This is a genomic window from Streptomyces sp. NPDC043867 (assembly GCF_056435845.1).
Genome location: NZ_JBWKDS010000009.1, coordinates 91,406 through 204,260, shown reverse-complemented (window position 1 = coordinate 204,260; position 112,855 = coordinate 91,406). Strand labels below are relative to the sequence as shown.

Below are 112,855 nucleotides of genomic sequence, written 5' to 3'. Positions count from 1 at the left end.
GCGCAGTACCGACTCGACGCGCAGCACCAGCTCACGCGGGCTGAAGGGCTTGGTGACGTAGTCGTCGGCGCCCACCTCCAGGCCGAGGATGCGGTCGTCCTCGTCCCCGCGGGCGGTGAGCATGACGACGGGCACCGGCCCGCGCGCCCGCAACCGCCGGCACACCTCCAGGCCGTCCATCCCCGGGAGCATAAGGTCGAGGACCACGAGGTCGGGCCGGTGCGCGGCGGCCCGGGCGAGCGCCTCGGGGCCGTCACCCGCCCGGTCCACGTCGTAACCCGCCCGGTCCAGGTAACCGGACACGATCTCGGCCACGGTGGGGTCGTCGTCGACGACGAGGACCCGCGCGCCCCGGCCGGCACCTGGGGACTCGTACGGCTGCTGCTCCATGCCGCCAGCGTCGCACCGCACCGGTCCGGGCGCCGCCCCCGAGCGGCCCGGACGCACGGACGTCCGTGTTTCGTAAGGATCCGAAGTCCGCTTCACCCCTTTTGCGTTCGTAGGGTGAAACCCGTGACGACCTCTCCCGCATCGGGACCGGAAACGGCCCCAGCCACGGACACGGCACCCGTCGACGTGGTCCTGCCCTGTCTGAACGAGGCCGAGGCCCTCCCCTGGGTCCTCGCCCGCATCCCGCCCGGCTGGCGCGCGCTGGTCGTGGACAACGGCTCCACGGACGGTTCCGCGGACCTCGCCCGCGCACTCGGCGCGAGCGTCGTCCACGAGGAGCACCGCGGCTTCGGCGCCGCCTGCCACGCCGGGCTGACCGCGGCCACGGCGGACGTCGTGTGCTTCTGCGACTGCGACGCCTCGCTCGACCCGTCACTGCTCGTGCCGTTCGTCCGCGAGGTCCTGGACGGCCGGGCCGACCTGGTCCTCGGCAGGCGGCGCCCGCGGGGCCGGGGCACCTGGCCGGCGCACGCCCGCGCGGGCAACCTCGTCCTGTCCCGGATGCTGCGCCGCCGCACCGGCCTGCGCCTGCACGACCTCGGCCCGCTGCGCGCCGCCCGCCGCGCCCCGCTGCTCGCCCTCGGCCTCACCGACCGGCGCAGCGGCTACCCCCTGCAGATGGTCGTCCGCGCCGCCGACGCCGGCTGGCGCGTCACCGAGCACGACGTGCCGTATCTGCCCCGCAGCGGTGCCTCCAAAGTGACCGGCACCTGGCGCGGCACCTGGCAGGCGGTCCGCGACATGAGCCGGGTGCTCGCCGAACCGGCACCGGCGCCCGCCCCGGCCCCCCGTGCCGAAGGAGGCGGCGCCCGGTGAACACCGCCCGCGCCACCACCCTGCTGGTCATCGCCAAGGAACCGCGTCCCGGCCGGGTGAAGACGCGGCTCACCCCGCCGTTCACCCCGGAGGAGGCGGCGGCGCTCGCCGGAGCCGCGCTCGCCGACACCCTGCACGCGGTGCTGGCCGCCCCGGCCCGGCGCCGCGTCCTGGTGCTGGACGGCACGCCCGGCCGCTGGCTGCCGCCCGGCTTCGACGTCGTACCGCAGTGCGCCGGCGGCCTCGACGAGCGCCTCGCCGACGCGTTCGCGGGCTGCGCCGGACCGGCCCTGCTGATCGGCATGGACACCCCCCAGGTGACGCCCGGACTCCTCACCGTCGACTGGCGGAACACCGACGCCTGCTTCGGGCCGGCCGCGGACGGCGGCTTCTGGGCGCTCGGCATGGCCGAACCGGACCCGGACCTGGTGCGCGGCGTCCCGATGTCGACGGCGGTCACCGGCGCCGTGCAGCGGGACCGGCTCAGCGCGGCCGGTCTGCGGGTACGGGACCTGCCGGAGCTGCGGGACGTCGACACGGCGCCCGACGCGGCGCGGGTCGCGGCCTGCGCACCGGACGGGCGCTTCGCCGCGGAACTGGCCCGGCTGACCGCGGGCGCCGGCCGATGAGCGCACCGGCAGGCAGCGCCGCACCCGCCTGGTGCGCCGACCCCTACGCCGACGCGCTGCGCGCCGGCCGCGGCCCGCTCTTCCTGCACCGAAGCGACGGCTGGCTGCTGCCGCTGGAGGTGGAGCGGTGGTGCGCGGGTGTCGACACGGTGGACCTGGAGGTGCTGCGGCGGTGCGAGGGCGCCGTCCTCGACGTGGGCTGCGGGCCCGGGCGGCTCGTCGCCGAGCTCGCGGCGCGCGGCCGCCCGGCGCTCGGTGTCGACGTCAGCGAGGCCGCCGTCGCGCACACCCTGCGGCTCGGCGGACAGGCCCTGCTGCGGTCCGTGTTCGACCCGCTGCCGGCCGAGGGCCGCTGGGGCACCGCGCTCCTCATCGACGGGAACGTGGGCATCGGCGGTGAACCGGACGCCCTGCTGCGCCGGATCGCCCGGCTCCTCGCCCCCGGCGGCCTGCTGATCGCCGAGAGCGCGCCCGTGGACGTCGACGAACGAGTCCACGTGCGGGTCGCCGACGGCCGCGGCGCGGCCGGCACCCCCTTCCCCTGGGCCCGCCTCGGCACCCCGGCCCTGCTGCGGCACGCCCGCCGCGCGGGTTTCCGGCCGGAGGCTCAGTGGACCGCGGGCGGGCGTTCCTTCGCCGCCCTGCGCCGGCGCGACGCCCTCGACGTCCGCAGGACGAGCAGGACCGCCGAGCCCGTGAACAGCGCCGCGGTGATCAGCAGCCACCGGGCGAGGAACCCGTCGCCCGACAGGCTCGTGGCGGACGCGTAACGGCCCGCGACCTGCCCGCTGACCAGCGGGAACCACACCAGCAGGAGCAGCCCCGACAGCGCCGCCGGGACGCGGACGTGAGCACGCCACTCCCGGCGGCCGGCCGCGCCGAGCGCCCCGCCGACGGCCCGGTCCGCCGCCACGTACAGCGGCAGCAGCACCAGGTCGTGCAGCAGCGCCGCGCCCACGAACCACACCGCCACCCCGAGCCAGTCGTCGGCGAGCAGCCGCACCGCCGCGTAGGCGGCGAGTGTGAACGAGCAGCCCAGCAGCAGGAGTTGCGGCGGGCTGCCGACGGGGAACCGCCGGGGGGTGCGCATCACAGGTCTCCGAACGTCATCCGGGCCACCCACTTGGTGTTGTGCACGCCGGGCGCCGCCGGGACGATGACGCGCGCGGGGTGGCCGTGGTCGGGGGTCAGGGGCTCGCCGTTGACGTACAGCGCGAGCAGGGAACGCGGGTCGGCGACCTGGTTGGCGCGCAGGGCCGCCCTGCGGAACGCGCCGTGGCGCTGGAGGGACTCCACGAGTACGTCCGCGCCGTCCCCGTGGCCGACCAGCGCGGCCAGGTCGCGCAGCCGTACACCGCGCCACGACTGGTCGGACGTCGACCAGCCCTCCACGCAGGCGATGGGCAGGGCCGCGCCGTGCTGCGGGAGCCCCAGGAGGGCGGCGCGGCTCAGCCGGACGGTCCCGGTGCGGCCGGTGACGACCAGCCGCCAGGCCTCCTCGGTCGTCTCCGCGGCGTCGATGCCGACCGCCGCGGCCGTCTTGTTGACCTGGAACGCGGCGGCGCCGGAGCCCGGTTCGGGGCCGCCGTGGGGTGCGAGTACGGCGCTCTCGCGCAGCGGCCCGTCGAAGCTGCGGCCGGCCGTCGTGACGAGGAGGAGCAGCGAGCCGCCGCCGACCAGGCCGAGGGCGCCGCGCCGGGAGACGGTGGGGGAGGCGGGGTCCGGTGACACCAGCCCCTGCCCGGACACGGCGGTCGCCGAGGGTGTCAACTCCGGTGTGCCCGCGGGAGTGTCGTCCCCGGAGGGCGGTGTTTCACGTGAAACATTCTCCCCCGTCGACTCCGTCCGCGGATGCCGCAGGTTGCGTACCGCCGCCGGGACCCGCAGCACCGCGTGCGTGACGAACGCGGCGAAGAACACCCACGCGCCGTAGAAGTGCAGCGGATAGAAGGAGCCGGGGAAGACGTAGTCGAGCTGGACGTTCAGGACGCCCGTCGTGAACTCGAACAGGGCACCGCCCACGAGCAGAAGCAGCGAGATCCGCTCCAGGCCGTGCGCGAGCGACCGCGCCGGGGGCAGCGTGAACAGCTTCGGCACGACCGACCAGAGCTTCGCCAGGAGTACGGGGATCAGGACCAGGCCGAGCGTGACGTGCACGCCCTGCGTGAGGCGGTACAGCCAGACGGGGTCCGTCGGCCACGGGAAGAGGTAGAGGCCGAGCAGGCCCTTGTCCGGGGTCGTGTCGTTGACCGGGGACAGGTTCGGGTTGTAGGCGGCGTACGAGAGCAGTCCCGTCACGAACAGCACCGTGATCCCGGCGAGCAGGACGACACCGAGGACCGAGGTGAACCAGGGCCCGCGCAGGGGGCTGCGCCAGAAGCCGGGCGAGGCGGGCGACGACGGCGAGCCGGGGGAGAACACCCGGCGGACACGGGCGACAGGGGAGACGCGGGAGGCGGAGGGCTGATGGTCACGCATGTCCCGACCGTAGGACGGCACCCGCCCGCCGAAGGGGCTTGAACCGATGACGAAACGCTGACGTCCACGCATGGAGGAACCCGGTGCGGGGTGCCCCCGCCTAGCCTGCCGGTGTGACCCGTGATCTCCTGCGTGACCTGGCCGCCGTCCTGGCGGCGGCGCTGCTCGTCGTGGCCGCCGTGCTGGTCGGTTCCGCCATCGAGCGCGACGACGGGACCCTGCACGTCGGCTGGCCGCCGCTGTACGCGTACTGGGAGCCGCACCTGGGGCCCGGCACCCCGGCCGCGCTCGTGGTGGCCGCCGCCGTCGTGGCGTACGGGCCGCGGCTCGCCGCCCGCCTGCCGTGGCGGACGCTGCTCGGTGCCGCGTGGGGGACGGCGACGGCGTGGACGTTCTCACTCGCGCTCGTCGACGGCTGGCACCGCGGGGTCGCCCAGCGCCTGACGACCAGGTACGAGTACCTGCGGGCCGTCGACCGTTTCGACGACATCCCGGGCACCCTGCGGGACTTCACCCACCACATCCTGCTGCACTCCCCCGGCCACTGGCCGCCGCACGTCGCCGGGCATCCCCCGGCGGCGACCCTCACGTTCGTCCTGCTGGACCGCGTCGGACTGGGCGGCGGGGCGTGGGCCGGGGTCTGGTGCGTCACGGTCGGGGCGACGGCCTGCACGGCGGTGCTGGTGACCGTCCGCGCCCTGGCCGGTGAGGTTCTCGCCCGGCGGGCGGCGCCCTTCCTGGTCCTCGCGCCGGCCGCCGTGTGGGCGGGCACCTCCGCCGACGGCTACTTCGCGGCGGTCGCGGCCTGGGCCCTGGCGCTGCTGGCCCTCGCGGTCACGGGGCACCGGCCGAGGTCCGCCGCGCTCGGCTCCGGTCTCCTCTTCGGGCTGACCGGCTACCTCTCGTACGGGCTCACGCTGACCGTGGTGATCGCCGGTGCGGTGCTGCTGCTCGGACGGCGGCGGGTGCGGGTCCTGCCGTTCCTGGCCGTGGGCGCCGTCGTCGTGCCGCTGTCGTTCACCCTGCTGGGCTTCGACTGGTGGGAGGCGTACCGCCTGCTGGTGGTGCGCTACCACCAGGGGGCGGGCGGCATCCGGCCGTACGGCTACTGGGTGTGGGCGAACCTCGCGTGCACGGTGCTGCTGGTGGGCCCCGCCACGGTCGCGGGCCTGCGCCGCACCACCGCCACGGCCGGCCCCCCGACCCGCCTTGCCCTCCGCCCCGGCCACAGCCCCACCGGGCCGAACGCCCACCGCACCGGGCCCGACGCCCAGTCCGACGCCCACCGCGCCGCGCCCGACGCCCGCCCCGCTGGACCCGACGCCCGGTCCAGCCACCACCCTGCCGGGCCCGATACCGGTGGCGGCGGCGACGGCGACGGCGACGGCGGCCCGGCGTACAGGTGGCCTCAGCCAGGCGGCGACGTGCGGCTCGCCGTACTCGTGCTTTCCGCACTGCTCGCGCTGCTCGTCGCCGACCTGTCGGGGATGAGCAAGGCGGAGACCGAGCGGATCTGGTTGCCGTTCGCCGTCTGGCTGTCCGCCGCGGGGGCGTTCCTGACGCGTCCCCGCGGCTGGCTCGCCGCGCAGGCCGTCCTCGCGCTGCTCGTCAACCACCTGCTGCTGACCGGCTGGTGAGCACCGCGGGCCGGCGGACGGCGAAGATCGTCGTGTCGTCCTCCAGGTGCCCGCCGCTGTGCCGCAGCGTGCCGTCGCGAACCAGCCGGACGAGCCGCCGGGGTTCGACGGTGCGCGGATCGGCGGCCAGGGCGGCGGCGACCCGGTCGAAGAGCGGGAAGAAGACGTCGTCGCCGTCCCGCGCCTCCGTCACCCCGTCGGTGACGAGGAGCAGCGTCTCGCCGGGCGCGAGCGGCACCCGCAGCACGGGAGGCAGCCCGCCCGCCAACTCGCCGAGCCCCAGCGGGAGTCCCTCACCCGGCGGAAGGGAGCGCACCCCGCCGGGGGCGACCACGAGGGGCGGTTCGTGGCCGAAGTTGACGACCTCCACCTCGTCCGGGGCGTCCTCCCGGAAGCCGACCAGGACGCCGGTGGCGAAGCGGTCGCCGTCGGCCCGTCCGACCGCGTCGCAGTAGCGGACGTGCCGCAGCATCCGTACCTCCAGCCGCGCGGCGACCGTGCCGAGGGCGGCCTCGTGGTACGCCGACTCGCGGAACGTGCCGAGCATCGCGGACGCCGTCTCCACCGCCCCCAGCCCCTTGCCCTGGACGTCCCCGAGCAGGACGCGGGTGCCGTGGGGGCCCGGCTGGATGTCGTAGAAGTCTCCGCCGACCCGGGCCTCGACGTCCGCCGAGAGGTACACGGCCGCGTGGTCGAGGCCGCCCCAGCCCGGCGGCAGCGGTCGCAGCACCGCCCGCCGGGTGGTCTCCGCGATGTCCCGCATGTGCACCATGCGCCGCTCGCCGCGCACCCGTACCGCGCAGGCCAGCGTCGCCAGGACCCCGCCCGCGGTGACCAGGATGAAGTCGGGCAGCCCGGTCTGGTACTGGTGCGGCCAGGACGTGTCCACCACGACGTAGGTGGCCACCGCGAGCACGGCGAAGACCGCGGTGCCCCACACTCCGCAGATCGCCGCGGCGATCCCCGGCACCAGCACGATCCAGGAGATGATCCGGAACTCGCCGGAGGTGTTCCAGTCGAGCACCCCGATGCCGAGGAGCAGCAGCAGCGGCGGGACCCAGGCGACGCTGCGGCCACGGATCCGCAGGAGCCGCTGGCGGGCGGCCGGGTCCGGCTCCCGGCGGGCGCCGGGCAGCCGGTCGAGCACGGCCCGGCGGTCCTGCTCCGGCCCGTGCCGCGCGGCCCGCTCCGTCCCGCGCCGACTGCTCACCCTGCCCGCACCCGCCCGGTCAGTACGCGACCGAGATCCGGGCACGGGGGTGTGCGCCCTGCTCCAGTTCGTCGACGAAGGCGACGGCGTAGTCCTCGGCGCTGATACGGCTGTTGCCGTGCTCGTCGGTGAGCAGTTCGTCGCCGCCGAGGCGGTAGTGGTGGGTGCGGGCGCCGGGGGAGATCTCGGCGGCCGGGGAGAGGCACGTCCAGTCGAGGTCGTCGACGGTGCGGTAGAAGGCGAGGACGTCACGGTGGGCGCGGGCCTCGGGGAGGAACGCCACCGGGAAACCGCGCTGGTCGGCGAGGGCCCGGCCGGGCGAGACCTCCAGGCTGCCCGCGCCGCCGACGACCAGGAGCCGCGCCACCCGGGCCTCGCGGGTGCCGCGCACCAGGGACTCGTTGAGCGCGAGGAACGGCTCGCGCGGGTCGGAGCCGTCCCGGGGCGGCACGCACGCCGAGGCGACCGCGTCGGCGCCCGCGGCAAGCGCGGCGACCTTCGCCGGGTCCGCCGCGTCCGCGGCGGTGGCCGTCACTCCGGGGATCGGGGACTGCCCGGACCGGCTCACGGCCGTGACGTGGTGGCCGCGCGCCGACGCCTCCGTCGCGATGCGGCTGCCGACCATGCCTGTCGCGCCGAAGAGTACGAGCTTCATGACGCCCAGCGAAACACGGTGCCGGGAGGCCCGCATCCCGACTTGCCAGCCCCCCTGCGCGGGGTGTGCCCTGGAAGTCGGGGGCGAGGAAAGAGAGGAGTGTTCCCATGGCTCAAGCGGCACCCACGTCAGGGACACCACACACGCAGGGAAGGACCGGGCGGAGCCCCGGCACCGACCGCACCTCGCGCCGGCCGGACGTCTTCTGCGCGCGCGCCCACATCGCCTTTCCCGTGATGCTCGGTCTGGTCTACGGGTTCTGGGCGGCGCAGATCAGGCGCGACGCCGGGGCCGTCACCGCCTGGAACGTGCTCTTCGGCCTCGTGTGCGCGATCGCGTTCACGGCGCTGTGGTTCGGTATCCGTGCGACGGCGCCCCGGCTGCGGCGGGAGCCGCACGCGCTGCTGTGGGCGGTCTTCGCCGGCGTCTCGATCGGGTTCCTGCACAGCCAGTCGCACACGACGCTCCTGTGGTCCGTGCTGATGGCCGTGGCGGTGACGGCGGGAGTCTTCGTCGCGATGTTCTACCGGTACTACACGCACGAGGACGCGCAGGGCCGCCCGGACCCGCGCTGAGTCCCCGGAGCGGTTACGGCCCTGCGGGGGGCCGGAACCGCTCCGGTCGCCCAGAGCCTTCACCGGCCAAGCGGGAGGCCCCGGCGGATTCCGCCGGGGCCTCCCGGGCGTGCGTTCGGGGCCTGCGTTCGGGGCTCTCTCCCGGCCGCTGTCCGCCTCGGCCGCCGGCCGCCTCGGCCGCTATCCGGCCGCCTCGGCCGCTATCCGCCGGACGACGAGACCGAGACGCTCCAGCTCCAGGAGCCCGAGGCGCTGAAGCTCCAGTACCCGGAGCCCGAGGCGTGCGCGTCGTCCGAGGAGTCGTACGCGGGGTTGCAGTGCCACGACGGGTTCCCGGACCGGTCCTTCCAGCCGGGACAGGGATCCGAGCAGCTCGGCACCCCCCGGTCGCCGATGTCGACGAAGGCGGCGCTCGCCCAGGCCCGGGCTCCGGCGAGCCAGAACCAGTACGGGTTGCCGGAGACGCTCTGTCCCTTCACCGCGCACTGGACGCGGTCCTCGCTCCCCGGCGGCAGCTTGCCGACGAGGGCCGAGGAACTGGTGGGCAGCTGTCTGAGGTTGAGGTCGCCGCTCGAGACGACGGTGCCCCACACGGGGCCGTCCGAGCCGCTGCTTGCAGGGTGGTTCGACGGGGCCGCCGCCGTCGAGGGGCCCGCCACCGCGACGGTGAGGACACCGCCGGTGAACAGGGCCGCGGCACAGGTCCGCAGGACCGGGGTGGTGCGCATGATCGGCCTCCTTTCCCCGCCTCCAGGTAACACCCGTTCGGCGGAGGCCTCCACCGGAGCCCGGAATCACGGGGTTTTTCGCCGGTGCTCCGCCCCGGGGGGCCCCGCTCCCCCGAAGGGCTTGTCATATGCGCCCATATGCACTCAAACCGCTCGCGCGAGGCGCCTGCGGGGACTGTCCTGACGGGGTGTCCCAACGTGCCCGGAGCGCCCTGTCGGCCGTGCTGATCGTCCTCGCCTGCCTGCTCGCACCGGTCGGCGCCCTCGCCTCGTGGGCGACGTACGAGATCGGCGACAGCGGCCGGTACGAGGCCGTGACGGCGCCGCTCGCCACCGACCCGGCGGTCCGCGAGGCGATCGCCGCGGCCACCACGGACGGCATCATGCGCGAGGTCGAGGTGACGCCGCGGCTGCGCCGGCCGGTGCGCTCCTTCGTGCACGCGGCCGTGCGCTCCTTCACCAGGACGCCCGCTTTCCACGTCGCGTGGGACACCGCCAACCAGGCCGCCTACGACGCCGTGATGCGGGCGCTGCGCGACGACGGCGAGCGGACCGTCACGCTCGACGTCGCCCCCGTCGCCGCGCAGGTCAAGCGTCAGCTCACCGCCGACCACGTGCCGTTCGCCCACCGCATTCCGGTCGAGCACTCCGAGATCACGGTGCTGCGCTCCGCCGAACTGGCCCAGCTACGGAAGGGGTTCCACGTGCTCGAGATCGCCGGTTTCTGGCTGCCGGCCGTGACCGTCGCGCTGGCGGTGGCGGGTGTGCTCGTCGCGGTGTGCCGCCGGCGGGCGGTGGTGGCGACGGGTCTCGGTACGGCCCTCGGGGCCGCGCTGCTCGCCGTCGCCGTCGCCGTCGGCCGCCGGATGACCCTGTCGGGGCTGCCCGCCGACGTGTCCCACGCGGCGGGGGGCGCGATCTACGACACGCTCACCGGCACGCTGCGCACGGTCTCCTGGCTGCTGCTGGGGCTCGGCCTCGCCCTCGCGCTGGGCGCGCTGCTCACGGAGCGGATCGCGCGACTTCGGCGAGTGTCCGCAGGGCCCGCGCCAGTTCCGGCGGAGGAACCGACGCGAGTCCGAGCCTGACGGCATCCGCGGCGGTGGCGATCTGCGGGACGCCCGCCCGCCCGGCGGCCGGTCCGCTCCGGCTCCCGGTGACGTGGAAGGCCGGCCCCGGTGTGACCGCGATGCCGTGCCGCGCCGCCGCCGCCGTGAACGTGTCCGCGCGCCAGGGCGCCGGGAGCCGCCACCAGACGTAGTACGCCCGCGGGTCCGCCCGCACCGCGAAGCCGTCCAGGTGCCGGGCGGCGAGCCGCTGCCGCCGCTCCGCGTCCGCCCGCTTGGCGGCCACCAGGCGGTCCACCGTGCCGTCGCCGGTCCAGCGCACCGCGGCCTCCAGCGCGAACCGTGCCGCCGTCCAACCCCCGGACCGCAGCGCCCGCGCCACCGGCTCCTGCCGCCCCTCGGGCACGACGAGGAACCCGGCCGTGAGCCCCGGCGCGACCCGCTTGGAGAGCCCGTCGACGACATGGGTGCGCTCCGGGGCGTACGCGGCGAGCGGCTCCTCGCCCCCGTGCAGGAAGGACCAGATGCGGTCCTCGACGACTGGAAGATCCAGCTGCCGCACCATGGAGGCGAGTTCTGCCCGTCTCCCGGCCCCCGTCGTCAGCGAGGTCGGGTTGTGCAGGGTCGGCTGGACGTAGACGGCGGACAGCGGGGAGCCGCGGTGCGCGGCCGCCAGCGCGTCCGGGCGCAGTCCCTCCTCGTCCATGGCCAGCGGCACCAGCACGATGCCCAGCCGCGCCGCGATCTCCTTGACCAGCGGATACGTCAGGGACTCGACGCCGACGCGGCCACCCGGGCGCACCAGGGAGGCGAGCGCCCCGGCGACGGCCTGCCGGGCGTTGCCGGCGAAGAGGAGCCGGGAGGGCGCGGGGCGCCAGCCCGGGGTGGCGAGGAGCGCGGCGGCGGCCTCGCGGGCGGCCGCCGTCCCCGCCGCGGACGCCGTCCGCAGGGACTCCGCCAGCGTCTCGGGGCGCAGGAGCGGCGCGAGACCGGCGGCGAGAAGCTCCGACTGGCCGGGCGCGGAAGGGTAGTTGAGCTCCAGGTTGACCGGCGCGAGGGCCGACGGCTCGGCCAGGGCGCGGCCCGAGGGCACCGGCGCGGCCCGCACGAACGTGCCGCGTCCGACCTCGCCGACCACCAGACCGCGCCGCACGAGTTCGCCGTACACCCGCCCGGCCGTCGAGACGGCGATGCGGCGGCGCCGCGCGAAGGCCCGCTGGGTGGGCAGTTGTTCGCCCGGCGCGAGGCGCCCGGCGGCGATGTCGTCCGCGATCCGGTCGGCGATCCGCCGGTAGTCCCCCATGCGCCCGCCCTCCCGCATTGCACCGAGGGCAAAGATCTTATTGCACCGAGGAGTTGGGGAACCCTAGGGTCGGACCCATGGCACCCTTCCTCGCATACGAGGACAAAGGCACCGACTCGTCGCGTCTGCCCCTCGTCCTGATCCACGGCCACCCCTTCGACCGCACCATGTGGAGTCCGCAGATCGCCGCGTTCTCGCCGGCCCGCCGGGTGATCGCCCCGGACCTGCGCGGCTACGGCGCCTCCCCGGTCGTTCCCGGCGTCACCCCGCTCGGCGTGTTCGCCGAGGACATCGCGGGTCTCCTGGACGAGCTGGAGGTGGGCGAGTTCGTGCTCGGCGGGCTCTCCATGGGCGGTCAGATCGTCATGGAGTGCTACCGGCGCTTCCCCGAGCGCATCCGCGGGCTGGTCCTCGCCGACACGTTCCCGGCCGCGGAGACACCGGAGGGCAGGAAGGCACGCGACGACATGGCGGACCGCCTCCTGAGCGAGGGCATGCGCGGGTACGCCGACGAGGTGCTGCACCGGATGGTCGCACCGTACGCGGACGCCGGGGCCGCGGCGCACGTCCACCGCATGATGACCGCGACCAGCCCCGAGGGTGCGGCGGCCGCCCTGCGCGGCCGCGCGCTGCGCCCCGACTACCGGGAACTGCTCACCCGCGTCACCGTCCCGGCCCTCGTCGTCGTCGGCGCCGACGACACGTACACGCCGGTCTCCGACGCCGAGGCGATGCACGCGGCGCTCCCCGACGCCACCCTCCGGATCGTCGAGTCGGCGGCCCACCTGCCCAACCTGGAACGCCCGGCGGAGTTCAACGAGGCCCTGGCCGCCTTCCTGACCCGGCTGGACGGCTGACCCCCGCCCGGTCCGCAGGCGCCGCCCGGACAGCCGGCGTTCCACCTGCCCGCGGGCGCCGCCGGGGGGCTGACGCCGCCTGCCCGCGGGCGCCGGTTCACCCGTTCGGCTCACACAGACTGCGCGCGGGTGCGCCCGGGGCGAAGCTGCGAGGAAACCGTCCACAGGAGGCCCACCATGTCCCAGCACGCCGCGGCGACGCCCCAGGCCGACCGCTCCAGCCATTCGTCATGGGCGACGGGAGGCACGGTCTTCGCCGGAATCCTGATGATGGTCGGCGGCATCCTCAGCATCCTCAACGGCATCGCGGGGATCGCCAAGGACGACGTCTACCAGCGCATCGGCTCCTACGTGTACGAGTTCAACCTCACCACCTGGGGCTGGATCCACCTCATCATCGGCATCCTGGTCGCGGTCACCGGCTACGGCGTCCTCAAGGGCATGACGTGGGCGCGCGGTGTGGCCATCGGCCTGGCCGCCCTCTACATCATCGAGTACTTCATGTTCCTGCCGTACGCGCCCGTCTGGTCCCTCATCTCCATCGCGATCGCCGCGTTCGTCATCTGGGCCCTCGCGACGTCGGACCGCTCGCACACCCCCCGACCGCCGCACCGCCGGCCCCCGTGCGGCAGCCCTCCCCCGGTGCGCCCGGCCCCGGCGCCTGGGTGAGCGGGCTGCCGCCGGCCGGGGTGAGCGTGGTCGCCGGCTGCCGGGCGGCGGACCGCGACGGGATCACCCCCGTGCCGCAGTTGCCGGCGTTCCTGCCGTGGCTGCTCGTGCCCGCCGGGTTCGCGCTGCTGGTCGCCGCATCCGCCCGGCGGCGGTCGCGACGCCCGCTTCCTGTGCGCGGCCGGCACCGACCACCGCACCCTCGTCGTCGACCTCACCCTCCACCGGCGCCGACGACTCCGGGGAGATGACCCCGGGGAGCGGCGGGACCGCCCCGCCATAATGGGCACATGCCCCGCCAGTTGCCCATCGGCCTCACCCCTCCCGACTGGCTGGTCAGGAACCTGCGGTCCGAGCGGGCCCCCGTCAACCGGGCCGCCGTCGCCCGCGCCGCCCTCGCCATGGCGCTGCCCCTCGCGATCGGCCTCGCCGCGGGCCGTCCCGCCTACGGCGCCCTCGCCTCCATGGGCGCCCTCTCCGGAGTCATCGGCGACACCGCCGACGCGTACCGGATGCGGATCCTGAACATCGCGGTCCCGCAGCTCTTCGGCGCCCTCGGCGTCACGGTCGGCGCGGCGGTGTACGGGCACGGCTGGTTCGCCGTCGCCGCCGTCACCTGCGTCGCGCTCGTCTCCGGGATGATCTCGACGATCGGCGCCGTCGCGTCCGTGTCGGGACTGCTGCTGCTGCTCAACGCCGTGGTCGGCGCGGGACTGCCGATGCCGGGCGCCTGGTGGCTTGCGCCCCTGCTGATGACCGGCGGCGGGCTCCTCGTCCTCGTCCTGGCCCTGCTCGCCTGGCCGTTGCGGTCCGGAGTGCCGGAGCGGGCCGCCGTCGCCACCACGTACCGCAGGGTGGCGGACCTGCTCGCGGCCTGCGGCACCGCTCGGTACGACGACGCCCGGCACGCCGTCACCCTCTCCCTCAACCAGTCCTACGACCTCGTCGTCGCCCGGCGCGCCCGCCAGCACGGCCGCAGTCCCGAACTCGTCCGGCTGCTCGCCCAGCTGAACGCCGCCACCCCCGTCGTCGAGGCCGCGCCCGCCGCCCACCAGGCCGGACAGCCCCTCGCCGACGAGATCCCCACCGCCGCCCGGCACCTCGCGGACGCCGTCGAGACCGGCTACGGCGGACCCGTGGGGCTGCGCCTGCCCGTCCCCACGACCGAGACCTCGCGCGCCGTCGACCACGCCCTGCGCCACGCGGCCGACGTCGTCACCGACCGTTCGGCCGGGACGGGGGAGCAGCGCACGCCCGACGACCGCCTCGGCCGGCCGGCCGCGCTGCGCGCGCGTGCCGCCGGCGCCGCCCGCGGCGTGCTGCTGTCCGCCGCCTCCTGGCGCTACGGACTGCGCCTCGCCCTGTGCGTCGGGCTCGCCCAGGCCCTCGTGTCGCTCGTCCCGGTGCCCCGCTCGTACTGGGTCGCCCTCACCATCACCTTCGTGATGAAGCCCGACTTCGGCTCGGTCTTCTCCCGCGCGCTGCTGCGCGCCCTCGGCACGGTGGCCGGACTGGTCGTCTCCGTGGTGGTGCTCGCCGTGGTGCCGCGCGGCTGGTGGGACGTCGCCGTACTCCTGCTGCTGGCCCCGCTGATCCCCGCGCTCACCCCGCGCGGCTACGGCTACCAGACCGCGGCGATCACCCCGGTGATCCTGCTGCTGTCGGACGTCCTCAACCACCAGGGCACCGGCCTGCTGGTGCCGCGGCTGGTCGACTCCCTCATGGGCTGCGCGATCGCGCTCGTCGCCGGCTATCTGCTGTGGCCGGAGAGCTGGCACGTACGGGTCGGCGACCGGCTCGCGGACGCGGTGGCCGACACGGCCGGATACGTGGAGTGCGCGTTCGGCGGCACCGCAGGTCCCCCCGACCGGGCCCGGCTGCGGCGCCGCCTCTACCGCGATCTGTCCGCCATCCGTACGGAGTTCCAGCGCGCCCTGACCGAACCGCCGCCGACCGGACGGCGGGCCGCGGCCTGGTGGCCGCTGGTCGTCGCCGTCGAGCGGATCGTCGACGCGACGACAGCGGCCCGGGTCCGGATCAGACAGGGGGCGCCGGCGCCCTCCGCCACCGAGATCACCCAGGTCGTCAGGCAGCTGCGGGAGTTGTCGGACGGGCTGCGGGAGAGCGTGGAGCTCGTAGAGGTCCGCACCGACCTCACCGGACCCGCCGGCAGCGTCCTCGAACCCCTGCGCCAGGAGGTCGCGGCGGCCCGGGCGATCGCGTCACCGCACTGAGGGCCGCCGCGACGACGGAGCCGACAGCGGTACGGACCGCCCGTGCAGGGGCGGTCCGTACCCGTGGGGGGTGACTGTCGGCATACGGGCCCGTCCGTTCGGCCGGGCCCGGGACTGCTGCACCGGGCAGGCCCCGGGGCCTGTCGCGGCGCAGACGGGAACTGACTGCCCGACAGTCCCTAGCGGGCGTCCGCCTTGGCCAGCGCCTTGTCGAGCGCCTTCGCGAAGCCGTTCGCCCACAGCTGGTTGACCCGGGAACGCTCCGTCGCGTTCGGGTAGGCGTTGGTGCACGACGTGCCGGGGCCGCCTCCCGACATCAGCTCGCTGCACGGACCCGAGTAGTGGTCCGGCAGCCCGAGCACGTGCCCCGTCTCGTGGGCCGTCACCCGGGTGGAGTTGTACTGCCGGTTCTGCGCGTAGTCGAGGAAGATGTAGCCGCTGCCGTGCCCGTCGGTGGAGGCGTACGAGCCACGCGAGTCGTTGCCCTCGTAGTACCGGAAGTCCGCGTTCGAGCCCGACTGGAGCTTCACGTTCGACACGGAGCTGTTCCAGATCGAGGTACTGCGGGCTATCTGCGTGGCGAACGACGGGGCGCTGGACGCGTTGTAGATGACGGTGACGGAGGCCGCGGCCGGGTTGGCGGCGCGCTTCTCCGCGACGGACTTGATGACCGCCTCGAAGAACGCCTGGTTGGCCTTGGCCTCCGCGGCGGATCCGGTGTAGGCGGCGTACGGTGCGGGAGCGGGTGCCGCGGCGGCCGGGACCGCGCCGAGACCGGCGGCGGTGACACCGAGACCGACCGCCGCCGCGAGCAGGGGACGGGACAGGCGCAGGTGGACTCTCATCCGGTGACTCCTCGGGTGGGGGGTGAAGTCGTCAACGGTGAGTGTCGGCGCCTGTACGCCCGCTGTGATGATGGCAATGGCCGATAGGACACGGCTATCGGCACCCGCCGGGCCGTCCAACTCGCCGCTTTTACTTGCGGTTTGTACATCTGGTGCGACGCCTGGTTCCGCTTTAGGCTCCCGGGGCATGGACCTCGAGGTGAGGCATCTCCGCGCCCTGTGCGCCATAGCCGACACCGGCAGCCTGCACCGTGCCGCGCGTCAGCTCGGCGTGGCGCAACCCTCGTTGAGCACCCAGCTGCGCCGGATCGAACAGGAGCTGGGCGGGGCCCTGTTCGTCCGCGAGCCCACCGGTTGCCGTCCCACCCCGCTCGGCCGTCTCGTCCTGCTGCGCGCCCGGCCGCTGGTGACCGAAATGCGCTCCCTGGTCGCCGAGGCCAGGGCCGCCACCGCCGACGGCCCCCAGTTGCGCGTCGGCTCCACCGCGAGCCGGGCCCTCGCGGGCTGGCTGCGCCGGCTGCGCGGCCGCCGGCAGGAGCCCATCCTGCACATGAACGTCTCCCCGAACGCCCTGCTCCGCATGGTCGCCGACGGCCAGCTCGACGTCGCCTTCGTGCACGAGGTCGAGGGCTCCCCGCTGCGCGTCCCGGAGGGGCTGCGGCTGCGGGTCCTCATCGAACGCGAGCCCCAGTTCGTCTCCCTGCCCGCGGACCACCCGGCGGCGGGCCGGCCCCTGGTGCGCCTCGCCGACCTGGCCGGGGACCGCTGGATGGTCGACCCCACGGTGGACGGCGAGTGGGACGCCGTCCACCGGATGCTGCGCGCGGCCGGACTCAGCCCCCGCGTCCTGCACGGCGACTACCACACGGCCGCCGCCCTGGTGGCGACCGGCGACGTCGTCACGGTCTGCCAGCCCACCTCGCCGTCCCGCCCGGAGGCGGCCGTACGCCGCATCGAGGGCGACCCGCTCGGTGTACGGCTGCTGCTCGCGGCCGGCACGGACGCGGTGGTCGACGCCGTCTACCCCGCGCTCGCGGAGGCCTACTGGGAGACGGCGCTGCTGGCACCGGCGTACCGGGAGTGGCTGGAACGCGAACGCGACGAACGCAGAGCCTTCACACCCACCCGCTGACATCCGGCCACCCCCCGCAGGCCCCCTCCCCGCCGGCCCGCTCAGACCCCGATGTCGCAGCCGTCCGCGCGCCACACCGCGACCACGGCCGGCCGGACGATCTTCCCCGGGCCGTCCGGCCAGGTGCTCGCCGGCTTCTCGACGGACGCTCCGTCGATCTCTCCCGGGTGCTGGACGGCGACGAGCACGCGCCGGTCCTGGACGAGCGGACCGCAGGTCTCCGCGCCGGTCGGCACGGTCAGGAACTGCTTGAGCTCACCGCGCCGCTCGCCGCGCGTCGCGACACCGAACAGGCCGTCGTGCGAGCCGAGCTGGTTGCCGTCCGTGGAGATCCACAGGTTGCCGTGCGGGTCGAAGGCCACGTTGTCGGGGCACGAGATCGGGCTGACCCGGTCCTTCGGGAAGCCCGCGAAGTACGTGGCCGGGTCGGCGGGGTCCCCGGCGACGAGGAACAGCGACCAGGCGAAGCTCGTGCTCTCGGCGCGGCCCCGGCGCTCGGTGAGCTCCAGGATGTGCCCGTGCTTGTTGGTGTTGCGGGGGTTGGCCTCGTCGGCCGCCGCGTAGCCGCTCTTGCCGCGGTTGGAGTTGTTGGTCAGCGCCACGTACACCTTGCCGGTGCGCGGGGAGGGCTGGATGTCCTCCGGCCGGTCCATCTTGGTCGCACCGGCCTTGTCGCCGGCGAGCCGCGTGAAGACGAAGACCTCCTCCGCCGTCATGCCCTCGACGTGCGACACCGCGCCGTCGGCGGTCGCCGTGGCCAGCGGGATCCACGTACCGCTGCCGTCGAACTCGCCGTCGGACGGGAGCGCGCCGGTGCCGTCGACGTCGGCCGCCGGGGAGTCGCCGGTCAGCCGGGCGACGTACAGCGTGCCCTCGTCGAGCAGGGACAGGTTGTGCTCGCGCACGGCCCGGCCGCTGCCCTTGCGCATCCGCTTGCTGCCGACGAACTTGTAGAAGTAGTCGAAGCGCTCGTCGTCGCCGGTGTAGACGACCGGGCGGCCGTCGTCGGTCAGGCGGACGGTGGCGGCCTCGTGCTTGAAGCGGCCGAGGGCGGTGTGCTTGCGGGGCGTGGAGTCGGGGTCGTACGGGTCGAACTCGACGACGTATCCGAAGCGGTGCACCTCGTTCGGCTCCTGGGCGAGGTCGAACCGCTTGTCGAAGCGCTCCCACTTGCGCTCGGTCGTCCCGGTGCCGATGCCGTACCGCTTGTCGGTGTCCCGGCTGCCGCGCGCGAAGTACTGGTTGAAGTTCTCCTCGCCGTGCAGCGTGGTGCCCCAGGGAGTGGTGCCGCCGGAGCAGTTGTTGAGGGTGCCGAAGACCTTGCGGCCGGTCGGGTCGGCGGACGTGCGCAGCAGGGCGGAGCCCGCGGCGGGACCGGTGAGCCGGAACTCGGTGGTGGCGGTGACCCGGCGGTTGAGGTGGTGCCGGGTCACCGGCGTGAGCCGCCCGGTCCTGCGGTCCTCCTCGACCACGACCGCGGACAGCCCGTGGGCCGCCCAGGCGACCTCGACCTGGTCCCGGGTGGGGTTCTCGGGGTCGTACCCCCGGAACATGAGCACCTCGTCGGTGTACTCGTGGTTCGCGACGAGCAGCTGCCGGCCGCGCTCGCCCGGCAGCGGCAGCAGGGCGAGGAAGTCGTTGTTGTAGCCGAACTGACCGGCCTGGGCCGCGGCGCTCTGGTGCTCCGGGTCGAAGGCGGGGGCACCGCGCAGAATGGGCTCGCCCCAGCGGATGACGACGTTCTGGCGGTAGCCGTCGGGTACGACCACGGCGTCGGTGGTGTTGGGGGCGACGGGCTGGAAGCGCAGCCCGCGTGCGCCCTTGCTCCCGCCCGCCTTGGCCGCCGTGGCCGCCTCGGCCGCGGACGCCTGCGGGGCGCCGGGGCCGGCGACGGCCGTGCCCGCCGCCGTGGCGACGGTCACGACGGCCGCCGCCCGCATCACCGACCGGCGGCTGAGCGCACCGGCGATGACGTCGCCGACGTAGGCGTTCGCGCTGGTGTTGGGCACTGCGTGGAAGCAGGCGTCGCCGCAGCGGAACCGGCAGGTCAGGGCGGACCGGCCGCCGGGATGCGAGCCGGACGATCCGATCAACGGCAGCAGCTTGCGCACTTTGTCTCCCCAGATGTTCCCTTGGTGTCAGCGTGACGCTAGGTGGCCGCGGGTGCGGAGACGGGGACTCGAGGTGAAGCCGGGGTGAACCGCTGCTATCCACCGGGGTGTTGGCGACGGTGCCCGCGGGGCGCCGGGAGCGGCCCGGGCGGGCGCCACCACCCCGTGTCCCGGCGTCCGGACCCCGGCCAAGATCACCCGCTGCGGCCGCTAACCTTACGTGTCCGTCCTGGCCAGGGATTTACGGGCATCAACTCACGCGAAGGGTTGCGCACATGGGCATTCTCACTCTCCTGCGGAATGCGTTCGGCCGCTCACGCAAGGGTCGTGACGCCGACGCGGAGCCTTCGCAGGAGGCGACGGCGGCCACGGTTCCGGCCCCGGCGCCCGAGCCGGACGCCCCGGCTCCGGCTCCGGCCCCGGCTCCGGCGAGCGAGCCGGCCGCCTCCGGGACACCGAAGGCGGCCACGTCCTCCGCCGAGGTGCCCGCACCGTCGACCGAGCCCGACCCGTCCGTGGTGGACGACCTGGTCTCGGCCGCGTTCGACAACGTCACGGTCCCCAAGCCCCGCCGCACGGAGCCCCAGGCAGAGCAGACCCAGGAGCGGGAACCGACGGCGCCCCCGAAGCCGGAGGCCGCGCCGGAACTGGCGGCCGCTCCGGAGTCGGAGACCGCGCCGGAGTCGGAGGCCGCGCCGGAGCCGACGGCCGACCCGGAGCCGGAGGCCGAGGCGGAGACCACGTCGGCCTCGGAACCGGAGGTTGAGGCGGAACCGACGCCGGCCCCGGAGCCGGAAGCCGAGGCCGCTCCGGAGCCGAAGCCGGAAGCCAAGGCGAAGCCCGAACCGGAGACCAAGGCGGAGCCCACCCCGGAGCCGGAGCCGAAGGGGAAAGCGGAACCGGAGGCCGAAGCCGCTCCGGAACCGGAGCCCGAGCCCCTGCCCGAGCCGAAGACCGCCGCGGCGAAGCCGAAGGACGAGGCGAAGCCGAAGGACGAGGCGAAGCCGAAGGACGAGGCCAAGGCGGACGAGCCGGCAGCCGCCGACGGCGAGAAGGCCCCACAAGAGACCCCCGCACCCGCCGACGAAACCCGCACGGGTGGTGCGGGCGGGAACGACAAGGCCGAAGGCGAAGCCGAGGCCAAGGCAACCCCCGAACCGAAGCCGAAGGCACAAGCCAAGCCGAAGGCGGAGCCGACGCCGAAGGCGGAGACGCAGTCCGAGCCGAAGGCGACGACTGAGCCCGAGCCGAAGGCGAAGCCCGAGCCCGAGTCGGAGCCGAAGGCGGAGAAGAACCCCGAGCCGAAGGCGGAGAAGGCCCCCGAGCCGGAGCCGAAGGCGGAGCCCTCCGCCAAGCCGGCCCCCCAGGGCAGACCCGCCGTCCCCCTCACCCGCGTGAAGGCGGACGCCCCCACCCTGGTACCCCCGTACAAGGAAGCAGGCACCGCACTCAAGAAGCGGGACCTCACCGGCACCAGGGCAAAGATCTACCTCGTCCTGGACCGCTCCGGCTCCATGCGCCCGTACTACAAGGACGGCTCCGCCCAGGCCCTGGGCGAACAGGTCCTCGCCCTCGCCGCCCACCTCGACAAGACCGCCACGGTCAACGTCGTCTTCTTCTCCACGGAGCTGGACGGCACCGGCGAGCTGACCCTCCCCGAGTTCGAGGGCAGGATCGACGAGCTGCACGCGGCCCTCGGTCACATGGGCCGCACCAGCTACCACGCGGCGATCGAGGAGATCGTGGCGCACTACGAGAAGTCGGGCACGAAGGACCCGGCCCTGGTCGTCTTCCAGACGGACGGCGCCCCCGACGCCAAGGGTCCCGCCACCCAGGCCCTCGCGGACGCGGCGAAGCTCCCCCTCTTCTTCTCGTTCGTCGCCTTCGGCGAGCACGAGGCCAAGGGCTTCGACTACCTCCGCAAGCTGAAGGCGGACAACGCCGCCTTCTTCCACGCGGGCCCGTCCCCGCGCGAGCTGACGGACGCCGAGGTCTACGAGGGCGTCCTGGCGAACTGGCGCCCGTAACGTCACCGCTCCCGGCCGCCCGCTTCCCACCCCGCAAAACGGGAGGCGGGCGGCCCACCCGTGTCGGCTACGATTTCAAGGTTCGTACGACGGCCCGGCGGTGCAGCCGGAATCGACATCCGTCACCGCACGTAGCGACTTGGGAGCAGCCCGCGATGGCTCGACACCTCATCACCAGCGCCCTTCCGTACATCAACGGGATCAAGCACCTGGGCAACATGGTGGGGTCCATGCTCCCGGCGGACGTGTACGCCCGCTACCTGCGCCAGCGCGGTCACGACGTCCTCTACATCTGCGCGACGGACGAGCACGGCACCCCGGCCGAGCTGGCCGCCAAGGAGCGGGGCCTGCCGGTCGACGAGTTCTGCGCGCAGGCGCACGACGCGCAGAAGGCGGTCTACGACGGGTTCGCGCTGGCCTTCGACCACTTCGGCCGCAGCTCCTCCCCGCAGAACGCGGAGCTGACACAGCACTTCGCCCGCCGCCTGTACGAGAACGGGTTCATCGAGGAGCGCGCGATCCGCCAGGTGTACTCACCGGCGGACGGCCGCTTCCTGCCCGACCGCTACGTCGAGGGCACCTGCCCGCACTGCGGTTACGACAAGGCGCGCGGCGACCAGTGCGAGAACTGCACGCGGGTGCTCGACCCGACCGACCTGATCAACCCCCGTTCCGCGATCTCCGGTTCGACGGACCTGGAGGTCCGGGAGACCAAGCACCTCTTCCTCCTCCAGTCGAAGCTCCAGCACGAGGTGGAGGCCTGGATCGACGGCGCCTCCGAGGACTGGCCGCAGCTGGCGTCCTCCATCGCCCGCAAGTGGCTGACCGAGGGCCTGCACGACCGCGCGATCACCCGTGACCTGGACTGGGGTGTCCCGGTCCCGGCGGACACGTGGCCGGAGCTGGCCGCCGAGGGCAAGGTCTTCTACGTCTGGTTCGACGCCCCGATCGAGTACATCGGCGCGACGAAGGAGTGGGCGGACACCGCCCCCGGCGAGAACCGCGACTGGAAGTCCTGGTGGTACGAGCCGGACGGCGCGGCCGACGTGCGCTACACGGAGTTCATGGCCAAGGACAACGTCCCCTTCCACACGGTGATGTTCCCGGCGACCGAGCTGGGCGTGCGCGAGCCGTGGAAGAAGGTCGACTACGTCAAGGCCTTCAACTGGCTGACGTACTACGGCGGGAAGTTCTCCACGTCCCAGAAGCGAGGCGTCTTCACGGACCACGCCCTGGAGATCCTCCCGGCGGACTACTGGCGCTACTTCCTGATCGCCAACGCCCCGGAGTCGGACGACTCGTCGTTCACGTGGGAGCACTTCACGGCCACGGTGAACAAGGACCTGGCGGACACCCTCGGCAACTTCGTCAACCGTGTCCTGTCCTTCTCGAAGAAGCGCTTCGGCGAGGAGGTCCCGGCGGGCGCCCAGCCCGGCGAGGCGGAGGCGAAGCTGGGCGAGGAGATCGCGCGTCTGCTCGCCGAGCACGAGGAGCAGATGGAGTCGCTCCAGTTCCGCAAGGCCGCCGCCGCGCTGCGTGCGCTGTGGTCGGCGGGCAACTCCTACCTGGAGGAGAAGGCCCCCTGGCTGGAGATCAAGACCGACCAGGACGGCGCGGCCCTGACGCTGCGGACGGCGATGAACCTGATCCACCTGTACGCGGTGGTCTCCGAGCCGTTCATCCCGGCCTCCTCCAAGGCGATGCGCTCGGCGTTCGCGGTGCCGGACGACACGGCCACGTGGGTCACCCCCGAGGAGGCCCGCGCCCTCGCCTCCGTCCCGGCGGGCACCCCCTTCACGGTCCCGCCGGTCCTCTTCGCGAAGATCACGGACGAGGACCTGGAGACGTACAAGGAGCGCTTCGGCGGCGGGCCGGCCGCGTAACCCTATGCGTCCCGGCGCAACCTTCCGAAGGTCCACGGGCGTCCCCTGCTTACGAGCACCGACTGAGTAGGGGACCCGTCCATGGCACTGTTCGGCAACGCGCACACCATCGACTCGGCGACGGCCCAGCAGGACTACGCGCGACTGCTGGGCCAGGGCGAGCGGGTGCACGCGGCGTTCCTGCTGATACGGGACACCATCCTGTTCACCGACCGCCGCATGATCCTGATCGACAAGCAGGGGCTCACGGGCAAGAAGGTGGAGTACCACTCCGTCCCGTACCGCAGCATCACGCACTTCGCGGTGGAGACGGCCGGCCACTTCGATCTCGACGCCGAACTCAAGATCTGGATCTCCGGCACCCCGACGCCGATCCAGAAGACCTTCACCAAGGGCGTCGACATCTACGAGGTCCAGGCGATCCTGACGCAGTTCGCCGCCAGGTAGCCGTACCCGCTCCGCCCGGAACAACGGAGTCTCCCCGGGGCCGAGCCAGGCGCCGGGGTGAGGGTCAGCTCGAAGCAGGAGTTGCATTCGCTGACGCTACCGTAGCGGTATGCTGGCATACATGAAGCGCACCACGGTCAAGATCAACGACACGCTGGACGCCAGGATGCGCCATGAGGCCGCTCGGCGCGGCATGACCGTTTCCGAGTGGACGCGGGAGGCCATCGCGGCGCATCTTCCGGGCGGGGAGGACCACGGCGAAGCCGCACCGCGCCGGACCTTCCGTTCCGCAGGTGCGGGCGACAGCGGCCGTAGCGACGTTTCCGAACGCATGGAGGAGTTGCTGGCCGGACTGGCCGAGGGGCGGGACATACTCGCCGACGAGGAGGGCACCAGCCGACGCCGGCTCAGCGCGTGAGCGCCCTGATCGTCGACGCGGGTCCCCTTTACGCTCTGCTCGACCGCCGTGACGCCTGGCACACGGCGTGCCGCCGCCTGCTGGAATCCCACCCCGGCCCCCTACTGGTGCCCACACTCGTCATCGCTGAAGTGGCCCACCTCGCGGAACGGCGGCTCGGGCCGCGCGCCGAGCTGCTGCTTGCTCAGGACTTCGCGGAGGGCCTGTTCACGGTCGAGCCCGTCCATCCGGGCGACTGGATCCGTATCGCCGAACTGACCGCCCGCTACGTGGACCTCCCCCTCGGCATGGTGGACGCCTCGGTGGTTGCCTGCGCGGAACGCCTCGGTGCGGGCGAGGTGGCCACGGTCGATCGCAAGCACTTCGGGACCGTACGCCCGGCGCACGTGGTCTCGTTCACGCTGCTGCCGTGAAACCCTCGGCAACGTCGGGTTGTTGCCCGAACGGGACGCACTTGACGTTGCTGTCAGCGTTCCGAGGTGAAAGCCACGAAGTCCGCCCAGGCGTCCGGCGTGAGCGCCCGACGGGGGCCCTCGACATCCTTGGAATCGCGGACGTGCACGGTGCCGGGAGTGAGAGCGAGTTCCACACAGGAGTTGCCGTCGGTGCCACTGCTGTAGCTGCTCTTGCACCACACCAGTTCGGAGGCGTCCCCGGCGGAGGCCTTGCGGATCATGTTTCTCCCAGCAGTGTCTCGATGAAAGCCAGCGACTCCCTCGGGGGGAGGGCCTGTGCCCGGATCGTTCCATACCGCGGTTCGAGGATACGAAGCTGCTTCGGATCGGCGATCGGTCGCCCGTTGAACGCCCCGTCGGAGCGTCCCACCGCCGTGCCGTCCGGAAACTTCAGCAACTCGATCTTGCCATCCACACCTGGGTGAGCATCCGTGTTCGTCGGCATGACCTGAAGAGTGACGTTGTTCAACCGCCCCACCTCCAGCAGACGTTCGAGCTGCCTTCGCCACACCATTGTGCCCCCGACCTGCCGGCGAAGCGGCGCCTCTTCCATCACGAAGTGGATGGACGGAGCCGGGTCGCGCTCGAAGACAGACTGCCGTGCCAGCCGTGCGGCGACCATGCGTTCCACGTCGTCCGCGGAGTAGGGCGGCTGCGCCGCTTCCATCAGGGCTCGGGCGTGCTCCGGCGTCTGCAGAAGCCCGTGGACGCTGTTGCACTCGTACACCCCGATCTCTACCGCCTGGGCCTCCAACTTGCCCAGCTCCCGCACCCTCTTCGGATACCGGACCTTCTTCACGTCCTCCCAGGCGGCGGCGATGAGTCCGCCGGCGCCCAGCACCTCGTCGGCTCTGTCCAGGTACTCCTGCCGGGGGATGCGTTTCCCACCCTCGACCTTGTAGACAAGGTCCTCCCCGTACCCGACCGCCTCTCCGAACTCGGCGGCCCGCATCCCCACCGTCTCCCGCCGCAGCTTCAACTGCCGCCCCACCGTGGCGAGTACGGCCACGCCCCACTCGTCGTCCGGGTCGACCTCCCACCCCGGCTCATCGGCCTCGCTCCTGAGCCGCCGCACCTCTCCGTCGACTGACATACCGCGCCTCTCCGTCGTACCGCCATGCCGCAACGCCCCTACGCGCAAGCCGCTTTCCGATGGTCCGGACAACAGCCGACAAGCCCCGGACAGTCACCGTGCGTACCGGCGATGTCACTGTTCACGGTAGGCCCGAGCAGCCAGGCTCAGTGACGTGAACCAAGAAAAGTCCACCCAACTCCACCCGCGCACACGTCACTTCCGCGTGCTTCCGTCCCGCACGGCCGGCGGTTCGGCGCACCGCCGCTCTCAGTCGGTGGAGACGCTCCAGATCTGAGCTTGATTGACGACTGGGAGCGGTTCGGCCCGCTTATCAGTCTTGTTGTGGGAGGCGTTGACGGAAGTGAGCGCCCCGGAGCGTTGGTCGAGCAGCAGCACATGGGGACCTGCCCAGGCGATGCCGAAGGTTTCATCGAGGTCGCTCGAGTCGACTGCGGGAAGTGTGTGGATTTCTCGGCAGGTGTTCTCGTTCAGGTCGAAGATCGCCAGGCGGTTGGTGCGCAGAGCGCTGACGTACCAGTGGCCGCTGGGATCGAGTGTTCCCACGCCCACGGTGTCGCCACCCTTGCAGGAGGGAACGGAGACGTTCTTACGTTTGTCGAGGTCGTAGACGTGCGTGCAGTTGCCTTTGCCGCACGTGTCGCCACGCCAGATCACACGGTTGCCGGTGGTGGCCACCACGCTGGCGTTGGTGGCGACGGTTTTGCTGACGGTGTTCGTCCGCGCATCGAGGAGCACGATGTCGGTCACCGCCCGTACGCCGGTGCCGCCTCCTCCCGTGTCGCCGGTGGTCCGCAGGGCGAGCAGGCCCCGGGAGGTGTCGGCGACCGGCCGCAGGCCGCAGGCCGCTTTCAAGGTGGTGTGGGAGGGGCGGCCGGAAGTCTCGTACCTGGTCAGGGTGTAGCGGCTCGAGACGGATCGCGGCAGGTCGGACCCGTTGCAAGTGGTACCGGTCGGCTCTTCGGTGACGGCCCAGAGCCGCTTGCCGTCAGCGGCGGGGAACCATGCGCCGGCCTCGCCAAGGAGTACCGCCTTGCCGGGCTCGCGCGGCTCGATGGCGACGACTCCGCCGTCACGGATGCCTATGATCTGGCCGGAAGTGAGCTCGCGCGGGCTGGCGAGGCGGTAGGCGTCGGCGTTCTCGGCTCCGGCCGGCCGCGGACCGACGACTCGGGGCGATGCGTTCAGACCGTCCAGGACGGCTACCTCGCCACCCAGGTTGACCACGATGTCGTGTGGTGTGGACTGGCTGTCGGTCTCGTCCTCGCCTGGTCCGCAGGCGGTGGCCGTGGCCGTGGCCGTGAGGATGCCGAGGGCCAGCAGAGCACCACATCGCCGTCGGAGCGTCATGGTGTGTGTCGTCTTGTGGACCATCGGGCTCTTCCCCCAGTTTCGTCAGAGGTGGCACTGATGCCGGGAGCGGGTGGTCAGCCCGCTCCCGGCGAGGTGGCCCTACGGCTTGGGCGTGCACGCGCTCCTGGCCGTGCACTCCGAGAAGAAGGGGTAGGCGGTGATGCCGCCCAGCGTTCCCATGTTGCCCAGGAACCGCGCACCACAGCCCGCGGTGTCCTGCCACTTCTCTATGGTGAACTTGCGCCGCTCGATCTTCGGCGTGGTGTAGCCGTAGCTCTTGCCCGGAACGTTGATGGTGTTCGACACCGTCTTGCCGCTGGTGGTCGAGTTGGTGATGTCGAAGCTCGTCTTGGCTTCCACCTGCCCGATCCCCCAGTTCACGCTCCCGCCGATCTCGGCACTCCAGCTCGTCTGCTTCGACTTGGTGGTCGTCAGGTCGTAGCGCAGGATCGACGGCGTAGAGCTTGAGTTGTACTTGCCGGCGGTGCTGCCGACCGCCTCGTACGAGGCGCCTGACGACACCACCTTGTACCAGACGTCCGGCGGGCAGGACTGTGTACCGGTCTCGTCTGCCGTCGCGGACGGCGCCATGATCAGTCCCGTCCCCAGCACGACTGCTCCGGCCACTGCCAATCTACGGATGCCGAGATGCATGCCGAGTCCCCCATGTGATGTTGTGAGTTACCTGAACTGGTCAGTGATCAAGTACTCAGAGCCCATCATGCACAAGACAAACCGGCAAGGTCCCATGGACATTGTTGAGCAGCTCCTGAGCTTGGAACGCCGCCATCCGGAACTCACGTGCGGCCGATTGACCAGGTCGTTTCCGACGCAGGTCGGCGCCCACCAGAGCGCTGCACCAGCAGAAGGGCTCCGGCCCGTGATTTTGATCGACTTCCGTGTGCCCACGCGCACATCTGGAGGAAACTGGTGGCTGTGGACCTCTCCTTCTACAAGTCGGACCTGTCGCAAGAACTCCGCGCCGAAGGTCGCGCCGAAGGCGAGGCGCGACGTGCTGCCGAGGACATCCTGGAAGTACTGGAAGTACGTGGCCTCGACGTCCCCCAAACGGTCCGTGAGCGCATCGTCGGCTGCGACGATCCTGAGACCCTGCGTCGCTGGCACCGGCGTGCCGTCACGGCCCCGACGGCCGAAGAGATCTTCGAGGACGAGTAGCCACGGTCGGCGGAAGGACCCCTCCTCCCCGGGCACCAGAAACCCACCCCGGCGCTGACATGTCCGCGCCCGCCCGTATGGTTTCGCCATGGCAGTCCCCCAGGTCATCCCGATCGCCTACGAGCCCAAGCACCGCACCGAGACCATCGGCCGGTACGCGGACGGCCAGTTCCTGGCGTCGATCACGTACGCCTTCCCCGAAGGGTTCCGTCCCGACGACGGCTGGGAGGAGCACAAGCGCCTCTTCGTGGCGCTGCACACCTTCGACGCCGAGGGGCGCTACCGCGACTCGGAGATCTGGTGCGCGGGCACCTGGGCCGAGCAGCAGCGCGCCCCGCACGGGGAGGGCTCGGTCCTCGCCCAGGCCCGGGCCCACCGGGGCAAGCTGCTGCGGAGCCTGCCCCGGCGCGCGTACACGGACATCGCGATCCGCCCCTTCCGGCTGACCGTCGACGGCGTGCTGTTCGGGCTGCTCACCGGCGAGGACGCCGGGGAGGGATGGGCCGAGCTCTATCCGGACCGCCTCGGCTTCGGCGCCCCCTGGGACGGCCGCTACGACACCTGAGGTCCCGCGTGCCCGGGGTTCGCACACCGGGCGCCCTCGGGTGGGTCAGCCGGCCGAGGCCGACGCGGACGCACCCGGCTGGGTGTCGGTGCTGTCGTGGGTCTCGTCCGGGGCGACGCCCATCGTCAGGGACGCGGTGACCCCCTTGGCGATGCCGTTCTTCCGGTACCTCAGTTTCAGGAGACCGCCCCCGGTCCCGTTGCCCGGGTAGATGGTGTCCTCGGTCAGGGTCGTGCGGGCCGCGGTGTTGGCGGAGTACGGGGCGACCTCCGCCGACGCCAGGACCGCCTCCTCGGAGAAGAACAGCTGGCCGGTGTGGCAGGTGTGACCGCCCTCGTAGCCGGCGTCCGTCCAGGCGCCGTCGACGTGGACCTTCACATGGATGTGGACGCAGCGGCCCTGGTACCAGCCGGGGAAGACGGTCCTGAAGGTGACGTGACCGTGCTTGTCGGTCCGCCAGGTGCCCCGCAGATACCGCTCGTCGTCGGTCGGCTCCGTGTGCCCGCCGCCGCCCGGGCCGCCGGAGGGACCGCCGGACGGCGGCTCACCCGTCGGTGTACCGGACGGGGCGTCGGTGGGGGCGCCCGACGGGGCACCGCCGCCTCCGCCGCCCATGGACTCGTAGCCGGAGTAGACACCCAGCGCCGTGCAGTGCCAGATGTCGACGGCCGCGTCCTTCACCGGCCGGCAGGTGTCCGCGTCGATCACCTTGAGCCCGAGGGTCAGCGGGATGCCCTCCTGGTCCTCGGTGATGTCCTGGCGGATCTTGTCCGCGTCGATGTAGTAGGGGCCCTCGGTGGTCTCCGAGGTGAGCGTGTAGCACGCCTCCGACACCTTGTCCGCGCCGGACGGGCCGCCGGTCCTCGTCCCGTCCGCGAAGGCGGTCACGGCGAGGCCCCCGCCCGCGCCCACGGCCGCGACGGCCGCGCCGCCCGCGACGACGACCTTGCGCCGCGTCAGATCCCTTTTGTGTGCGGGTCGTTGGTTCTCAGTCATGGGCGGGGACGCTAGGGACGGCACCTGTGAGCAGCATGGGTGCGGACTGTGGTTTTCCGTGTCCACGCGAAAGTGGCCCGGAACCGACCTCGGTTCCGGGCCACTTCCACGCGTCGGCGGCTACTTCGGCTGCGGCTTGCGCACGGAGAGGTGCAGCTCGCGCAGCCGGGTCTCGTCGAGTTCCGTCGGCGCGCCCATCATCAGGTCCTGCGCGTTGCCGTTGAGCGGGAACGCGATGGTCTCGCGGATGTTGGGCTCGTCGGCGAGGAGCATGACGATGCGGTCGACGCCCGGGGCGATACCGCCGTGCGGCGGGGCGCCGAAGCGGAACGCGCGGAGCATACCGGCGAACTGCTCCTCGACCGTGTCCCGGTCGTAGCCCGCGATCTCGAAGGCCTTGAGCATGATCTCGGGCTCGTGGTTCCGGATCGCGCCGGACGACAGCTCGACGCCGTTGCAGACGATGTCGTACTGCCAGCCCAGGATGTCCAGCGGGTCCTGGGTCTGCAGGGCCTCCAGGCCGCCCTGCGGCATCGAGAAGGGGTTGTGCGAGAAGTCGATCTTCCCGGTGTCCTCGTCCTTCTCGTACATCGGGAAGTCGACGATCCAGCAGAAGCGGAAGACGTTCTCCTCGAAGTGCCCGGCGCGCTTGGCGGCCTCGACCCGCACCGCGCCCATGATCTTCGAGACCTCGTCGAACTCGCCCGCGCCGAAGAAGACGGCGTGGCCGGCCGAGAGGGATAGCCGCTTCGTCAGCTCCGCGACGTTGTCCTCGGTCAGGAACTTGGCGATCGGGCCGGTCAGCGAGCCGTCCTCGGCCACGCGCACCCACGCCAGGCCCTTCGCGCCCTGCTCGACCGCGTAGTCACCGAGGCCGTCGAAGAACTTCCGGGACTGGCCGGCGACGTCCGGTACCGGCAGGGCACGCACGTGCTTGCCCGCGAAGGCCTTGAACTCCGAGCCCTCGAAGACGTCGGTGATGTCGACGAGCTCCAGCTGGGCGCGCAGGTCCGGCTTGTCGGAGCCGTACTTCAGCATCGCCTCGCGGAACGGGATGCGGGGGAACGGGGAGGTGACGTGCCGGCCGCCGCCGAACTCCTCGAAGAGCTCGGTCATGAGCTTCTCGATGGGCTGGAAGACGTCCTCCTGCTCGACGAAGGACATCTCCACGTCGAGCTGGTAGAACTCGCCGGGCGAGCGGTCCGCGCGCGCGTCCTCGTCGCGGAAACAGGGCGCGATCTGGAAGTAGCGGTCGAAGCCGGAGATCATCAGCAGCTGCTTGAACTGCTGCGGGGCCTGCGGGAGCGCGTAGAACCGGCCCGGGTTCAGGCGGGACGGGACGACGAAGTCGCGGGCGCCCTCCGGGGAGGTGGCGCTGAGGATCGGCGTCGCCATCTCGTTGAAGCCCAGCGCCGTCATCTTGTGACGGATCGCGGAGATCACGGCCGTACGCAGCAGGATGTTGCGGTGCATGCGCTCACGGCGCAGGTCCAGGAAGCGGTACTCCAGCCGCCGCTCCTCGTTGACACCGTCCTCGGCGTTGATGGTGAAGGGCAACGGGGCGGCCGCGCCGAGCAGCTCGACCTCGCTCACCTCGACCTCGACCTCGCCGGTGGGCAGGTCGGGGTTCACGTTCTCCGCGCCGCGGGAGACGACCTTGCCGTCGACACGGACCGTCGACTCCTTGGAGACCTTGTCGAGGGCCTCGTAGGCGGCCGTACCGGGGCGGGCGACGAGCTGCGTGATGCCGTAGTGGTCGCGCAGATCGATGAAGAGGATGCCGCCCAGGTCTCGGCGATTGTGCAGCCAGCCGCTCAGCCGGACGTCGCTCTCGACGTCAGAGGCGCGGAGCTCGCCGCAGGTGTGGGACCTGTACCGATGCATCGTCGTTCATCCAGTCTTCGCGGGTCGGGGGCTGTTTCACGTGAAACATCCGGGCTGGAGCCCGGATCTCCCAAGGGTACCGGCCACCCCGAGATCGCAGCCCCGAATACTCTCGGTGGCAGGCCCCGATCACCTCTCCTTAGAGTGGGTGAATGCGCACTGGTGAGCCCCTGCCCACCGTGGGAGAGGTCCTGGCATCCCTCGCGACCGGCCTTTGGCGCTGGGACAACGAGGCAGGTCTGGTGACGCTGGACGCCGAAGCCGCCCGGCTGCTCGGTCTGCCTGCCGAGCCGGCGACGCTCACCGAGGCGGCCGTACGCTCCCGTTTCCACCCGGTCGACTGGAACGAGATCGACGGCATCGTGCAGCTCGCCGTCGCCGAGGGCACCCTCGCCGAGGCCCGCCTGCGGATCATGGACGAGCAGGGGCGCGTGATCCGTACGGTGCGCAGCCGCTCCAGACCGTCGGTCCACCCCGAGACGGGCGAGTACAAGCTGGTCGGCACCCTCCAGGAGGTCAGCGAGCAGCCGCCGGGCGCAGCCGCCCGCACCCCGGTCACCGGGGACTGGCGCCGCTCGCGCGAGGCGTTCCTGCTGGACGCGGGACGCGCGCTGGCGGAGGCGCGGTCGACGGAGGAGGTCCTGCGGGTCGCGGCCGGGCTGTCGATGCCGGGCTTCACACCGGACGGGCTGGCCGTCTTCGGGGCGGAGGCGGACCGGCTGACCATCATCGGCCACCACGGGCACCAGCCGGGTGACGACGGACCGTTCTCCCACATGTCGCTGGACACGGACTATCCGGCCGCGGAGGTCGTCCGCACCGGCCGTGCCGTCTATCTCTCCTCGCCGGAGGACTACAAGGCGCGCTACCCCGCCTCCTGGCCGCTGGCCCAGCACTTCGGGCGCCAGTCCTGGGCGTTCCTGCCGCTGACCTTCGCCGGACGCACGATGGGGGCCTGGATGGCGGCCTTCGCCTATCCGGTCTCGTTCACGCCCGACGAGCGCTCGGTGCTGGCCACGGTGGCGCGGATGCTGGCGCAGGCCCTGTCGCGGGCAGGCGTGGCCGAGTCCGAGCGGGAGCTGACCGACGGCCTCCAGCGCTCGATGCTGCCGACTCTGGGCCCCGAGATACCCGGCATGTCGGTGGCCGCGCGGTACGTCCCCACCGGCGGCGGGCTCCAGGTCGGCGGCGACTGGTACGACATGATCCCGCTACCCGGGGGCACCGCCCGGGCGAAGTCCGGGGGCGGCAGATTCGCCCTGGTCATCGGGGACGTCCAGGGGCACGACGTGCGGGCGGCGGGCCTGATGGGCCAGCTGCGGATCGCGCTGCGCGCGTACGCGTCCGAGGGGCACCGTCCGGACGCGGTGCTCTCCCGCGCCTCCCGCTTCCTGTACGGGATCACCGACTCCGTCGCCCACGGCGGCAAGAGCATGGACCCCCGCTTCGCGACCTGCCTGTACGTCGAGGTGGACCCGGCGACCGGCGTGCTGGACATCGCCCGGGCCGGCCACCCGGACCCCGCGATCCGCATGGCCGACGGGACGGTGCTGACGCGGCCGACCGCCGGCGGGCTGCCGCTCGGCGTCGATCCGGACGCGGACTACCCGACCACCCGGATGGTCCTGGAGCCCGCCGAGACCATGCTGCTGTGCACCGACGGACTGATCGAGACCGGCGGCCACGACCTGGAGACCGGCTGGCGGCGGATCCGCCGGATCCTGGAGGAGCACGACGGCGACATGGAGACGCTGGCCGACTCCCTGGTCCAGGCCGTGCACGGGCCGTCCTCGCACCACACTCCCGGGCCGCTGATCGACCGTCGCGAGGACGACATCGCGGTGCTGCTGCTGTGCCGGCAGGGCGAGGGGTGCGGCTGCGGCGACAACGTCGGCGTCGTACCGCCGCCCCTGCGCCGCACGATGGTCACCGTCGCGCAGGCGGAGCCCGAGCGGGTCGCGGGCGCCCGGCAGCAGCTGCGGGAGCTGCTGCACGACTGGACGTGCGACGACCAGGTCGACTCGGCGGTGCTGATGACCTCCGAGATGGTGACGAACGTCCTCGTGCACACCGACGCGGACGCGGCGCTCGTCGCCCAGCTCACCGGCGAGCCGGGGGAGCGCCGGCTGCGGGTGGAGGTCACGGACGGCAGCGACGACCTGCCGCACAAACGCCGGCCGGGCGAGCTGGCCTCGTCGGGGCGGGGTCTGGTGCTCATGGAGCTGCTCGCCGACGCGTGGGGCGTCGACCCCCGGGGTGAGGGCAAGAGCATCTGGTTCGAGCTCTACGAGTCCTCGGGCCCGTCCGGCGACCCGGTCGCGTTCGGGCCCGACGACCCGTCCGAGGAGCCCGAGGACGTCACCGCGTAGCGCGTACGCAGCTCCGAGAGGACGCCGAACGCGGCCGCCGTCAGCGGTACGGCCAGCAGCATCCCGAGGATCCCGGCCACCGAGGCGCCGCCGGTGATCGCCAGCAGGACGGCCGCCGGGTGCAGCTGCACCGTACGGCTCTGGATGGCCGGCTGGAGGACGTGCCCCTCCAGGACCTGGACGGCGAGGACGACGCCGAGCGCCCACAGCGCGATGACGAAGCCCCGGTCGGCGAGGGCGACCAGGACCGCCACCGCCCCGGAGAGGAAGGCGCCGAGGTAGGGGATGTAGGCGCCCACGAACACCAGCGCGCCCAGCCCGACGGCGCCGGGGACACCGAGGACCAGCAGGCCGACGGTGATGCAGGTGGCGTCGATCAGCGCGATGAGGGTCGTACCGCGCATGAAGCCCTCGACGGCCTCGAAGGCGCGGCGGGCCATGGCCTCGACGGTGTCGGCCGTGCCGTGCGGGGAGAGGGCGCGCAGCGCTCCGGCGGCGCGGTGGGAGTCGCGCAGGAAGAAGAAGACGAGCAGCAGGGCCAGGACTGCCATGGCGAGGCTCTCGCCGACCACGCTGACGCCGCTGATCACGCCGGAGGCGGCGGTCCCGCCGAACTTGCCCAGCAGCTCCCTGGAGTTCGAGGCGACGTCGTCGAGGGAGGTGCCCGCCGCCCCGAAGTGCTCGGCGAGCGAGGTCGCGGCCTGCTTGAGCGAGGCGACGATCTGGTCACCGGTGTCGACGAGGGCGGCGACCACGATGTAGACGGCGCCGCCGACGACCACGACCACCGCGACGCAGGTGAGGCCGGCGGCGAGCGACCGGTTGACCTTCACGTGCACCAGCCGCCGGTACAGCGGCCCGAGGAGCGCCGTCCCGAGCAGCGCGAGCAGCACGGGCACGACCGCCGTCCGCAGTTCGCCGCAGAGCCGGATCCCCACCCAGACGACGCCGGCGACGAGCAGGACCACGACGCACCAGGCGGCCAGCCGCCGGACGCCTTCGGGAAGTAGCTGCACGCTCCCAGCCGATCACGCGGGGGACGGCCTGTCCTCGCGAAGCGGCCCGCCCGAGTGACACGACGTCAGGGACACCCGCCGCGGCGAGAGCCCACCGGGCCGGCCCGGGAACGGCTCACCGGCCGCGGGCGCGGGAACCCCCGGCACGGGCGTGCGGGCGTGGGGAGCCCGTCGTGCGGCGGGAGTTGGGACGCGGTGGGAGTTGCCACGGCCGGGCCGCGGCTAATCTGCACGGGTGACCACCGACCTGACCCTGCTGCCGCGTGTCGCCCATCGCGGACGGGAGGTCACCGCGCCCCGCCTCCGCGGCCTCCTCGCCCTGCTGGCGAGCGACCTGCGCACGGGCTGCAGCACCGAGCGGCTCGTGGCGGGGCTGTGGCCGGACGAGCTGCCCGAGCGCCCGGGAAAGGCGCTCCAGGTCCTGGTGTCCAGGGCGCGGGCCCAGCTCGGCGCCGACGTCATCACCAGCACGCCGGCCGGCTACCGGCTCGCCCTCGCCGAGGACCGGGTCGACAGCTCCGCCCTGCTGCTGCACGCCGCCGCGAGCGCCGGCCGGGCCAGGGCCGGGGACCACGCGGGAGCGCTGGCCGCGGCCGAGGCCGGACTCGCGCTGTGGGAGGGCACCCCTGACGGGGCCGGCGACCGGGACGACCCCGTGGCCGCGCTGCGCGCCGAACGCGCCCCCGTCCGCGGCGCGCTCGTCCGCGCGCGGGCGCTCGCGCTCGCCCGGCTGGGGCGGCACGCGGAGGCGGCCGCGCCGCTGGCCGCGGCCGCCGCGGAGCGCCCGCGCGACGAGGAGGTGCTCGCCGAGCTGCTGCGCGGCGAGGCGGCGACCGCCGGCCCGTCCGCCGCGCTGAGCCGTTACGAGACGTACCGCCGTGAGCTGCGCGAGCAGCTCGGCACCGACCCGGGCCCCGGCCTCAAGGCCGTACAGCGCGAGTTGCTGCGCGGCGAGTCACCGGCCGTACGGCACGGCGTGCCGCACGAGCCGAACCCGCTGCTGGGACGGGACGACGACATCACGGAGGTGGAGCGGCTGCTGCGCGCCTCCCGCGCCGTCACCGTCGTCGGCCCCGGCGGCCTCGGCAAGACCCGGCTCGCGCACGCCGTCAGCCGCCGGGCCGAGCAGCGCGTGGTGTATTTCGTGACGCTCGCCGGCGTCACCGCCGACGAGGACGTGACCGCGGAGGTGGCCTCCGCGCTCGGCGCGGGCGAGGGACGTCCCGGCGCGGTGAGCGGCCACGTCTCCGCCCCGGTGGCCGGCATCCTCGGCGTGCTGGGCTCCGGGCCCGCCCTGCTGGTCCTGGACAACTGCGAACAGGTCGTCCGGGGCGCCGCCGACCTCGTACAGGCCCTCGTCTCGTCCTCGAAGGACCTGCGGGTGCTGGCCACCAGCCGGGCCCCGCTCGGTCTGACGTCGGAGGCGGTCTTCGCGCTGCCCGAGCTGGACCTCGGCACCTCGGCCGAGCTGTTCACGCAGCGGGCCCGGGCCGCCCGGCCCGGAGTGGAGCTGCCGCCGGACGCGGTGGCCGAGCTGTGCCGCCACCTCGACGGGCTGCCGCTCGCCGTGGAGCTGGCCGCGGCGCGGGTACGGGTGCTGTCGGTGCCGGAGATCGCGCGCCGCCTCGGCGACCGGTTCGCGCTGCTGCGCGGCGGGGCGCGGGACGTGCCGGAACGCCACCGCACACTGCACGCGGTCGTGGACTGGAGCTGGAACCTCCTCGACGAGCAGGCCAGGGCGGCGCTGCGCACGATGTCCGTCTTCCCCGGCGGCTTCTGTGGCGCGGCGGCGGAACAGGTCCTCGGCGAGGACGCGCTGCTGCTGCTGGAGCAGCTGGCCGATCAGTCGCTGCTCACCGTCGCCGACACCCCGGCCGGCGTGCGGTTCCGGATGCTGGAGACCGTACGGGAGTTCAGTGCGGCCCGGCGGGCGGAGGCGGGTGAGGAAGAGGAGGCCGTCGGCCGGTTCCTCGCCTGGGCGCGGGACTTCGGGGTCGCGTACCACGACTGGTTCTTCGCGTCGGAATCCTCCCCGGGCTCCCGGCCCGGCCCGCGCGGGGCGGACCCCATCGCGGCCTGGGAGCGGATCAGGGCCGAGCAGGACAACCTCGTGCTGGCGCTGCGGTACGCGCTGGCCCGCACGGACGGTCCCACCACCGCCGCCCTCACCGCCGTCCTGGCCGCCCTGTGGTCCACCGACTCCAACTACCTGCGTCTCGCCGCCCTCGCCGCGGACACCGGCCCGCCGCTGTCGCACTACCACCCCGAGCCCGAGTACGTCGAAGTCGCCCGCGCCGCCGCGGTGTTGTGCACCGCGAGCCTGTTCATGGGCTACGGCCCGCACGTCGTGCGCCAGCTCGTCACCCTCCGGCGGCTGCCCCCGGCACCGCCGGACACCCTGCTGCGCGCCATCGCGACGGTGCTGGGCGCGGTCCCCGAGATGCTGCCTCCCGACTACGACGTGCTGCGCAAGCTCTGCGACAGCGAGCGGCCGCTGCTCGCCGGCATCGCCGAGTGCGTCGCCACCTACGTCTGGGAGTACGAGCACGACATCGACCGCGCGCTCGCCTCGGCCCGCCGCACCGTCGCCGCGCTGGCGCCGGTCGACAACCCGTTCCTCCAGGTCATGGGCCACTCCCGGCTGAGCCAGCTGTACCTGCAGCTGGAGCGGGGCGAGGCCGCGTACGGGCACCTCAGGGCGGCGCTCGAAGCCCTGCCGCGGCTCGGCGACGAGCGGGACACCATCGGCGTCCGCTGGGGTCTCGTCCTCGCCTGCCTCCAGCGCGGCGACCCCGACGAGGCCGAGTACTGGCTGCGGCAGGCGGAGGCCGTCGGCAACCCGCAGAAGGACGACTCCGACAGCGCCGACCTCGGCGGCCGCGCCGAGATCGCCCTCGCCCGGGGACTGACGGAGGTCGGGCTCGGCCTGTGGCGCAGCGCCGTGGAGGGGGTGACCGCAACCGGCTCGCTGTACCGCGGCGATCCCTTCCTCGACCGGTGGGCGCTGCAGATCCAGTCGGCGGCGGTGACGGCGCACGCGCACGCCGGCCGTGTCGGACTGGTCGCGGAACCGGTCGAGCGGCTGCGCCAGGGGCTGCGGATCCTGCTCTCGGCCCCGTCCCACTCGCCCATGGACCTGCCGGTGCTGGGGACGGTGCTGCACGCCCTCGGCCTGGCGCGGCTCGCCTCCGGCGACGCCTCCGCCGTACGGATGATCGCGCTGGCCGGGCGGCTGCGGGTGCTGCGCGACTACCAGCCGACCATGTCGGCGGACCGCGCCCGCGAGGCGGCCGAGCGCGCCGACGGGGCGGCCTACGCCGACGCGGTGTCGGAGTATGCCGCCCTGGAGCGGGACGAGCTGCGCGAGGCAGCCCGCGCGCTCATTTCGGGTCGCGGTTGAACAGCGCCGTCGACCAGCGGTAGCCGAGCGCGGACAGACCGACGCACCAGAGGATCGCGATCCACCAGTTGTTGCCGATCTCGCTGCCGAGCAGCAGGCCGCGCAGGGTCTCGATGGCGGGGGTGAAGGGCTGGTACTCGGCGATCGGCTGGAACCAGCCCGGCATCGTGTCGGCGGGGATGAAGGCGCTGGAGATGAGCGGGAGGAGGATCAGCGGCATCGCCATGTTGCTGGCGGCCTCGGCGTTGGGGCTGGCCATGCCCATCCCGACGGCGATCCAGGTGAGCGCCACGGTGAACAGCGCGAGCAGCCCGAACGCGGCCAGCCACTCCAGCGCCGTGGCGTCCGTGGACCGGAAGCCGATGGCCACGCCGACCGCGCCGACGAGGACCAGGCTGGCGAGCACCTGCAGCACGCTGCCGACGACGTGCCCGATGATCACGGAGCTGCGGTGGATCGCCATCGTGCGGAAGCGGGCGATGAGGCCCTCGGCCATGTCGGTGGAGACGGACACCGCGGCCCCGATCACGGTGCTGCCGATGGTCATCATCAGGATGCCGGGGACGATGTAGGCGATGTACTCGGAGCGGTCGGCGCCGCCGCCGCCGATGCCCGCGCTCATCACGTCGCCGAAGATGTAGACGAAGAGCAGCAGCATCATGATCGGCGTGAGCAGCAGGTTCAGGGTGAGGGACGGGTAGCGCCGCGCGTGCAGCAGGTTGCGGCGCAGCATCGTGTTCGAGTCGCGGAAGGCGAGGGACAGGGCACTCATCGGACGGTCTCCTTGGACGGGCTGGGGACGGTGGTGCCGCCGGTCAGGGCGAAGAACACGTCGTCGAGGTCGGGGGTGTGCACGGTCAGCTCGTCGGCCTCGATGCCGGCCGTGTCCAGCCAGTCGAGGACGGAGCGCAGCTCGCGCTGGCTGCCGTCGCTGGGGATCTGCAGGGACAGCGCCTCGTCGTCGCGGGTGACCTCGCGCAGGGCGGCGGCGGCGGACTGGTAGGCAACCGGGTCGGTGAACCGGAGCCGCACGTGGCCGCCCGGGACCAGCCGCTTCAGCTGGTCGGCGCTTCCCTCGGCGGCGATCCTGCCGTCGCTCAGCACCGCGATGCGGTCGGCGAGTTCGTCGGCCTCCTCCAGGTACTGGGTGGTGAGGAAGACGGTGACGCCGCCGGAGACCAGCTCGCGGATGATCCCCCACATGGTGTGGCGGGAGCGGGGGTCGAGGCCGGTGGTCGGCTCGTCGAGGAAGATGATCCGCGGACCGCCGACCAGCGTCATGGCGATGTCCAGGCGGCGCTTCATGCCGCCGGAGTAGGTGGAGACGGGCTTCTTCGCGGCCTCGGTGAGGTCGAACCGCTCCAGCAGCTCGGCGGTGACGCGGCGGCCCTCCTGCTTGGGCAGGTGGTGCAGGTCCGCCATGAGGAGCATGTTCTCCTCGCCGGTGATCAGGCCGTCGACGGCGGAGAACTGTCCGGTGACACCGATCGTGGCGCGGACGGCGTGCGGGTCGACGGCCAGGTCGTGGCCGCCCACGCGGAGGTCGCCGGCGTCGGCGCCGATGAGGGTGGAGAGGATCTTGACGGCGGTGGTCTTGCCGGCGCCGTTCGGGCCGAGCAGGGCGAAGACGGTGCCGGCCGGCACCTCAGGTCGATGCCGTCGAGGACCGTCTTGTCCCCGTAGGCCTTGCGCAGTCCCTTGGCCGCGATGGCGAGGGAGCGCGGGGTGGTTGTCGTCATGCAGCAGAGAGTGCGGCGGGGCGCATTCAGCGCGGTTTCACACCGGTTTCACCACCGCGGAACCGGGCTCGCCCCGGGGGCCCGAGGAAGCGCCGCGGAACCGGGGCTTGCGCCGGGCCCGGAGGCCGGACCGCCGACGCTCCGCGAGGACCGGGCGGAGGCGCCGACACTGCGCGAGGACCCAGCGGACGAAGCGCCGACCCTGTGCGGGGGCCGGGCGGACGTCGCCCCGGCCCTCCGCGGAGGACCCGACGGACGAGGCACCCCCGCCCCACAAGGACCCGGCGGACGAAGCACGGCACTTCGCGAGGGCCCGGCGGACGGACCGGCGGCATGTGGCAGGGGCCAGCGGCGGAGCGCCGACCCTCGCGGAGGGCCCGGCGACGAGAACCTCCGCCCCGCGAGGACCCGGCGGACGAAGCGCCGGCGCTTCGCGAGGCCCGGCGGACGTCGCCCCGGCGCTCCGCGAAGGGCCAGCGAACGAAGCACCCCCGCCCCACGAGAACCCGCCGGGCCTCGCCCCCACCCCGCAAGCACCCGGCGGGCCCGCCCCGCCCCGCCAAGAGGGCCCGGCGGCCTCGGCCGTCGCGCCCGATGCGGACAGCGAAACGCGGACGAGCCCCGCCGTGTCAGGGCGGGGCTCGTCCGTGCAGAGGGCTCCGCCCTGGCGGGGCCGAAGCTCGTCCGGGTGGGGCGGTCCCGCCGGATCAGGCGAGGCCCGGCCACGCAAGGTGCCGGCGGGTTCTACAGACCGCCCTCGGACATCCCGTGCACCGCCGGGATCGTGCCCAGGCGGCCCTTCTGGAAGTCCTCGAACGCCTGCTGGAGCTCGTCGCGGGTGTTCATCACGAAGGGGCCGTAGTGGGCCATCGGCTCACGTATCGGCCGGCCGCCGAGGATCACGACCTCCAGGTCCGGCGTGTTCGCGTCCTGCCGCTCGTCCGCGCGGACGGTCAGCGCGGAACCGGCGCCGAAGACGGCGGTCTGGCCGCTGCGGACGGGACGGCGCTCCGCGCCGACGCTGCCGCGCCCGGCGAGCACGTACGCGAGGCCGTTGAAGTCCTCGCGCCACGGGAGCGTCAGCTCGGCACCGGGCGCCACGGTCGCGTGGATCATGGTGATCGGCGTGTGCGTGATGCCGGGGCCCTCGTGGCCGTCCAGCTCACCGGCGATGACCCGCAGCAGCGCGCCGCCGTCGGGGGTGGTCAGGAGCTGGACCTGACCGCCGCGGATGTCCTGGTAGCGGGGGGCCATCATCTTGTCCCTGGCCGGCAGGTTCACCCACAGCTGGAGCCCGTGGAAGAGACCGCCGGACATGACGAGCGACTCCGGCGGCGCCTCGATGTGCAGCAGGCCCGCGCCGGCCGTCATCCACTGGGTGTCGCCATTGGTGATGGTGCCGCCGCCACCGTTGGAGTCCTGGTGGTCGAAGATCCCGTCGATGATGTACGTGACGGTCTCGAAGCCGCGGTGGGGGTGCCAGGGGGTGCCCTTGGGCTCTCCCGGCGCGTACTCCACCTCACCCATCTGGTCCATCATGATGAACGGGTCGAGGTGCCGGTAGTTGATCCCGGCGAACGCCCGGCGCACCGGGAAGCCCTCGCCCTCGAAGCCACTGGGCGCGGTCGTCACCGTGAGTACGGGACGGGCCACGGCGTCGGCGGGCGCGACCACACGGGGAAGGGTCAGCGGGTTCTCGACGGTCACTGCAGGCATGTCGGGTACCTCCTTGGCTTCGAGATTAGTTGATTATTGAACTTTCTGCCACCCGCAACGACGGACGCCCGGAGGGCATTCCCTCCGGGCGTCGGTCATGAGTGGGGCACGTCAGCGGCGCACCAGGGCCGCCGGCGAGCAGGCGTCAGCCGTACATCCGGCGCATCGCGAAGTCGACCATCTGCTCCACGGCCTTCGCGTCGAAGACCATGCGGTGCTCGCCCTCCATGTCGAGGACGAAGCCGTAGCCCGTCGGCAGCAGGTCGATCACCTCGGCGCCGGTGATCACGAAGTACTTGGACTCCTTGCCCGCGTACCGGCGCAGCTCCTTGAGCGAGGTGAACATCGGAATCACGGGCTGCTGGGTGTTGTGCAGCGCGAGGAAGCCGGGGTTGTCGCCGCGCGGGCAGTAAACCTTCGAGGTGGCGAAGATCTGCTGGAAGTCCTCGGCGGCCATCGACCCCGTGGTGAAGGCGCGGACCGCGTCCGCGAGGGAGGGCGGGGACGGCTCGGGGTACAGCGGCGGCTGCTGGCCGTAGCCGCCGGGCATCTGCTGCTGCGGCGGGGCGTACTGCTGCTGAGCGCTCGCGTTCTGGTCGTAGCCGTACATGCCGCAAAGACTACTGAGTCACAGATGACCCACCCGGGGTTGCGTCTTATTACCGACGGGTAGCATCATCGTAGGTACTTGCTGGTATGTGTAACGAGGCTGCTAGTTCTCCGGCCTCCCCTATCCCTTACGGAGCCGTCGCCATGGGGCACTACAAGTCGAATCTCCGCGACATCGAGTTCAACCTCTTCGAGGTGCTCGGGCGCGACAAGCTGTACGGCACCGGCCCGTTCGAGGAGATGGACACCGACACCGCCAAGAGCATCCTCGACGAGCTGACCCGCCTCTCGGAGAACGAACTGGCGGAGTCCTTCGCCGACGCCGACCGCAACCCGCCGGTCTTCGACCCCGAGACCAACACGGCGCCCGTCCCCGCGAGCTTCAAGAAGTCCTACAAGGCCTTCATGGACTCCGAGTACTGGCGTCTCGGGCTGCCCGAGGAGATCGGCGGCACCACCGCGCCCCGTTCCCTGATCTGGGCCTACGCGGAGCTGGTGCTCGGCGCGAACCCGGCGGTCTGGATGTACTCCTCCGGCCCCGCCTTCGCGGGCATCCTCTTCGAAGAGGGCAACGAGGTCCAGAAGCACATCGCGAAGATCGCCGTCGACAAGCAGTGGGGCTCCACCATGGTGCTCACCGAGCCGGACGCCGGCTCGGACGTCGGCGCCGGCCGCACCAAGGCGGTCCAGCAGGAGGACGGCTCCTGGCACATCGAGGGCGTGAAGCGCTTCATCACGTCCGGTGAGCACGACATGTCGGAGAACATCCTCCACTACGTCCTCGCGCGTCCCGAGGGCGCGGGCCCCGGCACCAAGGGCCTGTCCCTCTTCCTCGTGCCGAAGTACGAGTTCGACTTCCAGACCGGCGAGCTGGGCGAGCGCAACGGCGTGTACGCCACGAACGTCGAGCACAAGATGGGCCTCAAGGCGTCCAACACCTGCGAGATGACGTTCGGCGACCGCCACCCCGCCAAGGGCTGGCTGATCGGCGACAAGCACGACGGCATCCGCCAGATGTTCCGCATCATCGAGTTCGCCCGCATGATGGTCGGCACGAAGGCCATCTCCACGCTCTCCACGGGCTACCTGAACGCGCTTGAGTACGCCAAGGAGCGCGTCCAGGGCCCCGACCTGGCGAACTTCATGGACAAGACCGCGCCCAAGGTCACCGTCACGCACCACCCGGACGTGCGCCGCTCGCTCATGACGCAGAAGGCGTACGCGGAGGGCATGCGCGCCCTCGTGCTGCACACCGCCGCGATCCAGGACGAGATCCAGGTCAAGGAGGCCGCCGGCGAGGACTACGCCGCCCTGGAGGCCCTCAACGACCTGCTCCTGCCGATCGTCAAGGGCTACGGCTCCGAGAAGGGCTACGAGCAGCTCGCCCAGTCCCTGCAGACCTTCGGCGGCTCCGGCTTCCTGCAGGAGTACCCGATCGAGCAGTACATCCGCGACGCCAAGATCGACACCCTGTACGAGGGCACCACCGCGATCCAGGGCCAGGACTTCTTCTTCCGGAAGATCGTCCGCAACCAGGGCGCCGCGCTGAACTCCCTCGCCGAGGACATCAAGAAGTTCCTGGCGCTCGGCACCGGCGGCGAGGAGCTGTCCGCCGCCCGCGAGCAGCTCGCCAAGGCGGCCGTCGAGCTGGAGGCCATCGTCGGCCTGATGCTCACCGACCTCGCGGCCACCGAGCAGGACGTCAAGAACATCTACAAGGTCGGTCTCAACACCACCCGCCTGCTGATGGCCTCCGGTGACGTCGTCGTCGGCTACCTGCTCCTGCGCGGCGCCGCCGTGGCCGCCGAGAAGCTCGAGACCGCCTCCGCCAAGGACAAGCCCTTCTACACCGGCAAGATCGCCGCGGCGAAGTTCTTCGCCGCCAACGTCCTGCCCGGCGTCACCGGCGCGCGCAAGCTCGCCGAGGGCGTCGACCTGGACCTGATGGAGCTGGACGAGGCCGCCTTCTAGGCCCGCGGACCGGCCGGGGGACCACCCCGGCCACCGCCGTCCGACCCGCCGGGGGTACCTCCGGCGCATCCAGGCAGGCCAGGGCGTACGGCATCCGGGCGGTCGCCCGGTCGTCCGGAAACAGGCGGACCGTGACCGGATTCCGACCCTCCGGTCAGGTGTCCGCCCTTCACATCCCCCTCACGAGGGCCCGCTCCCACTCCCGGGAGCGGGCCCTCGTGCGTCGTTAAGGTGAACCCCATGCGCACACCCTCCCGCTTCGACCGCGGCCACACCGACGACCTGATGACCTTCCTGGCGGCGACCCCGACGCCGTACCACGCCGTGGCGAACGCCGCGGAGCGGCTGGAGAAGGCCGGATTCCGTCAGGTCGCCGAGACCGACGCGTGGGACGGGACCTCCGGCGGCAGGTTCGTGCTGCGCGGCGGCGCGATCATCGCCTGGTACGTCCCCGAGGGTGCCGCGCCGCACACCCCGTTCCGGATCGTGGGCGCCCACACCGACTCCCCCAACCTGCGGGTCAAGCCACTGCCCGACAGCGGCGCCCACGGCTGGCGCCAGGTCGCCGTCGAGATCTACGGCGGCCCCCTCCTCAACTCCTGGCTGGACCGCGACCTCGGCCTCGCCGGGCGCGTCTCGCTGCGCGACGGTACGACCCGGCTGGTGAACCTCGACCGCCCGCTGCTCCGCGTCCCGCAGCTCGCCATCCACCTGGACCGCTCGGTGTCCTCCGAGGGCCTGAAGCTGGACAAGCAGCGCCACCTCCAGCCGATCTGGGGTCTGGGCACGCCCCGCGAGGGCGACCTGATCGCCTTCGTCGAGCAGGAGACGGGCCTGGCCGCAGGCGAGATCACCGGCTGGGACCTGATGACCCACTCCGTCGAACCCCCCGCGTACCTGGGCCGCGACGGAGAACTCCTCGCGGGCCCGCGCATGGACAACCTGCTGTCGGTGCACGCCGGCACCGCCGCCCTCGCCGCGGTGTCGACCGCCGGCGAACCGTCCCACATCCCCGTCCTCGCCGCCTTCGACCACGAGGAGAACGGCTCCCAGTCGGACACCGGCGCGGACGGCCCGCTGCTCGGCGGCGTCCTGGAGCGCTCGGTGTTCGCCCGCGGCGGTACGTACGAGGACCGGGCGCGCGCCTTCGCCGGCACGGTCTGTCTGTCCTCCGACACCGGGCACGCCGTCCACCCCAACTACGCGGAGCGGCACGACCCGACGCACCACCCCCGCGCGAACGGCGGCCCCATCCTCAAGGTGAACGTCAACAACCGCTACGCGACCGACGGTTGTGGCCGGGCCATCTTCGCGGCGGCCTGCGAGAAGGCCGGCGTTCCCTTCCAGTCCTTCGTGTCCAACAACGCCATGCCCTGCGGCACCACCATCGGGCCCATCACCGCGGCCCGGCACGGCATCACGACCGTCGACGTCGGCGTGGCCATCCTCTCCATGCACAGTGCGCGTGAACTCTGCGGTGCGGAGGACCCGTTCCTGCTGGCCAACTCCCTCGCGGCGTTCCTGGAAGGGTAGTCGGCATGTCCGCGACGGTCCCGGGTATCCGGAGGTGACCCGAAGACAAGCCGAATCGGCTACAGGAGGCGACACCCCATGGGCCTGGGCGGGTGCATCATTCTGATCGCCGTTGGTGCGATCCTCACATTCGCGACCGACTGGGACATGAAAGGGGTCAACCTCGATCTGGTCGGCATCATCTTCATGATCGCCGGTCTGATCGGCGTGGCGGCGTTCAGCAGCATCGCCAAGCGCCGGCGCATGGTCGTGCCGCCCGCCGCTCCGGTGGTCGAGGAAGACCGGCGCCACGGCGGCTACAGCGACGGCTACGGCGCCTGAGAGGGCCCCGATCCGGCGCGAGCCGCCACCTGAGACGGCCCGGCGGGCGTCCCTTCCCCCGGGGACGGCCGTACGGGCCACACACCGCACACCGAGCACTCCGAAGGCGGTCATGGCACGAGGAGTGCCGGGTGTGGGGGCAGTACGCGGGGAGGACGGACCACCGTCCTCCCCGCAGCCATGTGCAGGACCCCCTACGGTCACGCTGCGTGTCCGAAAGTCCCCCGGATGCGCACGTGTCGTGACGGAGGCATGCTCGGATTCAGGCAGGGGGGTCACTGCAAGGGAGCAGTTCCATGGCACGAGAGTCCGGTGAATCCATGCGCGAGCCCGGTATGCGTGAGCGCGAAGGGATAGGCGCCCCCGAGGGCGTGCAGGAACGCAGGCGCGACCGCGAGAACCCGCGGGACCCCGAGGGACGGCGTGACCGCCGGGTCCCGCGCGACCCGGAGGGCATGGAGGGCACGGAGGACAGGGACCGCCGGGAGCGGCGCGGTTCGGACGCCGGGATGCCCGGCTCCGGCGACCGTGAGCGCGCCCGGGGCGACCAGCGCGCCGCCGAGGACGACGACGAGATGTGGGCGGACGGCTACCGGTAACCCGTAGCCGCCGACCGCACGCGGTTCGCGTCACGCCCCTCGCCGCCTCCGGACGGCGGGGGGCTCGTGCGTCCGCCCCCGCTCCGGAGAGGACCGCCACCGGGACGGGCCGTCGCCCGGACAGGCCGTCGCCCCGACAGGCCGTCGCCCCGACAGGCCGCTCCGCAGAGACAGCGGAGCGGGCCCTCAGCCCAGTGCGTGCCCCGTCGTCACGTCCACGTGGTCCGGGATCTCGTCGTGGCGGTCGCCGACGCTCAGGGTGCCGCTCGGCTCGAAGAGGAGGAGCGAGGCACCCGTCGGCGCGACGGGCTTGTGCTCGATGCCGCGCGGGACGGTGAAGACGGACCCCTTGGGCAGGACGACGGTCCGCTCACCCCCGGGCTCCCGCAGGCCGATGCTCAGCTCGCCGTCCAGGACCAGGAAGAACTCGTCCGTGTGATCGTGCACGTGCCAGAGGTGCTCGCCCTCGACCTTGGCCACGCGCACGTCGTAGTCGTTGACGGCGGTGACGATCCGGGGGCTCCAGACGTCGTCGAAGGAGCCGAGGGCCTCGGCGAGGGAGACGGGCGCGGCCCCCGCACGGGCACCGCTGCGTTCGTTGCGTTCTTTGCGCTCGTTGCGTTCGCTGCTCATGGCCCCATGCTCGGGCCTGGTACGGCAGGCCCGCGAGTGCTAGAAATCGCGTATGCCGCAAGGATCCTCGCAAGCGGGACCGCCGGTGCCGGGCACCGCCCCGGCGCCGCGCCCCCACCGGGTCGCCGTCATCGTCGACGAGAACACGAACCCCTTCGAAGTCGGGGTCGCCACCGAGCTGTTCGGGCTGCCGCGCCCCGAACTCGGCCTTCCGGGGCCCCTGTACGAGCTGACGCTGTGCGGTCCCGAGCCCGTGATCCGGATGAACCACGGCTTCTTCACGCTGTCCGACGTACCCGGTCTCGACGCCGTCAACAACGCGGACACCCTGATCGTCCCCGGCCGCCCCGACAACGTAGTGCCGCGCGGCGCCGCCGTGCGCGAGGCGATCCGGCGCACCCACGCACGCGGGGCCCGCGTCATGAGCTTCTGCACCGGCACGTTCGCGCTCGCCGAGGCGGGGCTGCTGGACGGCCGCCGGGCGACCACACACTGGCGGTGGGCCGACTCCTTCCGCGCGCTCCACCCGGGGGTGCTCCTGGAGCCGGACGTCCTGTTCGTCGACGAGGGTGACGTGCTGACCGCGGCCGGCAGTGCCGCCGCGCTCGATCTCGGGCTGTACGTCGTCCGGCGGGACCACGGCGCCGAGATCGCCAACGCCGTTTCCCGGCGGCTGGTGTTCGCCGCGCACCGCGACGGGGGGCAGCGCCAGTTCGTGGAACGGCCGCTGCCCGACGTGCCGGACGAGTCCCTGGCGCCCCTGCTGGCGTGGGCCCGGCAGCGCGTCGGCGAGCCCCTGACGGTCGCCGGCCTGGCGGCACGGGCGGCCGTCAGCCCGGCCACCCTGCACCGGCGCTTCCGCGCCCAGCTCGGCACGACCCCGCTGGCGTGGCTGACCGGCGAGCGGGTCGCGCTCGCCTGCCGGCTCATCGAGCGGGGCGAGGAACGGCTCGACGTGGTGGCCCGGCGCAGCGGTCTGGGGACCGCCGCCAACCTGCGGGAGCGGCTGCGGCGCGAGACGGGACTCAGCCCGTCGGCCTACCGGCGGCGTTTCGGAGGGGCCGCCGGGGAAGCCCTGATGCATGAGATACCTGGTACGCGAACGACTGCTCGGCCTCGGTGACGACTACTGGATCGAGGACCAGCACGGCAACAAGACGTTCCTCGTCGACGGCAAGGCGATGCGGGTGCGGGACACCTTCGAGCTGAAGGACGCCCAGGGGCGGGTCCTCATCGACATCCACCAGAAGATGTTCGCCCTGCGCGACACGATGGTGATCGAGCGGGACGGCGACCCCCTGGCCACCATCAAGCGCAAGCGCCTGTCGCTGCTGCGCAACCACTACCGCGTGTCCCTGGTGGACGGCACCGAACTCGACGTCAGCGGCAGGATCCTGGACCGCGAGTTCGCCATCGACTACGACAACGAACTCCTGGCCCAGATCTCCCGCCGCTGGCTCCACGTCCGCGAGACCTACGGCGTCGACGTCGTCCGTGACGACGCGGACGCGGCCCTCCTGATCGCCGTGGCGGTGTGCGTCATCCACCTGGCGGACAAGGAGGGCGAGGAGGACTGACGGGCAGCCCGGGTCAGCGGCGGGGTGCCCGCAGCCCCAGCACCCGGTCCTTCAGCGCCGGGAACTGTTCCCGGGTGACGGCCGTCTTCGCGGGGTCGAAGTCCACGGTGAGGATCTCCTCGCCGTCGCCGGCCTCCGCGAGCACCTCGCCCCAGGGGTCGACCACGATCGAGTGACCGGCCTGGGGAACTCCCGCATGCGTGCCGCCCGTTCCGCAGGCAAGCACGTACGCCTGGTTCTCGACGGCCCGGGCCCGGGCGAGCAGGGTCCAGTGGGAGCGGCGCCGCTCGGGCCAGCCGGCCGCGAGGACGAGGGTGTCCGCGCCCGCGTCGACGAGCCCGCGGAAGAGCTCGGGGAAGCGGAGGTCGTAGCAGGTGGCGAGTCCGAGGGTGGTCTCCGGCAGCCGTACGGTGACCAGTTCCGTCCCGGCGCCCATGAGTACGGCCTCGCCCTGGTCGAAGCCGAAGCGGTGGATCTTGCGGTAGGCGGCGGCGCGCCCGCCGTCCGGAGCGAAGACGAGGGAGGTGTTGTACAGGGTGCCGTCCGCGGCCCGTTCGGGGATCGAGCCGGCGTGCAGCCACACGCCCGCGTCGCTCGCCGCCTTCGCCATCGCCTCGTGGGTGGGCCCCTCCAGGGGCTCCGCCTCGGTGCCGAACGCCTGGTAGGCGAAGGCACCCGTGGTCCACAGCTCGGGGAGGACGACGAGATCCACTCCGGCCTGGTCGCGTACGAGCGAGGCAGCGCGCTGCCTGCGCGAATCGACCGGTTCGTCCTCGTCTACGCGGATCTGGATGAGGGAGGCGCGCACACTACCACCGTCCTGGCATTCGAGCCGTCTTCACGGGCCTACGATCGTCACACGAAAGCACTGCCGGGGTGCCACACAGCAGCGTAACTTAGCGTTCCAAGACACCCACTGCCCGCGTACCGACCGCCCGAGGGGTCCCGTTCCGTGAGTCTGCATCCCAGTCTTCAGTCCTACGCCGACGCCTGGACCCATTCCGGCGACGCGATATCGGAGCTGGTGTTGACACTTGTGGAGGGCGAGTGGAACCGGCGGACGCCGTGCCCGGGCTGGTCGGTGCGGGACCTCGTGTCGCACGTCATCGGTCTCGACTGCGAGATGCTGGGCGACCCGCGGCCGATCCACACCCTGCCCCGCGACCTGTACCACGTGACGAACGAGCACCAGCGGTACATGGAGATGCAGGTCGACGTGCGGCGCCACCACACGGCGCCCGAGATGACCTCCGAGCTGGAGTACACGATCATCCGCCGCAACCGCCAGTTGCGGAACGAGTCGCGGACTCCGGACACCAGGGTGCGCGGCCCGCTGGGCACGGAGCCGACGCTCGAAGAGGCCATGCGCAACCGGGCGTTCGACGTGTGGGTGCACGAGCAGGACCTGCGGGCCGCCCTGCGGCAGCCGGGCAATCTCGACTCACCGGGCGCGTACGTCACCCGTGACGTACTCCTCGGCGCCCTCCCGAAGGTGGTCGCCAAGGACGCGGGCGCGCCCGCCAATTCGGCGGTGGTCCTCGATGTGCACGGGCCCGTCGAGTTCCTGCGCACGGTGCGGGTCGACGCGGACGGGCGCGGCTCGATAGACGGCACCCCCTCGCTCGGCCCGGCCGCCACCCTGTCGATGGACTGGGAGACGTATGTCCGGCTGGCCTGCGGGCGGGTGCGGGCCGACGCCGTCGCGGACCGCGTCAAGGCGGAGGGCGACCCGGAACTGACCGCGGCGATCCTGCGGAACTTCGCGGTCACGCCGTAGCCACCGGCACGGCCAGGCGTACCCGGGCCTACGCGGGGACGTGCACCGTCTCCACCCGGCTGGCCACCAGCCGCTCCCGCTCCCGGCGGGCCGCCTGCTTGCGCAGCCGGAAGATCTGGCTGAGGCCGAGCGCCTGGAGCACGAACACCGCGGAGAACGCGATGCGGTAGTTGTCGCCCGTCGCGTCCAGCAGGACGCCGATCGCCAGCAGCGTGGTCATGGAGGCGACGAAGCCGCCCATGTTGGTGATGCCGGACGCCGTCCCCTGCCGCTCGGGCGGATTCGCGGGCCGCGCGAAGTCGAAACCGATCATCGACGCGGGCCCGCAGGCCCCGAGCACCGCGCAGAGCACGACGAGCAGCCACAGGGGGGCGTGTTCGCCGGGGTAGACCAGCGTCGCCGCCCAGAGCAGCGCCGTCGCAGCCACCGTGCCGAGCGCCAGGGGCAGCCGCGCCGCGTGGTGCCGGGCGACGATCTGGCCGTAGACGAGGCCCACGGCCATGTTGGCCAGGACGACCAGCGTGAGCAGTTCACCGGCCGAGGCCCGGGAGAGTCCCTGTGCCTCGACGAGGAACGGCATGCCCCACAGCAGCAGGAAGACCATGGCGGGGAACTGCGTGGTGAAGTGCACCCAGAGCCCGAGCCGGGTCCCCGGTTCCTGCCAGGACCGCGCGATCTGGCGCCGCACGTAGCCCATTCCCTGGTGCGGGAAGGGTTCGGGCTCGTGTCCCTCGGGGTGGTCCTTCAGGAAGACGAGCAGCAGGACGAGGACGACGACCCCGGCGAGCGCGCTGCCCGCGAACGCCGCCGTCCAGCCGACCCCGTGCAGCAGCCGGGCGATGACGAGCGTCGAGACGAGGTTGCCGGCCATGCCGACGAGGCCCGCCAGCTGGGCGACGAGCGGCCCGCGGCGGGCGGGGAACCAGCGGGTGCCGAGCCGCAGCACGCTGATGAAGGTCATCGCGTCGCCGCAGCCCAGCAGCGCGCGCGAGGCGAGGGCCATGCCGTACGACGGGGAGAACGCGAAGCCCAGCTGCCCGGCCGTGAACAGCAGGACGCCGATGGTCAGCACCTTCTTGGTGCCGAGCCGGTCGACCAGGAGACCGACGGGTATCTGCAGCCCCGCGTACACGAGGAGCTGGAGGATGGAGAAGCCGGACAGGGCGGAGGCGTTGACGTGGAAGCGGTCCGCCGCGTCCAGGCCGGCCACGCCCAGCGAGGTGCGGAAGATGACCGCGACGAAGTAGACCGAGACGCCGATGCCCCAGACGGCGACGGCGCGGCGCCCTCCGGGCGGGTCCCCCGGCAGCGACACGGCGCTCACCGGACCTCGCCCCGGGCCAGGTTGGAGAACCAGCTGACGTGCCGGTGCACGAGTGCGACCGCCGCCTCCGCGTCACCGGAGCGCAGCGCCTGGAGGATCTCCTCGTGCTCGGTGAGCGTCTTGGTGATCCGGTCGGGGTGGGCGTGCATCACGGCGACGCCCATCCGCAGCTGCCGGTCGCGGAGTTGGTCGTAGAGCCGGGCGAGGATCTCGTTGCCGCCGCTGCGGACGATCTCGGCGTGGAAGCAGCGGTCGGTGACGGCGGCGGCCGCCAGGTCTCCGGCGGCGGCCTGTGCCTTCTGCTGGGCGAGCAGCTCCTCCAGACGGGCGATGAGCCGGGGCGGGGCCGGTACGGCCTTGCGGGCGGCGTGCTCCTCGACGAGCTGCCGGGTCTCCACGACGTCCGCGATCTCCTGCGCGGAGACGGGCAGGACGAGAGCGCCCTTCTTCGGGTAGAGCCTGATCAGTCCTTCCACCTCCAGGCGGAGGAGCGCTTCTCGCACGGGCGTGCGGGAGACGCCGACGGCGTCGGCGAGTTCGCCCTCGGTCAGAAGCGTCCCACCCTCGTAGCGGCGCTCCAGGACGCCCTGCTTGACGTGCGCGTAGACGCGGTCGGCGGCCGGGGGCGGTTTCACTGCGGGCACGCGGGACGCGGTCGTCCCGGCGGGCACGTCGGACACAGGTGCGACAGGCATGCGCACAGCATAGATACAACGCGTACGCATCGTCGCGCCCCGCCCGGATCGCGGACGCCGGGCCGGATGCGGGGAAAGGTGACCCCGCCCGGCGGGGTGTGCAACCATCCGTGCTAATCAGGTGTCAGAGGAGGAGCGGTACTCCCATGTGACCGCGCTCCAGGGGCATTTAACGTATTCGGGGTATTCAACTTGATAAACGGCATTCAGGGCGTACGCGTTCGCCGCGCTGTCGCCGCGATGATGACGACCGGCGCCGTGGTCGCGGCCGGAGCCCTCGGCGCGGCACCCGCACAGGCCGTCACCAAGCCCACCATCGTGGCCCAGGGCGGCTACGTGATGAACAACGGCACCGGTACGAGCCTGTTCACCAAGGCGGCGGACACCAAGCGGTCCACCGGTTCCACCACCAAGATCATGACGGCCAAGGTCGTGCTGTCGCAGTCGAACCTGAACCTGGACTCCAAGGTCACGGTCCAGAAGGCCTACAGCGACTACATCGTCGCCAACAACGCCTCCTCGGCCCGTCTGATCGTCGGGGACAAGGTCACCGTCCGCCAGCTCCTGTACGGGCTGATGCTGCCCTCCGGCTGCGACGCCGCGTACGCGCTCGCCGACAAGTTCGGCAGCGGCACGACCCGTTCCGCCCGCGTGAAGTCCTTCATCGGCAAGATGAACACCACGGCGCGCAGCCTGGGCATGACGAACACGCACTTCGACTCGTTCGACGGCATCGGCAACGGCGCCAACTACTCGACGCCGCGCGACCTCACGAAGCTCGCGAGCAGCGCGATGAAGAGTTCGACGTTCCGTACGGTCGTCAAGACGAAGTCGACCCAGCAGAAGGTGACCACCAAGACCGGTGGCTACCGGTACATGAACTGGTCGAACACGAACAACCTGCTCAGCGAGTACAGCGGCACCATCGGCGTGAAGACGGGCTCGGGCCCGGAGGCGAAGTACTGCCTCGTCTTCGCCGCCACGCGCAACGGCAAGACGGTCATCGGCACGGTCCTCGCCTCCACGTCGGTCGCCAACCGCACGGCGGACGCGAAGAAGCTGATGACCTACGGCTTCGCCAGGTAGGCATCGCTCCGGGGAATCGCCCCCGGGCAACGAAGGGGCCGGCCGCACACCGCGGCCGGCCCCTTCGCGTCAACGACGGCGCAGCAGCGCCGCGAACGACACCCAGGCACCCGGCGCGAGCCGGAGCACGGGCCCACCGGAATCCTTGGAATCCCGGACGGCCACGACGCCGGGCACGTTCAGGGCGACTTCGACGCACTCCTGACCGGCGTTACCGCTGCTGTGGCTGGACTTGAGAAAGTCGAAGTGCGGCACGGCTCACAACTCCCCGTGGAAGCGCTGGTGCAGGTGGGATGCGAACGACACCCACGCCCCCGGCGCGAGCCGGAGTATCGGCCCGTCCGGGTCCTTAGAGTCCCGGACGGCGACGACACCGGGACGATTGAGGGCGACTTCGACGCACTCACCGTTACCGCTGCTGTGGCTGGACTTGCGGAAGTCGAAGTGCGGCACGGTTCACAACTCCTTGCGGATACGTTCGATCAGGTCGACGGAGTCGCGAAGGGCGAGCCCGTTTCTGGCGATCCGCTCGAACGTAACGTTGTGCCGTGCGGCGTCCGCCTCGCTCTCCAGCCACAGAGTAGACGACGTCGTGTCCATGTAGACCACGTCCATCGCCCCGGGTTCCGCGAACGAGACGACGCTGAACGCGCTGGTCATGCCGGGGTGTGAGCCCGCCAGGAAGGGCACGACCTGGAGCTTCACATTCGGCAGCTGAGCCGACTCCACGAGGCGCCCCAGTTGTACGCGCATGACCTCACGTCCACCCACCAGCTGACGCAGAGCGCCCTCGCTCACAACCGCCCACACTTGCAGTGGGTTGTTGTCCGTGAGGCGGGCCTGCCGGGCGATCTTCGCCTCGACGAACCGTTCGATCTCGTCCGGGTCGTCCCAGTCGGCGTTGCCGACGGCCAGCGCCCGCGCATAGTCCGGCGTCTGAAGAAGTCCGGGGACGAAGGCGACTTGCCAGGTGCGGACAGCGGTCGCGATGTCCTCCAGGGCCACGTACTCCACGAGAGAGCGCAGCTCCGGGTACTGGTTCCACCAGCCCTTGGCCTTGCGGCGCTCCCGGTCTGCCTTGGCCAGGCTCAGGAGCCGGGACACGGCCCTCACTTCCGTCACTCCGTAGAGATCGCACAGGATCCGGATGTCCGGGTCGCGAAGAGGCACCCAGCCGCGCTCCATCTTGGCCACCTTGGCCGCGGTCGCCGAGAGAGCGGCCGCCGCCTGCGGCTGAGTCAGCCCGGCTTCGTCTCGGAGCCGCAGCAGCTCACCACCCAACTTCCGCGCGAGCACGGTCGATACGCGGTTGCCGCGTGTGAATTGGTCTGCCGTCACGTCCGACTTCCTCCTGCGTAGCGAGTTGTGCACGAACGCGCTGCTGTACGGGTGCCTGCGGGACCGGCTGTTCCGAGTGGAGACGTCCCTCACCGGGACGGTGCTGCGCATCGCGGTGACGGACCCGAGGGGGGAGCGGATGCCGCGGGCCCGGCTCGCGCGGGACGGTGACCAGTTCGGGCGGGGGCTGCACATCGTCGGGATGCTCGCCGAACGGTGGGCGGTGGAGAGCCTGCCGGTGGGCAAGTCGGTGTGGGCGGAGCTGGACGTGGGCCGGCGGCGGCCCGCGTAGCGCGAGGCGGCGGCCGGAAACGGCCCGGGGCCGGCTCCGTGAGGAGACGGCCCCGGGGTTGGCTCACCGGCCTGGGCTACGCCCAGGTGATCAGTCGCTTCGGCTGTTCCAGGATCGCCGCCACGTCGGCGAGGACCTTGGAGCCCAGCTCGCCGTCGACCAGGCGGTGGTCGAAGGAGAGCGCCAGCGTGGTGACCTGGCGGGGCTTGACCTTGCCCTTGTGGACCCACGGCTGGAGCTTGATCGCACCGACCGCGAGGATCGCGGACTCGCCGGGATTGAGAATCGGCGTGCCCGTGTCGACGCCGAAGACGCCGACGTTCGTGATGGTGACCGTGCCGCCCTGCATGGCCCCCGGGGACGTCTTGCCCTCGCGGGCCGTGGCGACCAGCTCACCGAGCGACTCGGCCAGTTGCGGCAGGGTCTTGGCGTGGGCGTCCTTGATGTTCGGGACGATCAGACCGCGGGGTGTGGCCGCCGCGATGCCCAGGTTGACGTAGTGCTTGCGCACGATCTCCTGGGCGGCCTCGTCCCAGGACGCGTTCACGTCCGGGTTGCGCTTGATGGCGACCAGCAGGGCCTTGGCGACGAGCAGCAGCGGATTGACCCGCAGGCCGGTCATCTCCTTGTCCTGCTTGAGCTCCTCGACCAGCTTCAGCGTGCGCGTGACGTCGACGGTGACGAACTCCGTGACGTGCGGCGCGGTGAACGCGGAGCCCACCATGGCCTGGGCCGTGGCCTTGCGGACCCCCTTGACCGGGATCCGGGTCTCCCGGGCACCGTCGTACGTGACGGCGGGCGCCGGTGCGGCGGCCGGGGCCGGGGTCTCGGCCGGAGCGGGCGCGGTCACGGGCCGGGCGGCCTGCGGCGCCACCGCCGCGTGCACGTCCTCGCGGGTGATGATCCCGTCGGGACCCGAAGGAGTGATCGTCGCGAGGTCGACCCCGAGGTCCTTGGCGAGCTTGCGGACGGGCGGCTTGGCCAGCGGACGCTGCCCGCCGTGGCCGTTCAGCTCGGCCTGGATCGCGGTGGCCGCGTAGTACGTGCCGGGCGGGGCCACGGGCCTGGGCTCCGCTCCCCTGCGGGGGCGGCGTTTGGTGGAGGCCTCGGCGACCCCGTACCCGACGAGGACCGGCGTGCGGCCCTCGGACTTGGGCTCCTCGGCGAGGAGCGCGGGCGCGGCGGCAGCCACCGGTGCGGCGGGCGCCTCGGGGGCGGGGGCGCCGGCACCGCCGGACACGTCCACGGTGATGATCACCTCGCCCACGTCCACCGTCGTGCCCTCGGGGAAGCGGAGTTCGCTCACCACCCCGTCGTACGGAATGGGCAGCTCCACGGCGGCCTTGGCCGTCTCGACCTCGCAGACGACCTGGCCGTCGGTGACCTGGTCACCGGGCTGGACGTACCACTTGAGGATCTCGGCCTCGGTGAGCCCCTCGCCCACGTCGGGCATCTTGAACTCGCGGAGGCCGGAGGCGGTCTCTGTCATCGTCGTCACGACCTTCTCCCTCAGTACGCCAGCGAGCGGTCGACGGTGTCGAGCACCCGGTCCAGGCCCGGCAGGTACTCGTCCTCCAGGCGCGCCGGCGGGTACGGGGCGTGATAGCCGCCGACCCGCAGGACGGGTGCCTCCAGGTGGTAGAAGCACCGCTCCGTGATGCGGGCGGCGATCTCCGCGCCCGTGCCGAGGAACACCGGGGCCTCGTGCACCACGACGAGCCGGCGGGTCTTCTCGACGGAGGCCTGGACCGTGTCGAAGTCGATCGGCGACATGGAGCGCAGGTCGACGACCTCCAGGGACTTGCCCTCCTCCTGCGCCGCGTCGGCGACCTCCCGGCAGACCTTCACCATCGGGCCGTACGCCACCAGCGTCAGGTCGCTGCCCTCGCGGACGACCCGCGCCTTGTGCAGCGGCCCGGGGATCGCGCTCTTGTCGACCTCGGACTTGTCCCAGTAGCGGCGCTTCGGCTCGAAGAAGATCACCGGGTCGTCGCTCTGGATGGCCTGCTGCATCATCCAGTAGGCGTCGGCGGCGTTCGAAGGGGAGACCACCTTCAGGCCCGCCACGTGCGCGAAGAGCGCCTCGGGGGACTCGGAGTGGTGCTCGACGGCGCCGATGCCGCCGCCGTACGGGATGCGGATGACGACGGGGAGCTTGATCTTGCCGAGCGCACGCGCGTGCATCTTCGCGAGCTGCGTGACGATCTGGTCGTACGCCGGGAAGACGAAGCCGTCGAACTGGATCTCGACCACGGGGCGGTAGCCGCGCAGGGCGAGGCCGATGGCCGTGCCGACGATGCCGGACTCGGCGAGCGGGGTGTCGATGACCCGGTCCTCGCCGAAGTCCTTCTGGAGGCCGTCGGTGACCCGGAAGACACCGCCGAGCTTGCCGACGTCCTCGCCCATGATGAGCACCTTGGGGTCGGTGTCGAGGGCCGTGCGCAGCGATTCGTTGATCGCCTTGGCCAGCGCCATCTTCTCTGCCGCCATGGTTACTTGCCCTCCCCTTCATCGGCGAACGACGCCTGGTAGGCGGCGAACTGGGCGCGCTCCTCGTCGACGAGCGCGTGCCCGTCCGCGTACGCGTTCTCGAAGATCGCGAAGTGGTCCGGGTCCGGCATGGCACGCACCACGTCGCGCACTCGCTTGCCCAACGCCTCGCTCTCCGCGTCGAGTTCCGCGAAGAATCCCTCGTCCGCGTGGTTTGCCGCCTCCAGGTAGGCGCGCAGACGCAGGATCGGGTCCTTCGCCTCCCACGCCTCGCGCTCCTCGTCGGCCCGGTACTTGCTCGGGTCGTCGGAGGTGGTGTGCGCGCCCATGCGGTACGTGTACGCCTCCACCAGGGTGGGGCCCTCGCCGTCGCGGGCCCGCTGCAGGGCCCACTTGGTGACGGCGAGGCAGGCGAGGACGTCGTTGCCGTCGACGCGGACGCCCGGGAAGCCGTAGCCCTGCGCGCGCTGGTAGAGCGGGACGCGGGTCTGCTTCTCGGTCGGCTCGGAGATCGCCCACTGGTTGTTCTGGCAGAAGAAGACGACGGGGGCGTTGTAGACCGCGGAGAAGGTGAACGATTCGGCGACGTCGCCCTGGCTGGAGGCGCCGTCCCCGAAGTAGGCGATCACGGCCGAGTCGGCGCCGTCCTTGGCGATGCCCATGGCGTAGCCGGTGGCGTGCAGGGTCTGCGAGCCGATGACGATCGTGTACAGGTGGAAGTTGTTGCTGTTCGGGTCCCAGCCGCCGTTGTTCACGCCGCGGAACATGCCGAGCAGGTTCGTCGGGTCGACGCCGCGGCACCAGGCGACGCCGTGCTCCCGGTAGGTCGGGAAGACGTAGTCGTCGTCCCGGGTGGCCCGGCCCGAACCGATCTGTGCGGCCTCCTGGCCGAGCATCGAGGCCCACAGGCCCAGCTCGCCCTGGCGCTGCAGCGAGGTGGCCTCCGCGTCGAAACGACGGCTCAGCACCATGTCCCGGTACAGGCCGCGCAGCTCCTCGGGGGTGATGTCCGCGACGTACGCGTCGTACGTGGCGTCCTTGACCCGCTTGCCTTCCGGGGTCAGCAGCTGGACGAGTTCGGGCTCGGCGCCCGGTGCCGCCTTGGCGGCCGCGCCGGTGCGCTTGCTCGCGGCGGTCTTCGTACCGGCGCTGCGTCGCGGCTTGCGCGCGGCAGTGCTCTCCACGGTCACGTGTGCTCCTCCGTCGGTCCGGCCCCCGGGGTTGCCGGGTGGCCAGTGCGGCTCGCCTGATCCCGATCCCGTGCACGGGGTGGGTGCCACTCGGCCGGGAACAGACGTGACAGGTGCCCCGGCGAGCGCCCTGCAACAAGCACGTTACCCAGTGCTCCACATTTCTGTGAAACCCCACCTGACCTGCGATTTTGCTTGGATTTCCAAGTACTTTGCACGAGGGGTCCCAAGTGAATCGCCCGAGCCGGGGACATGCGCTGGTCACAGCCTTGCAGGGGGCCGGAACACCGGCACGTTATCCCGGTCACCCCTGGCACGGGAAGGGTTCACCTCAAGCGGGTATTCCGACCCTGTGTGAAACTGGCCCCGTGCGCGAAGACGGGAAAATCACCGTATTCCTCCTCGACGACCACGAGGTGGTGCGCCGGGGCGTCCATGAGCTGCTGTCCGGGGAGCCCGACGTCGAGGTGGTCGGCGAGGCCGGGACCGCGGCCGACGCCCTGGTGCGGATTCCGGCCACCCGACCGGACGTCGCCGTGCTGGACGTACGGCTTCCGGACGGCAGCGGCGTCGAGGTGTGCCGCGAGATCCGCTCACGGAACGAGGACATCAAGTGCCTCATGCTGACGTCCTACGCCGACGACGAGGCCCTGTTCGAAGCGATCATGGCGGGCGCCTCGGGCTACGTCCTGAAGGCCGTCCGCGGCACCGAGCTGCTGGCCGCCGTACGTGACGTCGCGGCCGGGAAGTCCCTGCTCGACCCGGTGGCCACGGCACGCGTGCTGGAGCGGTTGCGGGACGGGGGCGGCCCGAAGACCGACGACCGGCTCGCCCACCTCACCGACCAGGAGCGCAGGATCCTCGACCTGATCGGGGAGGGCCTCACCAACCGCGCGATCGGCGAGCGGCTGAACCTGGCGGAGAAGACGATCAAGAACTACGTGTCCAGCCTGCTGTCCAAACTGAGCATGGAGCGCCGGTCACAGGCAGCCGCCTATGTGGCGCGCCTGCAAGTGGAGAACGACCGGCGCTGACGCGTCCATCCGGGACCTATGGCCCCTCCTCCCGGGGCGGGCGACCCTTTCCCGCCGCCCCCCGGTGCCACAGATTGGTGGGCATGCCCACCGACGAACAGCTCGCCGTGGACCTCATCGGCCGGGTCCCCCACGGCCGCGCGGCCACCAGCATGCGCGCGCTGCCCTTCCTCGCCCTCGCCCGCCACATCGTGGCGGACGGCCGCGTGCTGCTGCGCCTGCACCGGGGCTGCGGACACCACCTGGCCCGCACCGGCGGTGTCGTCGCGTACGGCGCAGACAACCTGGGGTGCGCCCGGCCCGGCGAGAGCCTGTGGTCCGCCCAGATCGTCGGGCACTGCACGGGCGTCGAACCGACCCCGGCCCAGCTCGCGCGCTTCGGCCCCGGCCCGCGTCTCGTCGACGGCGAGCCGTTCGACCCGGTCCACCTGGCGATCGAGCCGCGCTTCGCCACCGTGCACACCACCGACGCTGGCGTGGAACGTCGGTTCCAGCACATCCTGTGACCGAAGACGACTGTCTGTGACACGTGCGAGGTCAGCGCCCCGTCCCGTGCCCTAGCATCTGGCGCGTGCCGCGCCCATCTGTACCACCCCCTCTGACTCACGCGCCCCCCTTGGGTGCCCTTCTGCGCCGTTACGCCGCCGGGTCCGTGCTGACCTGCGAGCCCGTCGACCAGGGCCTGCTCAACCGCGGTTACCGGCTCCGCACCACCCGCGGCCGCTACTTCCTCAAGCACCATTTCGACCCCGAGACCGCCGACCCGGCCGCCATCGTCCGGCAGCACCGCGCCACCCAGCGCCTCGCGGACCTCGGCGTCCCGGTCGCCCCGCCGCTGGCGGGCACCGACGGCCGGACGGTCGCGGTCGTCGGCGGCCACGCCTACGCCCTGCACCCCTGGATCGACGGCGGGCACCGCCACGGCGGCCAGCTGGCCACCGCCCAGTGCCGACGGCTCGGGGCGCTCCTGGGCGTCGTACACGCGTGTCTGGAGCGGGTGATGCCGCCGGACGGGCGACCGCCGGAGGAGCCCGCGGACGGCGCCGATCCCGCGGACACCTTCGCGCTCATCGACGACCTGCTCGCGCACGTGCGCCGGCAGCGCCCGCCCGACGCCTTCGACGAACTGGCACGGCACCGGCTCCTGGAGCGGCGGACCCTCCTGGAGGAGCACGCCGGCCGGCGGCCGCCGCGGGGCGGCCCGGTGGGATGGGTGCACGGCGACTTCCACCCCTTCAACCTGCTCTACCGGGACGGCGAGCCCGCCGCGATCGTCGACTGGGACCGGCTGGGCGTCCAGCCCCGCGCCGAGGAGGCCGTCCGCGCCGCGGTGATCTTCTTCCTCCGTCCGGCCGGCACCCTCGACCTGGCCAAAGTGCGTGCCTACGCGCGCGCGTACCGGCGCGCGGCGGGCGCCTCCCCCGCCGAGCTCGCGGCCGCCGTGCACCGGGTGTGGTGGGAGCGCCTCAACGACTTCTGGATGCTGCGATGGCACTACGAGCGCGGCGACACCCGCGCCGACCCCCAGTTCCCGGCGGCCTCGGCCCTGGTGGCGTGGTGGACCCGCGAGTACGACGCGGTGCGCGAGGCGTTCGCGGGGTGAGAAGCGGCGGCCGGAAGCCGGGTGAGGCACGGGGGACGAAGCAGCACGCGCGCGTGGAGCCCGTTCCGGGCCGCACGCGCGCGTGGGGGAAGCAGCCGGGTGTCAGAGACCCCCGGCGCCCGTGGTGCCCTCTTCACCCGTCGGGTCGGGCGACGCCGGCGGCTCGCTGGACGGCGGGGCCTCCGAAGGCGTCGTCTTCGTCGGCGGCACGTTGCTGGGCGTCGACTTCGAGGGCTCGTCCGACGGCTGGCTGCTCGGGGTCTCGGACGGCCTGTACGACGGCGAGTACTCCTCGCCGGTGCCCGTACCGGTGCCGTCGTCCGTGGAGTCCTCGGTGGCGTCTTCCGTGGCCTTGTCGCTGGGCTTCTTGCTGGAGTCCTTGTCCTTGGTGGCCGAGGACGTGGGCGAGTGCGTGGTGTCGGTGCCGCCGGTGCCGCCGCCGGTGTTGTTCAGCGCCAGTGCCACACCCGCCGCGATGGCGATCACCGCGAAGACCGCGAGGATCCACAGCTTGCCGCGGCCGCTGCCCCGGTTGCCGTGCCCCTCGAAGCCCCCGTCGTCGCCGCCGGACTGCGGCAGCAGCGGCGAGGGGATCTGCGTGGTGCCCGAGTCCCCGAGGTTCGGCAGCATGCCCGCGCCCGCGAAGCCGGCCGCCGGGGTCTGCCTGCCCTCGTGCACGGTCACCGGGCCGGTGTTCCAGGTACCGGTGTGGCCGCCCTGGTCGTACAGCATCTGGAGCGCGTACTGGACCAGGCCGCGCATCTCCTCGGCGGTCTGGAACCGGTCGTCGGGCTCCTTCGCCAGGGCGCGCATCACGAGTCCGTCGAGCTCCGGCGGCACCGTGTCCGAGACGGACGACGGGGGCGCCGGGATGTCCTGCACGTGCTGGTAGACCACGGACAGCGGCGTCTCACCGGTGAACGGGGGACGCAGCGCGAGCAGTTCGTAGAGCAGGCAGCCGGTCGCGTACAGGTCGGAGCGGTGGTCGACGGCCTTGCCGAGCGCCTGCTCCGGGGAGAGGTACTGCGGGGTGCCCATGACCATGCCGGTCTGGGTCATCGTCGACTGCGCGCCGTGCAGGGCGCGCGCAATGCCGAAGTCCATCACCTTCACGGCACCCGTGTCGGTGATGATCACGTTGGCGGGCTTGATGTCGCGGTGCACGATGCCGTGCTGGTGCGAGTACGCCAGCGCCTCCAGGACACCGGAGACGATGATCAGCGCCTGCTCCGGCCCGGGGGCCTCGGCGTTGAGCAGCAGGTCGCGGATCGTGTGGCCCTCGACGATCTCCATGACGATGTACGGCACGACGCCGTGGCCGACGTTGTCCTCGCCGGAGTCGTACACGGCGACGACCGCGTGGTGGTTGAGTCCGGCCACCGACTGGGCCTCGCGCGTGAAGCGGGCCTTGGAGACCGGGTCCTCGGCCAGGTCGGACCGGAGCAGCTTGACCGCGACGGTGCGGCCGAGACGTACGTCCTCGGCGGCGAACACCTCGGCCATACCGCCCCGGCCGAGTCTGCGGGTGAGCCGATACCGGCCATCGCCGACCAGCCCGCCGTTACCCCACATCTCCGGCGCATCTGACATACCGCCGCCAGTCGCCTCGGGGTCGGACGGGCCCTGAGCGCGCTGCTGCTGTGCCATCAGTCCTCGCCGTCGTTTCTGCCCGCGGTCTGCGCGGTGGTTGTTACGGTCTCCGTCGGGCCACGCTACAGGCTCCGCGCAAGGCGCCGGTCCGAGTTGGATTCGAGATGGACCGGTCATGAAACCCGCAGCGGGTCCCCGGGGGCAAATCCTGTGTACCGGCCGTACAACACCTGTAACGCTTCCGCGACGCTTCCTTCGCGTACGGTCACGGAACGGGCACCGAGCTTGACGTGTCGGTGCCCTCGGGCAGACTTGGCCGGGAATAGCACATTGGATCACTGAGGACCGATCGCGGGACGCGGGAGCACACCAGCCGCTGCCACCGCGCCGATGGGGGACGCAGAAACATGAGCCAGGACGGCGCACAGGGCCGGTACGCGGGGCGTGCGGTCGCCGGCGGGCGCTACCAGCTGCGCGACTTGCTCGGCGAAGGCGGCATGGCCTCGGTGCACCTCGCGTACGACTCGGTGCTCGACCGCCAGGTCGCGATCAAGACACTGCACACCGAGCTCGGCCGCGAGCAGGCCTTCCGCGAGCGTTTCCGCCGCGAGGCGCAGTCGGTGGCCAAGCTCACGCACACGAACATCGTCTCGGTCTTCGACACCGGCGAGGACGACCTCGACGGCATGACGACGCCGTACATCGTCATGGAGTACATCGAGGGCAACCCGCTCGGCTCGGTCCTCGACGCGGACATCCAGCAGTACGGCGCCATGCCCGCGGACAAGGCCCTGAAGATCACCGCGGACGTGCTGGCCGCCCTGGAGATCAGCCACGAGATGGGCCTGGTCCACCGGGACATCAAGCCGGGCAACGTGATGATGACGAAGCGCAACGTCGTCAAGGTGATGGACTTCGGCATCGCCCGCGCCATGCAGTCCGGGGTCACGTCGATGACCCAGACCGGCATGGTCGTCGGCACCCCGCAGTACCTCTCGCCCGAGCAGGCCCTCGGCCGGGGCGTCGACGCGCGCAGCGACCTGTACTCGGTCGGCATCATGCTCTTCCAACTGGTCACCGGGCGGCTGCCGTTCGAAGCGGACTCCCCCCTGGCCATCGCGTACGCGCACGTCCAGGAGGAGCCCGTCGCGCCCTCCTCGGTCAACCGCTCGCTGCCGCCTGCCGTGGACGCCCTGGTCGCCCGCGCGCTGAAGAAGAACCCGAACGAGCGCTTCCCCAGCGCCGAGGCGATGCGCGACGAGTGCCTGCGCGTGGCCCAGTCGCTGCACGCCACCGCCCCGAGCATCGTGCCGGGCGCCCAGACGCCCAGCGGCGCCGGCGTCGGCTCCGCCGTCTTCCCGCCGGTCGACCAGTCGGCCCCGGCCCCCACGGGCCCGGTCCAGACGCCGTACCAGCCGGGCCCCTACAACCCGCAGACGCCGGCGGCCTCGCACACCCCGGCGCCGTCGTACGGCTATCCGCAGCAGGGCGGCTACCAGGCGCCGCAGACCGCGGCGTACTCCCCGCAGCACGGCTCGTCGACCCCGCCGCCGTACAACCTGACGCCCCACTCCACGGCGCCCGGCAACTCCGGCGGCCGCAAGAGCAACAAGGGAATGATAATCGGCTCCGTCGTCGTCGCGCTCGTCGCGGCAGGCGGTCTGATCACGGCGCTCACGCTGAGCGGCGGCACTGACGACGACAGGGGCGGCGGCGACTCCACCGGCTCCGCGTCCGCGTCCGCGGTCCCCGGCCACAAGGGTCCGGACACGACGAAGGTCATCGAGACCACCAAGTGCACGGAGCCGGACGAGTCGTACAACGACCCGGACAAGATCAAGGTCCCCGAATTCACCTTCAAGAACCTCAAGTCGGTCAAGTCGTGCTTCCAGGCGGCCGGTTGGCAGATGGACATCAAGAACGTGGACGAGAACACCTACGGCGAGGACACGGTCATGGACCAGTTCCCGTCCGCGGGCACGGACGTGGACCCGAAGGACATGCCCGAGATCGAGCTGAGCGTCTCGACGGGCGACCCGGCCTGACCGGCCGCTGAAGCCGTCGTCGGCCGCCGGCCGACGCACGAAGGGCCCGGCACGGGGAGTGCCGGGCCCTTCGCGGGTACCACGCCGGGTCCGTCCGGCAGACGGGGTCCCGAGATCTACAGGTACGGACCGCCCGAGCGGCCGCCCGTGCGCGGGTCCTCCTCGTCGTCACCGCCGCCGACGCCCGGCGGCAGGGCCCTGCGCATCTGCTCCAGCTGCGCCCTGGCCGCCATCTGCTGCGCGAACAGGGTCGTCTGGATCCCGTGGAAGAGTCCCTCCAGCCATCCCACCAACTGGGCCTGCGCAATGCGCAGTTCGGCGTCGCTCGGCGTCCCCTCGTCCGTGAAGGGAAGGGAGAGCCGCTCCAGCTCATCGACCAACTCGGGTGCCAGGCCGTCCTCCAGCTCCTTGACCGAGCTGGCGTGGATCTCCTTGAGCCGCACCCGGCTGGCCTCGTCCAGAGGTGCCGCGCGCACTTCTTCCAGCAGCTGCTTGATCATGCTGCCGATGCGCATCACCTTGGCGGGCTGTTCCACCATCTCCGTCACCGGGACCTCGCGGGAGTCCTGGTTCCCGACACCACCGGCGCCACCGAGAGGCAGTCCGTCCTCACCTACGACCAGAATCTGGGGGTTCTCCGGCGACCGTTCGTTCCTCGGCATCTCCATTGCGCCATTGTCTCGCACCCGTCCGCCTCATCACGGTGTGCCCCCTGCGGAGGGTGATCCTCCGGTCGGCCCCCGACGGGATGCCGGGATCGTCACGTCATGTGAGGCTTGTTCCGTTGATCTTGGCGACTCTCGCACCGGGAGGGGGTCACGGACGTGACTCCAAGGCTCCGCACACAGCCGCGGCACGGCCCCGCGCCGTTCATGGCGGGACTGGTACTGCTGCTGACCCTGTCGGCCGGCGGCACCACCCAGATGTCGTACGCGGCCTCACCCCCGGACGAGAGCGGGTCCCGGCCCTCCCCGTCCGTCTCCGTGTCCCCCACGCCGACGCCGACGCCGTCCCGTGTTCCGGCCGCCGACGCGTCCCGCGCCGGGAGCCGGGCGGGCGAGGGCCGCAAGCGTCCGGGGCGGGAGGAGACGGCACCGCGGGACGAGGACTCGGCACCGGCGTACACCGACCACGACCCCGGCAGCCGTCAGCGGCCCGAACGCCCTGGCAGGCCCGTCGGCCGGCCCGACGCGGACTCCGCGGACGGCGTGGACTCCGTGGACGGCACCGCCCACGCGGACGACACGGAGGGCTCCGACACCGCGGACAGCGACAGCGCCCCGGAGAGCGCCGTCGCCTCCGAAGCACCACGGGACGCGGCGGGGCAGACGCCCTCCCCGGCCCCGGCCGGTCCGTCCGTCACGCGGTCCGCGCCGCAGGAGCCCGTGCTGCGGATCCTGCCGCTGGGCAGCGGGCTGATCCTCATCGGCTGCGGCCTGGGACTCGCCTTCTTCGCCCTGCGGGCCCGACGCGCCTGAGCGGCGGTTCGCCGTCCTGGTTCGGCGGGCCTCGACGGCACCAAGGTTCGGGGGCGGGCCTACGGCACCACCAGCAGCACCTTGCCGATGTGGCCGCTCTCCTCCAGCACCCGGTGGCCCGCGGCCGCGTCGCTCATCGGGATCTCCCGGTCCACGACCGGCCGTACGTGGCCGCCGAAGATCAACGGCCACACGTGCTCGCGCACCGCGGCCACGATGGACGCCTTCTCGCCGAGGGGGCGGGCGCGGAGCGAGGTCGCGCTGACCGCGGCCCGCTTGCCGAGAAGCGTGCCGATGTTCAGCTCGCCCTTGACGCCGCCCTGCATACCGATGATCGCGAGCCGCCCGTTGACGGCCAGCGCCCGGACGTTGCGGTCCAGGTACTTGGCACCCATGTTGTCGAGGATCACGTCGGCGCCGCCGCCGTCGGTGGCCCGCTCGATCTCCTCGACGAAGTCCTGCTCCCGGTAGTTGACGAGGACGTCCGCACCGAGGTCGGCACAGAACCGCAGCTTGTCCTCGGTCCCCGCCGTGACGGCGACCTTGGCGCCGACCGCCTTCGCCAGCTGGATCGCCATGGTGCCGATGCCGCTGGAGCCGCCGTGCACGAGCAGGGTCTCGCCGGGACGGAGGTGGGAGATCATGAAGACGTTGGACCAGACCGTGCAGGTCACCTCGGGCAGCGCCGCCGCCTGCCGGAGGTCCAGCCCCTCCGGCACGGGCAGCAGCTGACCGGCCGGTACGGCGACCTTCTCGGCGTAACCACCGCCCGAGAGCAGCGCGCACACCTCGTCCCCGACGGCCCACCCGGACACGCCGGGCCCCAGGGCGGCGATCCGCCCCGAGCATTCGAGACCGGGGTAGGGGGACGCGCCCGGCGGGGGGTTGTAGAAACCCTGCCGTTGCAGCAGATCGGCTCGGTTGACGGCGCTGGCCACCACGTCGACCAGGACTTCGCCCTCCCCGGGCTCCGGGTCCGGGACCTCGTCCCACACCAGCGCCTCGGGTCCACCAGGTTCGACAATCGTGATCGCTCGCATGCCGCGAGGCTACTTCAGGAGACCCGCACGATCGTGATGAGACGGTCCGTCAACTCCAGCGTGCCGATGGCGGGATCGTCGTATCCGAGCACCCGGTGACCTCGTACGACGCTGACCACCAGCTCACCGGTCTCGCGCACGCCCTTGCCGACCTCGGCCTTTATGACCGGGCGTTCGACGATGTCGAGGCCGCTGCCCTGCTGGATGAGGTCCTCCATGACCAGGCCCGCGCTGGGGCTGAGGACGGAGAGCCCGAGCAGCCGGCCGGCCGCGCCCGCGCTGGTGATGACGGCGTCGGCGCCGGACTGGCGCAGCAGCGGCGCGTTCTCCTCCTCCCGCACCGCGGCCACGATCTTCGCGGTGCCGTTGAGCTGGCGGGCGGTCAGGGCGACGAGCACGGCCGTGTCGTCCCGCTGCGTGGCGATGACGATCTGCCGCGCCCGCTGCACCTCGGCCCGCAGCAGCACGTCGCTGCGCGTCCCGTCGCCCACCACGCCCGCGTACCCCTCGGCCACCGCCGCGTCGACCGCTTCCGGGCCGGGGTCGACCACGACGATGCGCTCCTTCTTCAGCCCCGTCGCACAGAGGGTCTGCACGGCGGACCACCCCTTCGTCCCGAAACCGACCACCACGGTGTGGTCACGCAAGGGGGGCCTCCCACGAATCGACGGACGTCACGCGTGCCGACGTTACCCATCCGGGGGCGCAGATCCGAGAGCATGGCCCCGGTGCCGGCCGACGACCGGACCGCGAGCCGCTGGGAGCAGGCCATGAAGGACGGGCAGCAACGACCGCCCAGGACAGCCGTACGCCGGGACGGCACGGGCAGGAGAGGCACGGGCGGAGGGAGCCCGGGCGGCACGGACACGCGGGCGGGGGCCGCCTCCGGGAAGGGGCGGAGCGGTGCCGGGAGGTTCCCCATCCTGCGGTCCCTCTGGTACCGGTCGCGCACCGAGGCCCTGGACGACGCCGAGGCGGGACGCTCGATCCGGCTGCCCGTCGAGGGCACGGTGCCGCCCCTCCAGCAGGTGCTGCGCCGGCTCGCCATGGCGCTGCTGGTCCTCGCCCTCACCACGTTCCTGGTCTGGGTGGACCGCGCCGGCTACCACGACAGCTCCGACAGCACGGTCGACCTCCTCGACGCCGCGTACTACGCGACCGTCACCCTCTCCACCACCGGCTACGGCGACATCACCCCGGTGAGCGACACGGCCCGCCTCGTCAACATCCTCGTCATCACCCCGCTGCGCGTGCTCTTCCTGATCATCCTGGTCGGCACCACCCTGGAGGTCCTCACCGAGCGCACCCGGCAGCAGGTGCGCATCCACCGCTGGCGCTCCCGGATGCGGGACCACGTGGTCGTGGTCGGCTACGGCACCAAGGGGCGGCACGCCATCGAGACGCTGCTGGGCCAGGGCATCCCCAGGGAACGGATCGTCGTCGTCGACCCGCAGCACAAGACGGTGGACGCGGCGGGCAGCGACGGGCTGGTGGCGGTGCTCGGGGACGCCACCCGCTCCGACACCCTCCTCAAGGCCGAGGTGCAGCACGCCGCCCAGGTGATCGTCGCCCCGCAGCGGGACGACACCGCGACGCTCGTCACGCTCACCGCCCGCCAGCTCAACCGGCGCGCCACGATCGTCGCCGCCGTCCGCGAGGACGAGAACGTGCCGCTGCTGAAGCGGAGCGGCGCCGACATGGTCGTCACCAGCTCCAGTTCGGCCGGCCGCCTGCTGGGCGTGTCGATGGCCAGCCCGCACGCCGCCGACGTGCTGGAGGGCCTGATGACGTACGGCAGCGGCCTCGACCTGGCGGAACGGCCCGTGTCGGAAGGGGAGATCGGTGCCGCGCCGCGCGACTGCACCGACCTCGTGGTGGCCGTCGTACGCGGCGGGCAGGTACTGGACCAGGCGGCTCCCGGCACCACGCCGCTGCGGGCGGGCGACCGCCTGATCACGATCAGCCGGACCGCGAACGGCGGGCAGCGCCACCCGTAGGCCGCGCGTTCACGACCGTGGGCCTCGCGCTCACGACGCGGCCGGTCGGCTTGGCTGATCTGCGGGTGGCTTGGTCGGGCGGGTGGCCCGCCCGGTGGGGCGGGGCTCGCCCGGTGGGGCGGGGCTCGCCCGGTCGGCTGCCGGTCAGTGAGGGGGCGACGCGCCGGTCACTCGATGCACGCCAGGCCGGCCAGGGCCCAGGGCAGATCGAGGATCTCCAGCTCCTGACCGGCCCGGGCACCGCCGGGCGGTACGACGGCGAGGGCGTCGGACGCGGCGATGCCCCGCAGCATCGCCGGACCGTTGTAGTGCAGCGGCACGGCCCGCTCGGCGCGCAGCGCGACGGGCACGAGCCGGGTGTCGTACGGATGCCCGTGCACGGCTTCCGTGAGAGGAATCGCGTACGGCTCCGGAGCCGCCCGTCCGGCGAGGGTGCGCAGCAGGGGCTCGGCGAGCGTGAGCAGCCCGGAGACGGCGGCCAGGGGATTGCCGGGCAGGCCGACGAGGTGCTGGTTCTCCTTGGTGCGGGCCAGCAGCATGGGGTGCCCGGGGCGGACCTTGACGCCGTCCACGAGGAGCTCGGCGCCGAGGCGGGCCAGGACGGGGTGCACGTGGTCGACGGGGCCGGCGGCGGTGCCGCCGGTGGTGACGATCAGGTCGGCGCCGGAGCCGGCGATCGCCTTGTGCAGGGCCTCGGCGTCGTCGCCCAGCCGCCGCACACCGACGACCTCGGCGCCGGCGGACCGCAGCCAGGACGGCAGCATGGGACCGAGCGCGTCCCGGATGAGCCCGTCCCGGGGAAGACCCGACGTGAGCAACTCGTCGCCGAGGACGAGGACTTCGGCCCGCGGGCGGGGGAGAGCGGCGAGCGTGTCGTAACCGGCGGCCGCGGCGAGGCCCAGCACGGCCGGGGTGACCAGCGCGCCGACGGGCAGGAGCTGGTCGCCGCAGCGGCACTCCTGGCCCCGCGGCCGGATGTCCTGCCCGTGCACGACCTCGCGGGTCGCGTGCAGGCGTCCCTTCTCGTCGGTCCGCCCGTGCTCACTGCGCAGGACGGCGGTCACGTCCTGCGGGATACGCGCCCCGGTGGCGATCCGCACCGCCTCCCCGTCGGTGAGCCGCTCCGGCTGGGCCTGCCCGGCGAGCACGCCCTCCTCGCGCACGTCCCAGGGACCGGGACCCGCCACCGCCCACCCGTCCATCGCGGACGTGTCGAAGGAGGGCAGGTCCGTGAGCGCGGCGAGCGGCGCGGCGAGAACCAGGCCGAGGGAGGCGTCGAGCGGTACGGAGACGGGCGCCCGGCACGCTCCGGCACGGCCGGCCCGTTCGGCAAGGGTGCGTGCCTGCGGCCACGGGGTGGCCCGGTGATGCTCGATGGGGGCGACGCGGTGTCCGTGCTGCCCGCCGTCGGGGGCGGGGACGGGCCGGCTCTGGGGCGTGGGGACGGGTTCCCCCTTGACCAGGGCGAGGGCCTCTTCGACGTCGAAGTCCTCGTCCTCCTGGCTGTCCCGGGTGCCGCGGGCGGCGGTCATCCGGCGTCCTTGCGACCGGCGGGACCGTCGCCGGACGGCCCGGCGGGGGCCGGACCGGCCGGTCCGGCGGGGCTCGCGGCGGGGGACTGGGCCGCGGGGTCCGCAGCGGCGGCCGACGGGGCGGAGGGGGCCCCGGTCGTGGCCGACGGGTCCGCGGTCGTGGCCGACGGGTCCGCGGTCGTGGCCGACGGGTCCGCGGTCGTGGCCGACGGGTCCGCGGTCACGGCCCGCGGGACGGGCGGGCCGGTGTCCGGCTGGGGTGAGGCGTCCTCGGCCGCCCAGGCGAGGGCCAGCGCCGACGCCCTGCGGGCGGCTTCGGCCACCGCCTCGGGGCCGCCCTTCGCCTGCGCGGCCGCGTACCCCACGAGGAACGTGGTCAGCGGCGCCGCGGGACGGGCCACCGAGTGCGCGGCGTCGCGGGCGAGGTCCAGCAGGACGCCGGTGTCGACGTCCAGGTCGATGCCCAGTTCGTCCTTGACTGCGGAAATCCATTCATCCAGCACGTGCCCATGCTCCCTGATGCGTGACCGAGCGGCGGCGATGTCGTCCCAGGTGTCGCAGTCGAAGGACGCGACGGGATCGGAGATACGGGTGAGGTCGAGCGCGGCGGTGACTCGCCGCAACGGCAGCCCTTCCAACCCGCCCCGGTCACCGCCGAGCGCCCCCAGCACCCGCCGCAACGCCGCCGCCCGATAGACGGCGACCAACGGCTGCTCCCGCCCGCCGCGATCGGTGAGAAGAACGCCGTCGGGGTACGGGGGGTGACTGGACGGGGCTCCGGTGGGGTGCGGGGGGTGAGTGGACGGGACCGGGGTGGACCGGGGGGAGCGGCCGGGGTCGACGGCGGCCGGGTCGGCGACGTTCGGATCGGCGGTGGCCGGGATCGCCGTGTCCGTGTCGGCCGTGACCTGACCAGGGGCGCCCGGGTGGACGGCCATCGGATCGGCGGCAGCCGGGTCGACAGTGGCCGGGTCGGCGGTGCCCGGAGCGGAGGTGGCGGCAGCAGCGGTGGCCGGGTCCGCCGTGACCGGAACGGCAGCGCCCGGGCCGACGGCCATCGGACCGGCGGCACCCGCGGCGGCCGGGGCCGGGTCGGCGGCGCCCGGAGCGGAGGTGGCGGCAGCAGCGGTGGCCGGGTCCGCCGTGACCGGAACGGCAGCGCCCGGGCCAACGGTCATCGGACCGGCGGCACCCGCGGCGGCCGGGGCTCGGTTGGCGCCGCCCGCAGCGGCAGCACCCCCGCCGGCGGCGCCCGGAACGACGGCGCCCGGAACCCCGGTGTCCAGGCCGACGGTTGCGTGGTCGACGTCGGCCGGGTCGAGGTTCGCCCGGTCGACGTTCACCCGGTCGAGGGCGCCCGGAACCACGCCGGCCGGCCGGAGCGCCGCCAGCAGCCGCCGTACCGTCCCCGCCGTCAGGAACGGCAGATCGGCGGAGAGTACGACGACGTACTCGGCGGTGGTGTGCCGCAACCCCGCGTCCAGCGCGGCAACGGGCCCCGCCCCCGGGGAATCCTCACGCGCCCACACGACGGGCCGCGCGGTCGGCCTCCGGTCGGCCACGACGACGACGGCCCCGGCACCGGCGCACGCGGCCAGCACCCGGTCGAGCAGCGCCCGTCCGCCCACCCGCACCCCGGGCTTGTCCGCGCCCCCGAGCCGCCGCGCCCCGCCCCCGGCGAGCACGACGGCGTCGAACGCGGCAGGCCCCACGGGCACGCCGTCCACGTCGCCCGCGGTCGGGGCGACGTCGACGGACGCGGCATCGGCGGCGCCCGGTGAGTCGTGCGCGGTCATCCACCGAGTATGGGCGCCCGAAGGATCATTTCCACCCCGTGCACAGCATGTGGACGGGGGCTCCCTCCGACGGACCACGACCGGCCCCCCGTAGGCCCACGACGGACTACCACGGACCACTACGGACCACTACGGACTACGACGGGCCACGACAGACCCCGACGGACCCCGACGGACTACAGCGTCCGCAACAGGACCGCCGGCTGCTCCACGCAGTCCGCGACAAACCGCAGGAATCCCCCCGCTGTGCCGCCGTCGCACACCCGGTGGTCGAAGGTGAGCGAGAGCTGCACGACCTGCCGTACGGCCAGCTCGCCCTCGTGCACCCACGGCTTGGGGACGATGCGGCCGACGCCGAGCATGGCCGCCTCCGGGTGGTTGATGATCGGCGTGGAGCCGTCCACGCCGAACACGCCGTAGTTGTTCAGCGTGAACGTCCCGCCCGTGAGGTCCCCGGGTGTCAGCGTCCCGCTCCGAGCCGCCTCGGTCAGCCGCGCGAACTCCGCGCCGAGCGACTCCGTGTCCCGCGCGTGCGCGTCCCTGACGACGGGCACGACGAGCCCGCGCTCGGTCTGGGCGGCGAAGCCCAGGTGCACCCGGTCGAGCCGCACGATCTCGCGGGCGTCCATGTCGACCGTCGAGTTGAGCTCCGGGTAGCGGGCAAGCGCGGCGGTGCAGATCCGCGCGAGCAGCGCCAGCAGCGGGATCTTCGGAGCGCCCGCCGCGTTCATCGCCCCGCGCGCCCGCATCAGTTCCGTCGCGTCGGCGTCGACCCAGCAGGTCGCGTCGGGTATCTCACGACGGCTCCGGGAGAGCTTGTCGGCGACGGCACCGCGGACACCCCGCAGAGGCACGCGGACCCCGTCCGTGACGACCGGCGTCCGGGCGGCCCCGGACGGAACGGGAACCCCGTCGGCGTCACCGCGCACGACGGACGACCGCTCCGTACCGGAGGGACGGTCGCCCGGCACCCGTACCGTGCCCCGCCCGGCACCGGCGGCCCGCAGCGCGGACTCGACGTCCGCCCGCAGGATCAGTCCGTCCGGCCCCGAACCCGCCAGCTCCCGCAGGTCGAGACCGTTCTCCCGGGCGAGCCTGCGCACCAGCGGGGAGATCACCGGAACCGGTCCCTCCGCGCATACGCCCCGATCCGCACCGACTGTCCGCGCCGCACCGGCGCCGTCGGAGCCGAACGCGCCGTCGGCCAGGGCTTCCGCCGCCTCCGGTACGACGGCCGCCGGGGATCCGGCGGGCGCTCCCGCAGGGGCGGTGCGTACCGCCGAGGACGGCGCTGCGGCCCCCGCGGCCGCGAAACCGTCCGCGCGCGGCCCGGACCCGGGCGCCGCGGGCCGCACCCGCCTGCGCCGCGAGGGCGGGGCCTGCGTGCCGTATCCCACGAGGACGTTGCCCGACCCCTCGTCGGCGTCCGCCGGCCCGGGCGCCCCGACCGCGACCGTGATCAGCGGGGCGCCCACGGGCAGTTCGCTGCCCTCGTCGCCGAAGCGGGCGGTGACCACGCCCCCGTAGGGACACGGCACCTCGACCATCGCCTTGGCCGTCTCGACCTCGACGACCGGCTGGTCCACCGCGACGACGTCACCGACCTGGACTAGCCAGCGGACGATCTCCGCCTCGGTGAGGCCCTCCCCGAGGTCGGGGAGCTTGAACTCCAGCACCCGGGCCATCAGCTTCCCCCCTCCCACTGCAGCCGCGCCACCGCGTCCAGGATCCGGTCGACACCGGGCAGATGGTGGCGCTCCAGCATCGGCGGCGGATACGGGATGTCGAACCCGGCCACCCTCAGCACCGGTGCCTCCAGGTGGTGGAAACAGCGCTCGGTGATCCGCGCGGCGATCTCTCCGCCCGGCCCGCCGTACCCACCGGACTCGTGGACGACGACCGCGCGTCCGGTCCGCCGGACCGCCTCGCACACCGTCTCGTCGTCGAACGGCACCAGGGAGCGCAGGTCGACGACTTCGAGGTCCCAGCCCTCGGCCCGCGCGGCCTCGGCCGCCTCCAGGCAGACCGGCACGGACGGGCCGTACGTGACGAGCGTGGCGCTCCGGCCCGGGCGCCGCACCACCGCGCGGCCTATCGGTTCAACGGCGGTCGGCTCCTGCGGGTTCCAGGAATCCTTCGACCAGTACAGGCGCTTGGGCTCCAGGAAGACCACGGGGTCGTCGGAGGCGATGGCCTCGCGCAGCAGCCCGTAGGCGTCGGCGACGGTGGCGGGCGTGACGACGTGAAGCCCGGGAGTCGCCATGTAGTACGCCTCGGAGGAGTCGCTGTGGTGCTCGACGCCGCCGATGCCTCCCCCGTACGGGACGCGGATGGTGATCGGCAGCGGCATGGCCCCGCGGGTGCGGTTGCGCATCCGCGCGACGTGGCTGATCAGCTGCTCGAACGCCGGATAGGCGAAGGCGTCGAACTGCATCTCGACGACCGGCCGCAGGCCGTACATCGCCATGCCGACGGCGGTCCCGAGGATGCCCGCCTCCGCGAGGGGCGTGTCCGTGCAGCGGTCCTCGCCGAACTCCTCGGTCAGGCCGTCGGTGACCCGGAAGACACCGCCGAGCGCGCCGACGTCCTCGCCCATGACGTGGACCGTCGGATCGTCGGCCATGGCGTCGCGCAGCGCGCGCCCGAGAGCCTGCGCCATGGTGGCCGGTTTCAGGGCAACGGTGGTCATCGCCCGGCCCCTTCCGCCCCGTGCGTCCCGTCCGCCTCGGCTTCGAGCTCCGCGCGCAACTGGGCCTCCTGTTCCCGCAGCTGTGGGGTGGGCTCGGCATACACATGGGCGAACAGGTCCATGGGGTCGAGCACCGCGTCCTGGTTCATGCGCTCGCGCAGATCGGCGGCCATGGCCTCGGCGTCCTCCCGCGCGGCCCGTATGCCGTCCTCGTCGAGCAGGCCCCGCTCGGTCAGCTCCCGCTCCAGCAGGGCGATCGGGTCGTGCGCGCGCCAGGTCTCGACCTCGGCGTCGCCCCGGTAGCGGGTGGCGTCGTCTGCGTTCGTGTGGGCGTCGATGCGGTACGTGACGGCCTCGACGAGTGTCGGGCCGCCCCCCGCGCGCGCGTGCCGTACGGCGTCGGAGAGGACCTCGTGCACGGCCGCCGCGTCGTTGCCGTCGACCAGCCGGCCCGGCATCCCGTAGCCGACGGCCTTGTGGGCCAGCGAGGGGGCCGCGGTCTGCTTGGCGAGCGGGACGGAGATGGCGAAGCCGTTGTTCTGGACGAGGAAGACGACCGGGGCCTGCCACACGGCGGCGAAGTTCAGCGCCTCGTGGAAGTCGCCCTCGCTGGTGCCGCCGTCGCCGACCATGGCGAGCGCGACCACGTCGTCACCCTTCAGGCGCGCGGCGTGGGCGAGGCCCACGGCGTGCGGGAGCTGGGTGGCGAGCGGCGTGCACAGGGGCGCGATGCGGTGCTCGCGCGGGTCGTAGCCGGTGTGCCAGTCGCCGCGCAGCAGGGTGAGGGCCTGGACGGGGTCGAGGCCGCGGGCGACGGCCGCGAGGGTGTCGCGGTAGCTCGGGAAGAGCCAGTCGCGCTCTTCGAGGACGAGGGCGGCGGCGACCTCGCAGGCCTCCTGGCCGGTGGTGGAGGGGTAGACCGCGAGGCGGCCCTGCTTGGTGAGGGCCGTGGCCTGCGTGTTGTAGCGGCGGCCGCGGACCAGCTGGGCGTACAGCCGGCGCAGCAGGTCAGGGTCGGCCTGCGCGGCGGCCTCGGTGCCGAGGACGCGGTGGGGCAGCGCGTCGGGCAGCAGCGGCGCGGGGTCGGTGCGTGGCTGCCAGGCGGGCGGCGGTGTGGGCCGGTAAGCGCCTCGCTGCTCCATGACCGTCATGACGGCACCTCCTCGTGGGAGCGGCTGGGAGAGACGCACCGGGTGTGATGCGCCTCACCTACCGATTGTTCGGTCGTCGGCGCATTTTGGCTACAGGCACCGCCAGGCTGTGGACAAACGGTTCTGCACAGCCTGTGATGGACGCAGTACGTCCATGGTAGGGAAGCGGGGGGACATGGCACCTGAACAAATGGCCGAGGGACCCGAGGCCGGATCGGCGCTTCCGCCGGCCCGCCCGCTCGACGCCATCGACCAGGACATCCTGCAGATGCTCCAGGCGGACGGGCGCGCCTCGATACGTTCGGTGGCCGAGCGCGTCCATGTGTCACGGGCCAATGCCTACGCGCGGATCAACCGCCTCATCGAGGACGGTGTCATCCGCGGTTTCGGGGCCCGCGTCAACCACGAGCGCGCCGGAGCGGGCACCTCGGCGTACATCACCCTCAAGATCGTGCAGAACTCGTGGCGCACCGTGCGCGAGCAGTTGCGGGCGCTGCCCGGGGCCGCCCACATCTCGCTGGTGGGCGGCGACTTCGACGTCCTGCTGCTGGTGCACACCCCCCACAACCGGGCGTTGCGGGAGCTGGTGCTGACCCGCCTCCAGGCCATCCCCGAGGTGCTCAGCACACGGACGCTGCTGGTCTTCGAGGAGGAGGACGTGGAGCCGGAGGGGTGAGGTGCGGGCACACCGCGCCGGATCCTTTTCGCGACAGGCCTGGGCGAGGCTCGCGCCCCCGGCTCAGCCCTCCTTGCGCAGCCCCTCGAACACGAGCCGCACGACCGCGTCGGACACTTCCCGCTCGGCCGAACCCCGGCCGTCGGGCCGGTACCACTCCACGATCGAGTTGATCATTCCGAAGACCAGCCGCGTGGCGAGCCGGAACTCCACGTCGTCGCGCACGTCGCCGTCGGCGGCCGCCGCCCTCAGCAGCTCGGCCACCCGGTGGTCGAAGTCGCGGCGCCGCTCCAGGGCCCAGCGCTCGGTGTCCGTGTTGCCGCGCACCCGCAGCAGCAGCGTCACGTACGGCAGCTCGGCCGTGAGGACCTCCACCATGCGCCGTACGACGTACTCCAGGCGCTCCACGGCACGCCCCACGCGCGCGTGCTCCTCGTCGAGGATCCCGAAGAGGCCGTCGAGGGCCCGGCGCACGGCCCGGCCCAGCAGCTCCTCCTTGCCCGCGACATGGTGGTAGATCGAGGACTTGGAGATGCCGGCGGCCTTGGACAGGTGCTCCATGGAGGTGCCGTCGTAGCCCCGCTCGATGAAGACCTGCACGGCGACGTGCAGGAGCGTCTCCGGGGTGTACGTGTCCCGCTTGGCGGTGGTCATGAGGTGCCCTCCCGCTTCTCGGGGGCGTGTCCGTGGCGGTACAGCGCGAGAGAGGGCGCGTAGCGGCCGGAGGGTTCGCGCAGGTGCAGCTCCTCCAGGAGGTCGTGCGCCCAGGTCCTGCCGAGCCGGCGGCTCCATTCGAAGGGGCCCAGCGGGTAGTTGACGCCGAGCCGCATCGCGGTGTCGATGTCCTCCTCCGTGGCCACGCCCTTGGCGACCGCGTCGTGCGCCAGGTCGATGATCCGGGCCACCGTCCGGGCGACGATCATGCCGGGCGCGTCCCCGATGACACTGACGTCCTTGCCGAGCGCCTGGAAGAGGCCGGTGGCCTCGGAGAGCGTCTGGGAGGCGGTGTCCTGGGAGGCCGACAGGGCGATCCGGGTGGCCCTGCGGTAGTCGAGCGCCAGGTCGAAGTAGACGACGTCACGGAACTCGACCGAGGTCTGGCCGTCGGCGAGGGCCAGCTGACCGCCGGAGGGCAGCAGCAGGCGGGTGCCGTGGTCCTCTTCCTCCTCGCGGACCTGGATGCCCGCCTCGCGGATCAGGGCGACGAGGTCGCGGGCCGGCCCGAGGTCGCCCTCGACGGTGACGTACGCGGGCGGGCGGGCCTTCTCCGCGGTGTGCGGCTCGGGACGCTCGGCGCCGTCCGCGTAGTCGTACCAGCCGTGTCCCGCCTTGCGGCCGTGCCGACCTGACTCGACGAGCCGCCGCTGGGCGAGCGAGGGCGTGAAACGCACGTCCTGGAAAAAGGCCTGCCACACGGAGTGCGTGACGGACTCGTTGACGTCCTGACCGATCAGGTCCGTCAGTTCGAAGGCACCCATCCGGAAGCCGCCGGACTCGCGCAGCACGGCGTCGATCGTGGCGGGATCGGCGGCCTGGGACTCGTACACCGCGAAGGCCTCGGCGTAGAAAGGCCGGGCGATGCGGTTGACGATGAAGCCCGGGGTGTCCGCGCAGGCCACAGGGGTCTTCCCCCAGGCGCGGGCCGTCTCGTACGCGCGCGTGGCCGACGTGACGTCGGTGGCGAACCCGGAGACGACCTCCACCAGGGGCAGCAGCGGGGCGGGGTTGAAGAAGTGCAGCCCGACGAAGCGGCCCGGGTTGCGCAGCGCGCCGCCGATGGCCGTGACGGACAGGGAGGAGGTGTTCGTGGCGAGCAGGGCGTCGTCCCCGACCACGTCCTCCAGGTCGCGGAAGAGCTGCTGCTTCACGTCGAGCTGCTCGAGCACCGCCTCCACCACGAGCACGCAGTCGGCGAGTTCGCCGAGGCTGTGCGCGGGATGCAGCCGGGCACGGGCGGCGTCCCGGTCGGCGGCGCTGAGCCGGTCCTTCTCGACGAGCCGGTCGAGTCGCGCGCCGATCGCCCGGGCCGCCTCTTCGGCGCGTCCCGGGGCGGCGTCGTACAGCCGCACGGGCCGGCCCGCGACCAGCGCGACCTGGGCGATGCCCTGGCCCATGGTGCCGGTGCCGACGACGGCCACGGGGCTGCTGAGGTCGAGTGCTGTCATGCTCGCGATCCTCCCGCACACGGTTTTCCACAGATGCGGCGGTCCCCCTTGTCCCGACCGATCGTTCGGTTACTCTAGCCGTGTCCGTCCCTTCCTGCCCAGCTCGCGAGCTCGACGAGGAGCTCCTGAGACGAGGAGTTGGTCCTTGATGGCCGCCGAACTCACCGCGCACCAGCTCATCGCACAGCACCGGCCCACCCTCGACCAGGCGCTGGAAGCGATCCGCACGCGCGCGTACTGGTCCCCGCACCCCGAGCACCCCAAGGCTTACGGGGAGCACGGGAGCCTGGGCATGGCGGAGGGCAAGGCCGCCTTCGACGCGCTCCTGGGCACCCGCCTCGACCTCGGCCAGCCCGGCACGGACGACTGGGTCGGCGGCGAGACCTCGCCGTACGGGATCGAGCTCGGCGTCAGCTATCCGCATGCCGACGTCGACGTGCTGCTGCCGGCCATGCGCGCCGGCCGGCGCGCATGGCGCGACGCGGGCGCGGAGATGCGCGCGGTGGTCTGCCTGGAGATCCTCAAGCGGATCAGCGACCGGACGCACGAGTTCGCCCACGCCGTCATGCACACCAGCGGCCAGGCCTTCATGATGGCGTTCCAGGCGGGCGGGCCGCACGCGCAGGACCGCGGCCTGGAAGCAGTGGCGTACGCGTACGTGGAGCAGGTCCGCACGCCGGACACCGCGGAGTGGAGCAAGCCCCAGGGCAAGCGCGACCCGCTCGCGCTGACCAAGCAGTTCACGCCGGTCCCGCGCGGCATCGCCCTGCTGATCGGCTGCAACACCTTCCCCACGTGGAACGGCTATCCGGGCCTGTTCGCCTCCCTGGCCACCGGGAACGCGGTCCTGGTGAAGCCCCACCCGCGGGCCGTCCTGCCCCTCGCGCTCACCGTGCAGGTGGCCCGCGAGGTGCTCGCCGAGGCCGGCTTCGACCCGAACCTGGTGGCGCTGGCCGCCGAGCGCCCCGGAGAGGGCATCGCGAAGACCCTGGCCGTCCGCCCCGAGATCCGGATCATCGACTACACGGGCTCGACGGAGTTCGGCGACTGGCTTGAGGCCAACGCCCGCCAGGCGCAGGTCTACACGGAGAAGGCCGGCGTCAACACGGTCTTCGTCGAGTCGACCGACGACTACAAGGGCATGCTGTCGAACCTCGCCTTCTCCCTGTCCCTGTACAGCGGCCAGATGTGCACGACCCCGCAGAACCTGCTGATCCCCCGCGACGGCGTCCGCACGGACGAGGGCCCCAAGTCGTACGACGAGGTGGTCACCGACCTCGCCAGGTCGGTCGACGGCCTCCTCGGCGACGACGCCCGCGCGAACGCGCTGCTCGGCGCCATCGTCAACCCTGACGTGAAGGCCCGCCTGGAGGCCGCGTCCGGCCTCGGCGAAGTCGCGCTGCCCTCACGGGAGGTCGCCAACCCGGAGTTCCCGGACGCCGTCGTCCGCACCCCGGTGATCGTGAAGCTCGACGGCGCCCGGAAGTACTGGGAGGGCGCCGAGACCGAGGCCGCCTACCTGAGCGAATGCTTCGGACCCGTCTCGTTCGCCGTCGCGGTCGACTCGGCGACGGACGCCGTGGACCTGCTGCGGCGGAGCATCAGGGACAAGGGCGCGATGACGGTCGGCGCGTACACCACCTCGGAAGAGGTCGAGCAGGCCGTGCAGGAGGCCTGCTTCGACGAGTGCGCCCAGCTCTCGCTGAACCTGACCGGCGGGGTCTACGTCAACCAGACCGCGGCCTTCTCCGACTTCCACGGCTCCGGCGGCAACGCCGCGGCCAACTCGGCCCTGTGCGACGGCGCGTTCGTGGCGAACCGCTTCCGGGTCGTGGAGGTCCGCCGCGAGGCGTAGCCGTCACGCCGGCGCGCCCCCGGCGGCACTCCAGTGGAACAGCGTCATCGCCACGCTGGTCGCGAGGTTGTAGCTGGAGACCTGGGGGCGCATCGGCAGGGACACCAGCCGGTCGGTCCGGGCACGCAGTTCGGCGGAGAGCCCGCTGCGCTCGGAGCCGAAGGCCAGGACCGCGTCGTCCGGGATCCTCAGCCCGCGGATGTCCTCGCCCTCCGCGTCGAGGGCGAACAGCGGCCCGGGCGGCAGCTCGGCGACCGTCAGCCGCTCCACGACGGTCGCGAAGTGCAGCCCCGCCCCGCCGCGTACGACCGTGGGGTGCCAGGGGTCGAGCGTGCCGGTGGTGACCACGCCGGTCGCCCCGAACCCCGCCGCGAGCCGGATGACGGCGCCCGCGTTGCCCAGGTTCCTGGGATTGTCGAGCACGACGACGGGCGCCGTGCGGTCCGGGCGCGCGAGGGTTTCGAGATGGGCCGCCCTGGAGGGTCGTACGGCCAGCGCCGCCACCGCGGTGGGGTGCGGACGCGGGATGAGAGCCCGCAGAGTGCCCTCCGGGACCTCGACCAGGAGCATGTCCAGCACGTCCCGTACGTCCGGGGCCAGTTCGTCGGCCAGGGCGAGCGCCGCCCGCCGGTCCGCGGTGACCGCCACGGGGATCTCGGCCCGGAAGCGGACCGCGTGCTTGAGCGCGTGGAAGCCGTCGAGCAGGACCGAGCCGTCGGCGAGGCGGTGCCAGGCCCGCACCGCCTCGTCCGCGCCGCCGGAGGCCGCGCTACTCGATGCCGCGCCACCGGAGGCCGCGCCGGCAACAGTGTCGGTACGGGTACCCGTACCGGAGTTCATGCCCGTACCGGTACCCGAGTCGCCGTACCCATCGGTACCCGTACCGGAACCTGTGTCGCCGTACCCGTCGGTGCCCGTACCGGTACCCGTGTCGCCGTTCCTGTCCTGCCTGCCGCAGCCCGGGTCGTTCATGCCCCGAAGCCTACGTGCGTCCCCTCCGCCGGCTCCGAGCTGAGTGGCCGCTGCCCGCGCGGCCCCGGCACCGTACGGGCCCCGCGGGGAAAACCGCCTCCACGCGCGCGTGCCGCCCATCCGCCCACGCGCCGCAGGAAGGACGTCGGCAGGAACACCGCGTCGGCGGCGATCATCGCCAGCGAGAAGAACGGCAGCCCGAGGACCACGGCGATCACGGCGTGCTCGGTCATCATCACCGCCAGCAGGACGTTCTTCACCCGCCGGTTGAAGAGGGTGAACGGGAAGGCGACCTGCACGACGACCGTCCCGTACGTCACCAGCAGCACCATCGTGCCGTGCGCGGTCAGCATGTCGGAGAGCGCGGGCCAGGGCGAGAAGTAGTCCAGGTGCAGCGGATAGTAGACGGCGGTACCGTCCTGCCAGCGCGAACCCTGGATCTTGTACCAGCCGGCGGTCGCGTAGATCAGGCAGGCCTCCGCCATGATCACGGCCAGGGCCGCGTTGTGCGCGAGGTTGGCAACGACGTCGAGCAGGATCCGGGGCTGCTCGGTGCGGGCGCGGCGGCCGGCCGCCCACCACAGTCCCTGCACGGCCCACAGCCCCCAGAAGACCGTCAGCCAGCCTCCGAGCCATCCGCCGTCGATCTTCCCCGTGAGCGTGACCGCGACCAGGGCGAGGCCCAGCAGGCCCCAGAGGGCGGGCCCGACGGGATCGGACTCACCGGCGCCCTCCGGTATCTCCTGAGCGCGTGCCGCCCGCTCGCGCCGGGCCCGCCGTTCGTCCAGGGACCACACCTGCCCACAGCGGGTGAAGACCAGGTAGACGGCCATCAGGTGGAGGACGTTGTCGCCGCCGTCCCCCATGAAGACACTGCGGTTCTGCAGGGAGAGCACGCCGATCATGAACAGGACGGACATGGTGCGGGTGCGCCAGCCGATCATCAGCAGGACGCTCGACAGCACGGCCAGGGCGTAGACGCACTCGAACCAGAGCTGACTGTCCGACCACATCAGGGCCGTGAAGGCATGGTTGTTCGCGATGAGCTGCCGGGCGAGGTCCCAGCTCCAGGGCCCGTCCGGCCCGTACATCTCCTGGCGGTGCGGGAACTCCCGCAGCAGGAACAGCAGCCAGGTGGCGGCGAAGCCGACGCGGATCACGGCCGTCTGGTACGGGCCGAGGGCCGTCTCGGTGACGCGGGCGATCGCGCGCGCGAGGGCGAGGGAGAACCGGTTCATCAGGCGCTCGCCCCCGCCCCGCCCGTCGGCACCCGCCACCAGGGCAGTACACGGAAGACCGGCTTGTCGGACACCTGCTCCGCGCTCCACGAGGGGGGTGGCACGTTGGCGGTCCGGGAGCGGACCTGCACCCGCTCGACGCGGCCGGCGTCGGCCTCCGCCCGCTCACGGCCGAGGCGCAGCACGACGATGCGGCGCAGATAGTGCTCGGAGAGGGTGCCGCGCAGGCCGGCCGGACGGTTCTCGCTGTCGTGCGAGGCGACGAAGAAGTCCCAGGCCCGGCGCAGTTCGTTCTGCTGCGTGTGGCTCGGCAGCAGATTGCCGTCGATGGCCGCGCCGTCCTGCGCGGACAGGTCGTACCAGCCGGTCGTGCGGTGCCCGCCGTCCGAGGTCCTGACCTCCGCGCGGACCTGGACCGCGATGTTCTGCTGCAACGGGTTGGGCGCGAACAGCTTCCAGTTCTGTTCGAACTCGGGGTAGATCCATTCCTCGACGGCCCGGCCGTGCTGCCTGGTGGCCGTGTTCGGGGGCGCAACGTGCAGGAACACCATGCCGAGGTGCACACAGGCGGCGACCGTGACGAAGGCGAGGGCGACGGCGGCGGCGATCCGGTACGGAAGCGAAAGCGCGGCGAGCCCGGCCCGGTCGGACGCCGGAGCCCCCGCCTCCGCCCGCGCCTCCGCCGCCGGCTCCGCCCGGCCCACCGGACGGTTCTCCGGCTCGGCGTCGAAGGGAGCCACGTCGGCCGGACGGTTCTCCGGCCCGGCGTCGAAGCGGGGCGGGTCCGCCGGGCGGTCTTCCGGGCCGGCGTCGAGACGAGCCGGGTCCGCCGGGCGGTTCTCCGGCCCGGCGTCGAGGCGAGCCGGGTCCGCCGGGCGGTTCTCCGGCCCGGCGTCGAGGCGAGCCGGGTCGGCGGGGCGCGCGGCGCGGCCTTCGGACCCGGAGCCGGGGCCGGGGCGGGCCGGTTCGTCCGGTGGTGGGGGCGCTGCGGAGGCCCCGGGCCGGCCGGGCCCGTGACGGGCGTCCGAGCCCTCGTCGTACGCGTCCATTCCGCCCCGCTTCCGATTCCGGTCCGATTCCCCGCCGTCCGGCGGTACGGCGCCGTATCGCTCGCGCATCCCGCGCCCCGACGTACGCACCGGAAGGGAACGGTACTCAGGCCCACGGCCCGGCACAGCCCCATGAGCCACAGCAGTCGCATCGGGGCCGCACGAGGTTATCCACAGCGGTTGACACCTTACGACGCTCGCCCGACCATGGTTTCGAGCGGACCGAACGATCGGTCGGTAGTCAGGAGCGAGAGGTCGAGGGGGACCGCATGGCCACAGCAGCCGCGCAGCGTACGGCCCGCACAGAGGCGGACCCGGCCACGGACAGCGCCGCGCACGAGGCGTACGAGCGGGCTTTCGACGCCGCCGTCGCGGCCGACGAGCGCATCGAGCCCCGCGACTGGATGCCCGAGGCGTACCGCTCCACCTTGGTCCGCCAGATGGCGCAGCACGCCCACTCCGAGATCATCGGCATGCAGCCGGAGGCCAACTGGATCACGCGCGCGCCCTCGCTGCGCCGCAAGGCGATCCTGATGGCCAAGGTCCAGGACGAGGCCGGACACGGCCTGTATCTCTACAGCGCCGCCGAGACCCTCGGCACCAGCCGGGACGAGCTGCTGGACAAGCTGCACAGCGGCCGCCAGAAGTACTCGTCGATTTTCAACTACCCGACGCTGACCTGGGCGGACGTCGGCGCCATCGGCTGGCTGGTGGACGGCGCCGCGATCACCAACCAGGTCCCCCTCTGCCGCTGCTCCTACGGGCCGTACGCCCGCGCGATGGTCCGCGTGTGCAAGGAGGAGTCCTTCCACCAGCGCCAGGGGTACGAGCTGCTGCTGGCCCTCAGCCGCGGCACCCCGGAGCAGCACGAGATGGCCCAGGACGCGGTGAACCGCTGGTGGTGGCCGTCCCTGATGATGTTCGGCCCGCCCGACGACGAGTCCGCGCACTCCGCGCAGTCGATGACGTGGAAGATCAAGCGCCACTCGAACGACGAGCTGCGCCAGCGTTTCGTCGACATCTGCGTCCCGCAGGCGGAGTCCCTCGGCCTGACCCTCCCCGACCCGGACCTGCGGTGGAACGAGGAGCGGGGCCACCACGACTTCGGCCCGATCGACTGGTCGGAGTTCCACGAGGTCCTCAAGGGCAACGGACCGTGCAACGAACAGCGGATCACCCAGCGCAGGCGTGCTCACGAGGAGGGCGCCTGGGTCCGCGAGGCGGCGGCCGCGTACGCCGGCAAGAAGGCGGCCAGGACGGACGCGGCCGGCACCGGCCGACCCGAGGACGCACACGGAAAGGCGCGCGCATGACCACCGACTGGCCCCTCTGGGAGGTCTTCGTGCGCTCGCGCCGCGGCCTCTCGCACACCCACGCGGGCAGCCTGCACGCCCCGGACGCCGAGCTGGCCCTGCGCAACGCGCGCGACCTGTACACCCGGCGCGGCGAGGGCGTCTCGATCTGGGTCGTCCCGTCCAGCGCCGTCACGGCCTCCTCACCCGACGAGAAGGACCCCTTCTTCGAGCCGTCCGCCGACAAGCCCTACCGGCACCCGACCTTCTACGAGATCCCGGAAGGGGTGAAGCACCTGTGACGCCCACGCTGCCCGCGGCCGGCACCGCGGCCGCCGCGGCCCTCTGCCTCGGCGACGACGCCCTGGTGCTCTCGCACCGCCTGGGGGAGTGGGCCGGCCACGCCCCCGTCCTCGAAGAGGAAGTGGCCCTCGCGAACATCGCGCTCGACCTGCTCGGCCAGGCCCGGGTGCTGCTGTCCCTGGTCGGGGACGAGGACGAGCTGGCGTACCTCCGCGAGGAGCGCGCCTTCACCAACGTCCAGCTGGTGGAGCAGCCGAACGGCGACTTCGCCCACACGATCGCCCGCCAGCTGTACTTCTCCACCTACCAGCGCCTGTTGTACGGGCAGCTGGCGGCCGGTGACAGCGCGCTCGCGCCGCTCGCCGCGAAGGCCGTGAAGGAGGTCGCCTACCACCAGGACCACGCGGAGCAGTGGACCCTGCGGCTCGGCGACGGCACCGAGCTGAGCCATGAGCGGATGCAGCGGGCCTGCGACGCGCTGTGGCGCTTCACCGGCGAGCTGTTCCAGCCGGTCGAGGGGCTGGACGTCGACCGGGAGGCACTGCGGGCCGACTGGCTGGCATCGGTCACCGGTGTGCTGCACCGCGCCACCGTCGACGTGCCCCAGGGGCCGCAGTCCGGAGCGTGGACGGCGGGCGCCGGCCGGCAGGGGCTGCACACGGAGCCGTTCGGCCGGATGATCGCCGAGATGCAGCATCTGCACCGGAGCCACCCGGGAGCGTCATGGTGACCCCCGCTCCCACGGCCGAGGGCCGCGCCACCCCGCTCGAGGAGGAGCTGCGCCGGCTCGCCGGGTCCGTGCTCGACCCGGAACTGCCCGTCCTCACCCTCGAGGAGCTGGGTGTCCTGCGCGCGGTGCACGTCCGCGACGGCGGCTCGGTCGAGGTCGAGCTCACCCCGACGTACACCGCCTGCCCGGCCATCGAGGCGATGTCCGTCGACATCGAGCGGGTACTGCGTGAACACGGCGTGCGTGACGTGTCCGTCCACAAGGTGCTGAGCCCGGCCTGGTCGACGGACGACATCTCGGACGAGGGCCGCCGCAAGCTGCGGGAGTTCGGCATCGCACCACCGCGCGGCGGACGCCCGGCCGGGCCGGTGACGGTCGGGCTCGGCCCGACCCGGACGACCGGCACGAAGCCGGAAGCAGGCACTCCGGGAGCGCCCACCCCGAAAGCGGTCGCTGAGGACGCGGCCCCGGCGGAGACTGCCCCGCTGGAGACCGCCCCGGCGGAAAGAATTTCGGTGGAGACGACGCCGGCGGAGACGGCCTCCGTGGAGGGAACCTCGCTGGAGACGGCCCCGGTGGAGACGCCCTCCGTGGGGGAAACCGCGGTGGAGACGGCCCCGGAGCAGGAGCGCCTCCGTTGCCCGCTCTGCGGTTCCGCCGACACCGAGCTGCTCAGCCGCTTCTCGTCCACCGCCTGCAAGGCGTTGCGGCGCTGCCTGTCCTGCCGCGAACCGTTCGACCACTTCAAGGAGCTGTGATGGCCCGCTTCCACCCGCTCCCGGTGGCCGCGGTCGACGGGCTCACCGACGACTCCGTCGCCCTGACCTTCGCTGTACCGCCCGCCCTGCGCGAGGAGTTCCGGCACGCCCCCGGCCAGCACCTCGCCCTGCGCCGCACGGCCGACGGCACGGAGATCCGGCGGACCTACTCGATCTGCTCCCCCGCGCCCGCCCCGGAGGACCCCGAAGGCCCGCACACCCTGCGCGTCGGCGTCCGGCTCGTCGACGGCGGCGCCTTCTCCACGTACGCGCTCAAGGAGATCGCCGTCGGCGACGAGGTGGAGGTGATGACACCCGCCGGCCGCTTCACACTGGACCCGGCGCCCGGGCTCTACGCGGCGGTGGTCGGCGGCAGCGGAATCACCCCGGTGCTGTCGATCGTCACGACCCTGCTGGCACGTGAACCGGAGGCCCGGTTCTGTCTCCTGCGCAGCGACCGGACGTCGGCGTCGACGATGTTCCTGGAGGAGGTCGCCGACCTCAAGGACCGCTATCCCGAGCGGTTCCAGCTGGTGACCGTGCTCTCCCGGGAGGAACAGCAGGCGGGGCTGCCGTCGGGACGCCTCGACCAGGAGCGCCTGTCCGCGCTGCTGCCCGCCCTGCTGCCCGTGGACCGGGTCGCGGGCTGGTTCCTGTGCGGGCCGCTCGGGCTGGTCGAGGGGGCGGAGCGGGCGCTGCGCGGCCTCGGGGTGCCCCGGACGCGACTGCACGAGGAGATCTTCCACGTGGACACCGTCGCCCCGCCGCCGACCAGCGCGCCGGCCCCCGCCCACAGCACGGTGACCGCCCGGCTCGACGGCCGTGGCGGAACCTGGCCCGTCCAGCCCGGCGAATCCCTGCTGGAGACCGTGCTGCGCAACCGCCCCGACGCCCCGTACGCCTGCAAGGGCGGGGTGTGCGGCACCTGCCGCGCCTTCCTGGTCTCGGGCGAGGTGCGGATGGACCGCAACTTCGCGCTGGAACCGGAGGAGACCGACGCGGGGTACGTACTGGCCTGCCAGTCGCATCCGGCGACCGAGAAGGTGGAGCTGGACTTCGACCGCTGATCCCGGCGCCCGGGTTCCCCGCGCCCGTTCCCTTCTCGTAGAACCTGTTCTATCTTGACGCACCGTCAGATCCAGAACCGGGAGATCCGACGGGTGGACAGGGCGCGTGGGAGGGCGGGACCGTGGACTTCACCTTCACCGAGGAGCAGCAGGCGGCGGTCGAGGCGGCCACGGCGGTGTTCGCCGGGGTCGCACCGGACGGTGTGCCCAGTCCGTCGCTCACCGCGGGGGCCGTCGCCGAGGACTTCGACCGGCCCCTGTGGGCCAGGCTCGCCGACGCCGGTCTGCTGAGCCTGCTGCTGGACGCGGAGTACGGCGGTGCGGGCCTGGACCCCGTCGCTCTGTGCCTGGTGCTGCGCGAGTCCGCGAAGGTGCTGGCCCGGGTGCCGCTGCTGGAGAGCACCGCGGCCCTGGTCGCCGTGCAGGCCCACGGGAGCCCGGAGTTGAAGGCGGACCTGCTGGCCCGGGCGGGCCGCGGCGAGTTCGTACTGACCGTGGCCGCGAGCGGCCGCACCGGCCACGACCCGGCCGAACTCGCCGTGTCCGCCCGGCAGGACGGCGACGTCTGGGTGCTGGACGGGCTGCAGACCGCCGTGCCCTGGGCGCACAACGCCGACCACGTCGTCGTCCCCGCGCACACGGCCGCCGGCCGGACCGTCCTCGCCCTCGTCCCCCGCGTCCACGAGGGAGTCGTACTCGCCGAGCAACTCTCCACCACCGGTGAGCGGTTGGGGGAGCTGCGGCTGGACTCGGCACGGATCGCGGCACGCGACGTCATCGACGCGGACGGCGCCTGGGAACGGCTCCGCGAACTGCTGACCACCGGGACGTGCGCGCTGGCCCTCGGGCTCGGTGAGGGCGTGCTCAGGATGACGAGCGCCTACACGAGCACGCGGGAACAGTTCGGTTTCCCGGTCGCCACCTTCCAGGCCGTGGCCATGCAGGCCGCCGACCGCTACATCGACCTGCGCGCGATGGAGGTCACGCTGTGGCAGGCCGCGTGGCGGATCAGCACGGGCGCGGGCGGTGCGCTGCCCGCCGCAGCCGACGTGGCCGTCGCCAAGACCTGGGCGTCCGAGGGAGTACGACGCGTCGTGCAGACCGCGCAACACCTCCACGGAGGCTTCGGCGCGGACGTGGAGTATCCCCTGCACCGCTACCACGCCTGGGCCAAGCACCTCGAACTGTCCCTGGGCCCGGCGGCCGCCCACGAGGAGGCCCTCGGAGACCTGCTGGCCGTCCACCCCCTGGGCTGACCACGCCCCCGGCCGACGCGGGCGCACGTCCCGCGCGGGCGCGAGGGCCTACAGCACGAACCCCGGTTCGCCCTTGCCGTTCACGACCGGGCGCCCCGCGGCGGCCCAGACCTGCATCCCGCCGTCTACGTTCACGGCGTCGATGCCCTGCTGGACGAGGTACATGGCCACCTGCGCCGAACGGCCGCCGGAACGGCAGATCACATGAACCCTGCCGTCCTGCGGCGCCGCCTCGGTCAGCTCGCCGTAGCGGGCCACGAAGTCACTGATCGGGATGTGCAGCGCCCCTTCGGCATGACCTGCCTGCCACTCGTCGTCCTCCCGGACGTCCAGCAGGAAGTCTCCGTCCGTGAGATCCGCGACCTCGACGGTGGGCACACCAGCTCCAGAATGCATGCCCCGACGCTACCTGACCGCACGGACGGCCCGACGCCCCAGGCACGCACGACAGACCCACCGAGCACCACACTGCCGCGGTACCGCCCTACTCGACGGCGCGGCACCGCACTACCGCCCGACCCAACGGCGCCCGACCGGCGATGGCACCGCCGCCGGGCCACGACCCGGCACGACCGAAGACGACCGAACGACGACCGAACGACGACCGCAGGGTCCTAGCCGGTCAGCGCGGCCAGCTGAGCCTCGCGCTCGCCGACCTGCGCGAGAAGCTGCTCGGCGATCTCCTCGAGCAACCGGTCCGGATCGTCCGGAGCCAGCTTGAGCATCGAGCCGATCGCGCTGTCCTCCAGCTCACCGGCGATGAGCGTGAGCAGTTCCTTGCGCTGGGAGAGCCATTCGAGACGGGCGTAGAGCTCCTCGCTGCGGCTCGGCTTCCACTCCTCCGGCACGGGACCGGCGGCCCACTCCTCGGACAGCTCCCGCAGCAGACCCACATCGCCCTTCGCGTAAGCGGCATTGACCCGGGTGATGAACGTGTCGCGCCGCGTGCGCTCGTCCTCCTCCTGCGCCAGGTCGGGGTGGGCCCGACGGACGAGTTCGCGATAGAGCTTGCGCGCCTCGTCACTGGGGCGGACCCGCTGCGGGGGCCGCACGGGCTGGTCCGTGAGCATCGCCACGGCCTCCGGGAACAGTCCCTCCGAGTCCATCCAGCCGTGGAACAGCTCCTCGACGCCCGGCATCGGCATGACCCGCGCCCGCGCCTCGTCGGCCTTCCGCGCGTCCTCCGGGTCACCGGTCCGGGCGGCCTGCGCCTCGGCGATCTGCGCCTCCAGCTCGTCGAGCCGCGCGTACATCGGCCCGAGCTTTTGATGGTGCAACCGCGAGAAGTTCTCCACCTCGACGCGGAAGGTCTCCACGGCGATCTCGTACTCGATCAGCGCCTGCTCCGCCGCGCGTACGGCCCGCTCCAGCCGCGCCTCGGGCCGCGCGTCCTCACCGACCGCTCCACCCGTGCCCTCACCGGCCACCGCATCCGCGCCCACACCGGCCACCCCATCCGGGTCCTGACCCGCCGCCGTAGCCGCGTGCTCACCTGCCGCCTCGCCGGCCGCCGCGTCCCGGCCGGTGTCATCACCATGATCGGCCTGGTCGGCCTGATCGGCCTGATCACTCCGGGCAGCGTCGTCGCTCGGCCCGCCCGAGGGCCGAGGTCCCGGCCCGTCGTCCGGCTGAGGCCCCTCAGCGCTGCGGGACCGGGCGGCCTCCGCCGCGCGGGCGGCCTCCGCTTCGGTGCGGTCGGGCTGGCTGTGCTCGGCTTCCGGGGTCGTCACCCGCCCAGCCTAGGCCACGGACCGGCACGCCTCCCGGCCCAGCCCATCGCACCACCCTGGACGGCACGCCCCCGGTCCCACCCGCCCCGCACCGACACGTCCCGCACGTCACACGCCCAGCTCCGCCGCGATGCGGCCCTCCCCGATCGCCGCCACCAGCTCCGCGTGGTCCGCCTCCGTACGGTCGGCGTAGGCGACGGCGAAGGAGGCCAGTGCCTCGTCCAGCTCCTCGTTCTTGCCGCAGTAACCGGCGATCAGGCGCGGATCGGCACTGTGCGCGTGGGCACGGGCGAGCAGCGCTCCGGTTATCCGGCCGTAGTCGTCGATCTGGTCGGCGGCGAGGGCGGCGGGATCGACGCTGCCCTTGCGGTTGCGGAACTGCCGTACCTGGAAGGGCCGACCGTCGACCGTCGTCCAGCCCAGCAGGAAGTCGCTCACGACCTGTATGCGCTTCTGGCCCAGGACGACGCGGTGACCCTCGTGGTCCGTCTCGGGCACGGCGAACCCCGCCGTCCCGAGGTGCGGGACCAGCGCCGAGGTCCGCGCCTCCTTGACCTGGAGGACGAGCGGCTCCCCGCGATGGTCCAGGAGCAGGACGACGTACGAGCGGGTGCCGACACTGCCGGTGCCGACGACGCGGAAGGCGACGTCGTGCACGGCATAGCGGGCGAGGAGCGGGAGGCGGTCCTCCGTCAGGGTCGTCAGATAGTCCTCGAGCGACGCCGCTACCGCCGCCGCCTCCGCGCCGGGCACGCGACGCAGCACCGGCGGTGCGTCCACGAACCGCCGGCCGCCGCCCTCCACCGTCTCGGTCGACTTCTCCGCGAACCGTCCGCTGGTGTTGGCCCGCGCCTTCTCGGAGACCCGCTCCAGGGTGCCGAGGAGATCGTGGGCGTCGGTGTGCGAGACGAGTTCCTCGTCCGCGATGGCGTTCCACGCGTCGAGGACCGGCAGCTTCGCGAGCAGGCGCATGGTGCGGCGGTAGGCGCCCGCCGCGTCGTACGCCGCCTTCCGGCAGGTGTCCTCGTCCGCCCCGGCCTCCCGGCCCGCGAGCACGAGGGAGGCGGTGAGCCGCTTGAGGTCCCATTCCCAGGGGCCGTACACCGTCTCGTCGAAGTCGTTCAGGTCGATGACCAGGCCGCCGCGGGCGTCGCCGTACAGGCCGAAGTTCGCCGCGTGGGCGTCGCCGCAGAGCTGCGCCGCGATGCCGGTCATCGGGGTGCGCGCGAGGTCGTACGCCATGAGTCCGGCCGAACCGCGCAGGAAGGCGAAGGGTGAGGCCGCCATCCTGCCGACGCGGATGGGGGTGAGCCCGGGGATACGGCCCTGGTTGGAATGCTCGACGGCGGTCACCGCGTCCGGCCGGCCGGCGTCGAGCGTCAGCTCGGCGTGCGAGGCGCGCGGCACCCGCCGCCGCAGCGCCTTCCCCTCGGCCTTCGGCCCCTCGTGCGTGCCCGCCGCCTCACCCGACCCGCCGCGAGCCTCCCCCGCGAACCCGGGCACGCGGAAAACCCTGTGCGCCCGCTGCGCCGCGCCCGCTGAACCGACCTCGGTCATCCCGACCGCCTCCCCCGTGCCCGAACATCAACTCGTGATAACCGTACCGCCGACGGCCGAGCCACGTCAGAGCCTGTGGACAACCCCGCGGCGCGGCTATTTCCCGGGGCAGGGACCCCTCTCGGGGAGATAGCGCTCCGCCCAGACCCCGAGTTCCTTGAGCGCCGGTTCCAGCGCGGCGCCCGCCTCCGTCAGCCGGTACGCGACCCGCAGCGGGGGACCCTCGTCCACCTCGCGCACGACCAGGCCCGCCGCGCCCAGTTCCGTGAGCCGGTCCGACAGCATGCGCTCGCTGATGCCGGGGATGGCCCTGCGCAGCTGGGCGAAGTGCACCGGCCGTTGCAGCAGCACGGCCACGACCAGGCCGGTCCAGCGCTTTCCGAGCAGCTGGAAGACCCGCGTCATCCCGTCGTCGACCTTCTGACACGGCCCTGCGTCGTGGCTCCCCGGCTCTGCCATGACTCCAGACTACTGCGTTCACACTAGGGGGTGAAGAAAAGTAAGTAGCTGTGTTATCTCTAGTTAGGAACGAATCAGAAGCCCGGCATCCGGGCTGCTCCGTCATCCCCTGGAGATCCCATGGCCACGCTGCTGCACATCGACTCGTCCGTGTTCCCCGCCTCCGCGTCGGCCTCCCGCGCGGTGGCGGACGCCTTCCGCACGGCCTGGGAGGAGCAGCACCCGAACGGCACGGTGATCCACCACGACCTCGCCGCACACCCCGTTGCGCACATCACCGCCGACGCCCACACCGCCGGCTTCGCAGCCCCGGACACGCACACCCCGGAGCAGGCCGCGGCCTTCGCCGAGCGCGCACGGCTCATCGCGGAGCTTGAGCAGGCGGACGCCGTCCTGATCGGCTCCCCGATGCACAACTTCTCGATCCCCTCGACCCTCAAGGCCTGGCTGGACAACGTCATCCTGATCGGCCGTACTGCCATGTCCGAGGACTCGAAGATCAAGGGCACCCCGGTCACGGTCATCGCCAGCCGCGGCGGCTCCTACGCGCCGGGCACCCCCCGCGAGCCCTACGAGTACGTGCAGAACTACCTGCAGGCCGTCCTCGGTGACACGCTCGGACTGGACGTCCACTTCATCGTCCCGGAGCTGACGATGGCACCGCACAACCCGGCGATGTCCGAACTGGTCCCGCTCTCCGAGGCCTCCCGCGCCCGGGCGCTCGAGGCGGCCACCGCACGGGCCAAGGAGCTCACGGCCCGCCTCGCCGCCTGACCGCACCCCGCGAGACGACCGGCCCCGCCGGAATCCCGGCAGCACACACCGCACCCCGGCCGCCCGTGTCGTCCGGAACCGACTCGCCCGTCGCGCTGCGGGCAGTGATATACCTCACCGCCCGCAGCACCCGGGACCGTCCCGTCCTGTCCCTGAGCCGCCCCGCTGCGGAACTGACGCTCCTGGGCAACGAGAAACGGACCCCTTCCCCGACTTTCGTCGGGGAAGGGGTCCGTTCGCTGTGCGCGAGGGGGGAGTTGAACCCCCACGCCCTTTCGGGCACTGGAACCTGAATCCAGCGCGTCTGCCTATTCCGCCACCCGCGCATTGGGTGTGTCTTCCGGTCCCCCACCAAGTGGTGCGAGCCCCTGTCGACATGCAGAAGATTAGCACGCCGTCCGGGGTGGAATCACATCCCTTTCCCGGCCCCCCGCAGCTCCGGCAGAGGGGGCCGGAGGAGCGCCCACCCGGGCCTACGGCGACCCGCGGGCACCCCGGATCCGGCCGGAGGCCACCCATAGGGACACGGAAGAGGAGCCCCCGCCCCCGGCTCCGCCGGTCCCGCTCGGCCCCCGGCGACCCCGGCGGCCCGCCCGTCTCCTCCCGCCCCTTCTGCGCGTACCGACAGAACCGGTTCACGTATCAACCTCGTACCGGTCCTGGCCATCTGTCCAGGAGCCGGACAAGGTGCACAGCCAGGTGCGGGACACTGGTCCCGGGCCACCTCTACGATCCTTCCCTGAAGGAGTTCGAAGAGGGGCTCCGGAGGGAACTTCGGGAGGGGACCTCGGCTCGGGACCGCGGAAGGTGTCGACACTCGTCGACCGGGCCGACAGGGGGAACCACCCGATTTCCCGGCGCGTGGATACGATCAGTAAGCAGTACCAGGACGAAGACGATCAGCAGAACGCCGTAAGTGGCACCGCGCTGGGCAGTAGACAGTGGGTGGCACGGCGGTGAGCAGCACCGGCGGTGCCGCATCCGGCGGTACGGCAGGCAGTACAGGCGTAAGCGGCACACAGGACGACGTCTAAGGAGGAGGTGCCCCATGGGAGTCCTGAAGAAGTTCGAGCAGCGTCTCGAAGGTCTGGTCAACGGCACCTTCGCCAAGGTGTTCAAGTCCGAGGTCCAGCCCGTGGAGATCGCGGGAGCGCTCCAACGCGAGTGCGACAACAACGCCACGATCTGGAACCGCGAGCGGACCGTCGTGCCCAACGACTTCATCGTGGAGCTGAGCACGCCGGACTTCGAGCGCCTCAGCCCCTACTCGGGTCAGCTCGGCGACGAACTCGCCAGCATGGTGCGCGACTACGCCAAGCAGCAGCGTTACACCTTCATGGGCCCCATCAAGGTCCACCTGGAGAAGGCCGACGACCTCGACACCGGTCTGTACCGGGTGCGCAGCCGTACGCTCGCCTCCTCCACCAACCAGCAGTCGCCCGCGTCCGCCCCGGCGGGCCCCGCGGGCCCGGCCGCGGGACGCCCCGGGGGGTACGGCTACCCGCCGGCCGCCCAGTCCGCGCCCGCTCCCCCCATGCCGTCCGCGCCGCCGCCCGGCGGCCGTCCCGGCGCCGCCCCCCTGGGGCCGCGCGCCGCGGCAGCCCCGGCGCCGGGCGCGAGAACGCGGCACTGGATCGAGGTCAACGGCTCACGCCATCAGATCTCCCGCCCGACGCTGGTGCTGGGCCGCAGCACCGAAGCCGACGTGCGGATCGACGACCCCGGCGTCTCGCGCCGGCACTGTGAGATCCGGACCGGAACGCCCTCGACGATCCAGGATCTCGGGTCCACCAACGGCATCGTGGTGGACGGGCAGCACACCACCCGCGCTACGCTCCGCGACGGCTCGCGGATCGTCGTGGGCAGCACCACCATCATTTACCGGCAAGCCGAAGGGTGAAGCGGGGGCAATGTCAGAGCTGACCCTCACGGTCATGCGGCTGGGTTTCCTGGCCGTACTGTGGCTGTTCGTGATCGTGGCCGTGCAGGTCATCCGCAGCGACCTGTTCGGAACGCGCGTCACCCAGCGCGGCTCGCGCCGGGAAGCCGCGCGGCCGCAGCAGGCCGCGCGCCAGACGGCGCCTCCGCAGCAGCGCCAGCAAGCGGCGCCGAGCGGCGGCGGCCGCCAGCGCCGCGGCGCCCCCACCAAGCTGGTCGTCTCGGAGGGCACCCTCACGGGCACGACCGTCGCGCTCCAGGGCCAGACCATCACCCTGGGCCGCGCGCACGACTCCACGATCGTCCTCGACGACGACTACGCGTCCAGCCGGCACGCCCGGATCTATCCCGACCGGGACGGCCAGTGGATCGTCGAGGACCTCGGCTCCACGAACGGCACCTATCTCGACCGGGCCCGGCTCACGACTCCCACACCGGTCCCGCTGGGCGCGCCGATCCGCATCGGCAAGACCGTCATCGAGCTGCGGAAGTAGTACGACAATGAGCGAGCGGAGCGAGCACGCAGCGGCGGTCCACACGAGGGACCCCGGCGCGCTCCCGACCGGAGGGTGGGCACCGTGCGGATGTACCCGGAGCCGACGGGCGAGGTGCGCATGAGTCTGTCACTGCGCTTCGCCGCCGGATCGCACAAAGGCATGATCCGCGAGGGCAACGAGGACTCCGGTTACGCCGGTCCGCGGCTGCTCGCGATCGCCGACGGGATGGGCGGCCAGGCCGCCGGCGAGGTCGCCTCCTCCGAGGTGATCTCCACCATCGTCGCGCTCGACGACGACGTGCCCGGCTCCGACATCCTCACCTCGCTCGGCACCGCCGTGCAGCGCGCCAACGACCAGCTCAGGATGATGGTCGAGGAGGACCCCCAGCTGGAGGGCATGGGCACCACGCTCACCGCCCTGCTGTGGACCGGACAGCGCCTCGGCCTCGTCCACGTCGGCGACTCCCGTGCCTACCTGCTGCGCGACGGGGTACTCACCCAGATCACGCAGGACCACACCTGGGTGCAGCGCCTCGTCGACGAGGGACGCATCACCGAGGAGGAGGCCACCACCCACCCGCAGCGCTCCCTGCTGATGCGCGCGCTGGGCAGCGGCGACCACGTCGAGCCGGACCTGTCCATCCGCGAGGTCCGCGCCGGCGACCGGTACCTGATCTGCTCCGACGGTCTGTCGGGAGTCGTCAGCCATCAGACGATGGAGGACACCCTCGCCAGCTACCAGGGCCCCCAGGAGACCGTGCAGGAGCTCATCCAGCTCGCGCTGCGCGGCGGCGGCCCCGACAACATCACCGTGATCGTCGCCGACGTCCTCGACATCGACAGCGGTGACACCCTCGCCGGCCAGCTCTCCGACACCCCGGTCGTGGTGGGCGCGGTCGCCGAGAACCAGCTCCAGGCGCACGACAACGGCGCCATGCAGACGCCCGCGGGGCGCGCCTCGAACCTCGGCCGCCAGGTGCCCGGTCAGGGCGGCGGCGGCGAGTTCGGCCCGCCCGGCAGCGGCGACACCACCGGTTACGTCCCCGCCGGCAGCTTCGACGGGTACTCGGACGAGGACTTCGTGAAGCCGCGCTCGGGGCGCAGGTGGCTGAAGAGGTCCTTCTACACGGTGCTCGCGCTCGCCGTCATCGGCGGCGGCCTGTACGGCGGCTACCGCTGGACGCAGACCCAGTACTTCGTCGGCGCCCAGGGCGAGCACGTCGCGCTGTACCGGGGCATCAGCCAGGACCTGGCCTGGGTCTCGCTCTCGAAGGTGGAGAAGGATCACCCCGAGATCGAACTCAAGTACCTGCCGCCGTACCAGCAGAAGCAGGTCAAGGCGACCATCGCCGAGGGCGGCCTCAGCGACGCGCAGTCGAAGATCGACGAACTGGGCGTGCAGGCGTCCGCGTGCAAGAAGAACGCCGAACGCCGCTCCGCCGCCGAGAAGAACGCCAAACCCGGCGCGGGCGAGGCCGGTGGCGTCACGGGAACCACAAAGACCTCACTGACGTCCAAGGCCACATCGTCGCCGACGCCCAACCCGTCGGCGTCACAGCCCTCGTCCTCCAAGTCCAAGACCGCACCCACTCCCACACCCGGCCCCAGCCTCTCCGAGGAAGAGCAGAAGCTGGTCTCGCTGTGCGGTAAGCAGTAAGCAGCCGTGAGGGGCCCTGTCACACCATGAGCAGTAGTACGAACTCGTCGACGCACCACACGTCCACGATCGGCTCGATCGGTACGCCGAGCCGTCGCAACACCGAGCTGGCGCTGCTGGTGTTCGCCGTAGTCATCCCGGTGTTCGCCTACGCCAACGTGGGCCTCGCCATCAACGACTCGGTGCCGCCCGGCCTGCTGAGCTACGGTCTCGGCCTCGGCCTGCTCGCCGCCGTCGGCCACCTCGTCGTGCGCAAGTTCGCGCCGTACGCGGACCCGCTGCTGCTGCCACTGGCCACGCTGCTCAACGGCCTCGGGCTCGTGGTCATCTGGCGGCTCGACCAGTCGAAGCGGCTCCAGGCACTGCCGAACTTCGTCGAGGCCGCGCCCCGCCAGCTGCTGTACACCGCGCTCGGCATCGCGCTGTTCGCCGTGGTGCTGGTCTTCCTGAAGGACCACCGCGTCCTCCAGCGCTACACGTACATCTCCATGGTCCTCGCCCTCATCCTGCTGCTCCTGCCGCTGGTGCCGGGCCTCGGCCTGAACGTCTTCGGCGCGAAGATCTGGATCTCCATCGCCGGATTCACCATCCAGCCCGGTGAGTTCGCCAAGATCGTCCTGGTCGTCTTCTTCGCCGGCTACCTGATGGTCAAGCGCGACGCGCTGGCGCTCGCCAGCCGCCGCTTCATGGGTCTCTACCTGCCGCGCGGCCGCGACCTCGGCCCGATCCTGGTCGTCTGGTTCGTCTCGATCCTCATCCTCGTCTTCGAGACCGACCTCGGCACCTCGCTGCTGTTCTTCGGCATGTTCGTGATCATGCTGTACGTCGCCACCGAGCGGACCAGCTGGATCGTCTTCGGTCTGCTGATGTCCGCGGTCGGCGCGGTCAGCGTCGCCTCCTTCGAACCGCACGTCCAGCAGCGCGTCCAGGCCTGGCTCGACCCGATGCGCGAGTACACGCTCAGCCAGCAGGGGGTCGCCGGTCACTCGGAGCAGTCCATGGAAGCGCTGTGGGCCTTCGGCTCCGGCGGCACCCTGGGCACCGGACTCGGCCAGGGCAACTCCGACCTGATCAAGTTCGCCGCCAACTCCGACTTCATCCTCGCCACCTTCGGCGAGGAGCTGGGCCTCGCGGGCATCATGGCGATCCTGCTGATGTACGGGCTGATCGTCGAGCGCGGCGTCCGTACGGCCCTCGCCGCCCGCGACCCGTTCGGCAAGCTCGCCGCCATCGGCCTCTCCGGCGGTTTCGCCCTCCAGGTCTTCGTGGTCGCCGGCGGTGTCATGGGCCTCATCCCGCTGACCGGTATGACCATGCCGTTCCTGGCGTACGGAGGTTCCTCCGTGATCGCCAACTGGGCGCTGATCGGCATCCTGATCCGCATCAGCGACACCGCGCGCCGTCCCGCGCCCGCCCCCGCTCCCAATCCCGACGCCGAAATGACCCAGGTGGTCCGACCGTGAACAAGCCCCTGCGCCGGATCGCGATCTTCTGCGGGCTCCTCGTCCTCGCCCTGCTCATCCGGGACAACTGGCTGCAGTACCTCCAGGCCGACGCCCTGAAGGACGACCCCAAGAACCGCCGAGTCTCCATAGAGCGCTATGCCACCCCGCGCGGCGACATCATCGTCGACGGCAAGTCGATCACCGGTTCCAAGAAGACCGACGGCAGCGACTTCGCGTACAAGCGGACCTACAAGGACGGCGCCATGTGGGCGCCCGTGACCGGGTACGCCTCGCAGGCCTTCGGAGCCACGCAGCTGGAGTCCATCGACGACGGCATACTCACCGGCAACGACGACCGGCTCTTCTTCCGCAACACCCTCGACATGCTGACCGGCAAGAAGAAGCAGGGCGGCAACGTCGTCACCACGCTCAACGCGGCCGCGCAGAAGGCCGCGTACCAGGGTCTGCTGAGGCAGGGCAAGGGCGCGGTCGCCGCGATCGACCCGCAGACCGGCGCCATCCTCGCCCTCGCCTCCACTCCCTCGTACGACCCGTCGACGTTCGCCGGGAACTCCACCACGACGGACAGCAAGGCCTGGCAGAAGATCCAGAAGAAGAGCAACCCGGACGAGCCGATGCTCAACCGGGCGCTGCGCGAGACCTACCCGCCGGGCTCCACCTTCAAGGTCGTCACCGCCGCCGCGGCGCTGGAGAACGGCAAGTACACCAGCGCGGACGAGAAGACCGACTCGCCGCTGCCGTACACCCTGCCGAACACGAACACCGAGCTGAAGAACGAGGGGAACATCCCCTGCAAGAACGCCACCATGCGTGAGGCGCTCCGGGTCTCCTGCAACACCGTCTTCGGCAAGATCGGCGCCGACCTCGGCCGGGACAAGATGGTCGAGCAGGCCGAGAAGTTCGGCTTCAACGAGGAGCAGTTCACGCCGGTGCGCACCAGCGCCTCGATCTTCCCGACCAAGATGGACAAGCCGCAGACCGCGCTCAGCTCCATCGGCCAGTTCGAGACGGCCACGACCCCTCTCCAGATGGCCATGGTCGCCTCGGCCGTCGCCAACAACGGCACGCTCATGAAGCCGTACATGGTCGACAAGCTCCAGGCCCCGAACCTGGACGTCATCGAGCAGACCGAGCCCGAGAAGATGAGCGAGCCGCTCTCCGAGGAGAACGCCCAGATCCTGCAGTCGATGATGGAGACGGTCGTCAAGAAGGGCACCGGCACCCGGGCGCAGATCAACGAGGGCGGCATCACGGTCGGCGGCAAGACGGGCACCGCCCAGCACGGCGTCGACAACAGCGAGAACCCCTACGCCTGGTTCATCTCCTACGCCAAGCAGAGCGACGGCAGCTCCCCGGTCGCCGTCGCCGTCGTGGTCGAGGACGAGAGCGCCAACCGTGACGACATCTCGGGCGGCGGTCTCGCCGCGCCCATCGCGAGGGACGTGATGAAGGCAGTGATCGACAGCAAGAAGTGACCCCCGTCACGCCCGCCGCACATCGGTGCACGTTGCGAATACCGGTCCTGTATCGGGTGACGGTCTTGGCCAGGTCACACAAGGCGAGCCGGGTACCGTATGCCCGGACAGCACACCGCCGGACCCACAAAGGTGCGGTCGGGACTGACGGAGAGGGCTGGTAGGTAGCTATGGAAGAGCCGCGTCGCCTCGGCGGCCGGTACGAGCTGGGCCATGTGCTCGGCCGTGGTGGCATGGCCGAGGTTCACCTCGCCCACGACACCCGGCTCGGCCGCACCGTAGCGGTGAAGACGCTTCGCGCGGACCTCGCGCGCGATCCGTCGTTCCAGGCCCGCTTCCGCCGGGAGGCCCAGTCGGCCGCCTCGCTCAACCATCCCGCGATCGTCGCCGTCTACGACACCGGCGAGGACTACATCGAGGGCATCTCCATCCCGTACATCGTGATGGAGTACGTCGACGGTTCCACGCTGCGCGAGCTGCTGCACTCCGGGCGCAAGCTGCTGCCCGAGCGCACCCTGGAGATGACCATCGGCATCCTCCAGGCCCTGGAGTACTCCCACCGCGCCGGCATCGTCCACCGTGACATCAAGCCGGCCAACGTCATGCTCACGCGCAACGGCCAGGTCAAGGTCATGGACTTCGGCATCGCCCGCGCGATGGGCGACGTCGGCATGACGATGACGCAGACCGCTGCGGTCATCGGCACCGCCCAGTACCTCTCGCCGGAGCAGGCCAAGGGCGAGCAGGTCGACGCCCGCTCCGACCTGTACTCCGCCGGCTGTCTGCTGTACGAACTGCTGACCGTGCGTCCGCCGTTCGTCGGCGACTCCCCGGTCGCGGTGGCCTACCAGCACGTGCGCGAGGAGCCCCAGCCGCCGAGCGTCTTCGACCCCGAGATCACGCCCGAGATGGACGCCATCGTCCTCAAGGCGCTGACCAAGGACCCCGACTACCGCTACCAGTCCGCCGACGAGATGCGCGCGGACATCGAGGCCTGCCTCGACGGCCAGCCCGTCGCCGCCACGGCCGCCATGGGCTCCGTCGGTTACGGCGGCTACCCCGACGACCAGCCGACCACGGCCCTGCGCTCCACGGACGGGCAGGCCACGTCGATGCTGCCCCCGATGAACCCGGACGACGGCGGGTACGACGACCGCCCCGACCGCCGGCGCCAGAAGAAGACGAACACCTCGACGATCCTGCTGGTCGTGGCGGGCGTTCTGGTCCTCATCGGCGCGATCCTGATCGGCATGTGGGCCTTCGACGGCAAGGACTCGGCCGACGAACCGTTCCCCGCGCCGAACTTCGTGGGCCAGTCCCGGGCGGACGCCACGATCTTCGCGGAGAACCGCGACCTGGTGCTCACGTTCACGAAGAAGGCCTGCGAGAAGCAGAAGACGGGCAACGTCTGCTCGCAGGACCCGAAGGAAGGCGTGGAGGTCAACAAGGGCGACACCATCAACCTGGTGGTGTCGACGGGCGCGCCGAAGGTCACCGTCCCCGACGTCCAGGGCCTGTCCTACAGCAAGGCGAAGGCCCGGCTCACCGCCAAGGGCTTCGAGGTCGAGCGGAAGAACCAGGAGTCCACACAGAGCGAGGGCGTCGTCATCGGCCAGGACCCCGGGGGCGACACGGAGCTGGAAAAGGGCACGACCATCACCCTGACCGTGGCGGTGGAGAAGAAGCAGGCCACCGTGCCGGACGTCCAGGGCAAGAGCTGTGACGAGGCCAAGCAGCAGATGCAGGCCAACAACCTCGTCGGCGAGTGCCAGGAGGTCGAGACGGACGACGCCTCGAAGGTCGGCAAGGTCATCCAGACCGCCCCGTCGGCCAATTCACAGGCCGACCCGGGCACGAAGGTCACCATCCAGATCGGCAAGGCCGCCGAGAAGCAGAAGGTGGCCGTGCCCGCCCTGACCGGTCAGCGCCTCAAGGACGCCAAGAAGGCCCTCGAGGGCGCGGGCCTCCAGGTCGGCAACGTCAACGGTTCCAGCGATGACAACGCCATCGTCCTGGTCACCGATCCGGGGGCCGGCAGCCAGGTCGACCAGGGCACCGCGATCAACCTGAACACCACGGGCGGCGGCGGCGACAACGGCGGCGGCAACGGCAACGGCGGCCTCTTCGGCGGCATCAACGGCACGATGTTCCGCCCCGAGGACTAGGGCCTGTCGTTTGGATCACGCCGGCGTCGCGGGGTCCGGCACGCACATCTGCGGCGTTGTCGTCGGTCGCCGACGCTCCGCGTCGACTCCCTCCTCCGCCTTGCAGCTGCACGCGCCAGACCCCGCTCGGGCCGGTCAGGACGAACCGTCGGTCACAGCCAGCCTGATCCAAACGACAGGCCCTAGCACTCCGTCCGGACCCGGTCCGGCGTACGGGAGAGCCCCGGCATCCACGAAGGGTGCCGGGGCTCTCCCGTACGGCGTGCTCCGCCGGCTCTCCCGTACGTGCGGGTCCGGTGCCCCTCCCGGGCGACGTGCTCCGGTGTCGGACAGGCCTAGCGGATTTCCTCCGGCGGCGTGCGGTCGCTGTCGACCTTCTCCACCCGCTCCAGCTCGCCCCACACCACATAGCGGTAGCGGGACGTGTAGACGGGCGTGCACGTCGTCAGGGTGATGTACCGGCCGGCCTTCTTCACGCCCGCCTGCTTCGGGACCGGCCCGAGGACCCGCACGTTGTACTTCGAGGTCTCCGGAAGGACCGAGAAGACCTTGTAGACGTACCAGTCGTCCTTGGTCTCGAAGACGATCGGGTCGCCCTTCCTGAGCTTGTCGATGTTGTGGAACTTGGCGCCGTGGCCGTCGCGGTGGGCGGCCAGCGTGAAGTTGCCCTTCCCGTCCTGCGGCAGGGCCGACTTGACGGGGTCCGTGTAGTAACCGGCGACGCCGTTGTTCAGGACCTTGGCCGACGTGCCCTTCTTGACGAGCACCTCGCCGTTCCGCATGGCCGGCACGTGCAGGAAGCCGATGCCGTTCCTGGTGTCCAGCGCGCCGGGGCCGCCCCGGTGGTCCAGCCAGGTGTCGCGGACCTGGTCGGCCTCCTTGTGCGCCGCGCGGTCGGCGATCACGTTCGTCCACCACAGCGAGTAGACGACGAAGAGACCGAGCACCAGCCCGGCGGTGATGAGGAGTTCACCGAAGACGCTGACGGCCGTCGCGATCCGGCCCGAGCCGCGGCGCCCCGGCGGGGACACCGCGCCGGCGCCGGCATCCGCGTCGGCGCGCTCGTCGTGGTCCGTCCTCGCTGCCACTGTCCATCCGCCCCGTCTGGTCCGACTCAGTTGTCCCGGAAGGCCCGACGACAGCGCTCTCGCGCGCTACTCGACGAGCGCGTCCGGCTTGCCCTCGCTGCGCGGCCGTTCCTCGACCATCTTGCCCCAGACGATCATCCGGTACTTGCTGGTGAATTCAGGCGTGCACGTGGTCAGTGTGATGTAGCGCCCGGGTGCCGTGAAACCCGACCCCTTGGGGACGGGGTCCAGCACGCCGGTGTTCGACGGCGGCGTCACGGGGAGGATCGACGCCATCTCGTAGACGAAGTACTCGTCCTGCGTCTCGACGACGATCGGGTCCCCCGGCTTGAGACGGTTGATGTACCGGAATGGTTCACCGTGGGTGTTGCGGTGACCCGCGATCCCGAAGTTGCCGGTCTTGGCCTCGGGCATCGCCGTCTTCACACTGTCCTTGTCGTAGTGCCCGACCATCCCGCGGTCGAGGACCTTCGACTTGCTGATGCCCTCGGCGATCGGCGCCACCACGTCCAGCCGGGGAATGTGCAGGATGGCGAAACCCTGCCCCGGCTCGAACGCCCCCGGTCTGCGCTTCCCGTTCGCCCAGTCCTCCTGGAGGTGGCTCGCGGCGCTGCCCGCCTGCTGGTGCGCCCGGATGTTCGACCACCACAGCTGGTAGGTCACGAACAGCAGCATCAGGACACCCGTGGTGATGAACACCTCGCCGATGACCCGGCTCACCACCACCGCCGCCCCGGGCCGCTGTGCGCGCGCCGCACGCCGCGCCTCCACCCGGGAGCGGGGCGCTCCCGCGGCGCCTTCCGCGGACGCCGCCGTCGGCGCCTCCGTGGGCGCCTGCGCGCCTCCGTGCCGTCCGCGGCGCCCGGCGGCCTTCCGGCGCGCCGCGCGGCCTCCCGGCGCGCCTGTGGCCTCGCTCCCGGCCGCGTTCGCGGCAGTCCCGGCCCGGCGCGGCACCTCCGCCAGGCGCAGTGCCACCGTTTCGTCGTCCGGCAACCGCGGTGCCACCGCCGGCTGCACGGCCGTGGGTTGCGCGTACGGCGCACCGGCCGGCTCCCCGTACCCGGCGGCACCCGGCGTCTCGTAGGGCGACGCGTACGAGCCCCCGTGCGCCGGTCGCGACGGGTCCCGGTACTGCTGCTGCGGAGACGGGTCGGGATACTGCTGCGGCGACGGCTCGTACGACGCCGCGCCCGCTCCCCGGGCGTTCTCGGACGGCCCGTACCAGTCCCGTGCGTACCCCTCGGGGTCGTACCACTCCTGCGCCGGCTGTTCCGGCGGAAGGGGGCCCGCCAGGGGCCCGCCGAATGACTCGGCGCCCTCGAACGCGCCGGCGTCCCCGTACGCGGCCTCGCCGCCGTAGGGGGAACCGTCGCGCTCGGGGCGCAGCGCGGTCACGCCGTGGCCCTGCCCACCACCGGGGCGAGCCCCGCCGACCTCGCCACCGCGCCCTGGTCCCCGCACTCCGTCAGCCAGTTGGCGAGCATCAGGTGCCCGTGCTCGGTCAGCACCGACTCGGGGTGGAACTGCACGCCCTCGACCGGGAGTTCGCGGTGGCGCAGCCCCATCACGATCCCGTCGTGCGTGCGGGCCGTCACCTCGAGCTCGGCCGGCACCGTCTGGGGTTCGGCGGCCAGCGAGTGGTAGCGGGTCGCCGTGAAGGGGGACGGCAGGCCCGCGAAGACGCCGGTGCCCCCGTGTTCGACGAGCGAGGTCTTCCCGTGCAGCAGCTCCGGCGCGCGGTCCACCACCCCGCCGTACGCCACCTGCATCGACTGCATGCCGAGGCAGACACCGAAGACGGGGACACCGGTCGCCGCGCAGTGCCGGACCATGTCGATGCAGACACCGGCCTGCTCCGGAGCGCCCGGCCCCGGCGACAGCAGCACCCCGTCGAAGCCGTCCTGGGCGTGCGCGGTCGACACCTCGTCGTTGCGCACCACCTCGCACTCCGCGCCCAGCTGGTACAGGTACTGGACGAGGTTGAAGACGAAGCTGTCGTAGTTGTCGACGACGAGAATCCGCGCGCTCACTGGTCGTCCACCGTCACATCGTTGAAGGGCAGCAGGGGTTCGGCCCACGGGAAGACGTACTGGAAGAGCACGTAGACCACCGCGAGGGCCAGGACGAGGGAGATCAGCGCCCTCACCCATGCGTTCCCCGGCAGATGCCGCCAGATCCAGCCGTACATGCCGTCCCTTCCGTAGCACCACGGCACCGGAGTCACGCCGTACACCACCCGACTCATGCCGTACCGCACCAGACTAACGGCGCAGCGCCTCCGGTTTCCCGGCCTCCACGGGCTGGGTGGAATCGAGATGCCCCCAGACGATCAGCCGGTGGCTGTGCCCCCACTCCGGCTCGCAGGTGGTGAGCGTCAGATAGCGGCCCGCCCGCGTGTACCCCGACCTCTTCGGCACCGGATCGATGACGGCGACATCTCCGGGCAGCGTCCGGTACGGCTTCGTGTCGATGCGGTACGTGAACCAGGTGGTGCCGTCCGTCAGCACCACCGCGTCGCCCGGACGAAGCCTGGGGAAGTCCTTGAAGGGATCCCCGTACGTGCGGCGGTGCCCCGCGACCGCGAAGTTTCCCCGCTGCCCGAGCCGCGCGGTGCGCGCGTAGTGCCCGAGCCCCTTCTTCAGAGTGCCGACTCCGGTGCCCTCAAGCACGGGCTTGTTCCACGTGAAACCAAGACGCGGCACGTACATGATCGCGAAGGGCTCGCCGTCCGTGTAGCGCGCCGGCTCCGCCGCTGGTGCTCCGGAGCTTCCGCTTCCGCCTGGGGCCGGGCTGCCCGACGGGGTGGGCACCGGCCGTACGGTCCCCTGGGACCACCGGTCCTGGAGCGCGTCGATCTGGTCGTCCATCACGCTGTCGGCCTTCACGCCGGTCCAGAACAGCACGTAGACCACGAAGAGCACGATCACGGCGCCGACGGTGATGCACAGTTCGCTGACCGTCCTGACGACCACACGCACCGACACAGGCCCCCCAGTGGCAGCTGCTCCGCTCCTCCGGCCCCTTCGCCGCCCGCTGCTCCCGCTACTCCGCGGGCGTCGCGTAGTGGAGATCCACTGTGCCCGAGTAGCCGGGAAGAGTCACCCTGCCGTCCTCCTCGACTTTCCAGCCGAGCCCGTAGACGTTGACGTACACCATGTAGTTCTGGATCGCGGCCGAGGCCGACAGGGCCTTCTGGAGCTTCGCCGGGTCACCCACCGCGGTGATCTTGTACGGCGGCGAGTAGACCCGGCCCTGGAGGATCAGGGTGTTGCCGACGCAGCGCACCGCGCTGGTGGAGATCAGCCGCTGGTCCATCACTTTGATGCCTTCGGCGCCGCCCTGCCACAAGGCGTTCACCACGGCCTGGAGATCCTGCTGGTGGATGACCAGGTAGTCGGGCTGCGGCTCCGGGTAGCCCGGCAGTTTGGCGGTCGCGTTCGGCGGGGCGTCGTTCAGCGTGACCGTCACGGCCCTGCCCCTGAGCTTCCGGGTGCCCGCCTTCTTCTCCAGCGCGGCGAGCTTCGCGTCCTCGGCGTCCGAGCGGCCGTCGCCGCGTTCGGCGAGCGCCTCGACGTCGTCACGCAGGGCGCCGTTGGACTCGTCGAGCTGCCCGTTCTTGTGGCTCCGTTCCTGAATGAGGTCGGAGAGCTTCAACATGGACGCATCCGTACGGATATTGGTGCCCTTGGCCGTGTTGAAGCTGGTGAAGAAGATGAGTCCCGCCAGGGCGAACACCGCTACGGTGAGCACCCGCACGGGCCGGAAACGGCGCGTAGGGGCCGTGGAGGGACCCGTCCCTGGGGAGTCGGCAGAATTGCTCAACGTACCCTTATCTCCTTAGGCGCCGCGGAAGCACTACGCTAACGGACGCCCGGGGGAGCACTCAGTGTCCCCTTGTACGCTGCCCCGGAGCCCGCCCCAGTTCCCTGCGCGGCCACGCAGCGCATCGACAGGAGAGACCCTCGTGCCGAAGTCACGTATCCGCAAGAAGGCCGACTACACGCCGCCGCCGTCCAAGCAGGCGACGGCCATCAAACTGAACACCCGCGGCTGGGTCGCACCGGTCATGCTGGCCATGTTCCTCATCGGCCTCGCCTGGATCGTGGTCTTCTACGTGACCAACGGTTCGCTGCCGATCGACAGCCTGGACAACTGGAACATTGTGGTCGGTTTCGGATTCATCGCGGCGGGATTCGGCGTCTCGACGCAGTGGAAGTAACGGCTTTTCCGGTGGGGTAACGGGGGTCCACGGCGAGGTGGACCCAGCTCTGCCCCAAGCTGTCCACCGAGTTATCCACAGAAGTTTTCCACAGTGGGGAAAAAGAACGACGATCTGTGGATAACCCACTCCGTGTTGACGCCGGTGTGACTGGCCTACCGGGAAGCGGAAGCGTGTTCGCCCCCTGCCCTACCTGGGGAAACTCGGGTCGGAGGCAGGGGGCACAGTTGTTCCCGCACAGCGTGCACAAGATCCGCCACAGTCTGTGGACAAACTCGGCCACTCACGTCAGCTGAGCGGTCCTGACCAGCGTCATGACGACCACAGCCGCCAGGACCAGTGCGCACGTCCCGTACTGGACGAGGCCCCGTCGCCGCCGCGGCGCGTGGATCATGGCGTACCCGACGACGACGCCCCCGGCCAGGCCACCGACGTGGGCCTGCCAGGCGATGTTGGCTCCGAAGAAGGTGAAGACCAGGTTGATCGCGAGCAGGGCGAGGACCGGGCGCATGTCGTAGTTGAGCCGGCGCATGAGGACGGCGGTCGCGCCGAAGAGGCCGAAGATCGCGCCGGACGCTCCGACCGAGGGCTGATTCTGTGCGGCGATCAGATACGTCAGGGCGCTGCCGGCGAGACCGGAGACGAAGTAGAGCGCGAGGTAGCGGGCGCGGCCGAGGGCGGCTTCCAGCGGCCCGCCGATCCACCAGAGGCTGAGCATGTTGAAGGCGATGTGCGTGACGCTGCCGTGCAGGAACATCGAGGTCCCCAGCCGGTACCACTGGCCTTCCGCGACTCCTTCGACCGAGCCGAGCAGAGGATCGTACGCGCTGCCGAGGAGCTGGAAGTGGTTGGTGAAGCGATCACCGACCGACAACTGCACCAGGAACGCGGCCAGGTTGAGGCCGATGAGGATCTTGGTGACGAGCCGGGGATCGGCGGCGACCGCGCCGCCCGCGAGGGTGCGGGGCTGCGTGGCGGCGGGTGCGTGCCCGGTGCCCGACCCGTTGCGCACGCAGTCGGGGCACTGGAAGCCGACCGAGGCGCTGACCATGCAGTCCGGGCAGATGGGGCGCTCGCACCGGGTGCAGCGGATACCCGTCTCGCGGTCGGGGTGCCGGTAGCAGGTGGGCGGGCTCTGCGCGTCCTGCTGCCCCTGGTCGCTCGGGCCCTGCGGGCTGCCTGGCGCGTTGTCCATGACGGGTCGTCCCCTCACCTCTGCCTACGTCGCTGCGCGGCCGGCGTACAGTGGTCCGCCCGGGTTCTGAGCGGGACCGGGCGCCAGCGCACCGCCCCGCCCATCCTTACGGACGAACGGGGCGTTTGGTTCCCCGCGGAACCCGGGGCCTCAGCCCTCGCGGGTCTCCACGACGACGGACTCGATGACCACGTCGTTGACCGGACGGTCGGTGCGCGGGTTGGTCGGGGTGCTCACGATGGCGTCCACGACCTTCTGGCTGGCCACGTCGACGACCTCGCCGAAGATGGTGTGCTTGCGGGTCAGCCAGGCCGTCGGGGAGACGGTGATGAAGAACTGCGAGCCGTTGGTGCCCGGGCCGGCGTTCGCCATGGCCAGCAGGTACGGCTTGTCGAAGGCGAGGTCGGGGTGGAACTCGTCCTCGAACTGGTAGCCAGGGCCGCCGGTGCCGTTGCCGAGCGGGTCGCCGCCCTGGATCATGAATCCGCTGATCACCCGGTGGAAGACCGTGCCGTCGTAGAGCTTGTCCGTGACCCTCTGGCCGGACTCCGGGTTGACCCACTCGCGCTCGCCCTTGGCGAGTTCGACGAAGTTGCGGACCGTCTTCGGCGCGTGGTTCGGCAGGAGCCGGACTTCGATGTCGCCTTGGTTGGTCTTCAGGGTGGCGTAAAGCTGCTCAGCCACGATCTGCCTTCCGTTGCCTTCTCTGACTCCCCGATCCTCGCACGGCCCGGACGCCCGCCGCCCGTCACCACTCGTCCCTGCGCTTAGTACCGCTTCTACCGGGCACCCGGATCTTTGTCCCCGGACAGATGCCCAGGGACAGCGTCTGCAGAAAACCGGTCGAGTCCTCCCAGACGGGGGCGCGTCGCGACGATCCGTGGCATTGTCGTCGGCAAGCTCCTGCCGCCCTGTATTACCGCTATGGGACCTGATCGTCGCCTGTAAGTCGTTTGATCGTCCCCTGATCGGCGTCTGCTTCAGGCTCGCCCGGGAGGGGGGTGTCCGTGACCCGGATGCCTGTCCTCACATGCTCCGGAGGCCACGGACGGGCATGATCCCGATAAGGGCGGAAAGGTGAAATACCGTACGCCACCGAGGAGGAGGAAACCCGTGACCCGCATTGACAGCGTGCGCGCCGCGACCGGCTCGGCAAAGGACAGCGTGCTGCACGCCGCGGAAGTGGTGGCGCCCTACGCCGACACGGCCAAGGACAGGGCCGCACACTACGCAAACGAGGCACGCGTACGGCTTGCGCCGAAGGTGTCGCTGGCCGCCGACCAGGCCCGCGTCCAGTACGACGCTCTTCTCGCGCCGCGCCTGGAACAGGCCCTTTCGCACGTCCCGCCGAAGGTCGACCAGGCCGCGCACGACGCCGCGGTCCGCACGCGCAGGGCCGCTCGCCAGGCCGCCGAATACTCGAAGCCGAGGATCGACCAGGCCGTTGCGGCGGCTCAGCCCGCGAGCAAGGAGGCCGCGGCGCGCGGAGCTGCCGCACTGGCCGCACTGCGCGGCCAGGTCTCGCCCCAGCAGATCCAGAAGCTGGTCCGCAAGCAGCAGCGGCGGGCCCGGGCCGGCCGTCTCGCCAAGGGACTTGCCGTGCTGGGTCTCGTCACGGGCGGCGCCTACGCCGCCTGGAAGTGGTGGGACAAGCAGGCCAACCCGGACTGGCTGGTCGAGCCCCCCGCCGCCACCGAAGTGCCCGACAGCGGCCGCCTGTCGGCCGTCGACGGCAGCCAGGCCGCCCTGGACCCCGAGGTTCAGGCCAAGCAGGCCGAGGAGGAATCGGCGGACCGCGACGATCTCCGCTGAATCCGGTCACCGCACCGGCCTCAACAACGCCGTGGGGGGGGGGGGGGGGGGGGGGGGGAGGGTGGGGGGGGGGGGTGGGGGGGGGGGGGGGGGGGGGGGGGGAGGGGAGCGTATCGCCGGCGGGTAGGACGGCGGGGATA

At 72.1% G+C, this 112,855-nt stretch carries 101 protein-coding genes, 1 tRNA gene and 6 pseudogenes (1 of these 108 only partly in view); 51 read left to right on the top strand and 57 right to left on the bottom strand.

The window, feature by feature from the left end; translation table 11 throughout:
• Positions 1–390, bottom strand: a pseudogene (locus AC069T_RS12110) (response regulator transcription factor) (its annotated part extends 318 nt beyond the left edge of the window); the annotation flags it as partial.
• Positions 391–504: 114 nt separating this feature from the next.
• Here AC069T_RS12110 and AC069T_RS12105 point away from each other — a divergent pair.
• Genes AC069T_RS12105 through AC069T_RS12095 form a run of 3 tightly spaced genes read left to right on the top strand, consistent with a single transcriptional unit; the run spans position 505 to position 2,665 of the window.
• Entirely contained in the window at positions 505–1,266 is a 762-nt protein-coding gene (locus AC069T_RS12105; RefSeq protein WP_478782619.1) for a glycosyltransferase family 2 protein, read from the top strand.
• Complete coding sequence (locus tag AC069T_RS12100) at positions 1,263–1,895, top strand: TIGR04282 family arsenosugar biosynthesis glycosyltransferase (protein ID WP_478782618.1); 633 nt, start codon at positions 1,263–1,265, stop codon at positions 1,893–1,895. Before AC069T_RS12105 ends, AC069T_RS12100 begins: the two co-directional genes overlap by 4 nt.
• On the top strand, positions 1,892–2,665 hold the full coding sequence (locus tag AC069T_RS12095) for a class I SAM-dependent methyltransferase (RefSeq protein WP_478782617.1): 774 nt from the start codon (positions 1,892–1,894) through the stop codon (positions 2,663–2,665). The genes AC069T_RS12100 and AC069T_RS12095 overlap by 4 nt, the downstream gene beginning before the upstream one ends.
• Positions 2,666–2,984: 319 nt before the next feature.
• On the opposite strand, the gene AC069T_RS12090 is transcribed toward AC069T_RS12095, so the two are convergent.
• Positions 2,985–4,421, bottom strand: coding sequence for a molybdopterin-dependent oxidoreductase (locus AC069T_RS12090; protein WP_478782659.1), 1,437 nt, complete (start codon positions 4,419–4,421; stop codon positions 2,985–2,987).
• A gap of 65 nt (positions 4,422–4,486) precedes the next feature.
• On the opposite strand from AC069T_RS12090, the gene AC069T_RS12085 reads away from it, so the two are divergent.
• Complete coding sequence (locus tag AC069T_RS12085) at positions 4,487–6,010, top strand: hypothetical protein (protein WP_478782616.1); 1,524 nt, start codon at positions 4,487–4,489, stop codon at positions 6,008–6,010.
• Here the strand turns inward: AC069T_RS12085 and AC069T_RS12080 are convergent.
• Complete coding sequence (locus tag AC069T_RS12080; protein ID WP_478782658.1) at positions 5,982–7,145, bottom strand: PP2C family protein-serine/threonine phosphatase; 1,164 nt, start codon at positions 7,143–7,145, stop codon at positions 5,982–5,984. The two genes, AC069T_RS12085 and AC069T_RS12080, sit on opposite strands and share 29 nt — an antisense overlap.
• Positions 7,146–7,239: 94 nt before the next feature.
• Complete coding sequence (locus AC069T_RS12075) at positions 7,240–7,875, bottom strand: NAD(P)-dependent oxidoreductase (RefSeq protein ID WP_478782615.1); 636 nt, start codon at positions 7,873–7,875, stop codon at positions 7,240–7,242.
• A 107-nt stretch (positions 7,876–7,982) separates the two neighbouring features.
• On the opposite strand from AC069T_RS12075, the gene AC069T_RS12070 reads away from it, so the two are divergent.
• On the top strand, positions 7,983–8,450 hold the full coding sequence (locus AC069T_RS12070; protein ID WP_478782614.1) for a hypothetical protein: 468 nt from the start codon (positions 7,983–7,985) through the stop codon (positions 8,448–8,450).
• A gap of 200 nt (positions 8,451–8,650) precedes the next feature.
• Here the strand turns inward: AC069T_RS12070 and AC069T_RS12065 are convergent, their stop codons facing one another.
• Positions 8,651–9,178: an SH3 domain-containing protein gene (locus AC069T_RS12065; RefSeq protein WP_478782613.1), complete on the bottom strand. Its 528-nt coding sequence runs from the start codon at positions 9,176–9,178 to the stop codon at positions 8,651–8,653.
• Between the two features lie 188 nt (positions 9,179–9,366).
• Between AC069T_RS12065 and AC069T_RS12060 the strand changes: the two genes are divergently transcribed.
• Entirely contained in the window at positions 9,367–10,266 is a 900-nt protein-coding gene (locus AC069T_RS12060) for a hypothetical protein (RefSeq protein WP_478782612.1), read from the top strand.
• Here the strand turns inward: AC069T_RS12060 and AC069T_RS12055 are convergent.
• Positions 10,181–11,548, bottom strand: a complete 1,368-nt coding sequence (locus AC069T_RS12055) for an aminotransferase-like domain-containing protein (protein WP_478782611.1) — start codon at positions 11,546–11,548, stop codon at positions 10,181–10,183. The two genes, AC069T_RS12060 and AC069T_RS12055, sit on opposite strands and share 86 nt — an antisense overlap.
• Before the next feature lie 77 nt (positions 11,549–11,625).
• Between AC069T_RS12055 and AC069T_RS12050 the strand changes: the two genes are divergently transcribed.
• The 3 genes from AC069T_RS12050 to AC069T_RS12040 all read left to right on the top strand — a co-directional run bounded on the left by AC069T_RS12050 (position 11,626) and on the right by AC069T_RS12040 (position 15,308).
• Positions 11,626–12,405 (top strand): alpha/beta fold hydrolase, encoded by a 780-nt coding sequence (locus AC069T_RS12050; protein WP_478782610.1) that lies wholly within the window; start codon positions 11,626–11,628, stop codon positions 12,403–12,405.
• A gap of 177 nt (positions 12,406–12,582) precedes the next feature.
• Positions 12,583–13,074, top strand: a complete 492-nt coding sequence (locus AC069T_RS12045) for a DUF7144 family membrane protein (protein WP_478782609.1) — start codon at positions 12,583–12,585, stop codon at positions 13,072–13,074.
• 290 nt (positions 13,075–13,364) lie between these two features.
• Complete coding sequence (locus AC069T_RS12040) at positions 13,365–15,308, top strand: FUSC family protein (protein ID WP_478782608.1); 1,944 nt, start codon at positions 13,365–13,367, stop codon at positions 15,306–15,308.
• Between the two features lie 179 nt (positions 15,309–15,487).
• On the opposite strand, the gene snpA is transcribed toward AC069T_RS12040, so the two are convergent.
• On the bottom strand, positions 15,488–16,141 hold the full coding sequence (snpA, locus tag AC069T_RS12035; RefSeq protein ID WP_478782657.1) for a snapalysin: 654 nt from the start codon (positions 16,139–16,141) through the stop codon (positions 15,488–15,490).
• A gap of 199 nt (positions 16,142–16,340) precedes the next feature.
• Here snpA and AC069T_RS12030 point away from each other — a divergent pair, with 199 nt between their 5' ends.
• Positions 16,341–17,285 carry a LysR family transcriptional regulator gene (locus AC069T_RS12030; RefSeq protein WP_478782607.1) on the top strand — a complete coding sequence of 315 codons (945 nt, stop codon included), beginning with the start codon at positions 16,341–16,343 and terminating at the stop codon, positions 17,283–17,285.
• A 41-nt stretch (positions 17,286–17,326) separates the two neighbouring features.
• Here AC069T_RS12030 and AC069T_RS12025 read toward each other — a convergent pair whose 3' ends face one another.
• The gene (locus AC069T_RS12025; RefSeq protein ID WP_478782606.1) at positions 17,327–19,396 is read right to left on the bottom strand and encodes a PhoX family protein; all 2,070 of its coding nucleotides are present in this window, start codon (positions 19,394–19,396) and stop codon (positions 17,327–17,329) included.
• A gap of 275 nt (positions 19,397–19,671) precedes the next feature.
• Here AC069T_RS12025 and AC069T_RS12020 point away from each other — a divergent pair, with 275 nt between their 5' ends.
• The 5 genes from AC069T_RS12020 to AC069T_RS12000 all read left to right on the top strand — a co-directional run bounded on the left by AC069T_RS12020 (position 19,672) and on the right by AC069T_RS12000 (position 24,584).
• Positions 19,672–21,423, top strand: a complete 1,752-nt coding sequence (locus tag AC069T_RS12020; protein ID WP_478782605.1) for a VWA domain-containing protein — start codon at positions 19,672–19,674, stop codon at positions 21,421–21,423.
• Between the two features lie 155 nt (positions 21,424–21,578).
• Positions 21,579–23,306, top strand: coding sequence for a methionine--tRNA ligase (gene metG, locus AC069T_RS12015; RefSeq protein WP_478782604.1), 1,728 nt, complete (start codon positions 21,579–21,581; stop codon positions 23,304–23,306).
• An 81-nt stretch (positions 23,307–23,387) separates the two neighbouring features.
• On the top strand, positions 23,388–23,753 hold the full coding sequence (locus AC069T_RS12010; protein ID WP_358850845.1) for a PH domain-containing protein: 366 nt from the start codon (positions 23,388–23,390) through the stop codon (positions 23,751–23,753).
• 121 nt (positions 23,754–23,874) lie between these two features.
• Positions 23,875–24,171: a ribbon-helix-helix domain-containing protein gene (locus AC069T_RS12005; RefSeq protein WP_476753110.1), complete on the top strand. Its 297-nt coding sequence runs from the start codon at positions 23,875–23,877 to the stop codon at positions 24,169–24,171.
• Positions 24,168–24,584, top strand: coding sequence for a type II toxin-antitoxin system VapC family toxin (locus AC069T_RS12000; protein WP_478782603.1), 417 nt, complete (start codon positions 24,168–24,170; stop codon positions 24,582–24,584). Before AC069T_RS12005 ends, AC069T_RS12000 begins: the two co-directional genes overlap by 4 nt.
• A gap of 53 nt (positions 24,585–24,637) precedes the next feature.
• On the opposite strand, the gene AC069T_RS11995 is transcribed toward AC069T_RS12000, so the two are convergent.
• The 4 genes from AC069T_RS11995 to AC069T_RS11980 form a co-directional block, all read right to left on the bottom strand.
• Positions 24,638–24,847: a DUF397 domain-containing protein gene (locus AC069T_RS11995; protein WP_478782602.1), complete on the bottom strand. Its 210-nt coding sequence runs from the start codon at positions 24,845–24,847 to the stop codon at positions 24,638–24,640.
• A complete protein-coding gene (locus tag AC069T_RS11990; protein WP_478782601.1) occupies positions 24,844–25,719 on the bottom strand; it encodes a helix-turn-helix domain-containing protein in 876 nt (291 codons plus the stop codon). Before AC069T_RS11990 ends, AC069T_RS11995 begins: the two co-directional genes overlap by 4 nt.
• 249 nt (positions 25,720–25,968) lie before the next feature.
• Positions 25,969–27,069, bottom strand: a complete 1,101-nt coding sequence (locus AC069T_RS11985) for a hypothetical protein (protein ID WP_478782600.1) — start codon at positions 27,067–27,069, stop codon at positions 25,969–25,971.
• 102 nt (positions 27,070–27,171) lie between these two features.
• Positions 27,172–27,699: a hypothetical protein gene (locus AC069T_RS11980; RefSeq protein ID WP_478782599.1), complete on the bottom strand. Its 528-nt coding sequence runs from the start codon at positions 27,697–27,699 to the stop codon at positions 27,172–27,174.
• A gap of 285 nt (positions 27,700–27,984) precedes the next feature.
• Between AC069T_RS11980 and AC069T_RS11975 the strand changes: the two are divergent.
• Together AC069T_RS11975 and AC069T_RS11970 are read left to right on the top strand one after the other, a co-directional pair.
• Positions 27,985–28,248 (top strand): annotated as a pseudogene (locus tag AC069T_RS11975) (hypothetical protein); the annotation flags it as partial.
• Between the two features lie 88 nt (positions 28,249–28,336).
• On the top strand, positions 28,337–28,813 hold the full coding sequence (locus AC069T_RS11970) for a hypothetical protein (protein WP_478782598.1): 477 nt from the start codon (positions 28,337–28,339) through the stop codon (positions 28,811–28,813).
• A 45-nt stretch (positions 28,814–28,858) separates the two neighbouring features.
• Here AC069T_RS11970 and AC069T_RS11965 read toward each other — a convergent pair whose 3' ends face one another.
• Positions 28,859–29,809: an intradiol ring-cleavage dioxygenase gene (locus AC069T_RS11965; RefSeq protein WP_478782597.1), complete on the bottom strand. Its 951-nt coding sequence runs from the start codon at positions 29,807–29,809 to the stop codon at positions 28,859–28,861.
• Positions 29,810–29,929: 120 nt separating this feature from the next.
• Positions 29,930–31,693, bottom strand: a complete 1,764-nt coding sequence (aspS, locus tag AC069T_RS11960; protein WP_478782596.1) for an aspartate--tRNA ligase — start codon at positions 31,691–31,693, stop codon at positions 29,930–29,932.
• Between the two features lie 152 nt (positions 31,694–31,845).
• Here aspS and AC069T_RS11955 point away from each other — a divergent pair, with 152 nt between their 5' ends.
• On the top strand, positions 31,846–34,062 hold the full coding sequence (locus tag AC069T_RS11955) for a SpoIIE family protein phosphatase (RefSeq protein WP_478782595.1): 2,217 nt from the start codon (positions 31,846–31,848) through the stop codon (positions 34,060–34,062).
• On the opposite strand, the gene AC069T_RS11950 is transcribed toward AC069T_RS11955, so the two are convergent.
• A complete protein-coding gene (locus tag AC069T_RS11950; RefSeq protein WP_478782594.1) occupies positions 33,978–35,078 on the bottom strand; it encodes an AI-2E family transporter in 1,101 nt (366 codons plus the stop codon). The two genes, AC069T_RS11955 and AC069T_RS11950, sit on opposite strands and share 85 nt — an antisense overlap.
• A 235-nt stretch (positions 35,079–35,313) precedes the next feature.
• On the opposite strand from AC069T_RS11950, the gene AC069T_RS11945 reads away from it, so the two are divergent.
• Complete coding sequence (locus tag AC069T_RS11945; RefSeq protein WP_478782593.1) at positions 35,314–38,478, top strand: ATP-binding protein; 3,165 nt, start codon at positions 35,314–35,316, stop codon at positions 38,476–38,478.
• Here the strand turns inward: AC069T_RS11945 and AC069T_RS11940 are convergent.
• The 4 genes and pseudogenes from AC069T_RS11940 to AC069T_RS11925 form a co-directional block, all read right to left on the bottom strand.
• Entirely contained in the window at positions 38,459–39,250 is a 792-nt protein-coding gene (locus AC069T_RS11940) for an ABC transporter permease (RefSeq protein ID WP_478782592.1), read from the bottom strand. The two genes, AC069T_RS11945 and AC069T_RS11940, sit on opposite strands and share 20 nt — an antisense overlap.
• Positions 39,247–40,217, bottom strand: a pseudogene (locus tag AC069T_RS11935) (ATP-binding cassette domain-containing protein). Before AC069T_RS11935 ends, AC069T_RS11940 begins: the two are co-directional and overlap by 4 nt.
• A 744-nt stretch (positions 40,218–40,961) precedes the next feature.
• A complete protein-coding gene (locus AC069T_RS11930) occupies positions 40,962–41,933 on the bottom strand; it encodes a pirin family protein (RefSeq protein ID WP_478782591.1) in 972 nt (323 codons plus the stop codon).
• Positions 41,934–42,078: 145 nt separating this feature from the next.
• Complete coding sequence (locus AC069T_RS11925; protein ID WP_121405079.1) at positions 42,079–42,543, bottom strand: SseB family protein; 465 nt, start codon at positions 42,541–42,543, stop codon at positions 42,079–42,081.
• 143 nt (positions 42,544–42,686) lie between these two features.
• Between AC069T_RS11925 and AC069T_RS11920 the strand changes: the two genes are divergently transcribed.
• From AC069T_RS11920 to AC069T_RS11905, 4 genes are all read left to right on the top strand, one after another.
• Positions 42,687–44,513 (top strand): acyl-CoA dehydrogenase, encoded by a 1,827-nt coding sequence (locus AC069T_RS11920; RefSeq protein ID WP_478782590.1) that lies wholly within the window; start codon positions 42,687–42,689, stop codon positions 44,511–44,513.
• A gap of 240 nt (positions 44,514–44,753) precedes the next feature.
• Positions 44,754–46,046, top strand: coding sequence for a M18 family aminopeptidase (locus tag AC069T_RS11915; protein WP_478782589.1), 1,293 nt, complete (start codon positions 44,754–44,756; stop codon positions 46,044–46,046).
• A 78-nt stretch (positions 46,047–46,124) separates the two neighbouring features.
• On the top strand, positions 46,125–46,367 hold the full coding sequence (locus AC069T_RS11910; protein WP_358850860.1) for a hypothetical protein: 243 nt from the start codon (positions 46,125–46,127) through the stop codon (positions 46,365–46,367).
• Positions 46,368–46,663: 296 nt separating this feature from the next.
• Positions 46,664–46,966 (top strand): hypothetical protein, encoded by a 303-nt coding sequence (locus AC069T_RS11905; protein ID WP_478782588.1) that lies wholly within the window; start codon positions 46,664–46,666, stop codon positions 46,964–46,966.
• A 186-nt stretch (positions 46,967–47,152) separates the two neighbouring features.
• Here AC069T_RS11905 and AC069T_RS11900 read toward each other — a convergent pair whose 3' ends face one another.
• Positions 47,153–47,599, bottom strand: a complete 447-nt coding sequence (locus AC069T_RS11900; protein WP_478782587.1) for a cupin domain-containing protein — start codon at positions 47,597–47,599, stop codon at positions 47,153–47,155.
• Between the two features lie 52 nt (positions 47,600–47,651).
• On the opposite strand from AC069T_RS11900, the gene AC069T_RS11895 reads away from it, so the two are divergent.
• Positions 47,652–48,722 (top strand): helix-turn-helix domain-containing protein, encoded by a 1,071-nt coding sequence (locus AC069T_RS11895; protein WP_478782586.1) that lies wholly within the window; start codon positions 47,652–47,654, stop codon positions 48,720–48,722.
• Positions 48,682–49,176, top strand: a complete 495-nt coding sequence (locus AC069T_RS11890) for an LURP-one-related/scramblase family protein (protein ID WP_478782585.1) — start codon at positions 48,682–48,684, stop codon at positions 49,174–49,176. The genes AC069T_RS11895 and AC069T_RS11890 overlap by 41 nt, the downstream gene beginning before the upstream one ends.
• Positions 49,177–49,189: 13 nt before the next feature.
• On the opposite strand, the gene AC069T_RS11885 is transcribed toward AC069T_RS11890, so the two are convergent.
• Positions 49,190–49,984 carry a carbon-nitrogen family hydrolase gene (locus AC069T_RS11885; RefSeq protein WP_478782584.1) on the bottom strand — a complete coding sequence of 265 codons (795 nt, stop codon included), beginning with the start codon at positions 49,982–49,984 and terminating at the stop codon, positions 49,190–49,192.
• A 144-nt stretch (positions 49,985–50,128) separates the two neighbouring features.
• Between AC069T_RS11885 and AC069T_RS11880 the strand changes: the two genes are divergently transcribed.
• The gene (locus AC069T_RS11880; RefSeq protein ID WP_478782583.1) at positions 50,129–50,953 is read left to right on the top strand and encodes a maleylpyruvate isomerase family mycothiol-dependent enzyme; all 825 of its coding nucleotides are present in this window, start codon (positions 50,129–50,131) and stop codon (positions 50,951–50,953) included.
• 28 nt (positions 50,954–50,981) lie between these two features.
• Here AC069T_RS11880 and AC069T_RS11875 read toward each other — a convergent pair whose 3' ends face one another.
• Positions 50,982–52,277: an MFS transporter gene (locus tag AC069T_RS11875; protein ID WP_478782582.1), complete on the bottom strand. Its 1,296-nt coding sequence runs from the start codon at positions 52,275–52,277 to the stop codon at positions 50,982–50,984.
• On the bottom strand, positions 52,274–52,972 hold the full coding sequence (locus tag AC069T_RS11870) for a GntR family transcriptional regulator (protein ID WP_478782581.1): 699 nt from the start codon (positions 52,970–52,972) through the stop codon (positions 52,274–52,276). Before AC069T_RS11870 ends, AC069T_RS11875 begins: the two co-directional genes overlap by 4 nt.
• Positions 52,973–53,212: 240 nt before the next feature.
• Here AC069T_RS11870 and AC069T_RS11865 point away from each other — a divergent pair, with 240 nt between their 5' ends.
• Complete coding sequence (locus AC069T_RS11865; RefSeq protein ID WP_478782580.1) at positions 53,213–54,058, top strand: D-alanyl-D-alanine carboxypeptidase family protein; 846 nt, start codon at positions 53,213–53,215, stop codon at positions 54,056–54,058.
• Positions 54,059–54,127: 69 nt separating this feature from the next.
• On the opposite strand, the gene AC069T_RS11860 is transcribed toward AC069T_RS11865, so the two are convergent.
• From AC069T_RS11860 to AC069T_RS11850, 3 genes are read right to left on the bottom strand one after another with little or no spacing between them, the layout of a single operon-like run.
• Entirely contained in the window at positions 54,128–54,313 is a 186-nt protein-coding gene (locus AC069T_RS11860; RefSeq protein ID WP_478782579.1) for a DUF397 domain-containing protein, read from the bottom strand.
• A gap of 3 nt (positions 54,314–54,316) precedes the next feature.
• The gene (locus AC069T_RS11855; RefSeq protein WP_478782578.1) at positions 54,317–54,511 is read right to left on the bottom strand and encodes a DUF397 domain-containing protein; all 195 of its coding nucleotides are present in this window, start codon (positions 54,509–54,511) and stop codon (positions 54,317–54,319) included.
• A gap of 3 nt (positions 54,512–54,514) precedes the next feature.
• A complete protein-coding gene (locus AC069T_RS11850) occupies positions 54,515–55,396 on the bottom strand; it encodes a helix-turn-helix domain-containing protein (RefSeq protein ID WP_478782577.1) in 882 nt (293 codons plus the stop codon).
• A gap of 25 nt (positions 55,397–55,421) precedes the next feature.
• Between AC069T_RS11850 and AC069T_RS11845 the strand changes: the two genes are divergently transcribed.
• Positions 55,422–55,688 (top strand): ATP-binding protein, encoded by a 267-nt coding sequence (locus tag AC069T_RS11845; protein ID WP_478782576.1) that lies wholly within the window; start codon positions 55,422–55,424, stop codon positions 55,686–55,688.
• A 76-nt stretch (positions 55,689–55,764) separates the two neighbouring features.
• Here the strand turns inward: AC069T_RS11845 and AC069T_RS11840 are convergent, their stop codons facing one another.
• Genes AC069T_RS11840 through pdhA (AC069T_RS11830) form a run of 3 tightly spaced genes read right to left on the bottom strand, consistent with a single transcriptional unit; the run spans position 55,765 to position 59,368 of the window.
• Entirely contained in the window at positions 55,765–57,186 is a 1,422-nt protein-coding gene (locus AC069T_RS11840; RefSeq protein WP_478782575.1) for a dihydrolipoamide acetyltransferase family protein, read from the bottom strand.
• 11 nt (positions 57,187–57,197) lie between these two features.
• Positions 57,198–58,178: an alpha-ketoacid dehydrogenase subunit beta gene (locus tag AC069T_RS11835; protein WP_358850872.1), complete on the bottom strand. Its 981-nt coding sequence runs from the start codon at positions 58,176–58,178 to the stop codon at positions 57,198–57,200.
• A gap of 2 nt (positions 58,179–58,180) precedes the next feature.
• Positions 58,181–59,368, bottom strand: a complete 1,188-nt coding sequence (gene pdhA, locus AC069T_RS11830) for a pyruvate dehydrogenase (acetyl-transferring) E1 component subunit alpha (RefSeq protein ID WP_478782574.1) — start codon at positions 59,366–59,368, stop codon at positions 58,181–58,183.
• 368 nt (positions 59,369–59,736) lie between these two features.
• On the opposite strand from pdhA (AC069T_RS11830), the gene AC069T_RS11825 reads away from it, so the two are divergent.
• From AC069T_RS11825 to AC069T_RS11815, 3 genes are all read left to right on the top strand, one after another.
• Positions 59,737–60,402, top strand: coding sequence for a response regulator (locus AC069T_RS11825; RefSeq protein WP_478782573.1), 666 nt, complete (start codon positions 59,737–59,739; stop codon positions 60,400–60,402).
• 83 nt (positions 60,403–60,485) lie between these two features.
• Positions 60,486–60,908, top strand: a complete 423-nt coding sequence (locus tag AC069T_RS11820) for a pyridoxamine 5'-phosphate oxidase family protein (protein ID WP_478782572.1) — start codon at positions 60,486–60,488, stop codon at positions 60,906–60,908.
• Positions 60,909–61,000: 92 nt separating this feature from the next.
• The gene (locus AC069T_RS11815) at positions 61,001–62,005 is read left to right on the top strand and encodes a phosphotransferase (RefSeq protein ID WP_478782656.1); all 1,005 of its coding nucleotides are present in this window, start codon (positions 61,001–61,003) and stop codon (positions 62,003–62,005) included.
• A gap of 102 nt (positions 62,006–62,107) precedes the next feature.
• Here AC069T_RS11815 and AC069T_RS11810 read toward each other — a convergent pair whose 3' ends face one another.
• On the bottom strand, positions 62,108–63,652 hold the full coding sequence (locus AC069T_RS11810; protein WP_478782571.1) for a protein kinase domain-containing protein: 1,545 nt from the start codon (positions 63,650–63,652) through the stop codon (positions 62,108–62,110).
• A 350-nt stretch (positions 63,653–64,002) separates the two neighbouring features.
• Between AC069T_RS11810 and AC069T_RS11805 the strand changes: the two genes are divergently transcribed.
• Positions 64,003–65,640 (top strand): protein kinase domain-containing protein, encoded by a 1,638-nt coding sequence (locus tag AC069T_RS11805; protein WP_478782570.1) that lies wholly within the window; start codon positions 64,003–64,005, stop codon positions 65,638–65,640.
• A 116-nt stretch (positions 65,641–65,756) separates the two neighbouring features.
• On the opposite strand, the gene AC069T_RS11800 is transcribed toward AC069T_RS11805, so the two are convergent.
• On the bottom strand, positions 65,757–66,308 hold the full coding sequence (locus AC069T_RS11800) for a bacterial proteasome activator family protein (RefSeq protein ID WP_478782569.1): 552 nt from the start codon (positions 66,306–66,308) through the stop codon (positions 65,757–65,759).
• A gap of 156 nt (positions 66,309–66,464) precedes the next feature.
• On the opposite strand from AC069T_RS11800, the gene AC069T_RS11795 reads away from it, so the two are divergent.
• Positions 66,465–67,118 (top strand): hypothetical protein, encoded by a 654-nt coding sequence (locus AC069T_RS11795; RefSeq protein WP_478782568.1) that lies wholly within the window; start codon positions 66,465–66,467, stop codon positions 67,116–67,118.
• Between the two features lie 59 nt (positions 67,119–67,177).
• Here AC069T_RS11795 and AC069T_RS11790 read toward each other — a convergent pair whose 3' ends face one another.
• Both AC069T_RS11790 and AC069T_RS11785 read right to left on the bottom strand, forming a co-directional pair.
• A complete protein-coding gene (locus AC069T_RS11790) occupies positions 67,178–68,158 on the bottom strand; it encodes an NAD(P)H-quinone oxidoreductase (protein ID WP_478782567.1) in 981 nt (326 codons plus the stop codon).
• 14 nt (positions 68,159–68,172) lie between these two features.
• A pseudogene (locus AC069T_RS11785) lies at positions 68,173–68,820 on the bottom strand (potassium channel family protein); the annotation flags it as partial.
• Positions 68,821–69,081: 261 nt separating this feature from the next.
• Here AC069T_RS11785 and AC069T_RS11780 point away from each other — a divergent pair.
• Positions 69,082–70,155, top strand: coding sequence for a potassium channel family protein (locus AC069T_RS11780; protein ID WP_478782655.1), 1,074 nt, complete (start codon positions 69,082–69,084; stop codon positions 70,153–70,155).
• 167 nt (positions 70,156–70,322) lie between these two features.
• Here the strand turns inward: AC069T_RS11780 and AC069T_RS11775 are convergent, their stop codons facing one another.
• The 6 genes and pseudogenes from AC069T_RS11775 to pdhA (AC069T_RS11750) form a co-directional block, all read right to left on the bottom strand.
• A complete protein-coding gene (locus tag AC069T_RS11775) occupies positions 70,323–71,687 on the bottom strand; it encodes a molybdopterin molybdotransferase MoeA (protein ID WP_478782566.1) in 1,365 nt (454 codons plus the stop codon).
• A gap of 239 nt (positions 71,688–71,926) precedes the next feature.
• A pseudogene (locus AC069T_RS11770) lies at positions 71,927–72,865 on the bottom strand (DUF6457 domain-containing protein); the annotation flags it as partial.
• A 189-nt stretch (positions 72,866–73,054) separates the two neighbouring features.
• Positions 73,055–73,483: pseudogene (locus tag AC069T_RS11765) on the bottom strand (NTP transferase domain-containing protein); the annotation flags it as partial.
• A 176-nt stretch (positions 73,484–73,659) separates the two neighbouring features.
• Entirely contained in the window at positions 73,660–75,168 is a 1,509-nt protein-coding gene (locus AC069T_RS11760; RefSeq protein ID WP_478782565.1) for a dihydrolipoamide acetyltransferase family protein, read from the bottom strand.
• On the bottom strand, positions 75,168–76,172 hold the full coding sequence (locus AC069T_RS11755; protein WP_478782564.1) for an alpha-ketoacid dehydrogenase subunit beta: 1,005 nt from the start codon (positions 76,170–76,172) through the stop codon (positions 75,168–75,170). The genes AC069T_RS11760 and AC069T_RS11755 overlap by 1 nt, the downstream gene beginning before the upstream one ends.
• A complete protein-coding gene (gene pdhA, locus AC069T_RS11750; protein ID WP_478782563.1) occupies positions 76,169–77,323 on the bottom strand; it encodes a pyruvate dehydrogenase (acetyl-transferring) E1 component subunit alpha in 1,155 nt (384 codons plus the stop codon). Before pdhA (AC069T_RS11750) ends, AC069T_RS11755 begins: the two co-directional genes overlap by 4 nt.
• 190 nt (positions 77,324–77,513) lie before the next feature.
• On the opposite strand from pdhA (AC069T_RS11750), the gene AC069T_RS11745 reads away from it, so the two are divergent.
• The gene (locus AC069T_RS11745; protein WP_478782654.1) at positions 77,514–77,999 is read left to right on the top strand and encodes an Lrp/AsnC family transcriptional regulator; all 486 of its coding nucleotides are present in this window, start codon (positions 77,514–77,516) and stop codon (positions 77,997–77,999) included.
• A gap of 63 nt (positions 78,000–78,062) precedes the next feature.
• Here AC069T_RS11745 and AC069T_RS11740 read toward each other — a convergent pair whose 3' ends face one another.
• Entirely contained in the window at positions 78,063–78,653 is a 591-nt protein-coding gene (locus AC069T_RS11740) for a TetR/AcrR family transcriptional regulator (RefSeq protein WP_478782562.1), read from the bottom strand.
• Positions 78,650–80,164: a 3-hydroxyacyl-CoA dehydrogenase gene (locus AC069T_RS11735; RefSeq protein WP_478782561.1), complete on the bottom strand. Its 1,515-nt coding sequence runs from the start codon at positions 80,162–80,164 to the stop codon at positions 78,650–78,652. Before AC069T_RS11735 ends, AC069T_RS11740 begins: the two co-directional genes overlap by 4 nt.
• Positions 80,165–80,312: 148 nt before the next feature.
• Here AC069T_RS11735 and paaN point away from each other — a divergent pair, with 148 nt between their 5' ends.
• On the top strand, positions 80,313–82,019 hold the full coding sequence (gene paaN / locus AC069T_RS11730; protein ID WP_478782560.1) for a phenylacetic acid degradation protein PaaN: 1,707 nt from the start codon (positions 80,313–80,315) through the stop codon (positions 82,017–82,019).
• A 3-nt stretch (positions 82,020–82,022) separates the two neighbouring features.
• Here paaN and AC069T_RS11725 read toward each other — a convergent pair whose 3' ends face one another.
• The 3 genes from AC069T_RS11725 to AC069T_RS11715 form a co-directional block, all read right to left on the bottom strand.
• Positions 82,023–82,859: a TrmH family RNA methyltransferase gene (locus AC069T_RS11725; RefSeq protein ID WP_478782653.1), complete on the bottom strand. Its 837-nt coding sequence runs from the start codon at positions 82,857–82,859 to the stop codon at positions 82,023–82,025.
• 128 nt (positions 82,860–82,987) lie between these two features.
• Complete coding sequence (locus AC069T_RS11720; protein ID WP_478782559.1) at positions 82,988–84,229, bottom strand: HTTM domain-containing protein; 1,242 nt, start codon at positions 84,227–84,229, stop codon at positions 82,988–82,990.
• Positions 84,229–85,278 (bottom strand): DUF5819 family protein, encoded by a 1,050-nt coding sequence (locus AC069T_RS11715; RefSeq protein WP_478782558.1) that lies wholly within the window; start codon positions 85,276–85,278, stop codon positions 84,229–84,231. The genes AC069T_RS11720 and AC069T_RS11715 overlap by 1 nt, the downstream gene beginning before the upstream one ends.
• Before the next feature lie 269 nt (positions 85,279–85,547).
• Between AC069T_RS11715 and paaA the strand changes: the two genes are divergently transcribed.
• The 6 genes from paaA to AC069T_RS11685 all read left to right on the top strand — a co-directional run bounded on the left by paaA (position 85,548) and on the right by AC069T_RS11685 (position 90,684).
• Complete coding sequence (paaA, locus tag AC069T_RS11710) at positions 85,548–86,591, top strand: 1,2-phenylacetyl-CoA epoxidase subunit PaaA (RefSeq protein WP_478782557.1); 1,044 nt, start codon at positions 85,548–85,550, stop codon at positions 86,589–86,591.
• Positions 86,588–86,872 carry a 1,2-phenylacetyl-CoA epoxidase subunit PaaB gene (gene paaB, locus AC069T_RS11705; protein WP_358850895.1) on the top strand — a complete coding sequence of 95 codons (285 nt, stop codon included), beginning with the start codon at positions 86,588–86,590 and terminating at the stop codon, positions 86,870–86,872. Before paaA ends, paaB begins: the two co-directional genes overlap by 4 nt.
• On the top strand, positions 86,869–87,603 hold the full coding sequence (gene paaC, locus AC069T_RS11700) for a 1,2-phenylacetyl-CoA epoxidase subunit PaaC (protein ID WP_476753058.1): 735 nt from the start codon (positions 86,869–86,871) through the stop codon (positions 87,601–87,603). Before paaB ends, paaC begins: the two co-directional genes overlap by 4 nt.
• Positions 87,597–88,361 carry a PaaD-like zinc ribbon domain-containing protein gene (locus AC069T_RS11695; protein ID WP_478782556.1) on the top strand — a complete coding sequence of 255 codons (765 nt, stop codon included), beginning with the start codon at positions 87,597–87,599 and terminating at the stop codon, positions 88,359–88,361. Before paaC ends, AC069T_RS11695 begins: the two co-directional genes overlap by 7 nt.
• Positions 88,361–89,428 (top strand): 2Fe-2S iron-sulfur cluster-binding protein, encoded by a 1,068-nt coding sequence (locus AC069T_RS11690; RefSeq protein WP_478782555.1) that lies wholly within the window; start codon positions 88,361–88,363, stop codon positions 89,426–89,428. The genes AC069T_RS11695 and AC069T_RS11690 overlap by 1 nt, the downstream gene beginning before the upstream one ends.
• Before the next feature lie 122 nt (positions 89,429–89,550).
• Positions 89,551–90,684: an acyl-CoA dehydrogenase family protein gene (locus tag AC069T_RS11685; protein ID WP_478782554.1), complete on the top strand. Its 1,134-nt coding sequence runs from the start codon at positions 89,551–89,553 to the stop codon at positions 90,682–90,684.
• A gap of 48 nt (positions 90,685–90,732) precedes the next feature.
• On the opposite strand, the gene AC069T_RS11680 is transcribed toward AC069T_RS11685, so the two are convergent.
• The 4 genes from AC069T_RS11680 to AC069T_RS11665 all read right to left on the bottom strand — a co-directional run bounded on the left by AC069T_RS11680 (position 90,733) and on the right by AC069T_RS11665 (position 94,430).
• Positions 90,733–91,062: a rhodanese-like domain-containing protein gene (locus AC069T_RS11680; protein ID WP_476753141.1), complete on the bottom strand. Its 330-nt coding sequence runs from the start codon at positions 91,060–91,062 to the stop codon at positions 90,733–90,735.
• A gap of 236 nt (positions 91,063–91,298) precedes the next feature.
• The gene (locus tag AC069T_RS11675) at positions 91,299–92,126 is read right to left on the bottom strand and encodes a hypothetical protein (protein ID WP_478782652.1); all 828 of its coding nucleotides are present in this window, start codon (positions 92,124–92,126) and stop codon (positions 91,299–91,301) included.
• Between the two features lie 396 nt (positions 92,127–92,522).
• Positions 92,523–93,971 carry a DUF2252 domain-containing protein gene (locus AC069T_RS11670; RefSeq protein ID WP_478782553.1) on the bottom strand — a complete coding sequence of 483 codons (1,449 nt, stop codon included), beginning with the start codon at positions 93,969–93,971 and terminating at the stop codon, positions 92,523–92,525.
• Between the two features lie 96 nt (positions 93,972–94,067).
• The gene (locus AC069T_RS11665) at positions 94,068–94,430 is read right to left on the bottom strand and encodes a winged helix-turn-helix transcriptional regulator (protein ID WP_478782552.1); all 363 of its coding nucleotides are present in this window, start codon (positions 94,428–94,430) and stop codon (positions 94,068–94,070) included.
• 120 nt (positions 94,431–94,550) lie between these two features.
• Between AC069T_RS11665 and AC069T_RS11660 the strand changes: the two genes are divergently transcribed.
• A complete protein-coding gene (locus AC069T_RS11660) occupies positions 94,551–95,204 on the top strand; it encodes an FMN-dependent NADH-azoreductase (RefSeq protein WP_478782551.1) in 654 nt (217 codons plus the stop codon).
• A gap of 242 nt (positions 95,205–95,446) precedes the next feature.
• Here the strand turns inward: AC069T_RS11660 and AC069T_RS11655 are convergent.
• Positions 95,447–95,530 (bottom strand) — tRNA-Leu (locus AC069T_RS11655).
• A 722-nt stretch (positions 95,531–96,252) separates the two neighbouring features.
• Between AC069T_RS11655 and AC069T_RS11650 the strand changes: the two genes are divergently transcribed.
• From AC069T_RS11650 to pknB, 6 genes are all read left to right on the top strand, one after another.
• A complete protein-coding gene (locus AC069T_RS11650) occupies positions 96,253–97,104 on the top strand; it encodes an FhaA domain-containing protein (protein WP_478782550.1) in 852 nt (283 codons plus the stop codon).
• Positions 97,105–97,114: 10 nt separating this feature from the next.
• Complete coding sequence (locus tag AC069T_RS11645) at positions 97,115–97,636, top strand: FHA domain-containing protein FhaB/FipA (protein WP_476753050.1); 522 nt, start codon at positions 97,115–97,117, stop codon at positions 97,634–97,636.
• 120 nt (positions 97,637–97,756) lie between these two features.
• Positions 97,757–99,295 carry a Stp1/IreP family PP2C-type Ser/Thr phosphatase gene (locus AC069T_RS11640; protein WP_478782549.1) on the top strand — a complete coding sequence of 513 codons (1,539 nt, stop codon included), beginning with the start codon at positions 97,757–97,759 and terminating at the stop codon, positions 99,293–99,295.
• A 26-nt stretch (positions 99,296–99,321) separates the two neighbouring features.
• Positions 99,322–100,758: an FtsW/RodA/SpoVE family cell cycle protein gene (locus tag AC069T_RS11635; protein ID WP_478782548.1), complete on the top strand. Its 1,437-nt coding sequence runs from the start codon at positions 99,322–99,324 to the stop codon at positions 100,756–100,758.
• Positions 100,755–102,236 (top strand): peptidoglycan D,D-transpeptidase FtsI family protein, encoded by a 1,482-nt coding sequence (locus AC069T_RS11630; protein WP_478782547.1) that lies wholly within the window; start codon positions 100,755–100,757, stop codon positions 102,234–102,236. The genes AC069T_RS11635 and AC069T_RS11630 overlap by 4 nt, the downstream gene beginning before the upstream one ends.
• Before the next feature lie 170 nt (positions 102,237–102,406).
• A complete protein-coding gene (pknB, locus tag AC069T_RS11625) occupies positions 102,407–104,401 on the top strand; it encodes a Stk1 family PASTA domain-containing Ser/Thr kinase (protein ID WP_478782546.1) in 1,995 nt (664 codons plus the stop codon).
• Positions 104,402–104,736: 335 nt separating this feature from the next.
• Here pknB and AC069T_RS11620 read toward each other — a convergent pair whose 3' ends face one another.
• The 6 genes from AC069T_RS11620 to AC069T_RS11595 form a co-directional block, all read right to left on the bottom strand.
• Entirely contained in the window at positions 104,737–105,489 is a 753-nt protein-coding gene (locus AC069T_RS11620; protein WP_478782545.1) for a class E sortase, read from the bottom strand.
• Between the two features lie 66 nt (positions 105,490–105,555).
• Positions 105,556–106,884 carry a class E sortase gene (locus AC069T_RS11615; protein ID WP_478782544.1) on the bottom strand — a complete coding sequence of 443 codons (1,329 nt, stop codon included), beginning with the start codon at positions 106,882–106,884 and terminating at the stop codon, positions 105,556–105,558.
• The gene (locus AC069T_RS11610) at positions 106,881–107,519 is read right to left on the bottom strand and encodes an aminodeoxychorismate/anthranilate synthase component II (RefSeq protein ID WP_478782543.1); all 639 of its coding nucleotides are present in this window, start codon (positions 107,517–107,519) and stop codon (positions 106,881–106,883) included. The genes AC069T_RS11615 and AC069T_RS11610 overlap by 4 nt, the downstream gene beginning before the upstream one ends.
• The gene (locus AC069T_RS11605) at positions 107,516–107,734 is read right to left on the bottom strand and encodes a hypothetical protein (protein ID WP_478782542.1); all 219 of its coding nucleotides are present in this window, start codon (positions 107,732–107,734) and stop codon (positions 107,516–107,518) included. Before AC069T_RS11605 ends, AC069T_RS11610 begins: the two co-directional genes overlap by 4 nt.
• 16 nt (positions 107,735–107,750) lie before the next feature.
• Positions 107,751–108,467, bottom strand: a complete 717-nt coding sequence (locus AC069T_RS11600) for a class E sortase (RefSeq protein ID WP_478782651.1) — start codon at positions 108,465–108,467, stop codon at positions 107,751–107,753.
• 64 nt (positions 108,468–108,531) lie between these two features.
• Positions 108,532–109,311 (bottom strand): DUF881 domain-containing protein, encoded by a 780-nt coding sequence (locus AC069T_RS11595; protein WP_478782541.1) that lies wholly within the window; start codon positions 109,309–109,311, stop codon positions 108,532–108,534.
• Between the two features lie 142 nt (positions 109,312–109,453).
• Here AC069T_RS11595 and crgA point away from each other — a divergent pair, with 142 nt between their 5' ends.
• Positions 109,454–109,708 carry a cell division protein CrgA gene (gene crgA / locus AC069T_RS11590; protein WP_358855131.1) on the top strand — a complete coding sequence of 85 codons (255 nt, stop codon included), beginning with the start codon at positions 109,454–109,456 and terminating at the stop codon, positions 109,706–109,708.
• A gap of 283 nt (positions 109,709–109,991) precedes the next feature.
• Here the strand turns inward: crgA and AC069T_RS11585 are convergent, their stop codons facing one another.
• Together AC069T_RS11585 and AC069T_RS11580 are read right to left on the bottom strand one after the other, a co-directional pair.
• Complete coding sequence (locus AC069T_RS11585) at positions 109,992–110,903, bottom strand: rhomboid family intramembrane serine protease (RefSeq protein WP_478782540.1); 912 nt, start codon at positions 110,901–110,903, stop codon at positions 109,992–109,994.
• Between the two features lie 150 nt (positions 110,904–111,053).
• Positions 111,054–111,587, bottom strand: a complete 534-nt coding sequence (locus AC069T_RS11580) for a peptidylprolyl isomerase (RefSeq protein ID WP_478782539.1) — start codon at positions 111,585–111,587, stop codon at positions 111,054–111,056.
• Between the two features lie 429 nt (positions 111,588–112,016).
• On the opposite strand from AC069T_RS11580, the gene AC069T_RS11575 reads away from it, so the two are divergent.
• A complete protein-coding gene (locus AC069T_RS11575; protein WP_478782538.1) occupies positions 112,017–112,715 on the top strand; it encodes a DUF5324 family protein in 699 nt (232 codons plus the stop codon).
• Positions 112,716–112,855 lie beyond the last annotated feature (140 nt).

Bases quoted from the DNA above. Each gene is read 5' to 3' on its own strand.
- AC069T_RS12095 (WP_478782617.1), top strand. From the start codon at position 1,892: ATGAGCGCACCGGCAGGCAGCGCCGCACCCGCCTGGTGCGCCGACCCC.
- AC069T_RS12075 (WP_478782615.1), bottom strand. From the start codon at position 7,875: ATGAAGCTCGTACTCTTCGGCGCGACAGGCATGGTCGGCAGCCGCATC.
- AC069T_RS12070 (WP_478782614.1), top strand. From the start codon at position 7,983: ATGGCTCAAGCGGCACCCACGTCAGGGACACCACACACGCAGGGAAGG.
- AC069T_RS12065 (WP_478782613.1), bottom strand. From the start codon at position 9,178: ATGCGCACCACCCCGGTCCTGCGGACCTGTGCCGCGGCCCTGTTCACC.
- AC069T_RS12055 (WP_478782611.1), bottom strand. From the start codon at position 11,548: ATGGGGGACTACCGGCGGATCGCCGACCGGATCGCGGACGACATCGCC.
- AC069T_RS12050 (WP_478782610.1), top strand. From the start codon at position 11,626: ATGGCACCCTTCCTCGCATACGAGGACAAAGGCACCGACTCGTCGCGT.
- AC069T_RS12045 (WP_478782609.1), top strand. From the start codon at position 12,583: ATGTCCCAGCACGCCGCGGCGACGCCCCAGGCCGACCGCTCCAGCCAT.
- AC069T_RS12040 (WP_478782608.1), top strand. From the start codon at position 13,365: ATGCCCCGCCAGTTGCCCATCGGCCTCACCCCTCCCGACTGGCTGGTC.
- AC069T_RS12030 (WP_478782607.1), top strand. From the start codon at position 16,341: ATGGACCTCGAGGTGAGGCATCTCCGCGCCCTGTGCGCCATAGCCGAC.
- AC069T_RS12020 (WP_478782605.1), top strand. From the start codon at position 19,672: ATGGGCATTCTCACTCTCCTGCGGAATGCGTTCGGCCGCTCACGCAAG.
- metG (WP_478782604.1), top strand. From the start codon at position 21,579: ATGGCTCGACACCTCATCACCAGCGCCCTTCCGTACATCAACGGGATC.
- AC069T_RS12010 (WP_358850845.1), top strand. From the start codon at position 23,388: ATGGCACTGTTCGGCAACGCGCACACCATCGACTCGGCGACGGCCCAG.
- AC069T_RS12005 (WP_476753110.1), top strand. From the start codon at position 23,875: ATGAAGCGCACCACGGTCAAGATCAACGACACGCTGGACGCCAGGATG.
- AC069T_RS11995 (WP_478782602.1), bottom strand. From the start codon at position 24,847: ATGATCCGCAAGGCCTCCGCCGGGGACGCCTCCGAACTGGTGTGGTGC.
- AC069T_RS11990 (WP_478782601.1), bottom strand. From the start codon at position 25,719: ATGTCAGTCGACGGAGAGGTGCGGCGGCTCAGGAGCGAGGCCGATGAG.
- AC069T_RS11985 (WP_478782600.1), bottom strand. From the start codon at position 27,069: ATGACGCTCCGACGGCGATGTGGTGCTCTGCTGGCCCTCGGCATCCTC.
- AC069T_RS11970 (WP_478782598.1), top strand. From the start codon at position 28,337: ATGGCAGTCCCCCAGGTCATCCCGATCGCCTACGAGCCCAAGCACCGC.
- AC069T_RS11965 (WP_478782597.1), bottom strand. From the start codon at position 29,809: ATGACTGAGAACCAACGACCCGCACACAAAAGGGATCTGACGCGGCGC.
- aspS (WP_478782596.1), bottom strand. From the start codon at position 31,693: ATGCATCGGTACAGGTCCCACACCTGCGGCGAGCTCCGCGCCTCTGAC.
- AC069T_RS11955 (WP_478782595.1), top strand. From the start codon at position 31,846: ATGCGCACTGGTGAGCCCCTGCCCACCGTGGGAGAGGTCCTGGCATCC.
- AC069T_RS11940 (WP_478782592.1), bottom strand. From the start codon at position 39,250: ATGAGTGCCCTGTCCCTCGCCTTCCGCGACTCGAACACGATGCTGCGC.
- AC069T_RS11930 (WP_478782591.1), bottom strand. From the start codon at position 41,933: ATGCCTGCAGTGACCGTCGAGAACCCGCTGACCCTTCCCCGTGTGGTC.
- AC069T_RS11925 (WP_121405079.1), bottom strand. From the start codon at position 42,543: ATGTACGGCTACGACCAGAACGCGAGCGCTCAGCAGCAGTACGCCCCG.
- AC069T_RS11920 (WP_478782590.1), top strand. From the start codon at position 42,687: ATGGGGCACTACAAGTCGAATCTCCGCGACATCGAGTTCAACCTCTTC.
- AC069T_RS11915 (WP_478782589.1), top strand. From the start codon at position 44,754: ATGCGCACACCCTCCCGCTTCGACCGCGGCCACACCGACGACCTGATG.
- AC069T_RS11910 (WP_358850860.1), top strand. From the start codon at position 46,125: ATGGGCCTGGGCGGGTGCATCATTCTGATCGCCGTTGGTGCGATCCTC.
- AC069T_RS11905 (WP_478782588.1), top strand. From the start codon at position 46,664: ATGGCACGAGAGTCCGGTGAATCCATGCGCGAGCCCGGTATGCGTGAG.
- AC069T_RS11900 (WP_478782587.1), bottom strand. From the start codon at position 47,599: ATGAGCAGCGAACGCAACGAGCGCAAAGAACGCAACGAACGCAGCGGT.
- AC069T_RS11895 (WP_478782586.1), top strand. From the start codon at position 47,652: ATGCCGCAAGGATCCTCGCAAGCGGGACCGCCGGTGCCGGGCACCGCC.
- AC069T_RS11890 (WP_478782585.1), top strand. From the start codon at position 48,682: ATGAGATACCTGGTACGCGAACGACTGCTCGGCCTCGGTGACGACTAC.
- AC069T_RS11870 (WP_478782581.1), bottom strand. From the start codon at position 52,972: ATGCCTGTCGCACCTGTGTCCGACGTGCCCGCCGGGACGACCGCGTCC.
- AC069T_RS11865 (WP_478782580.1), top strand. From the start codon at position 53,213: ATGATGACGACCGGCGCCGTGGTCGCGGCCGGAGCCCTCGGCGCGGCA.
- AC069T_RS11835 (WP_358850872.1), bottom strand. From the start codon at position 58,178: ATGGCGGCAGAGAAGATGGCGCTGGCCAAGGCGATCAACGAATCGCTG.
- AC069T_RS11820 (WP_478782572.1), top strand. From the start codon at position 60,486: ATGCCCACCGACGAACAGCTCGCCGTGGACCTCATCGGCCGGGTCCCC.
- AC069T_RS11810 (WP_478782571.1), bottom strand. From the start codon at position 63,652: ATGGCACAGCAGCAGCGCGCTCAGGGCCCGTCCGACCCCGAGGCGACT.
- AC069T_RS11805 (WP_478782570.1), top strand. From the start codon at position 64,003: ATGAGCCAGGACGGCGCACAGGGCCGGTACGCGGGGCGTGCGGTCGCC.
- AC069T_RS11800 (WP_478782569.1), bottom strand. From the start codon at position 66,308: ATGGAGATGCCGAGGAACGAACGGTCGCCGGAGAACCCCCAGATTCTG.
- AC069T_RS11790 (WP_478782567.1), bottom strand. From the start codon at position 68,158: ATGCGAGCGATCACGATTGTCGAACCTGGTGGACCCGAGGCGCTGGTG.
- AC069T_RS11775 (WP_478782566.1), bottom strand. From the start codon at position 71,687: ATGACCGCCGCCCGCGGCACCCGGGACAGCCAGGAGGACGAGGACTTC.
- AC069T_RS11760 (WP_478782565.1), bottom strand. From the start codon at position 75,168: ATGGCCCGGGTGCTGGAGTTCAAGCTCCCCGACCTCGGGGAGGGCCTC.
- AC069T_RS11755 (WP_478782564.1), bottom strand. From the start codon at position 76,172: ATGACCACCGTTGCCCTGAAACCGGCCACCATGGCGCAGGCTCTCGGG.
- pdhA (WP_478782563.1), bottom strand. From the start codon at position 77,323: ATGACGGTCATGGAGCAGCGAGGCGCTTACCGGCCCACACCGCCGCCC.
- AC069T_RS11745 (WP_478782654.1), top strand. From the start codon at position 77,514: ATGGCCGAGGGACCCGAGGCCGGATCGGCGCTTCCGCCGGCCCGCCCG.
- AC069T_RS11740 (WP_478782562.1), bottom strand. From the start codon at position 78,653: ATGACCACCGCCAAGCGGGACACGTACACCCCGGAGACGCTCCTGCAC.
- AC069T_RS11735 (WP_478782561.1), bottom strand. From the start codon at position 80,164: ATGACAGCACTCGACCTCAGCAGCCCCGTGGCCGTCGTCGGCACCGGC.
- paaN (WP_478782560.1), top strand. From the start codon at position 80,313: ATGGCCGCCGAACTCACCGCGCACCAGCTCATCGCACAGCACCGGCCC.
- AC069T_RS11725 (WP_478782653.1), bottom strand. From the start codon at position 82,859: ATGAACTCCGGTACGGGTACCCGTACCGACACTGTTGCCGGCGCGGCC.
- AC069T_RS11720 (WP_478782559.1), bottom strand. From the start codon at position 84,229: ATGAACCGGTTCTCCCTCGCCCTCGCGCGCGCGATCGCCCGCGTCACC.
- AC069T_RS11715 (WP_478782558.1), bottom strand. From the start codon at position 85,278: ATGGACGCGTACGACGAGGGCTCGGACGCCCGTCACGGGCCCGGCCGG.
- paaA (WP_478782557.1), top strand. From the start codon at position 85,548: ATGGCCACAGCAGCCGCGCAGCGTACGGCCCGCACAGAGGCGGACCCG.
- paaB (WP_358850895.1), top strand. From the start codon at position 86,588: ATGACCACCGACTGGCCCCTCTGGGAGGTCTTCGTGCGCTCGCGCCGC.
- AC069T_RS11695 (WP_478782556.1), top strand. From the start codon at position 87,597: ATGGTGACCCCCGCTCCCACGGCCGAGGGCCGCGCCACCCCGCTCGAG.
- AC069T_RS11690 (WP_478782555.1), top strand. From the start codon at position 88,361: ATGGCCCGCTTCCACCCGCTCCCGGTGGCCGCGGTCGACGGGCTCACC.
- AC069T_RS11670 (WP_478782553.1), bottom strand. From the start codon at position 93,971: ATGACCGAGGTCGGTTCAGCGGGCGCGGCGCAGCGGGCGCACAGGGTT.
- AC069T_RS11665 (WP_478782552.1), bottom strand. From the start codon at position 94,430: ATGGCAGAGCCGGGGAGCCACGACGCAGGGCCGTGTCAGAAGGTCGAC.
- AC069T_RS11660 (WP_478782551.1), top strand. From the start codon at position 94,551: ATGGCCACGCTGCTGCACATCGACTCGTCCGTGTTCCCCGCCTCCGCG.
- AC069T_RS11650 (WP_478782550.1), top strand. From the start codon at position 96,253: ATGGGAGTCCTGAAGAAGTTCGAGCAGCGTCTCGAAGGTCTGGTCAAC.
- AC069T_RS11645 (WP_476753050.1), top strand. From the start codon at position 97,115: ATGTCAGAGCTGACCCTCACGGTCATGCGGCTGGGTTTCCTGGCCGTA.
- AC069T_RS11640 (WP_478782549.1), top strand. From the start codon at position 97,757: ATGAGTCTGTCACTGCGCTTCGCCGCCGGATCGCACAAAGGCATGATC.
- AC069T_RS11635 (WP_478782548.1), top strand. From the start codon at position 99,322: ATGAGCAGTAGTACGAACTCGTCGACGCACCACACGTCCACGATCGGC.
- pknB (WP_478782546.1), top strand. From the start codon at position 102,407: ATGGAAGAGCCGCGTCGCCTCGGCGGCCGGTACGAGCTGGGCCATGTG.
- AC069T_RS11605 (WP_478782542.1), bottom strand. From the start codon at position 107,734: ATGAGTCGGGTGGTGTACGGCGTGACTCCGGTGCCGTGGTGCTACGGA.
- AC069T_RS11585 (WP_478782540.1), bottom strand. From the start codon at position 110,903: ATGGACAACGCGCCAGGCAGCCCGCAGGGCCCGAGCGACCAGGGGCAG.